Annotated in this window: 106 protein-coding genes, 6 tRNA genes, 1 pseudogene and 1 other annotated feature (2 of these 114 cut by a window edge); of the genes and pseudogenes, 42 read left to right on the top strand and 71 right to left on the bottom strand. The window is 64.7% G+C overall.

All coding sequences use genetic code 11. The features are described 5' to 3' along the window. Positions 1 to 22 carry the 3' end of a glycosyltransferase family 2 protein gene (locus ACOCMM_RS08465; RefSeq protein WP_419552728.1) on the top strand. The gene continues 3,425 nt to the left of window position 1, outside the view, so 22 of the gene's 3,447 nt are visible here — the last part of the coding sequence; the start codon falls outside the window, past its left edge; the stop codon is at positions 20 to 22. Positions 23 to 33: 11 nt separating this feature from the next. Here ACOCMM_RS08465 and galE read toward each other — a convergent pair whose 3' ends face one another. After that, the gene (gene galE / locus ACOCMM_RS08460; protein ID WP_419552727.1) at positions 34 to 1,041 is read right to left on the bottom strand and encodes a UDP-glucose 4-epimerase GalE; all 1,008 of its coding nucleotides are present in this window, start codon (positions 1,039 to 1,041) and stop codon (positions 34 to 36) included. A gap of 559 nt (positions 1,042 to 1,600) precedes the next feature. Between galE and ACOCMM_RS08455 the strand changes: the two genes are divergently transcribed. Further along, positions 1,601 to 2,527 carry a DUF3048 domain-containing protein gene (locus tag ACOCMM_RS08455; RefSeq protein WP_419552726.1) on the top strand — a complete coding sequence of 309 codons (927 nt, stop codon included), beginning with the start codon at positions 1,601 to 1,603 and terminating at the stop codon, positions 2,525 to 2,527. 51 nt (positions 2,528 to 2,578) lie between these two features. Here ACOCMM_RS08455 and rsfS read toward each other — a convergent pair whose 3' ends face one another. Next, complete coding sequence (rsfS, locus tag ACOCMM_RS08450) at positions 2,579 to 2,893, bottom strand: ribosome silencing factor (protein ID WP_419554845.1); 315 nt, start codon at positions 2,891 to 2,893, stop codon at positions 2,579 to 2,581. A gap of 107 nt (positions 2,894 to 3,000) precedes the next feature. Then, the gene (locus ACOCMM_RS08445; RefSeq protein ID WP_419552725.1) at positions 3,001 to 3,594 is read right to left on the bottom strand and encodes a nicotinate-nicotinamide nucleotide adenylyltransferase; all 594 of its coding nucleotides are present in this window, start codon (positions 3,592 to 3,594) and stop codon (positions 3,001 to 3,003) included. Between the two features lie 356 nt (positions 3,595 to 3,950). Between ACOCMM_RS08445 and ACOCMM_RS08440 the strand changes: the two genes are divergently transcribed. Then, positions 3,951 to 4,817 carry a sigma-70 family RNA polymerase sigma factor gene (locus ACOCMM_RS08440; protein ID WP_419552724.1) on the top strand — a complete coding sequence of 289 codons (867 nt, stop codon included), beginning with the start codon at positions 3,951 to 3,953 and terminating at the stop codon, positions 4,815 to 4,817. Beyond that, positions 4,795 to 6,213, top strand: coding sequence for a class II 3-deoxy-7-phosphoheptulonate synthase (locus ACOCMM_RS08435; RefSeq protein WP_419552723.1), 1,419 nt, complete (start codon positions 4,795 to 4,797; stop codon positions 6,211 to 6,213). Before ACOCMM_RS08440 ends, ACOCMM_RS08435 begins: the two co-directional genes overlap by 23 nt. Before the next feature lie 75 nt (positions 6,214 to 6,288). Here ACOCMM_RS08435 and ACOCMM_RS08430 read toward each other — a convergent pair whose 3' ends face one another. The 18 genes from ACOCMM_RS08430 to clpX form a co-directional block, all read right to left on the bottom strand. Then, entirely contained in the window at positions 6,289 to 7,725 is a 1,437-nt protein-coding gene (locus tag ACOCMM_RS08430) for a vWA domain-containing protein (RefSeq protein ID WP_419552722.1), read from the bottom strand. A 33-nt stretch (positions 7,726 to 7,758) separates the two neighbouring features. Beyond that, positions 7,759 to 8,640, bottom strand: coding sequence for an AAA family ATPase (locus tag ACOCMM_RS08425; RefSeq protein WP_419552721.1), 882 nt, complete (start codon positions 8,638 to 8,640; stop codon positions 7,759 to 7,761). Positions 8,641 to 8,716: 76 nt separating this feature from the next. Beyond that, positions 8,717 to 9,970, bottom strand: coding sequence for a glutamate-5-semialdehyde dehydrogenase (locus tag ACOCMM_RS08420; protein WP_419554844.1), 1,254 nt, complete (start codon positions 9,968 to 9,970; stop codon positions 8,717 to 8,719). Positions 9,971 to 10,115: 145 nt separating this feature from the next. Continuing rightward, positions 10,116 to 11,210: a glutamate 5-kinase gene (proB, locus tag ACOCMM_RS08415; protein ID WP_419552720.1), complete on the bottom strand. Its 1,095-nt coding sequence runs from the start codon at positions 11,208 to 11,210 to the stop codon at positions 10,116 to 10,118. Positions 11,211 to 11,271: 61 nt separating this feature from the next. Beyond that, complete coding sequence (obgE, locus tag ACOCMM_RS08410) at positions 11,272 to 12,528, bottom strand: GTPase ObgE (protein WP_419552719.1); 1,257 nt, start codon at positions 12,526 to 12,528, stop codon at positions 11,272 to 11,274. A 78-nt stretch (positions 12,529 to 12,606) separates the two neighbouring features. After that, positions 12,607 to 12,867 (bottom strand): 50S ribosomal protein L27, encoded by a 261-nt coding sequence (gene rpmA, locus ACOCMM_RS08405; protein ID WP_419552718.1) that lies wholly within the window; start codon positions 12,865 to 12,867, stop codon positions 12,607 to 12,609. Between the two features lie 3 nt (positions 12,868 to 12,870). Further along, complete coding sequence (gene rplU / locus ACOCMM_RS08400) at positions 12,871 to 13,182, bottom strand: 50S ribosomal protein L21 (protein WP_419552717.1); 312 nt, start codon at positions 13,180 to 13,182, stop codon at positions 12,871 to 12,873. A gap of 58 nt (positions 13,183 to 13,240) precedes the next feature. Continuing rightward, the gene (locus ACOCMM_RS08395) at positions 13,241 to 15,208 is read right to left on the bottom strand and encodes an Rne/Rng family ribonuclease (protein ID WP_419552716.1); all 1,968 of its coding nucleotides are present in this window, start codon (positions 15,206 to 15,208) and stop codon (positions 13,241 to 13,243) included. After that, positions 15,201 to 15,992, bottom strand: coding sequence for a TIGR03936 family radical SAM-associated protein (locus ACOCMM_RS08390; RefSeq protein ID WP_419552715.1), 792 nt, complete (start codon positions 15,990 to 15,992; stop codon positions 15,201 to 15,203). The genes ACOCMM_RS08395 and ACOCMM_RS08390 overlap by 8 nt, the downstream gene beginning before the upstream one ends. Positions 15,993 to 16,059: 67 nt before the next feature. After that, positions 16,060 to 18,081 (bottom strand): TIGR03960 family B12-binding radical SAM protein, encoded by a 2,022-nt coding sequence (locus ACOCMM_RS08385; RefSeq protein ID WP_419552714.1) that lies wholly within the window; start codon positions 18,079 to 18,081, stop codon positions 16,060 to 16,062. A 130-nt stretch (positions 18,082 to 18,211) separates the two neighbouring features. Then, positions 18,212 to 19,381: a rod shape-determining protein RodA gene (gene rodA, locus ACOCMM_RS08380; protein ID WP_419552713.1), complete on the bottom strand. Its 1,170-nt coding sequence runs from the start codon at positions 19,379 to 19,381 to the stop codon at positions 18,212 to 18,214. Continuing rightward, entirely contained in the window at positions 19,378 to 21,588 is a 2,211-nt protein-coding gene (mrdA, locus tag ACOCMM_RS08375; protein ID WP_419552712.1) for a penicillin-binding protein 2, read from the bottom strand. Before mrdA ends, rodA begins: the two co-directional genes overlap by 4 nt. After that, a complete protein-coding gene (locus tag ACOCMM_RS08370) occupies positions 21,581 to 22,114 on the bottom strand; it encodes a hypothetical protein (RefSeq protein WP_419552711.1) in 534 nt (177 codons plus the stop codon). Before ACOCMM_RS08370 ends, mrdA begins: the two co-directional genes overlap by 8 nt. A 16-nt stretch (positions 22,115 to 22,130) precedes the next feature. Beyond that, positions 22,131 to 22,991 carry a rod shape-determining protein MreC gene (gene mreC, locus ACOCMM_RS08365; protein WP_419552710.1) on the bottom strand — a complete coding sequence of 287 codons (861 nt, stop codon included), beginning with the start codon at positions 22,989 to 22,991 and terminating at the stop codon, positions 22,131 to 22,133. 53 nt (positions 22,992 to 23,044) lie between these two features. Then, entirely contained in the window at positions 23,045 to 24,061 is a 1,017-nt protein-coding gene (locus ACOCMM_RS08360) for a rod shape-determining protein (protein ID WP_419554843.1), read from the bottom strand. Between the two features lie 41 nt (positions 24,062 to 24,102). Further along, positions 24,103 to 24,549 carry a nucleoside-diphosphate kinase gene (ndk, locus tag ACOCMM_RS08355; protein WP_419552709.1) on the bottom strand — a complete coding sequence of 149 codons (447 nt, stop codon included), beginning with the start codon at positions 24,547 to 24,549 and terminating at the stop codon, positions 24,103 to 24,105. Between the two features lie 63 nt (positions 24,550 to 24,612). After that, the gene (locus ACOCMM_RS08350; protein WP_419552708.1) at positions 24,613 to 26,037 is read right to left on the bottom strand and encodes a bifunctional folylpolyglutamate synthase/dihydrofolate synthase; all 1,425 of its coding nucleotides are present in this window, start codon (positions 26,035 to 26,037) and stop codon (positions 24,613 to 24,615) included. Further along, entirely contained in the window at positions 26,034 to 27,299 is a 1,266-nt protein-coding gene (gene clpX, locus ACOCMM_RS08345) for an ATP-dependent Clp protease ATP-binding subunit ClpX (protein WP_419552707.1), read from the bottom strand. Before clpX ends, ACOCMM_RS08350 begins: the two co-directional genes overlap by 4 nt. 205 nt (positions 27,300 to 27,504) lie before the next feature. Here clpX and tig point away from each other — a divergent pair, with 205 nt between their 5' ends. Continuing rightward, entirely contained in the window at positions 27,505 to 29,010 is a 1,506-nt protein-coding gene (gene tig, locus ACOCMM_RS08340; RefSeq protein ID WP_419552706.1) for a trigger factor, read from the top strand. Between the two features lie 35 nt (positions 29,011 to 29,045). Continuing rightward, a complete protein-coding gene (locus tag ACOCMM_RS08335) occupies positions 29,046 to 29,687 on the top strand; it encodes an ATP-dependent Clp protease proteolytic subunit (RefSeq protein WP_419554842.1) in 642 nt (213 codons plus the stop codon). A gap of 45 nt (positions 29,688 to 29,732) precedes the next feature. On the opposite strand, the gene ACOCMM_RS08330 is transcribed toward ACOCMM_RS08335, so the two are convergent. The 6 genes from ACOCMM_RS08330 to ACOCMM_RS08305 all read right to left on the bottom strand — a co-directional run bounded on the left by ACOCMM_RS08330 (position 29,733) and on the right by ACOCMM_RS08305 (position 33,809). Further along, positions 29,733 to 29,804: transfer RNA gene (locus ACOCMM_RS08330), tRNA-Gly, on the bottom strand. 52 nt (positions 29,805 to 29,856) lie between these two features. After that, positions 29,857 to 29,955, bottom strand: a tRNA-Gly gene (locus tag ACOCMM_RS08325). Positions 29,956 to 29,999: 44 nt separating this feature from the next. Continuing rightward, positions 30,000 to 31,142, bottom strand: coding sequence for a glycine cleavage T C-terminal barrel domain-containing protein (locus ACOCMM_RS08320; RefSeq protein WP_419552705.1), 1,143 nt, complete (start codon positions 31,140 to 31,142; stop codon positions 30,000 to 30,002). A gap of 44 nt (positions 31,143 to 31,186) precedes the next feature. Then, positions 31,187 to 32,140: an SDR family NAD(P)-dependent oxidoreductase gene (locus tag ACOCMM_RS08315; protein WP_419552704.1), complete on the bottom strand. Its 954-nt coding sequence runs from the start codon at positions 32,138 to 32,140 to the stop codon at positions 31,187 to 31,189. Positions 32,141 to 32,339: 199 nt separating this feature from the next. Beyond that, positions 32,340 to 33,293, bottom strand: a complete 954-nt coding sequence (locus ACOCMM_RS08310) for an SDR family NAD(P)-dependent oxidoreductase (RefSeq protein ID WP_419552703.1) — start codon at positions 33,291 to 33,293, stop codon at positions 32,340 to 32,342. A gap of 3 nt (positions 33,294 to 33,296) precedes the next feature. After that, entirely contained in the window at positions 33,297 to 33,809 is a 513-nt protein-coding gene (locus ACOCMM_RS08305) for a VOC family protein (protein WP_419552702.1), read from the bottom strand. Positions 33,810 to 34,051: 242 nt separating this feature from the next. On the opposite strand from ACOCMM_RS08305, the gene ACOCMM_RS08300 reads away from it, so the two are divergent. The 4 genes from ACOCMM_RS08300 (at position 34,052) to ACOCMM_RS08285 (ending at position 39,008) form a co-directional block, all read left to right on the top strand. Further along, positions 34,052 to 35,548: a CoA-acylating methylmalonate-semialdehyde dehydrogenase gene (locus tag ACOCMM_RS08300; protein WP_419552701.1), complete on the top strand. Its 1,497-nt coding sequence runs from the start codon at positions 34,052 to 34,054 to the stop codon at positions 35,546 to 35,548. A 96-nt stretch (positions 35,549 to 35,644) separates the two neighbouring features. Beyond that, positions 35,645 to 36,736: an AAA family ATPase gene (locus ACOCMM_RS08295; RefSeq protein WP_419552700.1), complete on the top strand. Its 1,092-nt coding sequence runs from the start codon at positions 35,645 to 35,647 to the stop codon at positions 36,734 to 36,736. Between the two features lie 74 nt (positions 36,737 to 36,810). Then, on the top strand, positions 36,811 to 37,164 hold the full coding sequence (locus ACOCMM_RS08290) for an aldehyde dehydrogenase family protein (RefSeq protein ID WP_419552699.1): 354 nt from the start codon (positions 36,811 to 36,813) through the stop codon (positions 37,162 to 37,164). Between the two features lie 11 nt (positions 37,165 to 37,175). Continuing rightward, positions 37,176 to 39,008: an SWIM zinc finger family protein gene (locus ACOCMM_RS08285; RefSeq protein ID WP_419552698.1), complete on the top strand. Its 1,833-nt coding sequence runs from the start codon at positions 37,176 to 37,178 to the stop codon at positions 39,006 to 39,008. A gap of 42 nt (positions 39,009 to 39,050) precedes the next feature. Here ACOCMM_RS08285 and ACOCMM_RS08280 read toward each other — a convergent pair whose 3' ends face one another. The 8 genes from ACOCMM_RS08280 to ACOCMM_RS08245 all read right to left on the bottom strand — a co-directional run bounded on the left by ACOCMM_RS08280 (position 39,051) and on the right by ACOCMM_RS08245 (position 41,941). Continuing rightward, positions 39,051 to 39,464 (bottom strand): PIN domain-containing protein, encoded by a 414-nt coding sequence (locus tag ACOCMM_RS08280; protein WP_419552697.1) that lies wholly within the window; start codon positions 39,462 to 39,464, stop codon positions 39,051 to 39,053. Continuing rightward, positions 39,451 to 39,741, bottom strand: coding sequence for a hypothetical protein (locus ACOCMM_RS08275; protein WP_419552696.1), 291 nt, complete (start codon positions 39,739 to 39,741; stop codon positions 39,451 to 39,453). The genes ACOCMM_RS08280 and ACOCMM_RS08275 overlap by 14 nt, the downstream gene beginning before the upstream one ends. A gap of 61 nt (positions 39,742 to 39,802) precedes the next feature. Then, positions 39,803 to 40,192 (bottom strand): DUF5615 family PIN-like protein, encoded by a 390-nt coding sequence (locus tag ACOCMM_RS08270; RefSeq protein ID WP_419552695.1) that lies wholly within the window; start codon positions 40,190 to 40,192, stop codon positions 39,803 to 39,805. After that, positions 40,189 to 40,611, bottom strand: a complete 423-nt coding sequence (locus ACOCMM_RS08265) for a CopG family transcriptional regulator (RefSeq protein ID WP_419552694.1) — start codon at positions 40,609 to 40,611, stop codon at positions 40,189 to 40,191. Before ACOCMM_RS08265 ends, ACOCMM_RS08270 begins: the two co-directional genes overlap by 4 nt. 159 nt (positions 40,612 to 40,770) lie before the next feature. After that, on the bottom strand, positions 40,771 to 40,953 hold the full coding sequence (locus ACOCMM_RS08260) for a hypothetical protein (RefSeq protein WP_419552693.1): 183 nt from the start codon (positions 40,951 to 40,953) through the stop codon (positions 40,771 to 40,773). After that, entirely contained in the window at positions 40,950 to 41,525 is a 576-nt protein-coding gene (locus tag ACOCMM_RS08255; RefSeq protein WP_419552692.1) for a protein-tyrosine phosphatase family protein, read from the bottom strand. Before ACOCMM_RS08255 ends, ACOCMM_RS08260 begins: the two co-directional genes overlap by 4 nt. Positions 41,526 to 41,603: 78 nt before the next feature. Continuing rightward, positions 41,604 to 41,680 (bottom strand) — tRNA-Pro (locus ACOCMM_RS08250). 69 nt (positions 41,681 to 41,749) lie between these two features. Continuing rightward, positions 41,750 to 41,941, bottom strand: a complete 192-nt coding sequence (locus ACOCMM_RS08245; protein WP_419552691.1) for a ferredoxin — start codon at positions 41,939 to 41,941, stop codon at positions 41,750 to 41,752. 219 nt (positions 41,942 to 42,160) lie between these two features. On the opposite strand from ACOCMM_RS08245, the gene ACOCMM_RS08240 reads away from it, so the two are divergent. Both ACOCMM_RS08240 and ACOCMM_RS08235 read left to right on the top strand, forming a co-directional pair. After that, complete coding sequence (locus ACOCMM_RS08240; protein WP_419552690.1) at positions 42,161 to 43,003, top strand: LLM class F420-dependent oxidoreductase; 843 nt, start codon at positions 42,161 to 42,163, stop codon at positions 43,001 to 43,003. A gap of 47 nt (positions 43,004 to 43,050) precedes the next feature. Then, entirely contained in the window at positions 43,051 to 43,707 is a 657-nt protein-coding gene (locus ACOCMM_RS08235) for an NUDIX hydrolase (protein WP_419552689.1), read from the top strand. A 48-nt stretch (positions 43,708 to 43,755) separates the two neighbouring features. Here the strand turns inward: ACOCMM_RS08235 and ACOCMM_RS08230 are convergent, their stop codons facing one another. From ACOCMM_RS08230 to ACOCMM_RS08195, 8 genes are all read right to left on the bottom strand, one after another. Next, positions 43,756 to 44,184, bottom strand: a complete 429-nt coding sequence (locus ACOCMM_RS08230; protein WP_419552688.1) for a TA system VapC family ribonuclease toxin — start codon at positions 44,182 to 44,184, stop codon at positions 43,756 to 43,758. A gap of 2 nt (positions 44,185 to 44,186) precedes the next feature. Then, complete coding sequence (locus ACOCMM_RS08225; RefSeq protein WP_419552687.1) at positions 44,187 to 44,447, bottom strand: ribbon-helix-helix domain-containing protein; 261 nt, start codon at positions 44,445 to 44,447, stop codon at positions 44,187 to 44,189. Positions 44,448 to 44,579: 132 nt separating this feature from the next. Next, positions 44,580 to 47,561, bottom strand: a complete 2,982-nt coding sequence (locus ACOCMM_RS08220; protein WP_419554841.1) for an ATP-dependent DNA helicase UvrD2 — start codon at positions 47,559 to 47,561, stop codon at positions 44,580 to 44,582. Between the two features lie 102 nt (positions 47,562 to 47,663). Further along, a complete protein-coding gene (gene folE, locus ACOCMM_RS08215; protein ID WP_419552686.1) occupies positions 47,664 to 48,332 on the bottom strand; it encodes a GTP cyclohydrolase I FolE in 669 nt (222 codons plus the stop codon). A 71-nt stretch (positions 48,333 to 48,403) separates the two neighbouring features. Continuing rightward, positions 48,404 to 48,477: transfer RNA gene (locus tag ACOCMM_RS08210), tRNA-Arg, on the bottom strand. An 85-nt stretch (positions 48,478 to 48,562) separates the two neighbouring features. Then, a complete protein-coding gene (locus ACOCMM_RS08205; protein WP_419552685.1) occupies positions 48,563 to 49,501 on the bottom strand; it encodes an NUDIX hydrolase in 939 nt (312 codons plus the stop codon). 7 nt (positions 49,502 to 49,508) lie between these two features. Beyond that, on the bottom strand, positions 49,509 to 49,976 hold the full coding sequence (locus ACOCMM_RS08200; protein WP_419552684.1) for a hypothetical protein: 468 nt from the start codon (positions 49,974 to 49,976) through the stop codon (positions 49,509 to 49,511). 18 nt (positions 49,977 to 49,994) lie between these two features. Then, positions 49,995 to 50,504: a glycine/sarcosine/betaine reductase selenoprotein B family protein gene (locus tag ACOCMM_RS08195; RefSeq protein ID WP_419552683.1), complete on the bottom strand. Its 510-nt coding sequence runs from the start codon at positions 50,502 to 50,504 to the stop codon at positions 49,995 to 49,997. Positions 50,505 to 50,611: 107 nt separating this feature from the next. Between ACOCMM_RS08195 and ACOCMM_RS08190 the strand changes: the two genes are divergently transcribed. The 3 genes from ACOCMM_RS08190 (at position 50,612) to ACOCMM_RS08180 (ending at position 51,446) form a co-directional block, all read left to right on the top strand. Continuing rightward, positions 50,612 to 50,687 (top strand) — tRNA-His (locus tag ACOCMM_RS08190). Positions 50,688 to 50,730: 43 nt separating this feature from the next. Next, positions 50,731 to 50,804, top strand: a tRNA-Lys gene (locus ACOCMM_RS08185). A 96-nt stretch (positions 50,805 to 50,900) separates the two neighbouring features. After that, positions 50,901 to 51,446: a beta-class carbonic anhydrase gene (locus tag ACOCMM_RS08180; protein ID WP_419552682.1), complete on the top strand. Its 546-nt coding sequence runs from the start codon at positions 50,901 to 50,903 to the stop codon at positions 51,444 to 51,446. A 29-nt stretch (positions 51,447 to 51,475) separates the two neighbouring features. Here ACOCMM_RS08180 and ACOCMM_RS08175 read toward each other — a convergent pair whose 3' ends face one another. Next, a complete protein-coding gene (locus ACOCMM_RS08175; protein WP_419552681.1) occupies positions 51,476 to 51,808 on the bottom strand; it encodes a hypothetical protein in 333 nt (110 codons plus the stop codon). 332 nt (positions 51,809 to 52,140) lie between these two features. Between ACOCMM_RS08175 and ACOCMM_RS08170 the strand changes: the two genes are divergently transcribed. Then, positions 52,141 to 53,420, top strand: a protein-coding gene (locus ACOCMM_RS08170; protein WP_419551710.1) for an IS3 family transposase whose coding sequence is annotated in 2 segments (ribosomal slippage) — positions 52,141 to 52,420 and positions 52,420 to 53,420 — 1,281 coding nt in all. Because the reading frame shifts where the segments join, the coding sequence is not laid out codon by codon here. Further along, positions 52,419 to 52,547: a sequence feature (AL1L pseudoknot), on the top strand. (Overlaps the previous gene by 129 nt.) Position 53,421: 1 nt before the next feature. On the opposite strand, the gene ACOCMM_RS08165 is transcribed toward ACOCMM_RS08170, so the two are convergent. The 5 genes from ACOCMM_RS08165 to ACOCMM_RS08145 form a co-directional block, all read right to left on the bottom strand. Continuing rightward, positions 53,422 to 54,471, bottom strand: a complete 1,050-nt coding sequence (locus ACOCMM_RS08165) for a hypothetical protein (RefSeq protein WP_419552680.1) — start codon at positions 54,469 to 54,471, stop codon at positions 53,422 to 53,424. Positions 54,472 to 55,048: 577 nt separating this feature from the next. Beyond that, complete coding sequence (locus ACOCMM_RS08160; RefSeq protein WP_419552679.1) at positions 55,049 to 56,056, bottom strand: cell wall-binding repeat-containing protein; 1,008 nt, start codon at positions 56,054 to 56,056, stop codon at positions 55,049 to 55,051. After that, positions 56,053 to 56,658, bottom strand: a complete 606-nt coding sequence (locus ACOCMM_RS08155; protein ID WP_419552678.1) for a carboxymuconolactone decarboxylase family protein — start codon at positions 56,656 to 56,658, stop codon at positions 56,053 to 56,055. The genes ACOCMM_RS08160 and ACOCMM_RS08155 overlap by 4 nt, the downstream gene beginning before the upstream one ends. Positions 56,659 to 56,766: 108 nt before the next feature. Further along, positions 56,767 to 57,093 (bottom strand): type II toxin-antitoxin system RelE/ParE family toxin, encoded by a 327-nt coding sequence (locus ACOCMM_RS08150; protein ID WP_419552677.1) that lies wholly within the window; start codon positions 57,091 to 57,093, stop codon positions 56,767 to 56,769. Next, entirely contained in the window at positions 57,090 to 57,326 is a 237-nt protein-coding gene (locus ACOCMM_RS08145) for a type II toxin-antitoxin system ParD family antitoxin (RefSeq protein ID WP_419552676.1), read from the bottom strand. The genes ACOCMM_RS08150 and ACOCMM_RS08145 overlap by 4 nt, the downstream gene beginning before the upstream one ends. A 150-nt stretch (positions 57,327 to 57,476) precedes the next feature. Here ACOCMM_RS08145 and ACOCMM_RS08140 point away from each other — a divergent pair, with 150 nt between their 5' ends. Continuing rightward, positions 57,477 to 58,046 carry a peroxidase-related enzyme gene (locus ACOCMM_RS08140; protein ID WP_419552675.1) on the top strand — a complete coding sequence of 190 codons (570 nt, stop codon included), beginning with the start codon at positions 57,477 to 57,479 and terminating at the stop codon, positions 58,044 to 58,046. Positions 58,047 to 58,072: 26 nt separating this feature from the next. Here the strand turns inward: ACOCMM_RS08140 and ACOCMM_RS08135 are convergent, their stop codons facing one another. Further along, a complete protein-coding gene (locus tag ACOCMM_RS08135; protein WP_419552674.1) occupies positions 58,073 to 59,308 on the bottom strand; it encodes an amino acid ABC transporter substrate-binding protein in 1,236 nt (411 codons plus the stop codon). A gap of 264 nt (positions 59,309 to 59,572) precedes the next feature. Here ACOCMM_RS08135 and ACOCMM_RS08130 point away from each other — a divergent pair, with 264 nt between their 5' ends. The 5 genes from ACOCMM_RS08130 to ACOCMM_RS08110 all read left to right on the top strand — a co-directional run bounded on the left by ACOCMM_RS08130 (position 59,573) and on the right by ACOCMM_RS08110 (position 65,220). Continuing rightward, positions 59,573 to 60,694, top strand: coding sequence for an imelysin family protein (locus ACOCMM_RS08130; RefSeq protein WP_419552673.1), 1,122 nt, complete (start codon positions 59,573 to 59,575; stop codon positions 60,692 to 60,694). 100 nt (positions 60,695 to 60,794) lie between these two features. Continuing rightward, positions 60,795 to 62,117, top strand: a complete 1,323-nt coding sequence (locus ACOCMM_RS08125; RefSeq protein ID WP_419552672.1) for a di-heme oxidoredictase family protein — start codon at positions 60,795 to 60,797, stop codon at positions 62,115 to 62,117. After that, positions 62,117 to 63,382 carry an imelysin family protein gene (locus ACOCMM_RS08120; protein WP_419552671.1) on the top strand — a complete coding sequence of 422 codons (1,266 nt, stop codon included), beginning with the start codon at positions 62,117 to 62,119 and terminating at the stop codon, positions 63,380 to 63,382. The genes ACOCMM_RS08125 and ACOCMM_RS08120 overlap by 1 nt, the downstream gene beginning before the upstream one ends. After that, complete coding sequence (locus tag ACOCMM_RS08115) at positions 63,357 to 64,781, top strand: HTTM domain-containing protein (protein WP_419552670.1); 1,425 nt, start codon at positions 63,357 to 63,359, stop codon at positions 64,779 to 64,781. Before ACOCMM_RS08120 ends, ACOCMM_RS08115 begins: the two co-directional genes overlap by 26 nt. A gap of 10 nt (positions 64,782 to 64,791) precedes the next feature. Then, the gene (locus ACOCMM_RS08110) at positions 64,792 to 65,220 is read left to right on the top strand and encodes a very short patch repair endonuclease (protein ID WP_419552669.1); all 429 of its coding nucleotides are present in this window, start codon (positions 64,792 to 64,794) and stop codon (positions 65,218 to 65,220) included. Between the two features lie 700 nt (positions 65,221 to 65,920). Here the strand turns inward: ACOCMM_RS08110 and ACOCMM_RS08105 are convergent. Next, positions 65,921 to 66,097, bottom strand: a complete 177-nt coding sequence (locus tag ACOCMM_RS08105) for a hypothetical protein (protein ID WP_419552668.1) — start codon at positions 66,095 to 66,097, stop codon at positions 65,921 to 65,923. A gap of 54 nt (positions 66,098 to 66,151) precedes the next feature. Between ACOCMM_RS08105 and ACOCMM_RS08100 the strand changes: the two genes are divergently transcribed. Further along, the gene (locus ACOCMM_RS08100) at positions 66,152 to 66,403 is read left to right on the top strand and encodes a hypothetical protein (RefSeq protein WP_419552667.1); all 252 of its coding nucleotides are present in this window, start codon (positions 66,152 to 66,154) and stop codon (positions 66,401 to 66,403) included. Between the two features lie 117 nt (positions 66,404 to 66,520). On the opposite strand, the gene ACOCMM_RS08095 is transcribed toward ACOCMM_RS08100, so the two are convergent. Next, positions 66,521 to 67,426: a NaeI family type II restriction endonuclease gene (locus ACOCMM_RS08095; RefSeq protein ID WP_419552666.1), complete on the bottom strand. Its 906-nt coding sequence runs from the start codon at positions 67,424 to 67,426 to the stop codon at positions 66,521 to 66,523. Positions 67,427 to 67,458: 32 nt separating this feature from the next. Then, entirely contained in the window at positions 67,459 to 68,550 is a 1,092-nt protein-coding gene (locus tag ACOCMM_RS08090) for a DNA cytosine methyltransferase (RefSeq protein WP_419552665.1), read from the bottom strand. 170 nt (positions 68,551 to 68,720) lie between these two features. Between ACOCMM_RS08090 and ACOCMM_RS08085 the strand changes: the two genes are divergently transcribed. Next, positions 68,721 to 69,437, top strand: coding sequence for a hypothetical protein (locus ACOCMM_RS08085; protein ID WP_419552664.1), 717 nt, complete (start codon positions 68,721 to 68,723; stop codon positions 69,435 to 69,437). Positions 69,438 to 69,520: 83 nt separating this feature from the next. Here ACOCMM_RS08085 and ald read toward each other — a convergent pair whose 3' ends face one another. Further along, complete coding sequence (gene ald, locus ACOCMM_RS08080; protein ID WP_419552663.1) at positions 69,521 to 70,633, bottom strand: alanine dehydrogenase; 1,113 nt, start codon at positions 70,631 to 70,633, stop codon at positions 69,521 to 69,523. A 101-nt stretch (positions 70,634 to 70,734) separates the two neighbouring features. Here ald and ACOCMM_RS08075 point away from each other — a divergent pair, with 101 nt between their 5' ends. After that, a complete protein-coding gene (locus ACOCMM_RS08075; protein WP_419552662.1) occupies positions 70,735 to 72,477 on the top strand; it encodes an AMP-binding protein in 1,743 nt (580 codons plus the stop codon). Positions 72,478 to 72,480: 3 nt separating this feature from the next. Here ACOCMM_RS08075 and ACOCMM_RS08070 read toward each other — a convergent pair whose 3' ends face one another. After that, the gene (locus ACOCMM_RS08070; RefSeq protein ID WP_419552661.1) at positions 72,481 to 73,467 is read right to left on the bottom strand and encodes an NADPH:quinone oxidoreductase family protein; all 987 of its coding nucleotides are present in this window, start codon (positions 73,465 to 73,467) and stop codon (positions 72,481 to 72,483) included. Between the two features lie 102 nt (positions 73,468 to 73,569). Between ACOCMM_RS08070 and ACOCMM_RS08065 the strand changes: the two genes are divergently transcribed. After that, positions 73,570 to 74,583 (top strand): isopenicillin N synthase family dioxygenase, encoded by a 1,014-nt coding sequence (locus ACOCMM_RS08065; protein ID WP_419552660.1) that lies wholly within the window; start codon positions 73,570 to 73,572, stop codon positions 74,581 to 74,583. A gap of 13 nt (positions 74,584 to 74,596) precedes the next feature. On the opposite strand, the gene ACOCMM_RS08060 is transcribed toward ACOCMM_RS08065, so the two are convergent. Both ACOCMM_RS08060 and ACOCMM_RS08055 read right to left on the bottom strand, forming a co-directional pair. Continuing rightward, positions 74,597 to 77,047 carry a CaiB/BaiF CoA transferase family protein gene (locus ACOCMM_RS08060; RefSeq protein ID WP_419552659.1) on the bottom strand — a complete coding sequence of 817 codons (2,451 nt, stop codon included), beginning with the start codon at positions 77,045 to 77,047 and terminating at the stop codon, positions 74,597 to 74,599. 62 nt (positions 77,048 to 77,109) lie between these two features. Next, complete coding sequence (locus ACOCMM_RS08055) at positions 77,110 to 77,778, bottom strand: hypothetical protein (RefSeq protein ID WP_419552658.1); 669 nt, start codon at positions 77,776 to 77,778, stop codon at positions 77,110 to 77,112. Between the two features lie 163 nt (positions 77,779 to 77,941). Here ACOCMM_RS08055 and ACOCMM_RS08050 point away from each other — a divergent pair, with 163 nt between their 5' ends. The 4 genes from ACOCMM_RS08050 to ACOCMM_RS08035 all read left to right on the top strand — a co-directional run bounded on the left by ACOCMM_RS08050 (position 77,942) and on the right by ACOCMM_RS08035 (position 82,147). Further along, a complete protein-coding gene (locus ACOCMM_RS08050; protein WP_419552657.1) occupies positions 77,942 to 79,384 on the top strand; it encodes an amidase in 1,443 nt (480 codons plus the stop codon). Positions 79,385 to 79,505: 121 nt separating this feature from the next. Further along, positions 79,506 to 79,859 carry a hypothetical protein gene (locus tag ACOCMM_RS08045; protein WP_419552656.1) on the top strand — a complete coding sequence of 118 codons (354 nt, stop codon included), beginning with the start codon at positions 79,506 to 79,508 and terminating at the stop codon, positions 79,857 to 79,859. A 72-nt stretch (positions 79,860 to 79,931) separates the two neighbouring features. Next, positions 79,932 to 80,972, top strand: a complete 1,041-nt coding sequence (locus tag ACOCMM_RS08040) for a hypothetical protein (RefSeq protein ID WP_419552655.1) — start codon at positions 79,932 to 79,934, stop codon at positions 80,970 to 80,972. Positions 80,973 to 80,983: 11 nt separating this feature from the next. After that, positions 80,984 to 82,147, top strand: coding sequence for a CaiB/BaiF CoA transferase family protein (locus tag ACOCMM_RS08035; RefSeq protein WP_419552654.1), 1,164 nt, complete (start codon positions 80,984 to 80,986; stop codon positions 82,145 to 82,147). A 51-nt stretch (positions 82,148 to 82,198) separates the two neighbouring features. On the opposite strand, the gene ACOCMM_RS08030 is transcribed toward ACOCMM_RS08035, so the two are convergent. Beyond that, positions 82,199 to 83,077, bottom strand: a complete 879-nt coding sequence (locus tag ACOCMM_RS08030) for an acyl-CoA thioesterase (RefSeq protein WP_419552653.1) — start codon at positions 83,075 to 83,077, stop codon at positions 82,199 to 82,201. Between the two features lie 233 nt (positions 83,078 to 83,310). Between ACOCMM_RS08030 and ACOCMM_RS08025 the strand changes: the two genes are divergently transcribed. Beyond that, complete coding sequence (locus ACOCMM_RS08025; protein WP_419552652.1) at positions 83,311 to 83,568, top strand: hypothetical protein; 258 nt, start codon at positions 83,311 to 83,313, stop codon at positions 83,566 to 83,568. A 129-nt stretch (positions 83,569 to 83,697) separates the two neighbouring features. Beyond that, complete coding sequence (locus ACOCMM_RS08020; RefSeq protein ID WP_419552651.1) at positions 83,698 to 86,307, top strand: hypothetical protein; 2,610 nt, start codon at positions 83,698 to 83,700, stop codon at positions 86,305 to 86,307. On the opposite strand, the gene ACOCMM_RS08015 is transcribed toward ACOCMM_RS08020, so the two are convergent. Next, entirely contained in the window at positions 86,304 to 87,287 is a 984-nt protein-coding gene (locus tag ACOCMM_RS08015) for an IS481 family transposase (protein WP_419554840.1), read from the bottom strand. The genes ACOCMM_RS08020 and ACOCMM_RS08015 overlap by 4 nt on opposite strands. 356 nt (positions 87,288 to 87,643) lie before the next feature. On the opposite strand from ACOCMM_RS08015, the pseudogene ACOCMM_RS08010 reads away from it, so the two are divergent. Together ACOCMM_RS08010 and ACOCMM_RS08005 are read left to right on the top strand one after the other, a co-directional pair. Beyond that, positions 87,644 to 87,886 (top strand): annotated as a pseudogene (locus ACOCMM_RS08010) (transposase family protein); the annotation flags it as partial. Positions 87,887 to 88,043: 157 nt separating this feature from the next. Beyond that, the gene (locus tag ACOCMM_RS08005) at positions 88,044 to 88,793 is read left to right on the top strand and encodes a transposase (protein ID WP_419552650.1); all 750 of its coding nucleotides are present in this window, start codon (positions 88,044 to 88,046) and stop codon (positions 88,791 to 88,793) included. Between the two features lie 14 nt (positions 88,794 to 88,807). Here the strand turns inward: ACOCMM_RS08005 and ACOCMM_RS08000 are convergent, their stop codons facing one another. The 7 genes from ACOCMM_RS08000 to ACOCMM_RS07970 form a co-directional block, all read right to left on the bottom strand. After that, positions 88,808 to 90,280, bottom strand: a complete 1,473-nt coding sequence (locus tag ACOCMM_RS08000; protein WP_419552649.1) for an amidase — start codon at positions 90,278 to 90,280, stop codon at positions 88,808 to 88,810. A 156-nt stretch (positions 90,281 to 90,436) separates the two neighbouring features. Next, positions 90,437 to 91,159 carry a hypothetical protein gene (locus ACOCMM_RS07995; protein ID WP_419552648.1) on the bottom strand — a complete coding sequence of 241 codons (723 nt, stop codon included), beginning with the start codon at positions 91,157 to 91,159 and terminating at the stop codon, positions 90,437 to 90,439. Between the two features lie 119 nt (positions 91,160 to 91,278). After that, positions 91,279 to 91,635: a type II toxin-antitoxin system PemK/MazF family toxin gene (locus tag ACOCMM_RS07990; RefSeq protein ID WP_419552647.1), complete on the bottom strand. Its 357-nt coding sequence runs from the start codon at positions 91,633 to 91,635 to the stop codon at positions 91,279 to 91,281. Further along, a complete protein-coding gene (locus tag ACOCMM_RS07985) occupies positions 91,625 to 91,876 on the bottom strand; it encodes a hypothetical protein (RefSeq protein ID WP_419552646.1) in 252 nt (83 codons plus the stop codon). The genes ACOCMM_RS07990 and ACOCMM_RS07985 overlap by 11 nt, the downstream gene beginning before the upstream one ends. A 232-nt stretch (positions 91,877 to 92,108) precedes the next feature. Continuing rightward, on the bottom strand, positions 92,109 to 92,270 hold the full coding sequence (locus ACOCMM_RS07980; protein ID WP_419552645.1) for a hypothetical protein: 162 nt from the start codon (positions 92,268 to 92,270) through the stop codon (positions 92,109 to 92,111). 201 nt (positions 92,271 to 92,471) lie between these two features. Continuing rightward, a complete protein-coding gene (locus ACOCMM_RS07975; protein WP_419552644.1) occupies positions 92,472 to 93,617 on the bottom strand; it encodes an aromatic ring-hydroxylating oxygenase subunit alpha in 1,146 nt (381 codons plus the stop codon). 10 nt (positions 93,618 to 93,627) lie between these two features. Then, positions 93,628 to 94,959 (bottom strand): aspartate aminotransferase family protein, encoded by a 1,332-nt coding sequence (locus ACOCMM_RS07970; protein WP_419552643.1) that lies wholly within the window; start codon positions 94,957 to 94,959, stop codon positions 93,628 to 93,630. Between the two features lie 228 nt (positions 94,960 to 95,187). On the opposite strand from ACOCMM_RS07970, the gene ACOCMM_RS07965 reads away from it, so the two are divergent. From ACOCMM_RS07965 to ACOCMM_RS07940, 6 genes are all read left to right on the top strand, one after another. After that, positions 95,188 to 95,391, top strand: coding sequence for a hypothetical protein (locus ACOCMM_RS07965; RefSeq protein ID WP_419552642.1), 204 nt, complete (start codon positions 95,188 to 95,190; stop codon positions 95,389 to 95,391). Between the two features lie 27 nt (positions 95,392 to 95,418). Then, positions 95,419 to 96,510, top strand: a complete 1,092-nt coding sequence (locus ACOCMM_RS07960; protein ID WP_419552641.1) for a deoxyguanosinetriphosphate triphosphohydrolase family protein — start codon at positions 95,419 to 95,421, stop codon at positions 96,508 to 96,510. Positions 96,511 to 96,660: 150 nt separating this feature from the next. Next, positions 96,661 to 100,884 carry a hydantoinase B/oxoprolinase family protein gene (locus ACOCMM_RS07955; protein ID WP_419552640.1) on the top strand — a complete coding sequence of 1,408 codons (4,224 nt, stop codon included), beginning with the start codon at positions 96,661 to 96,663 and terminating at the stop codon, positions 100,882 to 100,884. A 173-nt stretch (positions 100,885 to 101,057) separates the two neighbouring features. Further along, a complete protein-coding gene (locus ACOCMM_RS07950; RefSeq protein WP_419552639.1) occupies positions 101,058 to 101,849 on the top strand; it encodes an alpha/beta fold hydrolase in 792 nt (263 codons plus the stop codon). Positions 101,850 to 102,005: 156 nt separating this feature from the next. Next, positions 102,006 to 104,306 carry a xanthine dehydrogenase family protein molybdopterin-binding subunit gene (locus tag ACOCMM_RS07945; protein ID WP_419552638.1) on the top strand — a complete coding sequence of 767 codons (2,301 nt, stop codon included), beginning with the start codon at positions 102,006 to 102,008 and terminating at the stop codon, positions 104,304 to 104,306. A gap of 89 nt (positions 104,307 to 104,395) precedes the next feature. Further along, positions 104,396 to 107,191: a class I SAM-dependent DNA methyltransferase gene (locus tag ACOCMM_RS07940; protein WP_419552637.1), complete on the top strand. Its 2,796-nt coding sequence runs from the start codon at positions 104,396 to 104,398 to the stop codon at positions 107,189 to 107,191. A 63-nt stretch (positions 107,192 to 107,254) separates the two neighbouring features. Here ACOCMM_RS07940 and ACOCMM_RS07935 read toward each other — a convergent pair whose 3' ends face one another. The 4 genes from ACOCMM_RS07935 to ACOCMM_RS07920 are packed head-to-tail and all read right to left on the bottom strand — an operon-like array spanning position 107,255 to position 112,263. After that, positions 107,255 to 108,238, bottom strand: coding sequence for a ComEC/Rec2 family competence protein (locus tag ACOCMM_RS07935; protein ID WP_419552636.1), 984 nt, complete (start codon positions 108,236 to 108,238; stop codon positions 107,255 to 107,257). Further along, on the bottom strand, positions 108,238 to 108,897 hold the full coding sequence (locus tag ACOCMM_RS07930) for a hypothetical protein (protein WP_419552635.1): 660 nt from the start codon (positions 108,895 to 108,897) through the stop codon (positions 108,238 to 108,240). Before ACOCMM_RS07930 ends, ACOCMM_RS07935 begins: the two co-directional genes overlap by 1 nt. Position 108,898: 1 nt before the next feature. Then, positions 108,899 to 110,965, bottom strand: a complete 2,067-nt coding sequence (locus ACOCMM_RS07925; RefSeq protein WP_419552634.1) for a sensor histidine kinase — start codon at positions 110,963 to 110,965, stop codon at positions 108,899 to 108,901. Continuing rightward, the gene (locus tag ACOCMM_RS07920) at positions 110,962 to 112,263 is read right to left on the bottom strand and encodes an N-6 DNA methylase (protein WP_419552633.1); all 1,302 of its coding nucleotides are present in this window, start codon (positions 112,261 to 112,263) and stop codon (positions 110,962 to 110,964) included. Before ACOCMM_RS07920 ends, ACOCMM_RS07925 begins: the two co-directional genes overlap by 4 nt. 57 nt (positions 112,264 to 112,320) lie before the next feature. Here ACOCMM_RS07920 and ACOCMM_RS07915 point away from each other — a divergent pair, with 57 nt between their 5' ends. Continuing rightward, positions 112,321 to 112,497, top strand: a complete 177-nt coding sequence (locus ACOCMM_RS07915) for a hypothetical protein (RefSeq protein WP_419554925.1) — start codon at positions 112,321 to 112,323, stop codon at positions 112,495 to 112,497. Positions 112,498 to 112,691: 194 nt separating this feature from the next. Here ACOCMM_RS07915 and ACOCMM_RS07910 read toward each other — a convergent pair whose 3' ends face one another. Next, positions 112,692 to 113,975 (bottom strand): ATP-binding protein, encoded by a 1,284-nt coding sequence (locus ACOCMM_RS07910; protein WP_419552632.1) that lies wholly within the window; start codon positions 113,973 to 113,975, stop codon positions 112,692 to 112,694. Between the two features lie 361 nt (positions 113,976 to 114,336). Here ACOCMM_RS07910 and ACOCMM_RS07905 point away from each other — a divergent pair, with 361 nt between their 5' ends. Continuing rightward, positions 114,337 to 115,343: the 5' portion of an acetyl-CoA C-acetyltransferase gene (locus tag ACOCMM_RS07905; RefSeq protein ID WP_419552631.1), read on the top strand. The gene runs 226 nt beyond the window's last position; 1,007 of the gene's 1,233 nt are visible here — the first part of the coding sequence; its start codon is at positions 114,337 to 114,339; its stop codon lies beyond the right edge, outside the window.

The raw sequence follows: 115,343 nt of genomic DNA, 5'->3' as shown, positions 1-115,343 counted from the left end.
AGACGAATCGCCGCGAGACTGACCTCGCGCCCCTTACGGCAGTCCTTGCGGGTGTCTGCAGAGGAATCGCCAATGGTCCACCAGCATGAGCCTGAGGTCCCGCCGGGCACTCCACCCGAGCTCTACGGCAGCTCGACTGCAGTCCGCCCACGACTCTCCCAGATCGCCGGGCCGGCGCGCCACAACGTCGAACGGAATCTCCCGCTGAGTGATCTCCGACGCCGCCCGAACGACCTCGTTTACCGACGTACCGACGCCAGTTCCGAGGTTGAACACCCGGCTGCTGTGGTTACCGAGGTCGGCATTGAGGGCGGCGACATGGCCCTCGGCGAGGTCCATGACGTGCACATAGTCGCGGATGGGAGTGCCATCGGGAGTGTCGTAGTCGTCGCCGTAGATCTCCAGTCTGGAACGTGTGCCCAGAGCTACTTGCATGACGACTGGCACCAGGTTTTGTGCTTCGCCGAGCGGATTCTCACCAATAAGCCCGGAGGGATGTGCCCCGACAGGATTGAAATACCGCAGGAGCACTGACTGCACTTGCGAGACGGCTGCGGCGTCAGCGAGGATGCGCTCGCACATGAGTTTCGTGGCGCCGTAAGGACTCTCGGGAACCACTGGCATTTCTTCGGTGATGGGCAATTCCTCAGCTGAGCCGTACACAACTGCGGAGGAGCTGAATACGAAGCGTGAAACTCCACCCTCTGTCGCCAGCTCAATGAGCGTCAGTGTCGAGTCGAGGTTCTTCCGGTAATACCGCAGCGGTTCCGAAACCGACTCGGGAACGCTCTTCAGTGCCGCGAAGTGAATGATGGAATCGATGTCATGGGCATCAAAGATCCGCCGAACCGTCAAGCGATCAGCGGCATCTCCATCGACGAATTCGAGCCGCCTCCCGGTCAACCTGCGGAGCGCCGCTACGACACCGCGTTGGGCATTCGAGAAGTCGTCGAGAATCACCGCGTCCCTGCCAGCGGCATGCAGCGCTGCGACGGTATGGCTGCCTACGTAGCCGGCGCCGCCGGTCACCAGTGTCGTCATCGGGCGACGATGTCGATCGCATGGCGTGACGCCCGAACAGTTTGTACGGACAACGACGGTTTCCTCGGGCTGGATCGCATCATGGAGGCGTTCGTACGCGTCGTCGACATCGTCGTCACGCCCGCGCTTCGAGCTCGCATTCTACTGGGGCGGCCGGAGCTAGCCCAGCGAGGCTATACCTCTCGCCCTCGGTAGCGGGGCCCGCGGTAGCGGTTTCTGGATGGTTCACATGACACCGAGCGCGCAATGTCACCCGGTATTGTGTGCGACTGGCTAGGTGACCGCGGTGGCTCGGCTGCACATGTCAAGGAGCAGGACTTTGGAGCGTCTCCGCGAACTATTCGCCGAACGCCCTATGGGCGCGGCTCGGCGGTGCCACCCGGCAGGGGTTTGGCTGCCTTGGATGCTGCCGCTGCTCATCCTCACTGCATGCCAGAGCGTGACTGTTCCCGCGACAATTGCCACCGAACCTGCGACATCGCAACCACCAGCCACAGTCCAGACCCAGTCCACCGTTGTCGTTGCGTCCAGCCCGGTTCCGACAACTACGACGACGTCCGTGGTTCCCACTCAATCTGAGGCCACCACGACCACAAGTCCCCTCTACACCGCCCCGTTCACCGGATTGCCGACGGCGAACAAGATCGTGCGGCCGGCCGCCGTCGTGAAGATCGACAACCACCCCCGTGCCCTGCCTCAGTGGGGCATCAACCAAGCCGATGTCGTCTATGAGGAAATCGTCGAAGCTCGCCTCACGCGGTTCGCGGCGATCTTTCATTCCAACGATGCTGATCTGGTTGGCCCCGTTCGGTCGGCTCGCACGGGTGATTTCGCTCTGCTGTCGAATCTCAACCGACCCATCTTCGTGAACTCGGGCGCCAATGCGTACACCTCGCGAGCACTTCGGAGCGTCGACGCTGTCAATGTCACTGACGGCGGATCGCTTGCCAGGGGAGTCTTCGAGCGCTCTCCTGCCAAGAGGGCACCGCACAATCTGATTACCGACACGGCCCGGATTTACGCTGCGGGCACCGCCGAGGGCAGGACGCCACCGACGTACCTCCGCTTCCGCGCCGAAGGTGACGCGCTGCAGCGAGCCACCGCGGTCAGCGGCGTCGATGTCGACTTCGGGCAGATCGAAGCGTCGTACCGATGGGACACAGCGCTGGGAGGATGGGCTCGCACCCAGAATGGCAAGGAGCACACGGACTTCGACGGCGTGTGGGTCGCGCCTGAGAACGTCATCGTGCAATTCGTGCGGTATCGCCAGAGCCCGGCGAATCCGGCGACACCTGAGCCCGTGCTGACCGGCACCGGCGAGGCGTGGATATTCAGCGACGGCCAGGTGGTGCAGGGCACTTGGGAGCGGCTGTCCGAGCTGGACGTCACAGTGTTTCGTTCCGACAACGCCCTCATCGTGGCCCTCACACCCGGGCGCACCTGGATCGCGCTTGCCCGAGCGGGCTCCGCCGAACTGGTTCCCTGATCTGCGTTCCCTGATCGGCCTGACACGCAGCTCAGACGCAGCGCCAGCGGCTCAGGCGAATTCGTGGCGAGGCACGTGCGACCAGAGGCGCTCAAGGTCGTAGTACTCCCGGGTCGGTTCGTGAAAGACGTGTGCCACGAACTCACCAAAATCGAGCAGGACCCACTGAGCCTCGTCCAGCCCCTCAGTACGGATCGGACCTTCGCCACCAGCGGCCTTGACGTGTTGTTCCATCAGTTCGGCTATGCGCCGCACCCGGCGCACATTGGGCGCGCTCGCAATGACGAACCAATCGGTGATGGCCAGCACGTCACCCACATCGAGCACCACGATGCGCCCGGCCGACATCTCGGAAGCTCCATCCACGGCAGCCCGCACAAGCGGCGGGACAGTCGCGGCGGCGCTGCTTGGGACCGGCCCGACGGCGTGGACCCCGGTAGAAGCCGGGGACGCCTGCGGAACCGATGCCACGTTCACGGAGAATAGAGGCTGTGCCGGGTGATGTAGCTCATTACGGCGGGCGGCACGAGCCGGGTGACCTCGGGCATCGCCTCCGATCGAGTGCGATGGACGAGCAGATCGCGCACCAGTGTGGCCGACGCCTCGACGGGATCCATGAACACCGTCTCGGTGCGCCAGCCCTCGACATGAGTGGGTGGCTCGCTCCGCGGCTGCACCACCGCGAGCCTCACGCGCTCAGATAGCTCCGAGACTCGGTGCCAGGTCGGCAAGCCGCTCGCAGCGGCGGGGCCCACGATGAGCACGGTCTCAATACCGGGACGCTCGAGCGCGATCACGGTGTCGATCGTGTAGGTCGGTCCGCCGCGCTCAATCTCGAGCGCACTCACCTCGATGCCGGCGAGGCCGCCAAAGACCAGCTGCGTCATGGCCAACCGGTGGTTCGCCGACGTCACCGAGCGCTCAGCGGACTTCTGCCACGGATCGTTCGCTACCACCACATGCACGATGTCGGTGCCCAACTGGTCCCGCGCACAGATCGCAGCGGCGACGTGTCCGACATGGGGTGGATCGAAGGTGCCCCCGAAGATCCCTTGTCGCGGCGGCACCGCCGCAGTGTAGAGTCACGCTCCACATCACATAGGTTGCGCGCACCGAGGCACCATTGCGTCATTGAGCAGGCCTCGCGTGTCGCTTGTTGCGCGCGCTGTGCGCCATGTGTTACGTTTGAACGTCCGCCCATAGCAGAGCTCTGCACGGCCCGGGTTCTCGGGCCTCGCATCGCATGCGGGCGTACAACCAAGAACGGCTCCGCCACCGCGGCGGTGTCATGCCTGAGTCCGGGCTGAGTTGGCCTGCCGAGGGCAAAACATACCCGGTGCCCCCCACCGGGTCGCATGCACTAGGCGGCATGCAAATCGAAGACGAAGAAACCGGCTGCCCCCTGCCGGTTGGAGCGTGTGTCATGGATTCAGTTGGCCAGTACCTGAACGAGATCGGTGCGGTTGCACTTCTCACTGCAGAGGACGAGCGCATGCTCTCCCAGCAGATCGAAGCGGGACGAGATGCGCGGACGCGCCTTGACAGCGACGAGGACCTGTCCGTGGCCGAGCGGCGCGACCTGCGCAAGGCCGTGCAGACCGCCGCTGCTGCGCGTGACCGATTCATCCGGGCGAACCTTCGCTTGGTCGTGTCCATCGCGCGTCGCTATCCGCTGCCTCCGACGCTGGAACTGCTCGACCTGATCCAGGAAGGCAACCTCGGCCTTGAGCACGCAGTCGAGAAGTTCGACTGGCGGCGTGGCTTCAAGTTCTCCACCTACGCAACGTTCTGGATCCGCCAGTCGATTGGACGGGCGCTCGACCAGAAGGGCAGCCTCATCCGGCTGCCGTCCGATCGTTCCGCCACACTGCGAGCTGCGCTGCGCCACAACGGAGGCGACAGCGACTCACTCGACGACGAGAACGCGTGGCTGCAGCGGATCAGCACCCCGACGTCGCTCGACAAGACGGTGGGCGACGACGGCGACAGCGCGCTCATCGACCTCATCGGCGACGATGCGCCAGGACCCGAGCACTTCGCCATCGAATCGGATCGCCGCGGCATGGTGATGTCCATGCTCGGCCGGCTGGACAAGCGCGCCCGCTATGCGGTGGCCCGCCGCAACGGGATCATCGACGGTGAGCAGCGCAGCTACCGCGAGATCGGCGAGGAGCTCGGCGTAACTGCCGAAGCGGCACGCCGTCTCGTGAAGCGCGCCGTCGATGAGCTGCAGAGCCTCGCCGCCGACGGCGAGTTTGTAGACATCGATGCCGACGCAGACGCTGTCTGACGACGCAGTCTCACCTTCCGGCGCGCCTAGCCCCGGCGGATCGCCTCAGCACGCACCGGGGTGGCATTCCGGCTCGTGGGCCGGGCGGCCGGCAGGCCAGCAGCCCGAGTGGCCTGATCCTGCAGCACTCTCCGAATCACTGGCCGAGCTGAGGCGCCGGCCTCCGCTGGTATTCGCCGGCGAGGCAAGGCGACTCACCGAGCATCTTGCACGGGTGAGCACGGGCAACGCCTTTGTGCTGCAGGCCGGCGATTGTGCGGAGTCCTTCGAGCTCTCGACCGCTGACCAGATTCGCGACCGTCTCAAGGTCATCTTGCAGATGGCCGTCGTGATGCAGTACTCCGCTGGCTTGCCGATCGTGAAGGTGGGTCGGATCGCTGGTCAGTTCGCCAAGCCGCGCAGCAAGCCCACCGAGACCCGCGACGGCGTCACACTGCCGATTTTCCGGGGCCACATCGTCAACGACATCGCGTTCGACTCCCAGTCCCGGACGCCGGATCCTTCGCGCTTGCTGCAGGCGTACAACACCTCTGCGGCAACCCTCAACTTGCTGCGTGCATTCACCCGGGGCGGCTACGCCGACCTGCGACAGGTGCACACGTGGAACCAGGAATTCGTGGCATCGAGTCCAGCGGGCCAACGCTACGAAACACTGGCCAACGGCATCGATGCCGCCTTGCGATTCATGAACGCGTGCGGTCTGGATACCGATGACAGCGCCATGCGGCAAGTGGAGTTGTACACCAGCCACGAGGCGCTGCTGCTCGGGTACGAAGAGGCACTGACCCGCACTGACAGCATCACCGGCGACTGGTATGACTGCTCGGCGCACATGCTGTGGATCGGCGAGCGCACCCGGGAGCCCGACGGCGCCCATGTCGAGTTCCTGCGGGGCGTGCACAATCCGATCGGGACGAAGCTGGGACCGACTGCGACACCCGACGAAGCGCTCGCACTGTGCGAGGTGCTGAACCCGAAGCAGATACCAGGACGGCTCACACTGATCAGCCGCATGGGCGCCGGCAACGTTTCGACGGCGTTCGGGCCGATCCTACGGGCGGTCACACAGGCTGGGCACCCGGTGGTGTGGCAGTGCGATCCGATGCACGGCAACACCTACACAACCGATGAAGGGGTCAAGACCCGCCACTTCGACGCAATCTTGGCCGAGATTCAGGAGTACTTCGCAGTCCACGCCGCGGTGGGGACGTGGCCGGGCGGTGTGCACCTGGAGATCACCGGCGACGCAGTCACCGAGTGCATCGGCGGCGGCGACGACCTCGCCAAACACCAGCTGGGCGACCGCTATGAGACGATGTGCGACCCCCGACTGAACGCTCGCCAATCACTCGACCTGGCCTTCATCACAGCCGAGTTGCTCGCCGAATTGATCTAGCACGCCGCTCTCGTGCACAGCGGAGGCTGGCTAGGCCAAGTGGTATTAGGCCAAGTGGTCTTAGGCCAGGTTGTCTTAGGCCAGGTTGTCGACGAAACCTTCAAGCTGGCGCAGGTTGCGGCACTCGAAGACGCCGTCGGTGTAGGTCGAGTACTCGGTGATGATCGAGTCCCCCGTGTCCCAATACGAGCGCGGTTCGGGATTCAGCCAGAACACCGAACGTGCCCGTTTCTGGCACTCCTTCAGCACCCACGCGTTCGTCGAGTGGTAGTTGTTGCGGGCGTCGCCCAGGAACACCATCGTGGACTTCGCGTTGACGTCCTTGCCGAAGTTCTCCCAGAACACGCCGAAGGCATGGCCGTAGTCGGAATGGCCGTCGACCCATACGACATCGGCCTCGGTGTTCACTCGGTGCACCGCGTTGGTGATGTCTTCCTCGTTCCGGAACATGTGGGTGACCTCGTCGATGCCGTCGATGAACACGAACGAGCGCACCTTGGAGAACTGGTTCTGCAACGCATACACGAGATGAAGCGTGAAGCGGGCGAACGCCGCGACGGAGCCCGAAATGTCGGCAACCACGATGAGTTCAGGCTTGTTCGGACGTGGATGACGGAAGCGGGGCTCCGCAGGCACGCCGCCGTAGCTGAGTGAACGTCGCACAGTGGCCCGAAAGTCGAGCGGACCACGGCGCTTGTGCTTGCGCTTGCGCGCCAGGCGAGCTGCCAGCTTGCGAGTGAGCGGCTGGATGGCTTTGCGGATGCTCGCCATCTCCTCACGGCTTGCGTGCATGAAGTCGACATCTTCAGGCAGCGGCTTGCGCAGGGTCTTGGCCATCGCTTCGACGCCCCTGTCGGCAACGAGGCGGCGCCGGATCTCGGCTTCGATCTCCCGCTTCAGCTGCTCAATGCGGTTCTCGAATTCCTCGCGTTCGAGCCGTTCCGCCAGCGGGGTCATCTCGCCTTCATATCGCTGGGAGGATTCCTCGATCAGCCGGTCGAGCATCCCGTCGAGGTCGAGGTTGCGCAGCGTGCGGTACAAGTAGTAGGTGCCGCCGACGGGCCGGCCCGGCTCCATACCCGCGAACTGCGTCACTGCCGCTCGGGCCATGGCCGCCATCATCGCCTCGTCGGCGTTCAGCAGCGCCCGGAAGAGCATCTCGGCGATCTCCTCGGGGGACATGTCCTGCCCACCCCCGCGGCCACCCATGCCTTGCATCTGCTGGGACATCCACTCTTCGAGATTGTCCGGATCGAATTCGCCGTTGCTGTCTTCATCGCCGACGTTGTATTCGGGGCCCCGCAACGAGAAATAGACCTCGAACACTGTCTCGAATGCCCGCCAGTGCTGCTCGTTCTTCACCAACGTGGCTGCGAGCGCGTACTTGAATGCGTCGCGATCCTCGATGGGAATGTGCTTGACGGCCTCCATGGCATCGAGGTTCTCGGTCAGCGACACCGGCAGCCCAGCGCTGCGCAACTCCCCGACGAAGCCACTGAGCAGGTCCAGCATTTCCGACTCCCGTCCCCGGCAAGCCCTGGTGGGCTAGGCCTCGACCGTCAGCTCTTTGGCTGCCTTCTCGATGTCGGACTGATACTTGAGCAGGATGTGAAGCGTCTGCTTGGCCTGCTCGACATCAATGTTCTCGATGCCCAACAGCACGAGCGTGCGAGCCCAGTCCAGCGTCTCGGACACCGACGGCGCTTTCTTGAGCTCGAGCTGGCGGATCGACCGGACCACTCGCGCGATCTGTTCGGCCAAGTTCTCGGTGATGTCAGCGACCTTGGTGACGACAATCTGTTTCTCGCGCTCAAGGTCGGGGTAGTCGATGTGCAGGAACAGGCAGCGGCGCTTCAGGGCCTCGGAGAGTTCACGGGTGTTGTTGGAAGTCAGGAAGACGAGCGGTATCTGGGTGGCCACGATGGTGCCCAGCTCTGGGATTGAGACTTGGTAGTCCGAGAGGATCTCCAGCAGCAGCGCTTCGGTTTCGATCTCGACCCGGTCGACCTCGTCGATCAGCAGGACGACCTTGTCCTTGGCGCTGATGGCTTCGAGCAAGGGACGCGTGAGCAAGAACTCGTCCTGGAAGATGTCGTCCTGCAGCTCCACCCATTCCTCGTGCTCGGCGTCGGTGCCGCGGTCTGCCTGGATGCGCAGGAGCTGCTTCTTGTAATTCCACTCGTACAGCGCCTTGGCTTCATCGAGTCCCTCATAGCACTGCAGGCGGATCAGCCGAGCACCGGTCATGGCAGCGACCGACTTTGCAAGCTCGGTCTTGCCCGTGCCGGCCGGTCCCTCCACCAGGACCGGCTTGCCGAGCCGCTCGGCCAGGTACACGACGCTGGCGATGCCGTCGTCGGCGAGGTATTCGACTTTCGCCAATCCTTCGCGGACACCCGACAGGTCTCCGAACATCGTTTCGCTCATGTTGGGTGTCTCCGGAGTCAATTTGGGCAGCGGGCAGGTCTGACAGTGTGGCAGCCACGGCGGCCTGTCGGCACGGTCAGCCCCGAGTGTGGCCCCGACCGGTCACTACGAATTTCGTGGTTGTGAGCTGTTCAAGGCCCATTGGGCCGCGCGCGTGCAACTTCTGGGTGCTGATGCCGATCTCAGCCCCGAAGCCGAATTCCTCTCCGTCCACGAAGCGTGTCGAGGCGTTCACGAGCACCGCAGCGGCGTCGACGCGGCGTGTGAATTGCTGCGCAGCCGAAAGGTCACCGGTCACGATGGCTTCGCTGTGCCCCGAGCCGTAACGGTTGATGTGGTCGATCGCAGCTTCGAGGTCGTCGACGACCGCGACGCTCATCTTGAGCGCCAGGAACTCCGTCGCGAAGTCTTCGGGGCTGGCTGGCCCGATCTGCGATGAGATGACCCGCGAGGCAGGATCTCCCACCAGTTCGACGCCGTCCAGGTCGTCGACGATGCGGGGCAAGAAGGTCTCGGCCACGTCTCGATGGACGAGGAGCGACTCCGCGGCGTTGCACACCGAGGGCCGGCTGAGCTTGGCGTTGGAGACGATGTCTGCTGCCATCTCGAGGTCGGCCCGGGCATCGACATACACGTGGCAGTTGCCGTCGCCATCGATGACGTAGGGCACGGTGGCGTTGGCGAGCACCGACGAGATGAGCGCTGGACCACCCCGCGGGATCAAGCAGTCGATGCAGGAGCGCAGCTGCATGAACTCGGTGGCTGCGCTATGTCTCGTGTCGGTTACGAGCACCAGCGCATCGGCGGGCAGGCCAGCGGGGACGATGCCCTCGCGCAGCGCCTCGGCGATCGCAATGTTGGAGTTCAACGCTGCCGACGAGCCGCGCAGGAACGCCGTATTGGCGGACTTCAGGCACAGTCCGAACGCGTCGGAGGTGACATTGGGCCGGCTCTCGTAGACGATGGCCACGACGCCAAGCGGCACCCGTACCCGTTCGATCGCGAGCCCGTTGGGCCGTACCCATCCGTCGACCACCTGACCGACTGGGTCGGCGAGGGCCGCCACGTTGCGAAGGCCCGCAGCCATGGCCCCGATACGGCCCGGATTGAGTCGCAGCCGGTCGACGAGCGTCGCCGAGGTGCCAGCAGCCTCGGCGTTGGCCACGTCCTTACCGTTGGCGGCCAGAACGTTGTCGGTTGCCTCTTCGAGAAAGTCAGCTGCCGACAGCAAGGCCTCGTCTCGCACGGCACCGGGCGCCTGCGCCAACACGGTCGCAGCGGCCTTGGCTCGCAGGCCCAAAGCGGCCATGCTGCTGGTGTCTCCGGTCATCTCCGGTGCAGCTCGCGCGGTGGCGTCAGGCACCTGAGCAGACTAGTGGGCGGCCCCCAAATTGATGCGGTGAACTCCTGTGCAGCGTGCTGCTCGCCCGTTCCGTTCGCCTCGCCCACTCGCCAGCAGATCGCCCGCTGCGACATCAGCCGAGAACGACGAGGTCGTCTCGGTGAACGACGAGCGGATGCAGGCCCTCGGGCAACTGATCGCTGCGGAGTCCGGCTGTGGCACGCAACCCGTCGGCATCCACAGCCGCAAGGCCCTTGGCGAAGATCTGGCCATCGGAGTCGACGATTTCGACGGCTTCGCCAGCGGCGAATGCACCGTCGACGCCGACCACGCCAGCCGCAAGCAGCGACTTGCCGCCGGCCGTCACGGCTCGGCGGGCGCCGTCGTCGACTGTCACTGAGCCCCGGGCCGCTACCGCGAATCCGATCCACAACTTGCGTGCGGAGACGCGAGCATCGCGGGCGGGCACCGTGGTGCCGACGCCTGGGCGGCCGGCGGCAGCGTCGGCGACAACATCGGGCCGGCGGGCCGCAGCGATGACGGTCCGCACACCACTCCAGGAGGCCATGCGGGCTGCTGCAAGCTTCGAGGCCATGCCGCCGCTGCCGACAGCGTTGGCCGATCCGGCTGCCGCAGCCAGCGAGGGGCTCACCTCGAGGACTTCAGCAATGAGCGAGGCGTCTGGATCGACGCTTGGGTCCGCAGTCAGCACACCGGGCGTATCGGTCAGCAGGATCAATGCGTCGGCGCGCACCAGGTTCGCTACGAGCGCTGCAATCCTGTCGTTGTCGCCGTAGCGGATGGCGTCATCGGCGATCGCATCGTTCTCGTTGACGACCGGCACGACTCCGAGGTCCAGCAGATGGCCCAAGGTGGCTCGTGCGTGCAAGTACTGGTCGCGATCGCGGAAGTCGTGCGGCGCGATCAGTACCTGGCCCACGACCATGCCACGCTCGGCGAAGAGCTCCCGGTACGAGGCCATCAGGTCGATCTGCCCGACGGCGGACAGCGCTTGCAATCGCTCGGGTTCCGACGGGCGTTCGACGCCGAGCCTCTGCACACCTGCCGTTATGGCCCCAGAGGTCACCACGATGACCTCATGGCCAGCCTCACGCACCGAGGCAACTTCATCAGCCAGCTTCGACACCGCATCGAGATCGACACGGCCGTCCGATGTCGTGATCGACGAGGTCCCGATCTTGGTGACGAGTCGCAATGTGGGTGACATCGACATCAATCCTGCCTCGCCGCAGCCTCGATCACCCAGAACTCATTCACGGCCAGCGGGCTCACGTGTCGGGCTCATAGGTGAACTCGAAGTCGCCGATGCGTACGAGGTCGCCGGACCGTGCGCCGCTGCGGCCCAAGGCCCGGGACACACCCAGCTTCTCCAGTCGCCGCTGAGCCCATGCGAGCGCCGCCGGATCCGTCAGGTCCGACAGGGCCACTGCCCGGCGAGCCTGTCGGCCTTCGATCTCGAAGATCCCGTCTGCGAGGTGCAGCACAGTGATGCCGGCGGATTCGGGGCGGTGCACCACGTACTGCGTGGGGGCCGCGTCGGCCTCCCTGGCTTGAGAGACCAGATCACGCAACTGGCCGAGCACGGAGGCCACGCCTTCACCTGTCACCGCGCTGACGCGCGGACCGTCCCAAGCGAGGTGGGCGGCATCTGCTTTCGTTCCCACGATCAACCGTCGGCGGGCTGCGAGAGCGGCGTCATAGCGCTGAAGTTCCGCGATGAGTACTTCGATCTGCTCGCGGGGATCGCGGTCGCTCACCTCGGCTAGGTCAGCCATCATCAGCAGCACTCGGGCTCGCTCGACGTGCCGCAGGAATTGGTGACCGAGGCCCTTGCCCTCGGCAGCGCCCTCGATCAGCCCAGGCACATCTGCGATCACCATCTCGAAGCTGTCGGGATCCACACCCCTGCCGTCGCCGAGTCGAACGACACCGAGGCTGGGCGTCAGCGTCGTGAAGGGGTAGGAGGCGACCTTCGGCCGCGCTGCAGACACCGCACTGATGAAGGTGCTCTTGCCTGCATTCGGGAATCCCACAAGCGCCACGTCGGCCATCAGCCTCAGCTCCAGGCCGAGCCAACGCTCCTCGCCTGATTCTGCCTGTTCCGCAAATTGAGGCGCCCGCAGCCGGTTCGAGGCGAAGCGGGTGTTGCCCCGGCCACCGCGGCCACCCTGAGCAGCCAGCCAGCGGTCGCCGGCATTCACGAGGTCGGCCAGCACCGTTCCGTCACGATCCCGCACGATCGTGCCCTCTGGCACGCGCACGATCTCGTCGACTCCGTTGCGACCGTGCCGCTTGCGGCCCTGACCGTGGGCACCATTGGTCGCCCGCCGGAACGGGAAATCCCGGAACGCCAGCAGCGACGCCACGTTGCGGTCTGCTACCACCCACACATCGCCGCCATGGCCGCCGTCGCCGCCATCGGGACCGCCATGCGGCACGTGCGACTCGCGCCGGAACGAAACGCAACCCGCCCCGCCGTCGCCGCCTTTCGCGTGCAGCTGACACTCATCGACAAAGTCGCTCATCAGCTTTCGCCTGTCTCAGGCAATTCCGGCTGGATCCTCTCAGCGCCCACGCAGACGCCTCGAAGTTCGGGTGATGACCTACGAGGGCTGCGACGCGATGACGTCGACCAGCCGGCGGCCCCGGCGATAGCCGAAGCGTACGACGCCGGTAGCCGTCGCGAACAGCGTGTCGTCCTTGCCGCGACCCACATTCTGCCCCGGATGGAACTTGGTGCCCCGCTGGCGCACGATGATGCCGCCAGCGTCGATGGTCTGTCCCGAGTACACCTTCACCCCGAGACGCTTCGCGACCGAGTCGCGCCCGTTGCGAGTGGAGCCTCCGCCCTTGGTCTTCGACATGGTTCAGTCCCTCGCGATCGCGGTGATCTCGACTGTGCTGTAGCGCTGCCGGTGGCCCCACCTGCGCCGGTTGGTGGTGGCGTTCTTGTAGGTGAAGCCGTCGATCTTCGGGCCCTTGGTCTCGCCTACCACGCGGCCCCTCACAGAGGCACCGACGAGCTCGGCGGGCGTCGCCAACACCATGCCGTCATCCACCAGGAGGACTGGCGTAAACGTGACCTCTTCGCCGGCCGGCACCTCGAGCAGCTCGACATCAAGCCGTTGGCCGGCCTCGACGCGGCGCTGCTTGCCGCCGGTGGCGATGACTGCATACATCGACTGGGAAGGATACCGATGGGGCTACCCGATCAGCGCATGAATTTCGCTCTTCGAATCAGGAGAAGAGCGATTCGCGCAACTGGATGCCCCTCCCCTCGCACACGTCGCAGGGATCTGACATCGACTCGAGCAATCCCTCCCCAGTGCGCATCCGAGTCATCTGCACGATGCCCATGTCTGAGATTGGCTCAGTCGCGGTTCGGGTCTTGTCGCGAGCCAGTGCCTCATTCAGCGTGGACATCAGCTGTTCGCGCTGGCGCTTGTCGTCCATGTCAACGAAATCCACGATGATGATCCCGCCGATGTCGCGCAGCCGCAGTTGCTTGGCGATCTCGGTAGCGGCTTCGAGATTGTTCTGGAACAACGTCTCGTTGAGGCTTGACCTGCCTACGTTGCGCCCCGTATTGACATCGATCACGGTCAGCGCCTCGGTGTGCTCAATGATCAGCGACCCTCCCGACGGCAGCCATACCTTGCGGTCGGTGGCCTTGCGCACCTGTTCTGCTACGTGAACTCGCTCGAAGAGCGGCAACCGTTCAGCAACGGGGTCGTAATAGCGGATGCGATCCACCAAGGGCGCGGCGACCGCCTCCATGTAGCCCTTGACCTGCTCGAACAGCACCGGATCGTCGATCACTACTTCGCGGAAATCGGCAGTGAACTGCTCCCGGATGATGCGAACCGCCAATTCCGGCTCGCGGAACAGCAGCGCCGGCGCCTCGGACCGCTCCGCCAACTCGGAGATCTGGGTCCATTGGCGTGTGAGACGCTCAATGTCCCGCCGGATCTCGGCCGCAGTGACATTCTCAGCCGCAGTGCGCAGGATCACGCCGAATCCCTCGGGGATTTCCTTGGCCAGCAGACCACGCAGCCTCCGTCGCTCGCGGGTTGGCAGGCGGCGAGAGATGCCTGTGACGCTGCTGCCAGGAATGAGCACCACGAAGCGACCGGGCAGCGACACCTCGGTGGTGAGACGGGCGCCCTTGTGGCCGATCGGGTTCTTGATGACTTGGCACATGATCGTCTGCCCGTTGCGGATCAACTCGCTGATCGCAGGACCGTCGACCGTGCGGCCTCGGCGCCCGCCGGTGCGCTTGCGCTCGGGGCTGGCATCTTCATCGCTGTCGTCGTAGGCGACGGTGAGGTCGCCACGGTAGAGAACGGCTTGCTTGGGCGTTCCGATGTCGACGAATGCAGCTTCCATGCCCGGAAGTACCCGGCGCACCCGGCCCAGGTAGAGGTTGCCGTAGATCTCGGATATGTCGTCGGAAGGCCGGCTCACGTAGTACTCGATGAGCGACCGGCCCTCGAGCACCGAAATGTGAGTGGCGCCTTCGGCCACATGTACACACATCCGGTAGCGGCCGAGCGGCTTGCCGTTGCGGTACTGGCCCCGACGCTCTGAGAGCTGCTCGTCGTCGAGCTCGACGGGGCTCTGATCGGCCAGGATCGCCTCCACGGGAGCGTGGGAGCCGTTGCGGTTGTCGGTGGTTGGCGTACCCGCCCCTTCGGATCGACCACGCCCGCCGCGTCCACGGCCACCCCGCCGGCGTCGGCGTCGTCCTGTGGTGCCTTCGCTCTCGCCAGCCTGAGGTGAGGGTCGGGTGTCGCCGATCTGGGGTTTGCGAGCAGGCGGCGGAACCCCTGGCGGGGATGGCTTCGCGAGCTCGGATTCCGCTTTCTTCGATACTGCCTTGGCCTTGGGCTGAGCCTTCGCCTTGGGCTTGGGTTCAGCCTTGGCCTTGGGCTCAGCCTTCGCCTTGGGCTTGGGTTCAGCCTTGGCCTTGGCCTTGTCGGGAGCCGGACTCGCCCGCCTGCGTCTGGTCTGCGGCCTCGATGCTGCTTCAGGCGGTGCTGGAGCAGCAGCCTCCGGTTCGGGTGCGCCAGGCTTGTCGCCGCTGGAGGACGCGACGAGCCGACGCTTGCGAACAGCGGGTGCGGTATCTGCCGATTCGCTCGACGTCTCGCTCTCCGGGTTGTTCGTTGTGTTGTTGGTGGTGTCGTTCAGTGTTGATTCATCCACTGAGGGGTTCCTTCTGTCTCTGGGCGCACTGGGCAGGCACGGCCGGTTCGGCTCGTCCTGCGGCGCCACACGTCCATTGATGTGTTCTACGGGCAATGCCCATCTCGTGTGCCGGCGCGAGCGCTGGCACCAATTCGCTGGGGCGCACGACCCTGGGTGTCGCCGACAGCTCGGCAGACAGCACCGCTCCCCGCCCCGAGGACTCCTCGACGCGAAGTGCGGCAACGCCTGGTCGTATGTCTGAGCTCAGGGTCTTGCCCTTGTGTACTCGTTCGGTCACCACGGTCTCGGAAGCCAGGAACTCCTCGACCGCTTTGGTTGCCGTAACGGCTTCGAGCCCGGCGATCTCGAATTGCCAGCCGCACGAACGGACCACCGCCTGCAGCGAGGGCCCGCTGCCGTCGGTCAGCACGACAGCCGACACGCTCATGCCGACCGGGAGCGCTTCGGTCAGCGCTCTCGCCAAGGTGCAGTAGCTCGCCGTCGCGACCTCAGACTCGTCCTCGCACGGGTCATGGGGACCTGAGCGGCAAACGATCACGGGGCCGTTGGGCCCGTCGCGCACCGCGTCAGCGGCAAGCGGCAGTTCCAAGAACTCGGCGTCGGACTCGTAGCCGGTCGGCAACGCCAAGCCGAAACTCAACTTCATGCGAGGCGAGAAGCCCTGGCTATAGGTGACCGGAATGCCGACCTTGCGCACGGCGCGCTCGGTCACGCGAGCCACATCCCGGTGTCCAATGAACCGGATCTTGCCGACTTTGCGGAAGCGAACGCGCAGCTTCAATGTCGTCTCCCACCCATGCGGGTGGGAGCGGCACTGCGGCTCGGCATCGGAGCAATGAGGCCCCGCATCACGCGCCGCCTCCCGCCGATGCAGCTGCGCCCGCCAGCAAGCGGGGGCGCAGCTCGACCGGCACCATATGGCCGGTCGCGAGATCCTGTCCCGTCCCCTGACTGCCGCCATTGGGGGCGACAGGGGACGCAACCATGTGCTCGATCCCATATTCAGTACAGGCCCCGCAGTCGTAACACGGGGTCCAGCGGCAGTCAGGCAGGCCATGGCCCTCGAGGGCGTCCTGCCAGTCTTGCCAGAGAAAGTCGCGGTGCAAGCCGGCACCGATGTGGTCCCAGGGCAGCACTTCGTCTTCGCCTCGATGGCGGTACACGTACCAGTCGAGACTGAGGCCGCACGCTGCCATCGCCTCTTCCCAAAGATCAAGGTCGAAACGCTCGCTCCACTCCTGAAATGTGCCGCCCTTGCGCCACACGTATTCGATTGCCGCGCCCACACGCCGGTCGCCTCGACTGGCGATCCCCTCGGCTGCCGAGGCCGCCGGGTCGTGCCACTTGAGCTGGACACGCCGGTTGCGACCCAGCGCCGCTCGCACCAGCCGTACCTTGCGGGCCAGCTCGTCGGGCGGGTTCTGCCCGAACCACTGGAACGGTGTGTGGGGCTTCGGCACGAAGCCCCCCAATGACACCGTCACCGAGGCACGTTTGTTGTACTCCTGCCCGATGCGCGCGCACGCATCGGCGAGGTGAGCGATCGCCTCGGTGTCAGGGTCCATCTCCGAAGGCAGACCCGTGAGGAAGTACAGCTTCATGCGGTGCCAGCCCTGGCTGTAGGCAGAGCGCACGGCGCCGTACAGGTCTTCTTCAGTGATGAGCTTGTTGATGATCTGGCGCAACCGCCACGAACCCGCTTCGGGGGCAAAGGTGAGCCCCGTGCGGCGTGCTCGCGACACCTGAGCCGCCACGTCGACGGTGAAGGCATCGACCCGCAAGCTCGGCAACGAGACGCTGATGCGGCTTGGGTCTAAACCGTTACCGTCGGCTGCGCCATCTGTGCCCATCGCGCCGGCTGTGCCGGCCGAGACCGTGTCCCGGACCAGCTCGGCGATGCCGCTGTAGTCCGCCGTGGACAGCGACATCAGGCTGACCTCGTCGTATCCACTGCGTTCGAGGCCTGCTGTCACCATCTCTCGGACCTGCGCGGCGGGGCGTTCGCGCACCGGACGGGTGATCATGCCCGCCTGGCAGAAACGGCACCCCCGGGTGCAGCCCCTGAACACCTCCACCGACAGCCGATCATGGACGACTTCGGTGACCGGCACCAGCTGACGGCGGGGATACGGCCACTCGCCGAGGTCCGCAACGGTGCGCTTGGCAACGAGCGACGGCACGTCGGGGTACTTGGGCGTGACCTCCACGAGCGCTGGGCCGTCATAAGCGACGTCGTACATCGCCGGCACGTACACACCCTCGATGCCTGCGAGGTCTCGCAGGATCGTGGTGCGAGTGCCGGGACGCTTGCCGGTTCGCTTCCAGGCACCGACCGCCTCGGTGATCTCGCCGACGACTTCCTCACCTTCGCCAATGACGAAGAAGTCCACAAAATCCGACAGCGGCTCGGGGTTGAATGCGCAATGACCACCAGCGCCGATCAGCGGGTCGGCGTCGCTGCGCCGAGCCGACCTCACCTCCAGCCCCGCCAGATCTATGCAGTTGAGCATGTTGGTGTACACGAGCTCGGCAGAGAGGTTGAAGGCGATGATGTCGAAGGAGGCAGCGGCTCGATGCGTATCGACCGAGAACAGCGGAAGCCCAGCGGTTCGCATCTCGGCCTCAAGGTCGATCCACGGTGCATACGTGCGCTCGGCGCTGGAGTCCGGACGCTCGTTCAGCAGCTCGTAGAGGATCTGAAGGCCTTGGTTCGGCAGGCCGATCTCGTAGGTATCGGGATAGGCCAGGAGCCAAGAGGTGAGATGGGGGCCGACCGTCGGTCGCTGCATCCCGTCCTCGCAGCCGATGTACCGAGCCGGCTTGGAGACACGTGGCAGCAGGGGCTCGAGCCGGGGCCACAGTGTTGTCATTGCAACTCCAACGCTACCGGCCCCTGTGGATAATGAAGCGTTTCAGGGCGCCGTGCTTGCTGGTACGCCCCTAGAGGGCGCCGTGCTTGCCGGTACGCCCCTAGAGGGCGCCGTGCTTGCCGGTACGCCCTCAGAGGGCGTATCTGCGCGATCCGACGCTGATGACGATGCCCACGGCGGCGAAGGCCGTGATGGTGCCCGAACCGCCGTGGCTCATGAGCGGCAAGGGGATGCCCGTAATCGGCATGATGCCGATCGTCATGCCAATGTTCTGGAACACCTGGAACAGCAGCATGGAGAGGACGCCGACAACAAGTAATCGTCCGAAGGGGTCGCTGGCGACGCGGGCTATCTGCCAGATGCGCACCGACATGTACGCATAGAGCGCGAGCAGAAGCGAGCCGCCGACGAGACCGAACTCCTCCCCCAGCGCCGTGAAGATGAAGTCGTTGTGCTGCTCGGGTACCAGGGAGAGGTTCGTCTGCGTGCCCTGCTTCCAGCCTTGACCCCAGATACCGCCCGCACCAATGGCGATCTGGCTCTGCCGCAGGTTGTAGGAGGCCTCCAAGGGCTCGAAGTCTTGATCCAGGAAGGCCGTCAGGCGGTTTCGCTGCGTCTCATTCAGCAGCCGAGGCCCCTGGAGCGCGTCGATGCTGAACACCAGCACGAGAGCTAGGACACCGGCCAGCGAGATGACCACGATGTGCCGCAGCTGCGCGCCCGCAACGAGCAGCATGCCCATCGCGATAGCCACGAAGACCAGCATCGTGCCGAGGTCGGGCTGCAGGTAGATCAGGCCCATCGGCACCACCAGCAGCAGCCCGGCGTTGAACAGCGTGTCGAAACGCAGGTATCCCTCGTGGCTCGCAACGAATGCGGCCAGCGACACGATCACGATGAGCTTGGCGAACTCCGAGGGTTGCACCTGGAATCCGAACACCGGCAATTCGAACCAGGATCGCGCGTTGCGAATCTCCGGGCCCCAGCGCAGGAGTGCCCCCAGCGCGACCAAGATCGCGAGGTACGCAGGCGTCGCGTAGAAACGCAGCGCCCGGTAGTCGACGGCGGCGGCGGCGACCATGACCACGATGCCGATCCCCACGAAGATCGCCTGACGGCGCGCCACGGTCCATGGATCGCCACCCTCGAAGGAAAGGCTTCGCCACGTCGAGGCGTAGTTCATGGCGATTCCCAAGCACGCGATCGCAACCGCAGCCAGCGCCAACGTGTAGTCGGCGAACCACGCCGGAGATCGCAATTCACGCCGGGTCTGGGTGCGATTCAGCAGACGCCCGATCATGACGCCACCTCGATCCTGCGGCGGGTCTCATTGCGCCGCAGTGCCACCCTGCGGCGCGGCAGATCGCCTAGGAGCGCTCCGTCGATCTGGTCCACATCGGGGATGCCGTCCCCGTCCGCGTCAGAAGGCGTATTGGCCCGTGGCAGCTGGACGCCCCACGGGCAGCCTTCAGGCACATAGCCCAAGAACGCCGGATCGCCTCGCAGCGCCTCTGGCACTTCAGGGCACTCGGGCTGGGGCGGCACGAACGCAATCTGCGGCTCGGGCCAGCGCTGCTCGTAGGCCCGCACCGCCTCAATGATGCGCCGAGCCACTGGCGCTGCCGCCTCGCCGCCGTATCCAGCCTCCTCCATGACGACAACGACGGCATAGCGAGGGTCATGCGTGGGTGCCCACGCGACGAACACCGCAGTGTCCTCCTTCTTGCGTCGCAGCACTGCGTTCAGACCCTGCGCCTGCGCCGTGCCGGTCTTGCCCGACACCCGGTAACCCTCGTGGTCGTAGCCCTCGAACGCTCTGGCGGCAGTACCTCGCAACCGGGAGTTGGTGACGTTGCTCAACCCTTCCCGCACCACCGAGCTGCCGTCGGGGAAGTCCACGACGTCGAGCACCCTCGGCTCGAACGTGAGCACAGCCTCGCCGAATGTCTCAGCCTCCCGCGACACGACCGCCTCGACGATGTTCGGCGAGAAGCGGGTTCCGCCATTGGCGAGAGTGGCGTAGGCATTGACGAGCTGCATCGGCGTCACCGCCACCAGCCCCTGGCCGATCCCGGTGTTGATGTTGTCACCCGGGAACCAGCGCGGCGGCTCGTTGTAAGGGTTATAGGCCTCGGGGCTCAGCTCGAACAGGGTTTTCTTTACGTCGCCGTCCGGCACTCGGCCCGTCTTCTCGAATGGCAGCTGCACGCCAGTCGGCGCGCCCAACCCGAGCGATCGGGCCATGTTCTGGATAGCCCACTGCTCGGGACCGTCGATCCAGTACAGGTCATCGGAGACCTTGTAGAAGTAGGCGTCGCTCGACCGAGTCAGCGCTCCGGACAGGTCCAGGGTCCCCAGCGCGGCCCGGTCCGAGTTGAAGAATGTGCAGCGGCCGGTGCAGCCGCGCTCGTCGGGAATCTTGTAGTACCCGATGTCGTGGTACGAGGCTCGCGGCGAGATGAGACCCGCTTCGAGCCCGGCAAGCGCCGTCACGGGCTTGAACACCGAACCGGGCGAGTAGGTGCCCTGAACTGCAAGGTTGTTGAGCGCTCCCGGCGAATAAGGGTTCTCGAAGACCGAGCGGTACTCGGCCACGGTCAACCCCTCCACCATCCAGTTGGGGTCGTAGGTCGGGTGCGACACCATCGCGAGCACGTCGCCGTTGCGCACGTCCATGACCACGGCTGCTCCCGTGAGTGCCGGGTAGAAGAAGCCCGAGTCCTCGCTCACCGTCTTGCGGGCTCCGATCAGTCCCTGTCGCAAGTACGACTCCGCCGCAGCCTGCAACTCGACGTCGATGGACAGCACGATGTCATGACCCGGCTCCGGCGGGACATCGGCCAAGATCCGCTGCACGCGGTCGCGCCGGTCCACCTCGAGCTTGGTGCGGCCCGGCTCGCCATGGAGCTCTGCCTCGAAGAGACCCTCAATGCCTGCCCGGCCGACTCGCTCGTAGGGCAGGTAGCCGTCGTCGATCAGCTCGGAGTGCTGGCGTTCCGACATCGCTCCGACGTAGCCCACGATGTGCGCGGCGACCTCGTTCTGCGGGTACACGCGCACCCAATCCCATTTGGCCTCGACGCCGGGAATGGACCGCTCGGCCACCCGCAGCAGGCCGTCCTCGTCGAGGCCCGTCGCCACCACTTTGGGGGCGAGCGGGTGCGTGCGCTGGTCGGCAAGGCCCTGGCTGAGCTGGGCGACCGGCACCTCGAGCAGGTCGGCCAGCTCGGTCAGCACCGCCTCGGTCTGAGGCTCCGTGTAGCTCGACTGGTCGATCGTGACGACGCCGGTGCGGATGTTGTCGGCCAGGACCACACCGTGACGGTCGAGGATGCGTCCGCGGGTCGGCGGGGTGATGATGATGCGGACTTGGTTCGACTCCGCAGCTACGGCGAATTGTTCCGACTCGAGCACCTGCAGGTACCACAAGCGAGTGAACAGCGCTCCGAACAGGCCCACCATCACGATGCCCAGGAAGGCCATTCGCCGACGGACGCGCTCATCCACTGCGAGACCTCGGTTCCCGTTCGGCGGTAATGCGCGGGCGGATGATGAGCGCCCAGCGAACCACGCGTTCGAGCAGCGGATTGGTCAGCAGGGACGCGACACCAGTGACGATGGCGATGCGAACAAGCGGAGCCTCCGTTACATAGACGAGATCCATCAGCCAACCTGCGCTGGCGAACAGGCCTATCCCGCCCGCCGTCAGCAACGACGCCAGCGCTGCGCGTGCAAACCAGCGCGCCGAGGGGATCTGTTCCGTCACGGTGCCTGACAAGTAACCAACCAGGGTCAAGACCAGCAGGGACATGCCAAAGGGCGTGTGAACGATGAGATCGGAGGCCAGTCCACAACCTGCGCCGAAGGACGCCCCGGTGCTACGACCGCCGACCATCCCCCCTGCGACGGCGAGCAGCACCAACGGATCGACAATGACGCCGGCCGGGGTGATGTGCGCGAGCAAGCCGACGTGCGCCATGACGGCAGTAACCAGCACCAGTGCCGATCGGGCCAGCGGCCCGGCACCTGCCATCACCGCCGGTCCCCTCTCACGATGCCCCGTCCGTATTGACGGGGGTGTCCGACGGCTCGCGATCGACAATCACCGGCGCGGGGACATCGGGCTCATAGAGCAGCACCTGCACCCATCGCAGCCGCGTCAGGTCTGCCGCAGGGTGCACAGCGACCCGCTGCGCTCCCCGGACTGCGTCGGGCTCGACATCGGTGACCGTGCCCACAAGCAGCCCGGCGGGAAACGTGCTTCCCTCGAAGCCGCTGGTCACCACGGTCTCTCCCGGGATGACGACCGTCTCAAGCTCGATGTAGCTCACGTCCAGGTCGCGACCCGGGCCTCGTCCCGAGGCCAATCCGTCGTCTCCGGATCGGACGATGCGCACGCCGGCGTCGAAGTTGGGATCAGTCAGCAGCTCTACCCGCGAACGAGTGGTGCTGGCCTGCACGACGCGCCCGACCAATCCGTCGCCGCTCTCCACCGGCATTCCCTCGCGTATGCCGTCCCGGCGTCCTCTTGCCAGCTCGATCGTGCGTTCGAAGTTCGACACCGGTGCATCAATGACCCTCGCCGTGACCCGAGGGATTGCCCGGGCGGTGTCACGGGCGCCCACCAGAGCGAGCAGTTCCTGCCGGTCCCGTTCCAACTCGCCGACGCGCAGCACCGATGCTTGCGCTTGTGCCAGCTCGCCGCGCAGCTGCGCGTTCTCGGCCTCTAAGTCGTCGAAGCTGACCACCCCGCGCCAAGCGTTGCGAAACGGCCCGACCACCCAGTCTCCGAAGGTTCGCACCGGTCCCAACAGGTCCAGCGCTGCGCCGCGCGCGGTGTCCAGCACGCCGCCAGAGCCACGTGCGTCCAGCGTCAACAGTGCAATGGCCGTCACAACGAGCAGGGCCAAGCGGAGCCAGGTGCGTCTCCGAATGCCGGCGCGGCGGGCCACGGCCGGGGGCGTCAGCGCCCCTCGGTGGACGAGTACAGCACTCCGTGGAGGACGTCGAATTCTTCGAGCGTCTGGCCGGAGCCACGCACGACGGCGAACAGCGGGTCCTCCGCGATGTGAACTGCAACGCCTGTTTCCGAGCGCAGTCGATCCGGCAGACCGCGCAGCATCGCTCCGCCGCCGGCAAGTGTGATGCCGTAGTCCATGACGTCGGCTGCCAATTCCGGCGCGGTGTCATCGAGCGTCGCCTTCACCGAGTCGACGATTGCGCTGACGGGTCCCGCAATTGCTTCGCGGATCTCGACGCTGTCGACGCTGACCGATTCGGGAAGCCCACTCACCATGTCGCGGCCACGGACCTCGGCGTAGATCTCCTGCTGCAGCGGCCACGCAGAGCCCAGCGCTAGCTTGACTTCCTCTGCGGTGCGCTCGCCAACGATGAGGCCATGCTCCTTCTTGACGTGAGCAACGATGGACGCGTCGATCATGTTGCCGCCGACGCGGGCAGAACGAGCCGTCACGATGCCGCCGAGCGAGATCACGGCGACCTCAGTGGTGCCGCCGCCGATGTCGACGATCATGCTCCCCTGCGCCGTCTGAACCGGCAGCCCAGCGCCGATCGCCGCTGCCATCGGCTCCTCGATGATGTACGCCCGGCGTGCACCTGCATACTCGGCGGCTTCCAGTACTGCGCGCTGCTCCACTCCGGTGATTCCCGACGGCACGCAGATCACCATGCGCGGCTTGGGCCAGCGCGTCTGGGTGACCTCGTTGATGAAATGCCGGAGCATCTTCTCGCAAATGTCGAAGTCGGCAATCACGCCGTCTTTGAGCGGACTGATCGCTGTGATGTTCCCTGGCGTTCGGCCGATCATCCGCTTGGCCTCTTGGCCGACGGCTAGCGAATTGCCCGTCATCGAATCGACGGCCACCACCGAAGGCTCGTTGAGCACGATTCCCCGGCCGCGAACGAACACGGTCGTGTTCGCAGTACCGAGATCGACCGCGATGTCCTTGCCGCCGAACATGGGTCCGCGCCGGCGGGATCGGGACGGCCCGTTCGCCGCCATCAGCTGCCGACCTTGTTGTTCGACGGGACGACGGACGGAAAGAACAGGGCGATCTCTCGCTGGGAGGAGGCTTCGCTGTCGGAACCATGCACGAGGTTCTCGGTGGGAGACAGGCCGTAGTCGCCCCGGATGGTGCCGGGTGCGGCAGCGGCGGGATTGGTGGCACCCATCAGGGTGCGCACGACGGCGAAGACGTCGCCGCCTGCGTCGGCAGGGCCTTCCAGCACCATGACGATCGATGGCGAGCGCGTGATGAAGTCCAGCAGTGGCTCGTAGAACGGCTTGCCAGCGTGTTCGGAGTAGTGCCGCTCGGCGGTATCGCGGTCAATGGTCCGGTGTTCCAAGGCCGCGACGGTGAGCCCTTTGCATTCGAACCTGCCCAGGATCTCGCCGACGAGGCCGCGTTCGACAGCGTCAGGCTTGCAGATCACCAGCGTTTGCCGCATCGCTGTCTCCCTCAGCCTGCTGCCTCGCACTGACGCGTTGCGTCATGGGCTGCGCGCCAGAGACTAATGCGGGTGACTCCCCAGCAGTCGCCGGGCCTCGGCAGCGATGTACAGCGAGCCGCTCACCACCACAATCCCATCGGGGCCGGCCCGGTCGCGGGCGTGCTGCAGCGCATCGGTGACGCTCGCAGCCGCGATGATGTCGAGCGGCCGGTGACGGCTGGCCGCTGCGTTCTCTACCGCAGCGGAAACCTCGCTCGGCGGGATCGCACGCGGCCATGACGCCGCAGTTGCAACAACCGCATCGAAGGGCTCGAGATCGAGCGCTTTGCAGAACTCGCCGGGATCGTGTGGTCTGTTTGCACCGATCACGAGCACATTGGAGCCATCCGTGCCTGCCGCCGAAGCGACTTGCGGCTCTCCCTCCGGAGTCGAGACCATGGACAACGCTTCCGCCAGCGTGTCTCGCAGCGCAGCGGCACCAGCGGGATTGTGGGCCCCGTCGATGACCACCGTCGGCTGACGATTCACGATCTCAAAGCGCGCCGGCAGCGTGATGTCCGCGAGCGCCGCAGTGATCACATCGTCATCGAGGCTCCGGCCGAAGAATGCCTCGACCGAGCTGATGGCCGTGGCGACGTTGATCGCCTGGTGAGCACCGTGGAGCGGCACGAAGTGATCGGCATGCTTCCCAAACGGGGTGCGGACGGTCACGAGCTGACCGCCGACGGCGGGCTGGCGGTCGGCTACATCCCATTCGACGCCGCGGCGCCACAGCTCAGCACCGACCTCTGCCGCCGTGACGGCCACAATTTCGACGAGCTCAGGGGCCGTCTCGCCGCAGACGGCGATCGCCCCTGCGGAGATGATCCCGGCCTTCTCCGAGGCAACGTCCGCCAATGTGGGCCCGATGATCTCAAGGTGGTCGGCGCCAACGTTGGTGATGACTGCCACTGCAGCGTCCACCACGTTGGTGGCATCCCAGCGGCCGCCCATGCCGACTTCGATCACGTTGACGTGCGCGGTGGAGGCGAACCAGTTGTACGCGGCGCCGGCCATCACCTCGAAGTAGTTCGGCCGCTCGCCGCAGCGCTCGGTCACCATCGACTCGAGAACGGCGACCTCACTGATCGCCGTTGCGAACGACTCGTCGTCGAGTGGCTCGTTGGCCACCGTGATCCTGTCATTGACGCGCTCGATGTGGGGCGACGTGTAGCTGCCAGCGGCAAGCCCGCACGCCCCGAGCAGCGCAACTGACAGCCGCGCCGTGCTGCCTTTGCCGTTCGTGCCGGTGATGTGGATGGCCGGCACGCTGTCCTGCGGGTCGCCCAAGACGCCCATGAGTGTCCACATGCGATCCAGCGTGGGTGCCGTCGCCTCGGGGCTGCCGAGCAGCCGTTCGAGGTCGATATGGGAATCCAGCCAGTCGAGTGCGGCCTCGTAGTCGCGCAGCGGCCCGGCTGCCGCTCCGGTCGGCGCAGGGCTCAAGATGCGCGGCGTGTGACGGTCGAACGAGGCACCAGCGTGGGATTCACCTTGTCGAGCACCACGCTCCGGTCGACGATGCAGCGGGCCACGTCATCGCGGCTCGGCAAGTCGTACATCAGCCCCAGCAGAACTTCCTCGAGAATCGCCCGGAGCCCGCGCGCGCCCGTGTTGCGGAGCATCGCCTGATCCACGATGGCTTCGAGAGCATCCTCAGTGAACTCGAGTTCGACGTCGTCAAGTTCGAACATCCGGCGGTACTGGCGCACCAGCGAATTCTTCGGCTCGGTGAGGATCCGGCGCAATGCGCCAGGATCCAGCGCGTCGACGACGCCGACGACGGGGAGCCGGCCGATGAATTCGGGGATCAGGCCGAAGTGGCGCAGATCCTCGGGCAGCACATCTGGCAGCACGTCGAGCGCTGAGCTGCCGGTAGCGTTGCGCAGCGTCGCTCCGAATCCGATGCCCCGCTCCCCCACACGGTCGGCAATGATGCGCTCAAGGCCGTCGAACGCGCCCCCGCAGATGAACAGCACGTTGCTGGTGTCGATCTGCAAGAACTCCTGGTGGGGGTGCTTGCGACCACCCTGTGGGGGCACCGAGGCCACGGTGCCCTCGAGAATCTTCAGCAAGGCCTGCTGGACGCCCTCGCCGGACACGTCGCGGGTGATCGAGGCGTTCTCGGCTTTGCGGGCGATCTTGTCGATCTCGTCGATGTAGACGATGCCGGTCTCGGCGCGCTTCACGTCGAAGTCGGCCGATTGGAGCAGCTTGAGCAGGATGTTCTCGACGTCTTCTCCCACGTAGCCGGCCTCGGTCAGCGCCGTGGCATCAGCAATAGCGAACGGCACATTGAGCATGCGCGCCAAGGTCTGCGCCATCATCGTCTTGCCGCAGCCCGTAGGGCCAATCAGCAGGATGTTCGACTTGGCAATCTCGACATCCTCGCCAGCACCAGGTCCGGAGGGCTCAAGACGCATCCGCTTGTAGTGGTTGTAGACGGCCACCGACAGGATCGTCTTGGTCTTGTCCTGGTCGATGATGTAGTCGTCGAGGAAGGCAAAGATCTCGCGTGGCTTGGGGACTGACTCGAATGGTGTCTCGGTCGATGTCTCGACCTCGTCGTCGATGATCTCATTGCACAGGTCGATGCACTCGTCGCAGATGTACACGCCTGGGCCCGCGATGAGTTTGCGCACCTGTTTCTGGGATTTGCCGCAGAACGAGCACTTGAGCAGCTCGCTGCCCTCACCGAACTTCGCCACGCTGCACCTCCCTCCTGCTGAGACTTGGTCGTCGGTTGCCGTACAAGGCTCGCACACGGCCCGTCCGCACGCGACCCCAATGTTGACGGCTCAGGGTTGCTCGCCAAGGATGGCACAGCGCGCGCCGGACAGTGCGATCTGTTTCATCCTGGCCACTCGGTATCCACGGGGAGCGGTCGAGACGCACCGGTAGGCTCTGCGCTTCGTGAAGACGACGCTGACGCCGCTGGATTCAGCGGATTTCATCGGGCCCGCGCCGGTTTCTGAACCCGATCCTCCAGTCGAGGACGAGACACCGGCTGACCCCGACACCGACGACTCCAGCGACGGTGAGACTGCGACAGAACGGATTGTCGGTCCCCGCGTCAAGCTGACCGTTGAAGTCGACGCCGAGACGTTCGACGCCGACATCGAGGCTGCGTTCCGCAAGCTGGCCCGTGAGGTGCGCATTCCCGGATTCCGACCCGGCCGCGCACCGCGACGGGTGCTGGAATCGCACTTCGGATCCGAGGTCGGGCGCGCACAGGCGCTCGAAGAAGCGGTGCCCCGCTACTACGCCCAGGCGGTGCGTGACAACCACGTCGACGTGGTGAACCAGCCCGAACTGGAGCTCACTCTCGACGGAAGCGAAGGGCCGGTGGCGTTCGACGCGACGGTCGAGATCCGACCGGTGGTGTCGATCTCGGGCTACAAGAAACTGCAGGTCGCGATCCCCAGTCCCGAGCCGCCCGAGTCCGAGATTGACGCCCGCATCGACGAGACGCGCCGCCAGTTTGCCGATATCGCGGAGGTGGAGCGCTCCGCGGAAGTTGGCGACCGTGTCACGATCGACATCGAGGGTTCCGTGGACGGCGAGGCGCTGCCCGGACTCTCAGCCCAGGACTACCTCTATGAGGTAGGCAGCGGTGGCATCGTGCCCGAGGTTGACGAGCAGCTCATCGGCTGCGAGGCCGGGATCGAGTTGTCGTTCAGCGCGCCACATCCGGTGCAACCCGACATGGAGATCGACTTCGAGATCAACGTCAACACGGTGTCGGAGTTGGTCCTGCCTGAGCTCACCGACGACTGGGTCGACGAGAACACCGAGCACGACTGCATCGCGGACCTTCGCGAGGCCACGGCACAGCAACTGAGCTTCGGCCGCATCATGCAAGCCAATATGACTCTGCGCGACGAGGTGCAGAAGCAACTCGCCGGCCTTGTCGATGGACCGGTTCCCGATGCCATGGTGAGCGGGGCAATTGCAGACCGCATGTCAGAGCTGGGCAGCGGGCTGCAGCAGCGAAACATGACGATTGAGGACTGGTTGGAGGCAACGGGCCAAGAGCCTGCGTCGTTCATCGGGGAATTGCGAGACGATGCTGAGCGTGGCGTGCGTTTGGATCTGGCTCTACGCGCCCTGGCCACGGCTGAAGGCCTGCAAGCCGACGACGATGACATCGACGCAGAGTTGGAAGGGATGGCAGCCAACGATGGCCGCAGCCCGGCCCAATTGCGCGACGTCATGGCAGATGCCGATGGACTCGCTCACCTCACATCAGCGATTTGCAAGGGCAAGGCGCTTCAATGGGTCATCGAAGCCGCCACACTCATTGGACCGGACGGCGACACCATCGACCGCTCAGCGCTCGAATTCCCGTCGCCCGATGACTCGCAGAGCGTTGACGACACCGAAGCCCGAAGCGACGAAGACGACAAGGACACACCGTGACGACCGAGTTCTCCGCACACGCGGATCAATCTGACATCAGCGCCGGACGGCACAGTGCCCGCAATTACCTCGTGCCCACCGTCGTGGAACAGACCAATCGGGGTGAGCGGGCGTACGACCTGTACTCACGGCTGTTGAAGGAGAACATCATCTTCTTGGGCACGCCGATCGACGATGTCATCGCCAACCTGGTGTGCGCGCAGCTGATCCACCTGGAGTCGGAAAATCCCGACAAGGACATCAACATCTACATCAACTCGCCCGGTGGGGACATCAGCTCGCTGTTCGCCATTTACGACACGAGCCAGTACATCCGCAACGACATCACCACAATCTGCCTCGGCCAAGCGGCGTCTGCCGCTGCGGTGCTGCTGGCTGCGGGCACGCCGGGCAAGCGCATGGCGCTGCCCAATGCGCGAGTGCTCCTGCACCAGCCCTACGGGCAGGCGATGGGTCAAGCCACCGACATCGAGTTGGCGGCGCGCGAGATCGACCGGATGCGCGAACGGCTTGAGCGGATCATTGCGCACCACACCGGCCAGGAGATCGAGCGCATTCACACCGATACCGACCGCGACTTCATCATGGATGCCGAAGCCGCCAAGGAGTACGGGATCATCGACGAGGTGATCGCGAACCGCCAGGTGCTCGAAGACGGCCCGATTCGCGCTGCGTAAGGGGCCGCGCCGGAGAGGTGTGCCCGCTTCGGATTACGCCGAGTGAGCGGACGACGGGAATCGAACCCGCATCATCAGCTTGGAAGGCTGAGGTTCTGGCCGTTGAACTACGTCCGCGAAGAGCGCCGAGGGTAGCGGCGCGCACATAGCGCACTGTCGAACCCCAGCGAGCGGACGACGGGAATCGCCGTCTCGATGGCGGCGCCAGAGGCGCCGCGTGCATCATCAGCTTGGAAGGCTGAGGTTCTGGCCGTTGAACTACGTCCGCGAAGAGCGACGAGGGTAGCGGCGCTGACCGGACAGACTCGCTGACTATTCGGACTGCGGGCGAGGCAGGTCGAACGGCAGCGGCGTTGTCGTGGCCCTGCGGTCGATGCCGTCGAGATTGACCCGCAGCGCCGTGTCCGGCTCGAACCAGGGCGGATCGAGCAGTGCGAGGCCGGTGTTGGTGTCGAACCTCGGCGAGCGAGCAAGCGCTCGCAGCGTGCCGACTGGATGACCGTCGGGGCACTGCACGGTGCGTGGCGATCGCATTGGCGACGGCGGGTCGCCATCGACGACGAGACCGACGAGGCGTCGCTGAGTGCCCGATGCCCGCCGAGCCACCAGCGCGGCTTTGCCGATGAAGTCGTGACCCGCTTGATGGTCACCATCGTCTTCCAGGCCGACGAACCGGCGGATGCCGGCTTCGTCTGGATCTGTCTCGGGATCGGTGTCGCCGCCGAAGGACAGCAGGAAGCTCTCGATGCGCTCGGCGTTGTTCGGCGCGCCCACTGCAAGCCCGAAAGGCCGACCCGCTTCCCACAGCAAGTCCCAGAGCTGCTCTCCTTTGGCGCCGTCCATCAAGAAGAGCTCGAAACCGCCCTGGCCGGACCACCCAGATCGACACACGATCATGGGGATGCCGTTGTGAACGTGGTGCGCGAAACCAAAGAAGCGCAACTCGCGTACCCAGTCTCCGAGAGCTGCTGCGACGACGTCGGCGGAACGGGGGCCTTGGATCGCAAGCGGCCAGACGTCCGGCTCGGTCACGTCGACGTCGAATCCGCCTTCGCCCGCCACCGCCCGTGCCCACAGCAGCACGTCGCTATCGGCAATCGAGAGCCAGAATGTCGTCTCATCGATGCGCAGCGCCATCGGGTCGTTGACGAGGCGACCTTCGTAGTCGCACATCGGCGCATAACGGGCTGCACCGACCTCGAGGCCCCGCAGATCTCGGGCGCAGAGATACGTGACCAACCGGTGCGCATCTGGTCCAGCGATCTGCACTTGGCGTTCGCAGCCGACGTCCCAGATCGCCGCAGATTCCGTCAGTGCCCGGTAGTCCGCAGCAGGATCATCGGTGCTGATAGGCAGCACGGTGTGGTTGTAGACCATCGCCTTGGTCATGCCTGCTGCTACCGCGCGGTCAGTGAACGGCGTGATCTTGGTCCGGGGACCGATGATCAGCTCCACCCCGAGCTCCAGCCCTGCGAGGCGAACTAGCGACCGGTGCGCAGCTAGCTGCCAATCGCCTGCAAGTGGCCTGCGTCGCGCAGCCGCTCGAAGAACTGCGGTTCGTAGGCGGACTCAGGGTCTGCACGCACTGCGGTGTCGATGGCGTGCGCATCTTCGCCGACCAGGATCCGCCAATCGCCCGCGAGGACTCCCGCCAGGATGATCTGGGCAGCTTGAGCGGCTGTCGTCGGGGCATCGACACGGAAACGCGTATTGCGATCGACGACCAGCGCCTCGATCTCGGCATCGCTGAACTGATCGATTGGGATCCCCCGGGCCGCCATTGTCTTGCGCCGCAGTGGGATATCGAGACCATGCGCCTCGATGCTGTTGAACGCGATCGAGGTGCCGATATGACCGGGCATGACGACGTGGGCGCTGACGTGCGGCGCGTGGAGCGCGAGGTCCACCATGAGTGCTTCGGTGAGGCCCTTCACGGCGAACTTCGCAGCGGAGTAGGACGTGTGGGGCGCGCCTGGCCCGACGGTCGCCCAAAACCCGTTGATGCTGCTGGTATTGACCATCGCCGCCGCATCTGAGCGGACGAGCAGGTCCATGAAGGCACGTGCGCAATTCAGTACCCCGTTCCAGCACACCTCGAAGGTCTTGTCCCACGCTGCGCGTTGATCATCGATGACGAAACTGCCGCCGCCGCTGATACCGGCGTTGTTGAACAGCAGGTTGATGTGGTCGGTCTCGTGGGCAGCGGCGACGTCGGCCGCAAACGCTGCGACGGCGTCAGTATCGGTGACATTGCACAGGTGTGTCGTGATGCGCACCCCTTCGGAGGCGTCCTGACTGGCAAGTTTCGCTGTCTCGGAAAGCGTCTCGCGGTTGAGGTCGCAGGCAGCGACATGCGCTCCCGCTGCCGCGAGTTGGCGAACCAACTCACGGCCCATGCCGGTGCCGCCGCCGGTCACCACTGCGATGCGCCCAGCAAAGTTTGATACAGCCATGCGTCTGTCTCCCCCACTTGTGCACGCAGACGCGGCTCCGTGCTGCGAGTTGGTCGGTCGTGTCAACTAGTGCTGAAGTCTCGCAGTGTCACGATGCTTCCGCGTCAAAGCCGGACGCGACCTCGCCAGGTCAGCTTTCCGGTGGGCCGCCCGCGAACATCTCGGCAGGTGGTATGAGCACCTCGGCACCGGTGCGCGGCTAGCGGCCGAACGCCTGCAGGTAGCCCGCGTCGCGCAGCCGCTCGAAGAACTCCGGTTCGTAAGCCGACTCAGGATCGGCGCGCACTGCATTGTCGATGGCGTGCGCGTCATCGCCGACCAGGATGCGCCAATCGCTCGCAAGGACACCCGCCAAGATGATCTGGGCGGCCTCGGTTGCTGTTGTCGGGGCATCGTCTCGAAAGCGCGTGTAGAGGTCGAGGACCAATGCCTCAACCTCGGTGTCGCTGGACTGATCGAGCGCCACCCCCCGGGCCGCCACGGTCTTGCGCAACACCGGCGCATCGAGACCGTGAGCAGAGACGCTGTTCAGATCGATCAATGTGCCGATGTGGCCGGGTATCACTACGTGGGCGCTGACGTGGGGCGCGTGCTGCGCGAGATCCACCATGAGCGCCTCGGTGAAGCCCTTGACGGCGAACTTTGCCGCGCAGTACGCCGTGTCCGTCACGCCTGGACCGAGCGACGCCCAGACGGCCATGGCGCTGCTGGTGTTCACGATCGCTGCCGCATCTGAGCGGAGGAGCAGGTTCATGAAGGCGCGAGCGCAGTTCAGTACCCCGTTCCAGCACACCTCGAAGGTCTTGTCCCACGCAGCTCGCTGATCATCGATCACGAAGCTGCCGCCGTGGCCGATGCCAGCGTTGTTGAACAGCAGGTTGATGTAGTCGGTGTCGTGTTGTTCGGCGACTTCCGCGGCGAACGCTGCCACGGCATCTGCGTCGGTGACATCGCACGAGTGCGTGGTGATGCGCACGCCGGTGGCGGCCCGCGACGTGGCCAGCTCGGCGGTCTGCTCCAGCGTCTCATCATTGAGATCGCACGCCGCTACGTGTGCGCCTGCCACTGCGAGCTGGCACACCAGCTCGCGGCCCATGCCGTTGCCGCCGCCAGTGACCACGGCAATACGTCCCGCGAGTTCGGTGACGGCCATGGATCAGCCTTCCGGCGGACCGCCAGCGAACATCTCGGCGGCTGCGGCTTCCATCTCTTCGGGGGTCACGTCTCGCATGTGGGTGGCGATTGACCAGTTGTGACCGAAGGGATCGCGGATGCCGCCGAAGCGATCTCCCCAGAACATGTCCGTCGGCGGCATGGTCAACTCAGCACCTTGCGCCACGGCCGCCTCGATGGTGGCGTCACAGTCGACGACGTAACGGTGCATGGTGACCGAGGAGCCGCCGAGCGCAGCGGGGGCTGATTCCGAGCCGGAGAACTCTGGAAAGTCGTCGGCCAGGAAGATCAGACCGTCGCCCAATACAAGCTCGGCGTGAATCAGCTTGCTGCCGTCGGGCGTGGACTGCCGGTGCGCCTCGCGGGCGCCGAACGCGGCCGTGTACCACTCGATGGCATCGGCAGCACCGCCGGGCGAACCATCGGTGCGGGCACCGATCGTCATGTAGGGCACGACAAAGGGCCGGTCGGCGGGAATCGGTTGCACATCGCTCATGGCGCGGACTCTAGCCACAGCTCGCCAAGCGGAACGCTGCTCCCAGCCCCGCTCCCAAGTGGGTTTCCGATCAACCTCCAACGCTGCTTCCAGAGCCGCTCTCAAGAGCATTTTCGATCACCTCGCAACGCTGCTCCCGGTGCCGCCCCCCAGGTACGTTCCCGTTCACCCCGCAAGGCTGCGACAATGCGTCATTCGGCGCGCTCGCCAGGCACTCGGCGCTGCCGGTAAGGAGGACTCTCATGAGGCAAGTCGACCACTGGATCGGCGGTCAGCGAACGCAAGGGTCGCCCAAGACCATGTTCGAAGTGACCGACCCGGTCACCGGCAGTGTCATCGCCACGGTTCCCATGGCGTCCGCGGGCGACGTGGACTTGGCCGTGGGCACAGCACGCACGGCGTGGGAGGGTTGGCGGGAGGCCTCCATCTCGTCTCGTGCCGCGGTTATGTTCGCCTTCCGGGAGCTGCTCGAGGAGCACCGCTTGGAGCTGGCCGAGATGGTCTCGGCCGAGCACGGCAAGGTGCGTGCCGACGCCATGGGCGAGTTGCGGCGAGGGATCGAGGTGGTGGAGTTCGCCTGCGGCATCGGCCAGCTGCTGAAGGGCGAACGCACCGACGACATCAGCACCGAGCACGACGCCTACACAGTCCGCCAGCCGGTCGGCGTGGTGGCGGGTATCACGCCGTTCAACTTCCCGGCGATGGTGCCGATGTGGATGTACCCGGTAGCCATCGCCTCCGGCAACTGCTTCGTGCTCAAGCCGTCCGAGAAGGACCCGTCGGTGGCGGTGCGCATCGGCGAGCTGTTCGCCGAGGCCGGGCTGCCCGACGGCGTATTCAGCGTGCTCCACGGCGATGCGGACGCGGTGAATGGCCTGTGCGAGCACCCTGGAATCGACGCGGTGAGCTTCGTGGGCTCGACACCGATTGCTCGTCATGTGCACCGAACGGCATCGATGGCCGGCAAGCGGGTACAGGCGCTCGGCGGCGCCAAGAACCACATGATCGTGCTGCCCGACGCCGACATCGGCCAGGCGGCCGATGCTGCGGTGTCAGCCGGTTACGGGTCAGCAGGCGAGCGCTGCATGGCCATCTCGGTGGTCGTGGCGGTGGGGTCCATCGCTAATGACCTGTCTGGGGAGATCTGCGAGCGGATCGACGCGCTGCGCATCGGCCCCGGGCTCGGCGCTGAGGCCGTGGACATGGGACCGCTGGTCACTGCTGAGCACCGCGACCGCGTGCTCAGCTACATCGACTTGGGCGAGTCCGAAGGAGCGGTGCTGGTACGGGACGGTCGAGACCTGGTGGTGGACGGCCACCCCGATGGCTACTGGGTCGGTCCCACGTTGCTCGATGAGGTCACACCCGAGATGAAGGTCTACGAGGACGAGATATTCGGACCGGTGCTGTGTCTGGTGCGCGTGGATTCGTTCGAAGAGGCGATGGAGCTGATCGAGAACAACCAATACGGCAACGGCGTGGCGCTGTTCACCCGTGATGGCGGGGCCGCACGGCGGTTCCGGCGGGAAGCCCCGGTCGGGATGATTGGTGTCAACGTGGCCATTCCGGTGCCGATGGCGTATCACTCGTTCGGTGGCTGGAAGGACTCGCTATTCGGCGACCACCACATGCACGGACCCGAAGGCATCCGCTTCTACACCAGGCTCAAGGCGGTCACCGAGCACTGGCCGGACCCCGCCGACCGCGGCGTCGACCTGGGCTTCCCGACCGCCCGCTGAGGGAGCAGCGCCCGCTATCGCCCATAGCCAGATCGCGGCCGTATTACTCCATTTTTGCGAGTATTTTTACTCAAAATCTCCGAGTATGCTCGTGGCATGGACCGGAGTCCGTTTCCGCATCACGGACCGTTACGACCCGAGCAGGTGACAGGCCGCGAGAGCCTCGCTGTCGATCTCGCCCAGCGAATCGCGGATCGGCGGTTGACCGCGTTGGTGGGGCCGCGACGTTTCGGCAAGACAAGCCTGCTCAAGCGCGTGGCGGCCGACTTGGCTGCCGTCGGCCCACAACCTGTGTGGATCGACCTCTACCAGCTCACGTCGATGGCCGACTTCGCCGCGGCGGTCGACCGCGGTCTCGCGTCCGTCGTCGGTCCCGTACGCCGAGCGCTCGACTCCATCGCTGCCACGGTGGCGCTGCGCATCGGGGTGCTGGGCGTCGAGCTCACTCGCAGCCCCAAGTATCGTCCCGACCCGGTGTTGTCGTTGCGCAACCTGCTCGGAGTGCTCACCTCAGCAGCGCAGCGTCACGACCTGTTCGTCGTATTCGACGAGTTCTCAGGCGTCGCCAACATCCAAGGAGGTGCGGGGGTGCTGCGGACCGAGTTGCAGCATCACTTCCAGTCGCTCGGCATCGTCTTCGCTGGCTCGGAACCCTCAACGATGCGAGCGCTGTTCAGCGAGCAGACCCAGCCCTTCTTCGCTCAAGCCGACCTGGTGGAAATCGGACCGCTCAGCGACGCCGCCGTCGGCCACATCGTCGAAGACGGCTTCGAGACCACGCAGCGGCACACCGGAGGAATCACCAGCCGGATCGTTGCGTTCGCCGCCGGGCACCCCCAACGTGCCATGCAACTCGCAGATGCCCTCTGGAGACGTGTCGAGCCGGGCGAGACGGCCGATATGCCGGCATGGGAGGCGGCACTCGCCGAGGTGCGCACCAACGTCAACGCAGCCTCCGAACGTATCTTCAGCCTGCTGCCAACCGGCCAGCAAAAAACGCTGCGAGCCATCGCTGCGGGCGGCAGTATCTACGGCGCCGCTGCGTCGGCACTTGAGCTTCCCCCCGGCAGCGCCCAAGACGCCGCCGAGAAACTGATCGGCAACGGCATCGTGCGCCGCGCCCAAGAGCGACTCGAAGTCATCGACCCGCTCCTCGCCGACTGGCTCTGCCGCCGCTTCCCTATCTGACGCCCGACGCCGTTTCGCGGGGCTGCGCATCCAAGCAGGGACGGTCCGTGCAGTGGTGTCTCGTCTCAAGTCTGTTGCCCGGTTTCGAGCTGGGCGGCACTGAGGTTGGCTATTTCGGGGTGGGATTCGAGGGGGCGGTGCCGTGCTGCGGCGGGACGGCCGCGAACTCGTGGTGGACGGCCACCCTGAGGGCTACTGGGTCAGCCCCACGCAAGCGCGACGAGGTCACCGCCGAGATGAAGGTCTACGAGTACGAGAGCTTCGGCCCCGTGCTGTGCTTGGTGCGGGTGGACTCGCTCGAAGGGGCAATGGAGCTCACCGAGAACAATCAGTTCGGCAACGGTGTGGCGCTGTTCACCCGAGATGGCGGGATGGCCCGTCACTCGGCCGGATTGCACGAACATCGTGACATCGATGCCATCGACTAGGAAATCAGGTCGTGACCGATATCGGGGAATTGAGCGGATCGAGTCGTTCAGGCGAACTGGACGAAGTGCTCGACGAACACATGATCGGGGAACTCGCCGGTCTGCGCTCTCTTGAGCGAGGGGTCGGATACCTGAATGACCGTCGGGTGGAATCGGCGGCAGCGGGCGACAAAGGGGTGCGCGCGACGGTGCGCGGAACAATGCCGTACGACGTCGAGTTGTGGCTCGACGCCGACACGCTGAACTGGTCGTGCTCGTGCCCTGCGGCCGAAGACGGCTCGTTCTGCAAGCATTGCGTCGCCGTGGCGTTGTCGCTGCTGCGCACCGGCGAGCGCCCCGACGGCGCGAGCGAGCCAACGCGGCCGTCGCAGCGCAGCCGAAGCGCCGACCCTGATGTCCTCCTGCTCGAGGGGTTCGTGCACCGGCTCGACGTCGAAAGGCTGGCGGAGATCGTTCTGAAGCAGGCTGCCGACGATTGGCGCTTACGCGAACGCCTGCTGCTCGAAGCGAGGTCCGAGCAAGGCATAGGACCGGACCTCGATGAATGGCGTCAGCGGATCAAGGGCGTTCTTGGCGCCCGGCGTCATGTGAGCTATCACGAAGCTCCTGAATGGGCAGCGATTGTCGACGACATGATCGACGCGATGGTGGATCTCTGCGATGCAGGTCATGGCCCCGCAGCAGCGCAGCTCGCTGAATATGCGCACAGGCGGGCGGACATGGCCATGGGCCGTGTGGACGACTCTGACGGGTGGCTGACGGTCATATCCGACCGCCTGGCGGATCTGCATCTTCAGGCGTGCGAGCAGAGCACATCAGACCCGGTCAAGCTGGCGAAGCGCCTCGCGAAGCTCGAAATGACGTCGGAACTGGACGGATTCCACCGGTCGGCAGCGAGATATGCGGAAGTACTCGGCCCCTCAGGGCTGACCGCGTTCCGCCGTGCGATCGAGCCCCAATGGCGGCAGATCGACCCCAAAGACGACGGCTGGTCGTCGGACGTGTCCCGCCTGCGTGAAGCGATGATCGGTTGGGCGCTTGCCATGGACGACCCCGACGCGCTCATCGAGGCGCACCGGCGCGAGCGAATTCACCCCACCGACATGGTCGAGATCGCCGCTGCGTTCGAACGGGCCGGTCGTGACGACGAAGCTGTCGAGTGGGCCCGTCGGGGTCTGTCAGGCATGAGGCACGGCTCATGGCATGCCGGTAATACCCGCGATTTTCTGGCTCGCAAGCTGCGCGAGCGGGGCGAGACCGGAGCCGCCGTCGATCTGTACTGGAAGACGTTCGAGGCGAGTCCGTCGCTGAGCAATTTTCGCCGCCTGAAGCAGGAGGACACCGGTGTCGACTGGCTGAGCCGAGGCCGCAAGCATCTGCTCACACTGCTCGATCCCAGCGGTGACAACACGTTGCTGGCTAGCGGGGCGCCGGCTGATGGTTCGGTGCCCGAAGACGTCATGTCTGACGACGCTTCCGCCGCGCCCGCAGCAGCAGCAGTCATCTTGACGGAGATCCTGCTCTTCGAGGGTCACGCTCAGCAAGCATGGGACACGGCTGTGCAGCTGGGCACGAGCAGCCAGATGTGGATGACGCTCGCGAGGGAGCGAGAGCAACGCTCACCTCGTGACTCGATCACGGTCTATGCCTCGGCGGCGCTGGCGATCATCGATCGCAAGAAGGCCAACCAATACAAGTCCGCCGTCGATCTGATGTCTCGAATTCAGCGTCTGGCAGCCGATGCGGGCGAGCCGGAATTGTTCGATTCGCTGCTGCAACGCGTCCGGACTGAGCACCGGGCGAAGCGCCGGCTCAAGGAGCTGCTTGACCGCGCGGGTTGGTGATCCCGTCGGGCGATCTGCGGCACCCGGACGCTTCGATGGCCGTCACTGCTCGACGAATGGGTTGATGACCCGCAAGCCGTCGTAGTCCTGCTGTGCGCTCATGCCCTCGGAGTACACGGCATCGCAGCCCAATGCCTGCGCAGCAGCAAGGATCGCGCCATCCCAGTAGGACAATCCGATGCGCTGGCTGAGCGACACGCCGGCACGAAAGACCTCGGCCGTGATCGGCTGGACCGGGAAGTCGTCGAAGACGCTGAGAAAGCGCAGCGCCAGTTCGGCACTGAGGGCATGGGGGCGGCTGCGTCGAGTGGCCTGAACGAAGAACTCGGCCAGCACCTGCACCGAGAACGCCAGGTCGGGCTGCTTGAGCAGCGCCACGGCGAGTCCGTGCTTGGCGGCATCGTCGGGCGCGGGACTTGCCGCGTAGAGCAGGACGTTCGTGTCAACGAGACGCACTGCGCTCGTGCAGTTCTTCGCGCGACAGGTTGTCGGCCGTCCGGAAGCCGCCAGCTGACGTAGCTATGACGCTCAGCACGTCGTCAAGGTGCCTGCTCCGCCGCTGCTGTGCCGTCTCAGGCGAGTCCTCGTCGTCATCGAGCACGCCACCATCGCCACTTGCGAGACGCCTGAGGTAGCCGCGAACTAGCGCAGACACCGAGGTGTCCAGCTCAGCAGCGCGAATGCGCGCCAACCGGTGCGTGTCGTCGTCAATTGCCACCGTGATGTTTCGCATGCCCGTCACCCTCCTGTGGATCACAGTAACTGTGAACCACAATGCCCGCAAGCCGTGGCTATCAGCCTGTGTCGCCGCCCCTGCTCCTCCGTTCAAGCGAGTCCGAAGGCGCTGCGCAGAGGGGCGACGGCGACGGATTGGCGTTCGCCCATGCATCGAGGCGACGCGCGAGCGCTGGCCCCAACGCGCTGCCCGAGGGCAAGTCACTCTTTCGAACGAAGGTGACAAGTCCATGGGGAGCGCCGCGCTCCAAGTTCTGTGCCACCAAGGACGCGTAGTCGGCGAAGTTCTCCGTCACGACGACGCGACCCTCACCTGCGGCCAGCTCGTAGAGATGCTCGTCGTCGGTTCCCGCCAACACTGAGCCGGCGACACTGCGGGCGTCGTGGCCCAGTCGCCGCAATTCGGCAGCAGCCGCGGGCGGGAACATCTCGTCGAGCAACCACTTCACGTCGAGAGCATGCGCTCGCGGCGATCAGCGAGCTCCCGCAGTTCCTCCGCGATTCTGGCGTCGGTCGCGATGCGGTCGTCGATCTCATCGGGGAATACGGCGTAGTAGTCGGCGGCGAGCCCGATCAGTTCTGGTGCAAGGCCCGTTTCCTCGGCGACAAGGTCGACGGGCTGTCTGCCAGTGCCGTGAGCGCGCTTGAGGTCACGAACGACCTCCCACACATCGGGTCCCTTCGCCAGCCCAGCGCGACGACCGGTCGGCCCGTCGCGGAACACAATGCCGGGAAAGCGCCGCATCTTGAGTCCTTCGTCAATCAGCACAACGGCAAGCGTCGACGGCGGTGCGGAGACCCGCTGGCTCTCATCGTCCAATCGCGCACGCACATCCTCTGGCAAACGCAACGATGTCGGACGGCTCATTGTGCCTCCTTCAAACGTCTTGCGCTACAGCGTAGTGCGCTGGCATACGACAGGTCTACGCGTTGACGGGACTTTCCGCACTTTCCGCAACGGCTCGAGTTGTGCTCAAAGTTTCCGCAATTGAAGGTCACGTGAACTCGGCTGGTGTTCGCCGAGCGCTCAGGCCAGAGCAGCTTGGTCGTAGAGGCGATCTGCGAGCGGGGCCTGCTCCCAGAGTCGTTCGACGGGGCAATAGCCCGGGGACAGCAGCGTTTGCTTGTTGACGCCCTGCAAAGCTCCGACCAGCAGGCCAGCGAAGTAGCGGCAGGCAACCCCAGAAGCGATCCCGGGCTGTGGGATCACTCACTCGGCCCGCCGGCGACTGGTTCGCTCCAGTTGCGCACGTACTCGCGTTGCCGTGGCATTTCCGGCGAGCGAGGCGTGCGGTACGCCTTTTCCATGCCCGTCCACCACGTCGCGATTTGGTCGAGAGCCTGCTCGCCCGTCCGGCCATGGCGCACCAGCCAGCAGCCGACCACTGTGCCGGTTCTGCCAACGCCACCCCAACAATGCACGTAGACCGTCTTGCCCGCACTTATGGCCTCGTCAATCACGTCGAGAATTTCGGCAGTGTTTTCGGGGCTGCGCGGCACATCTAGATCGACGATGGAATGCCGGGAATGCTGGAACGGCGTGCCGAGTCGGCTGGCTTCTTCCGCAGCAATCGGGGCGTAGGGCGCCAATCCTTCATACGGCTCGGTCAGGTCGATGAAGCGGCTGATTCCGGCCTTCAACAGAATCCTCAACTTGTAGGCGGCTTCGTTCCGGTTCGGTGCCCCCGGATACTCGCCTGCGAGGAAGCGGCCATGATCAACCCAGTAGGTGTTCATCGGAAGTTGATGGCAGCTACAAGCACCGCCCATGTCCACCGTCATTGGTCACCTCACACCCGGCAAGCTCCGCCGCCGGCCAGTCGGAATCGCTTGTCAATCTCTGAATGACCGTGTCGCCACTGGTCGGGAAGGCGGGATTTGAACCCACGACCCCCTGCTCCCAAAGCAGGTGCGCTACCAAGCTGCGCCACTTCCCGAGTCTGAGCAGTCAGCTCCAGAGTCGATCGTACCGGCGTGGCTGCAGCTGGCCCGGGTCGGCTTCGAGCTCAGTCGTCTACCGAGATGACCTGTGTGGGGCAGCTGGCCGCTGCAGTGCGCACTGCGCTGTGCTGCTCGGCGCTGGGGCTGTCGTTCAGCAGTTGCACGAGACCGTCGTTGCCCACCTCGAAGATGCCTGGGGCGATCATCTCGCACGAACCGCTGCCGATGCACTTGTCGACGTCGATGGTGATCTTCACTGTGCCTCCAGGTCGTCCAGCCCCCAGGTCGTCGAGCCCGCACGTTGCTAGGTGCCCACGCAAAGTGCCCCTGGAGATCCGGCAACACGCTACGCCACGCCACTGCAACGCCCTACGCATCGCGGCCCGGTTGCAACCGGGCACGCGTGACGCGGGGCCGTTACTCTCAGCGACGGCCACAACGGCAATGCCACAACGGCAAGCACCAGGAGGACCACCGTGAAAATCGGCGTGATGATGTTTCCCACCGACAAGGCCATCGGGCCCGTCGAGTTGGCCAAGGCCACTGAGGAACGAGGCTTCGAGTCGCTGTGGTTCCCCGAGCACAGCCACATCCCCACCAGCCGTGAGACACCGTGGGGCGGCCGCGAGGGAGCGCCACCGCTGCCCGAGGAGTACTGGCGCACGCACGACCAATTCGTATCGCTGGGTGCAGCCGCCGCAGTAACCGAGAACATCATGCTCGGCACCGGCATCACGTTGGTCGCACAGCGGGATCCGATCTGGCTGGCCAAGGAGGCCGCCACCGTCGACCGGATCGCGAATGGCCGATTCATCCTGGGCATCGGTTACGGCTGGAACAAGGAAGAACTCGCCCACCACGGCGTGAAGTACACCGACCGGCGTGCAGTCACCCGCGAGATGGTGCTCGCAGTGCGCGAACTGTGGACCAAAGAAGAGGCCGAGTTCCACGGCGACTGGGTGAACTTCGACTCGTCATGGCAGTGGCCCAAGCCAGTGCAGGAAGGCGGCCCGAAGGTGATCCTGGGCGGGGCCGCAGGTCCGCGCACCATCGCCGACATCGTGGAGTTCTGTGACGGCTGGATGCCGATCTCAGGCCGTTACGACCTGGACGTGCCGGTCAAGCAGATCCGGGAGTCCGCGATCGAAGCGGGCCGCGATCCCGACGAGATCGAGTTCGGGCAGTTCGGCACGCCCCCCAAGCCCGAGGTCCTCGACAGCTTGGCCGAAGTGGGCGTCACCCGGGTCGTGCTCGCGCTCCCGCCGGCACCTGCAGACACCGTGCTGCCGATCTTGGACAAGTACACCGAGCTGCTGTAGCCGCTGGCATGGTCGCCGCGGGAAGCGCCAGCGGGGACAATGGCTCGATGACCGACAGCGCGCCAGGGGTGGAACTCCTGGACTTCACCGACGAGCTCGGGCGGCGCCTTGGCACCGCACCGCGGGCCGAGGTTCACGAGCGCGGTGACTGGCACCGCGTCTTCCACTGCCTCATCGTCACGCTGCGCGACGGCGTACCGACTGCGGTCCTGCAGGGACGATCACGCTCCAAGGCGGCCTATCCGGGGCTGTTCGACATCAGCGCGGCAGGGCACCTTGCCGCCGGGGAGACCCCGCTCGATGGAGTGAGAGAACTGACCGAGGAACTCGGTGTTGCTCCCGACACCAGCGATCTCGTGCCTCTCGGGACTCGCAGAGTGGCGGACAACAGCGGTGAGGGCACGCTGAACTGCGAGCTGATCAGCGCGTACCTGCTGCGTGACGACCGCTCGCTCGCGGACTATGCGGTCGCTCGTGACGAAGTCGATGCTGTATTCGACGTGCCGATTGCGCCGTTCCTCACGCTGCTCGAAGGCGGGCCGCCGATCACGGTCGAGGGTGTCGCAGCGGCTGGCCATGCCGACGCTCACGATGTCACCGCCGAGGTGACGCTCGACGATCTTGTGCCTGGCACTGAGTACTGGGTGGTGCTGATGGTGATGGCCCAGCGATTCTTGGCTGGCAAGGGCCCGCTCGCGGTCTAATTCTCCAGCGACGACACGACCAGCGAATCCGGCTGAGAGCCCCTGCCACTAGGTGACGAGGGGGTTCTCCCAACGGACCTGGGGAAAGCGAGCGAAGTCGGTATCGGCACTCATCACCGTCAGGCCATGCTCAACAGCCAGCGCTGCCAACACGGCGTCGGGCACCAGGTTGGCTGTCACGTGGTGCTCGACGACGAGTGCGCCCAAGATCGCCGCGGTTCGCTCGCCTGATGGCGGGATCCAGGTGGGCCCGGCGTCAAGCCATGCGCGTACCCGTTCCCACGCTTGGGTCGCAGTCAATGGTCGGTTCCACACACGCGGATTGGTGCTGATCCGCATGAAGGCCGTGACGGTCTGAAGCGGTAATGCCACACGGCGATTGCCCAGCAGAGTCTCATCGAGCCATTGCTTGGCTCGTTCATGGCGAACCGACGAGGCGTCCGTGGCGTACAGCAGCAAGTTGGCGTCGACGAGCACACTCAGCCTTGGGGAGAGTGCTCGCCGACCCGGTCGCGCATTTCGAGCTCATCAAGCATCCCGAGGACCTCGCCGATGTTGGTGACATCGATCTTCTGGCCCATGTCGTAGCTCTTGTGTACGTATGGCTTCGAGGCCGCAGGCCTGGCGAGACCTTCCCGGGCGAGCCGGTTGAGCGCCTCGCTCATGCCGATGCCCTCAGATCTGCGGAGTTCTTCGACCGCTGCGACCACATCATCGGCCAACGTCACCGTCGTCCGCATGCCATCACCTTAGCATCATGATGCTCCAATAGATTAATCATGATACGGGCCTGTTGAACATCAGCGCCATGGTGGGATCCGTCAAGTCACCGTTTCAGCTCCCACCGTGTCCGTCGACTGGACAGATGGTTCTCACCCTGTCTGGGGTGGCGTCGCAGAATCAGGGGCCCGGTGCTGAGCGATGATCGCCAAGACGTCCGCGCCAAAAGCCTCCAACTTGGCCGGACCGATACCCGGAACGACCAGAAGCTCAGTGTCGTTACGGGGACGCTGGGTCGCCAAGGCAATCAAGACCGCATCTGCGAAGACGACGAACGCCGGAACGGCATCGGCTCGGCTTCGCTGAAGGCGCCAGGCGCGCAGTGCCTCGAACAGTTCGGCGTCACGAGGATCTGTCGGCGGCTGGGGTTTGGACTTGCGAAGAGCAGTTGAGGACCCGATGCCCGTCAAGATCGCGGCAGTCCCGGCTGCACCATCAGCGTCGACGCTCGAACTGCCCCCCATACCATGAGACGCTCCGGCCGCCGGCTCGGAGGGCGTCGGCTCGGAGGGCGCCAGTTCGGAGGGCGCCGGCGGCGCGAGTTCGTCGAGCTCCGCGACGAAGGCACTCGGCTCGTCAGCACATACCAGGGTCACCGATTCCGAACCGCGGGTCAGTGCGACGTGGAAGACGCGACGTTCTTCTTCGACATCGGGCGCGAGTCGGTGCGGCATCAGACCGTCAGAGGCCTCATAGATGATGACGTGCGGCCATTCGAGACCTTTCACCTTGTGCACGGTTGCGAGCCGCACTCCGTGGCGTCGTGCCGTCGTCGCCTGCGCAGCACTTGCCTGAGGGCGGGATTCGTCGCTGCCGAAGCCGGCTGTGTCAGCCGCTCCTGCCCCTGCACCGGCCAGCCGGTTCTCCAACCACGTGGCGAAGCCCGCCGGATCGGGGTGCAGGTGGGCAACCGAGATCAGCGCCCGCAAGTCATCGCCGTGGGCTGACCGGTCCACGGATCGGCGCGACGCGTCCAGGCGAGTGTCGAGACTGAGCCCCAAACCGAGCTCGTCTCGGACTGTTTCAAGGATGGCTTGGGTCGAGAGCTGCTCGTTTGCGGTGCGCTGGCGCAGCATGTCAATGTCGTCGGCGAACTCGTCGAGCTTTGTTGATGTGCGTTCGTCACTGAGACGGCCCGCCAGCGCACGCAGCGCTGCGAGGCTGCGTTGCTCGCCAATCCATTCGATCACGCGTGGCGAAATCGCCCGCGGCGGCCGGCGCGCCGCGTCCGACAGCGCCCCTGCGGGCAGTGCCTGACGGGGCGCAACGGCCAGCCTGAGCCACGCCAGTGCACCCGCGACACCGGTGCGCTCGAGGAATCTGCGACCCAGCGGTGCGTCAGCCGCCACGCCCATGTCGTCGAGCACGACCTGCGGTACGAGCAGCGTGCTGTTGACCCGCGTCAGCACGGCAATATCGGCGGGCCGGGCTCCGTCGTCGATCAGCGCCGTCACCGTCTCCCGCAGGTTTCCCGCCGCATTAGCTCCGGCCTTGACGACGAGTGAGCGATATTTCTGGAGCCCGCCAGCACCACTGAGGAGGGGTTCTCCGGCACCGGAGTCCGCTGCGTCGGACGCCTTGCCGACCGCATGAGTCGCCTCGTCGGGGGCACCCCGATGTGGTGCTGTGATCTGCTTGTCGATCCTGCGGCGATTGTGCGACAGCAGGTTGATAGCGGCATCGATCACGGGCGACGGGCAGCGGTAGTTGACGTTCAGGTGATGCCGTGTCGCTCCGGGGAAGTACTTGTCGAAGTCGATGAGCCACTGCGGCGACGCGCCCGCGTAGCCGTAGATCGTCTGGTCGTCGTCGCCGACCGCGAACACGTCGGCTCGGGGACCGGCGAGCAACCGGATCATCAGCAGGTGAGCTGGCGTCAGGTCTTGGAATTCGTCCACTAGCAGCACACCGCAGACGCGCCGTGCGGCGGCACGGGCAGCAGGGTCGGTCAGCAGGATCTCGATTGCCCGGATGATCTGCTGGTCGAAGTCGACCACGCCGTCCGCCGACAACTCCTCGACGAAACGCGGCGCCACCGCGGCGAATTCGGGAACATCGGGCTGGAAATCGCGCTCCACCTCAGCGGGATCGCGCAATCCCAGCCGCGAGGCACTGAGCGCCTCAAGCCACGGTGCGAGCTGATCGGTCATCGCCCGCCGCCGACGCTTGATCAGCCCGTCGAGGCGGCCACGCACGCCCATCTCGTCGATCACATCGACGCGGCCGTGCCGGGACGGACGGGCGAACGGACCCGATCCGTTGCAGATAGCAAGTGCCAGGCTGTTCAGCGTGCGCACTTGCAGCCCGGAGATGTCCGTCGTTCGTTCCTGCATCTCGCGCCGGGCCCGCACATTGAACGCCACCAGACAGACCGCGCCGGCGGCAAGTCCGACATCGTTCACCAAGTAGCGAGCACGTTCGGTGAGCACGCGCGTCTTGCCCGAGCCCGCTGGCGCAACGATGCACGCCGATCCCCCGAGGTGACCGACCGCCGCCTGCTGATCAAGTGCGAGATCGGCGTGCGGGATCGCTCGCCGGACAACACTCAGGCTGCCGGCGGCCAGGTTCGCGGCAGGAACGACCGGTGGGGCCCCCTCGATTGCGTCGAGGTCGAATGCATCGAGCGGTCCGCCGTCGCACCACACGGGACCGGGCACGGGACCGGCGCCGGTGATCACATCGCCCCTCTCAGGCTCGGGGCAGCGCTGCGCGCCGAGCTTCAGCGCCGCCGAGGCCGGAGCAAAATGTGCTCGCTGCGGATTCCGAGCATCGACGGCATTTGCCGAGAGCAGATGCGCAAGCACCTCGGACCGCATCGTGAGGCCGGGCGCGAGCTCCCACCAGGGCGACTGCAGGACGGGTGCAGGATCGGGCACCTCGCCGTCGAGTTCAATGACCTGACGGGTACGCGTGCGCCAGGCTTCGCGCAGCCGGTGGCCGATCTCGGCACCGAAGTCGCTCGGGCACACCCTGATGCGTTCGCATTCCGCCCAGGGCTCGGGCGGGCGGGCACCGGGATGCACCAGCACGCTGCGGCCAAGCTGAGGCGGTCCTGCGAGTGCAGCCGCGGTCATGTTCACGTCATCTCCCGTTCACGGCATCTCTCGTTCGCGTCATCGCCGAGGCGCAGTGCCTCCAGATCGCGCTACAGAGCCCGGTGTGCACCGACCGATGCGCTAGCGGCCGATGCCGATGAGGTGCATCGCCTCCGCACGGGTTGCGGTGTTGCGGAATTGGCCCCGCACGGCTGAGGTGATGGTGAGCGATCCGGGCTTCTGCACTCCCCGCATCGACATGCACTGGTGCTCGGCCTCGACCACCACGAGAGTGCCTCGTGGCTCAAGCACCTCCATCAGCTTGTCGGCGACCTGGGTCGTGAGTCGTTCTTGCACCTGTGGCCGGCGGGCGTAGGCCTCCACGAGGCGTGCCAGCTTCGACAGCCCCGTGATTATGCCCCGCTCGCCTGGGATGTACGCCACATGCGCCCGGCCGACGAACGGCATGAGGTGGTGCTCGCACATCGAATAGAAGGGGATGTCACGCACCATGACCATCTCGTCATGGCCGGTCTCGAACTGCACCTTGAGGTGATGCTCGGGGTCTTCCCGCAGGCCAGCGAACACTTCCGCGTACATGCGGGCGACGCGCTTGGGCGTTTTGCGTAGCCCCTCGCGGTCGGGATCTTCGCCGATGGCAATCAGGATCTCCCTGACCGCTCGCTCGATGCGGTCGGTGTCGGTCGGCTGATTGGTGACGGCACCGTTGGCGGCGGCGATCGACGGAGTCTCACCAGCGATGCTGGGTGTCGAAGCAGCAGCTGTGCCAGGAACTGAGCCGTGCGGCATCCGGTGAACCTACCTGTGTTCGACGGTGACACCATCGCCCATTTGGATATTGCACAGTGGGTCAGGTGACGCGCCCCCGGCAGGACTCGAACCTGCAACCGGCGGGATAGAAGCCCGCTGCGCTGTCCAGTTGCGCCACGGGGGCCCAGCGCCATCCTGCCACCGAACTCGCACGGCTCCACGGCTCGCTCGGCTGCACCGGCAACCGCGTCGGCGGTGCTGGATGCGGGCTACCGCAGCGGCCAGCGCAGGATGCCGGTCTCGGTGCGGCCGTCGGCAACCTTGTAGTCCGGGTCGTCGGGGAAGGCGATCCGGTGCGGGCCTTCGTTGTCGTAGCGAATCCGCACGTGCTCATCGTCGGCAGGGGTGCCTCTTCCGGCTGCAGCCACCGCGTCAGCGACGGTGCCGAAGCGGGCGAAGCGGTGCAGCATGCCGATGGTGGGCGTCATCATCACCATGTCGCCGATCTCGTTGCGCCTGATGGCGTCGGCGGGGCGCACCCACTGGTGCTCAACGGCTTCGTCGTTGTCGGCCAGCGGCACCTGCCCATCTGGCATCGCGGTCAAGAAGAACCGTGTGTCGTAGCGGCGCGGCGAGCCCAGAGGCGTCACCCAGCGCCCGATGAAATAGACGTTGTTGCCATCGAGCAGCAGGTCTTCGCTGCGCACGGTCTCGATGAAGTCGCGCTCGCCGGCATTGACCTCGTCGCGGTACTGCGAGAACCGCTCAGCGACATCAGCAGGTGAGAGGTCGATGATGCCCGAGGGCAGATCCCTGGGGTCTTCGACGCCCACCGGGTGGTCGTGGTGCGCCAGCAAGAGACCGGCCTCCTCGAAGGTCTCCCGCAGTGCCGCCACCCAGAAGGCAATGCCGCCGCGTTCGATGCCAATGCTGTACGAGGCATCGGCGTCAGTGAGGCCCGCCACCGTCTCATCGGCGCGCTGAGTGGCGTCGTCGGGATCGACCGCGCCCCCGGGATACACCCACATATCGCCCACGAAGATCGACCGGGAGTTGCGCTTCAGCATGAGCACGTGGGGATCGTCGCCGCCGGACAGGATCATCACGGTGGCCGCATCGCGCACGGGAATGGCTTCAGGGTCATAGTCGCCGCCGGATCCAGGCGACTTGGCGCCCACGGAGACGCGGCGCTCGGGCTGTTCGCTCACAGGCGGGTCAGTAGTCGATGCCCGCGCAGACGAGGCACTCTTCGCCGTCATGGCTGGCGCGGGCGGCTTCTGCGTCCTCTTCGGTTTGGTACTGGGGCGTCGGGTGACGCTGGATCCGATCGTCGTCGTAGGTCGCAGATGCGGGCTCACCGCCCGTCGGCACAGCGGACTCAGGCCGATCAGCAGCCTTTCCGGAGGGCGCGAACACCTTGTCCTTCCAACGGTCGGACTCCGACCAGCGGTAGCGCAGGTGCGCCATCGACCCCGGCACGCGCAGGTTCTCGAAGGCAGCGAACGCGTCCCGAAGGATCTGCAGGTTGAGCTGCGGCTCGTGGGGCCGGCCAGACGTGTGGCCGAGCGGGTAGTCCAGGTAGGCGGCGCGAGGCGGCCAGACCGCCCTGGTGATGTCACGTGCGCTCGTCACCGACAGCGTCGGGATCCCCTCGGCTTCGATGGCCCGTGCGATCAGACCCACGGTCTGATGGCAGACCGGTCAGACCGGAACGAGCAGCACAGCGTCCAGCTCGTCGGCCACGCAGCGCTTCGCCAGTTCAGGGATCAGCTCGGTGCGGACCCGGCGGGTGCTGTAGATGCCGCCCATGAGGGTGTAGGCGTTCGGACCCAGCTCGCCGATCTCGCCGCTGTCTCGCAAGGCACGCAGGCCCTCGATCGGGAACACGCAATTGATGTCCGAGCGGGCATCGGTCAAGTCGTAGGCGAAATGCGTGGCGCGCAGCTGAGCGGGGTCGATGTCGGTCGGAATTGCCCGGTACGTCGTATCGTCGCGAAAGTGGAACGCCGTCTGGCCGACTGCATAGACGCCACCCGTCGCAATAAGGCCCAGGCGGCATTCCGAGATCGGCTTGGTCAGCGGTGTCCATGGCGGCGGTGTCTCGCTGTGAAGCCAGCGGTACTCGCCGTATCCCAGCCCGATGTACTGGGCCGTGATCCGAGGGATGTACTCGACTGGCGGCTTCCGAGCCGCGACGGTCTGTGCGCTCACGCTCCTACGGTACGCCGTCGGGCTCGCGCCTGTCAGAACTCACCGACGAGTCGCCGTGAAATCCGGTAGCGAGGCAGTGCCGCCCGTGGCATCCTTGACCACCCCGTGCGGGTCGTAGCTCAGTCGGTTAGAGCGCCAGTTTGTGGCACTGGAGGCCGGGGGTTCGATTCCCCTCGATCCGCCGCACCGTCGCTCAGAGGGTGTCGTTAGCCTTGCGGGGCATCTCGCGCCTCTAGCTCAATTTGGCAGAGCAACGGACTCTTAATCCGCAGGTTCTGGGTTCAAGTCCCAGGGGGCGTACTACTGGTCTGCCGGATCACAACGGCTGCTGAGTTGGTCAGCACAGCGCTGCAGGTTTGATATTCCACGCGTCGATAGCCATGACGAGGACATCGGATGAATCAGCGGGAAGCACACGACGAGCCGAGGGTGTCGGACTTCCACTCGACGGCCGACGACTTGGTCGAACGCAATCGGCGTGTGGCCGACATCGTCAAGACGCCTGGGATGGCACGCGCACCCAGCCGGCACGTGGCGATCGTCACCTGCATGGATGCTCGCATCGATCCCTTGGCGGCGCTGGGGCTGAGCGTCGGCGAAGCGCACATCGTGCGAAACGCGGGAGGCGTCGTCACCGACGACGTGATCCGCTCGCTGTGCATCTCCCAGCAGTTGCTCGGAACCCGGGAAATCCTGGTGGTGCATCACTCGGGCTGCGGCATGTGCGGCCTCGATGAGGCAGCATTCAGCAAGGAGATGGAAGAACGCTTCGGCGAGCGGCTCGAGTGGCCGATCGGCTCATTCGCTGACCCCGACAACGACGTTGGAGCGTCTATCGCAACGCTGCGAGCCTCGCCATTCATAGAGCACGACACGGCCGTACGCGGCTTCATCTACGACGTCGAGACCGGCTTGCTCAACGAGGTTCCGACGACGGCCTGAGACGCGGCTCTCACCCCGTGCTGCGCCGTTCAGTTGGTCTTGGTGATCGTGACGGTGTGGGTCCGCCCCGAGTCCGCAGTGACCGAGACGGTGTACCCGCGAACCGTCACCGAATCTCCAGCTTCCAACAGCGGGAAGTCCTCGACCGTGCCGTCCCCGCTGTCGCCCGCAATCTTGAGCGGCAGATCGCCGGCCCCCAACGAGGCGTCAACGGTGTACACGAGCACACCCTCCACAGGCAGGCCCGGTGGCGTGACACGGGTACCGACTGAATCGGTGTACGGGCGGGCATTGTCAAACCCGAGCCGTCGTCGACTCTCCATCACGAGTACCTGATTCGGGGCCAAGGGAACGACAGCCATGACGGTCCCACCTCGGGGGGCTGCAACTGGCTCCAGCTCAACTGTCGCAACGGATTCAGTGACGCAGCGCACTTGGTCGTCATCCAGCCATCCCAGCTGCCACCGACTCCAGGCCAACATCTCGTCGAACGTCACGTGCCGCGCAGTGTCCGTTTGCGTGTGGCCATCGACGTGTCGTCGAACTTCCTCAAGGCGAGAATCGCCGGGCGACGCCGGGAAGTACGACTCAAGTCTCATACGGCCAAAAACCGTGCGCACCCAGAACTTGCCATCCGTGCGTGGTGAATCACACCGGGTTTGGTGGAGGCTCTGTTCCTTGAGAGGATGGAGCGATGCCAGGAAATGGGAGATATCCAGCCGAGCTGCGTGAGCGTGCGGTGAGAATGGTGCTCGACAACGAGCGCTGCTATGGGTCGCAGTGGGAGGCGATCTGCTCGGTCGCCGACAAGCTGGGCCCGACCCCGGAGACGGTGCGGCTGTGGGTGCGCCGCGCTGAGATCGACGGCGGGACCCGGGCCGGGGTGACCTCAGCGGAGCGGGCTCGGATCAAAGAGCTCGAAGGCGAGAACCGTGAGCTGCGCCGAGCGAACGAGATATTGAAGGCGGCGTCGGCTTTCTTCGGGGCGGAGCTCGACCGCCAGTCGAAGCGATAGTGGCGTTCGTCGACGCCCATCGAGGCCGGTTCGGGGTCGAGCCGATCTGCGCTGTGCTGTGCGAGCACGGCGTCGGGATCGCCCCGTCCACCTATTACGCAGCCAGGTGCCGGCCGCCGTCGGCTCGGGCGCAGCGCGACGCCTGGTTGTGCGAGCAGATCGCTCGTGTGCACCGGGACAATTACGACGCGTACGGGGCGGCCAAGGTGTGGGATCACCTCAACCGCGTCGAGGGCATCACGGTGGCTCGCTGCACTGTGGAGCGGCTGATGCGCCAGCTGAGCCTCGAAGGGACCCGCCGGGGGCGTACGGTGCGCACCACCACCAGCGACCCCGACGCCTGCGGGCCCGCGGACCTGGTGAACCGGGATTTCACAGTGCCGGCCCCGAACCGGCTGTGGCTCGCCGATCTCACCTATGTGCGCACCCGCAGCGGCTGGGTGTACGTGTCGTTCGTGATCGACGCCTATTCGCGCCGGGTCCTGGGCTGGCAGGCCTCGCGGTCGATGCGCACCGAGCTGGCGCTCGACGCCCTGGAGATGGCCATCTCGGGGCGACGCCGCGACGGCCACGGCATCGACACGGTCACTCATCACAGCGACCGCGGATCGCAATATCTTTCCATTCGCTACAGCCAGCGCCTCGCGGACAACGACATCGTCGCGTCGGTCGGCACCAAAGGGGACAGCTACGACAACGCCATGATCGAGTCGTTCAACGGCCTGTTCAAATGGGAGCTGATCTACTCACGAGGACCGTGGCAAGGACTGCGCGATGTCGAGTTCGCCACCCTCGAATACGTCGACTGGTACAACCACCGACGAAGCCACAGCGCCCTGCTCACCGGCAGCGGCAACTACACCACACCCGCCGACCACGAAACCGCCTACTACCGTCAAACCGTCACAGCCACCCCGGCCGTGACTCAACAACCCGAGCCTCTACAAGACTCGGTGTGATTCATGGGGTGCGCACATGGTCATCGCTGTATGGGTACAAATCCGTCAGACCGAGGGCGTGAGCGACCTCGTGTGCGGCGATCAAGCCCCAGTTGCGGGCACTCGTCTGTTGAGGCAGCGTCATGGTGTTCGCGAACGTGATCTGCATGAGGCTGCCATCAGCACTGACGTCGCCTCCTGCCTGACCGCCGCCGAAATGGCTACTCGGGAGCACGAAGAGGACGATGTCTGAGCCAGCAAAATCGAACGAGGGGTCCGCAGCAGCCAGGATCTCGAGGGGCAAACTCCGAGCCTCTGCGTCGGGTGGAGCAACCTGCTCGTTCGTCGTCCGTTCGCTGAAGTAGTCGCTGTAGTCACCAGTCATTCGCAGCCAACCGTGTCGCACTGTTGTGGTGACGTCGAGGCGGCCGTAACTGACCTCTTCGAGAAAGCGCGTCATGAGCGGCAAACCAGCATCAGCTTCCTCTTGCGTGCTGTAGGTGGCTTGGGCATCGGGAAAATCGGCGAAGACAACCGCTACTTGCAGCGATCCGATCGCATCTGGAGCCCAGGTCGGCAGGGGGAACCCAGCGGTCACCTCATCGATGAGGCCGAGCGGCATGCACTCGCTCTCCGCGGTATCGCCGACACTCGTGCCGCTGGCATCAGCGATCCAGATCTCGAAATCCAAAACGCGATTGCCCTCACGTCGGTTCTTGACGTATGCGATGCGCTCGCCGTCAGGCGACCACGCAGGTCGAGATTCCGGCCCCGCCGCATTCGTCACTTGGAACGAGCGGGCTTCATCGACCTCCAAAATGTAGATGTCCGACTCGTGATGATCACCACTCGCGTACGCAATCCGGCTGCCGTCAGGCGACCATGACAGGCCGTCACGTCGCACCCCGCCCCTCAAAAAGCGGACATTGGAGCCGTCGGCGTCCATCACGCCCAGTCGGCCAAAGTTCACGAAAGCGAAACGACGGCCATCGGGAGACCAGCGCGGCGCGTCGAACCAGTTATTCAGCCGGCCCGCCACGACCTGGAGATCCCCACCGGTTTCTGCGTCCACCGTGACGATTGAGCGAGAACCGCGAACGACAGAATCCTCCGGGCTACTGACCAAGACCTCGCGGCTGAAAACTATGCGGCTTCCATCGGGTGACCACGACGGGGAATCGTCGGTCCCCTCGCCTCGCGACAATTGCCTGTTGCCGGTGCCATCGGCGTTCACTACGAAAATGCGCGAGGTCCGCGGCGACACCGCGCTGTCCCGTCGTACATACGCGATCTTCGTACCGTCGGGAGACCACGCCGGTTCACCGGCATCAACACCAACGCCCGACAATTTCAGAACTTGACGCTTGTGGCTGCCATCGGGTCGTGATATCTGCAGCGCACCCCTTTCTGCGAACGCGATGTACTCACAGTCCGGTGACCACGCCGGCGCGAAGAGGCCCGGGCTGGGACCAGCGAATCGGATGTCCTCACCACTGCCCGAGCCGCCGCAGGTACCTGCTGGAAGGACGGTCGGCCGGAAGGCCTCCTCGTCAGTCGCTTCTGTGTCCTCGGTGGTCCCGCCCGTGAGGTATGTGTCGACGGCCGCCTGGGAGACGGCGGCGTCGCCACCGAAGATGGTCAGCTGCAGTTCATCGACGTTTGTTTGCTTGTCGCGCCGCGTCGAGGAACGCTGCCGTCTCTGACGGGATATCACCGGGGTCAGCCAGCACAAGGGGTGCACACTGCCGAGCCAGCAACGGCGCCGCGCTGAATGAGTCGAAGGGCACTCGGGCACGAGCCAGGCCGACAGCGGAGCCCCCAAAGCAAGAGCCACCCGAGTGCTCGGCTATGAGACTTGCCATCTTGATAGCCGTGTCGTACCGGGTGGCTCCTGCAATCCGACTCACAGTGATTCCCAGATCACGGATGGAGTCCTCGACCGGTGGCGACAGCGCGCCAGTCCCGCCCATCAGCACAATGTGGCGAATGCCTGCGTCGCTCAGGTACGACTCGACGCCCGAGTCGAGATGTGTCTTCGGGCTCAACAGCACCGGGTGGCGGCCCCGGGCCGACAGCGGACCAGCGACGAGCGCATCTGCGAACACTTCACCGCTCGCGACGATGGCCGTCGATCCGAAATCGCCGAGCGTGCCGACGGTGCCGGCGCGGCGCGCCACCGCGACTCCGGTCTCGTACTGATCGGCGCCGCCGACCCACTCGACATCGAGCCCGGCCGATTCGAGCGCAGATGCGACGGTCGATGAGATAGATCGCGTCTCGGCGTCGGCTCCCGCGCTCACCAGCAGTGCATCGGAGGCCTCGACGCGCTGCAGGAATTCCAGCGCGTCAGCTCGAAGCTCAGTGGGCGGTGTCATCAGCACCGGTGCGTCAAGCCGGCCAGCGACCGACGCCGCCACGACTGCCTCGTGCCAGCTGACGCCCGAGACCATGACCACGGTCTCCAGAGAGCCGCCGGCATCGGCGGCGACGGCCTCGACGACGAGCAGCGATGTGGCGTACCGGTCGGCGCCCCCGTAGCGGGTCAGCGTGACGTCCGCGAGTTCGGCGTCGGAAGCAGCAGCTGCGACTGGCGCAATCGCCGCAGCGCCGACGCTCAACGCAAGCAGCGCGGCGGTAATAGCCGCGAGACGTCTCATGGTTCGCACGCGGGTTTGCTTATCGCACTCCCGCCTAATGTGGGCGTCGAGGCGGTGGGCCAGTCGGGGACGCCTTCGTCGCGCTGCACGCCAGTGCTGTTGAGCAGGCCGCTCACCATGCGGTAGCAGCCCGCCGCAGCGATGAGATGCACCATCTCGGCTTCGCTGAAGTGCGCCTTGGCCTCGGCCCAGGTGGCGTCGGAGACGCAGTCGTCGGAGTACAGGTCGTCCACCACTTGCAAGACAGCGGCTTCAGCTGGCGTCCAGTTGCCCTCGGCGATCGGCCGGGTGACGAGGTAGATCTCCTCTTCGGTCATGACCTCAGCCCGGGCGATCAACGTGTGCTGGCCAAACTCGTACACGGACTGGCAGTTCCAGCCCATGCGCAGCACGGCTATCTCGACGTCGCGCCGGGACAGGTCGCCCTTGAACAGGATGGTCTGCGCGAATTCGCCGAACGCCTTGGAGATGGGCCGGCTGTGAGCAATGGTCGCGATGACATTGACGGCGTTGGCGAACGAAGACTCCATGACCTCGCGAGCTCGCTCGGCGACTTTGGGGATCGGCTCGAGGCGCGGGGAGGTGGGTCGTGGCAGGTGCATCGGAAGGCAGTCCTCTCATCGGCTCCCTGAATGTAGGAGGCCCGCCCGCCCGCCGCCGCTCTGAGCGGCTGCGCCGATAGGAGATGTCGTGCAGCGAGGACTCTTGCCTCACCAGTCTTGGCGCAGGTCACCCAAGATCGTCGCGAGATCCTGGGCGTAGGCAAGCAGGCGGACCACATCGGCATGGTCATCCCGCTCCAAGTAGAACCAGCCGCACGGAAACCCGGTCAGCCGGCGGGACCGCAGGCCATCTACGCCGCACATCTCCCCGATCCGCAGCGAGCCAGCTCCAGGCATGCGCTCGATATCTCGCAACGACTCGATCGCCGCGTCAAAGAACCGACGGCCGAGTTCATCACCGCCCTCGGACCGGTAGTACTCGCTCCGCTCAACCAAGTCAGCCTCGGCCAGCGGGCGCAGTCGGACTTCGCTCACTCTGCTCGGCCGAGTGCCCGGGCGCGAAGATCATCGACGACCTCGGACGTCAACGGACGGCCCTCACCCGACTCGAGCCCGTCAGCAATCAACAGGCGGAAGCGACGCGCCGCCTCGTCTTGCTGATCACGCCGGATGAGTTCGCGCAGATACTCACTGGTATTGCCGTAGTCTCCGCCTCGAACGCGCTCGTCGATGTAGCTCCGCATCGACTCGGGAAGTGCAAAACTCATCGTGTTCCGGCTCACATCGCCAGTCTCCACTAGTTGACAACTGTTGTCAACAATGAGCGGCTACACCGGCTCCGACCGGCTCTGTTCGACGACCGCAACCGCTGGAGCCCTCAACGGAACCGTTGCTGGATCGCTCCCTAGGCTGCGGGCATGACCGAGCCAGCCATCTCGACGTTCCCCGTGCCCGACATTGCGGACATGCCCGACGACCTGCGCGAGCGCATCGAGCTGATCCAGTCCAAGACCGGATTTGTGCCCAACGTGTTCCTCGCCCTGGCGCACCGGCCAGACGAGATGCGGGCGTTCATGGCGTACCACGACGCGTTGATGGAGGGCCCCAGCGGGCTCAGCAAGGCGGAGCGGGAGATGATCGTGGTGGCCACCAGCGGCGCCAACGACTGCGTGTACTGCGTCGTGGCGCACGGCGCGATCCTGCGAATCCGTGCGAAGGATCCGTTCCTGGCCGATCAGCTCGCGGTGGACCCCGCCAAGGCCGACGTCACCGACCGGCAACGGGCAATGATCGACTTCGCCTTGAAGATGTGCCGTGAACCGGCGTCGGCGTCGACCGCCGATCACGAAGAGCTGCGGGCACATGGCTTCAGCGACGACGACATCTGGGACATCGGCGCGATCACTGGGCTGTTCGCACTGTCGAACCGCATGGCGCACCTGACGTCCATGCGACCCAACGACGAGTTCTTCACGATGGGTCGCTAGCTGGCGGCGAGCACCGTGTCGCTCCGCTAACGCGCCGGGTAGACCAGCTTCCCCATGGCCGCAGCGTCGGGTGCAACGACGACGATCTGACCGTCCTGCACCTGGACGGTGCCCATTGGCTTCGCGACGTTGACGCCTCGCTCGTCGAAGCGAATCGGCCCGTAGAACGTCTCGACGTCGAGTTCTCGAAGGGCCTCGCGTACTTCATCGGCGTCGAGGCTGTCCGCCGCCTCAATTGCGAGGTGGAGCGCAAGGGCGGCCGCAGTCGAGCTGGCGGCCTGGTAGACGGGCCGCTCGCCCCAGAGACTCTCGTAGTAGTCCGCATAGTCCGCAGCGCTTCCGAAGTACGAACCTTCGTAGGCCATTGCGGGCTCCCACTGCGTCGGTCCGAGCACGCCGTGGACGCTGGCGCCGAGGTCGTCGACCAGTTGTGGGTTAGAGGGCCCGACGGTGATGAGCATCGCATCTAAGCGGATGCCGAGTTCCTGCGCTGATTGCAGGAACAGCACTGCGTCGCTGTAGTGGCCGCCCCCGATGAACACGTCAGGGTCGAGCCCATCGAGCTTCGCCATGAGATCCGAGACGTCCTCAACGCCTTCGGGATATGCCTCCACCGCTAGCACCTGAATGCCGTTTGCTTCGAGGTGGCGGCGTGCGCCGCCGGCGACCGAGGTAGCGAACGGCGTGTCCACGTGGGCGATGACTGCGGTTTGTGCGCCTTGGGCGGCGAGCGCCTCGATGCCCGACCGCGTGTAATCGGTGGCAATGGTGGCAACGAGGAACAGGTTGCGGAAGCCCCGGTCGAAGAGCGTGTCCGAGGCGCCGTTGCCCTCCACCATGATGACGTCGTTGGCCTCGGCCACAGCGCTCGCTGGGCCGGTCAGGCCGCTGGAGTACGGGCCGAGCAGAAAATCGATCTCGTCGTCTATGAGCTGCTGCACGAGTTCGGCGGCCGTGTCGGCGTCGGACTCGTCGTCTTCGTAGACGATCTCCGCCCGGTAACGACCGTCGCCGATGCGGATGCCCCCGTATTCCTCGTTGACCCAGCGAACCCAGGTGTCATAGCCCTGGCGCGAGTCCTCGCCTTCCATGGCGAACCTGCCCGTCTCACTGAGCGCAGCGCCCAGGCGGACGGTTCCGTCGAAGCCGTCGACGTCGGAATCGTTGCCAGCGCACGCAGCTGCCAGCAGGAGAACTGCAAGGAGCAGCGCCAGCGCCCGCGACGGCCGGTGCATCGGCATGAACTGTCGAGGCTTCCCCATGGCGACGCTCCGTCCTCGCTCGGGCTTGCTGTCCAGACTCCGGCCGAAACGCTAGATGCTCCGCTCACAGGTGCCTTGAAGTCTCACGGCAACCCCTGCAGGCGGCACAAGTAAACCTTGCTTGCAGATTTATATACTAATGGGTTGACAATTTGTGTTAAGAATGCTTAACTGCCTGCCATGCTCAATCCTCGGACCAAATCTCGAACCAAGCATCGCGACAGTCGCTCCCGCAGGGGTGCATGGCTCGCAGCCGTCGTCGCTGTGGCGGCACTGCTGGCGGCGTCGTGCGGCAGCAGCGGCCCCTCGGACGCGACGATGGAAGATGCCGTCGAGACCTACGCGGCTGGCGTCCACGCGGCGTACTCGGCGAGCCTGACGTCTGCTCGGGCCATGGATGCTGCCATCGACACGTTCCTGGCCAACCCGACCCCGTCGACGCTCGAGGCGGCGAAACGTGCTTGGCTCATCGCTCGGGACGACTACGGCCCCACCGAGGCCTTCCGCTTCTATGGCGGCCCCATCGATGACGCCGAGACCGGCACCGAGGGTCTCATCAATGCGTGGCCTCTCGACGAGGCCTACATCGACTACGTCGAGGGCACTCCCACTGCGGGCATCGTGAACGATCCAGCCACCTATCCGACCATCGACGCCGATCTACTGGTGGAACTCAACGAGATGGGCGGCGAGGCCAATGTCTCGACGGGCTGGCACGCAGTCGAGTTCCTCCTGTGGGGCCAGGACCTCTCCGGCGACGGCCCAGGCGCACGCCCGCTCAGCGACTACACGACTGCTGACAACGCCGACCGCAGGGCCGCCTATCTCGCCGTGTCCAGCGACCTGCTGGTGCAACATCTTGAGGAGTTGGTCGCAGCTTGGTCGCCAGATAGCAGCAACTACCGCTCGGAGTTCGAGGCACTCGATGCCCCGGAGGCACTACGGCTGGCCATCACCGGCGTCGGCGAGCTGTCGCGGGGCGAGCTGGCAGGCGAGCGGATGAACGTCGCCTACGAGGCACGCTCGCAGGAAGACGAGCACTCGTGCTTCTCCGACAACACGACCGCCGACATCGTCGGCAACGCCAAGGGCATTGCAATGGTGCTGACCGCCGACTACCCGCTGGGTCTGAGCGGCACCAGCATTCTCGACGTGATCGCCGAGGCTGACGCCGACCTGGCGGACCAGCTCCGCGCCAAGATCGCGGCGAGCTTGGTGGCCACCGCTGCGATTCCCGCACCGTTCGACCGGCACCTCACCGAGGACGTCTCCGACGATGACCCAGGCAGGCGCTCGGTGCTCGCTGCCATCGAATTGCTCGAAGACCAGACCGACACGATCGTGGTCGGAGCCGAAGCCATTGGTGTCGCGATCAACGTCAGCTAGAGCCGTTCGTCTCAGCAGGAAGCTGCGGACTCTCCCGGTCCACCGGCAAGCAGCTGCGGCGGCTGCACTGCTGGTGGCGGCGTGCGGCAGTGGCCCCTCCTTGGATTCGCACCTTGGAGGGGCCACGACGCGCCTTGATGCGTCCCAGAACTCCTTCGGCCTGCCAGCTCCACAGCTGACCAACGCCGAACGTCGGGCATTCGAAGTCGGCGACAGCTTCTTCACCCAGAACTGGGTGATTGCCCCGGCGTCCACCGATGCTCGCGACGGGCTCGGGCCGACGTTCAATGCTCAGGCCTGCTCGTCGTGCCATATCCGTGACGGGCGGGGCAAGCCGGCGTTGCCGACTGTGGACGGTGTCCTGCCCGAGGTATCCCGACTCGGGCTGCTGGTCAGGCTGTCGTTGCCCGAACGCGATCCCGTGACCGGTGCACAGCTTGCGGACCCGACCTACGGCAGCCAACTGCAGGACCGGGCAATTCTCGGCGTGGAACCCGAAGGTGCGCTCAGCGTCACGTACCGCCTCATCGAAGGCACTTACGGCGACGGCACACCGTACGAATTGCGTGCGCCGGAGTACTCGATCGAGAACTTGGCGTTCGGCGCGCTGCACCAGCGCGTCACGATCGGGCCCCGGCTCGCGCCCCAGATCATCGGCATGGGTCTGCTCGAAGCGATCCCTGAGGCATCGCTGCTCGCTAACGCTGATCCCGACGACGCCGACGGCGACGGCATTTCAGGACGACCGAATTGGGTATGGGACGCAGCCTCCGAACAGCGCGTGATCGGGCGATTCGGCTGGAAGGCCAACGTCGCGAGCATCGGTGCGCAGGTCACTGGAGCATTCATCGGCGACATCGGCATCACGTCCGATGCGCAACCGAACGAGAACTGTCCGGGCGCGCAGACTGCCTGCGCGGCGGCGCAGAACGGCGGCTCGCCCGAGATTCCCGCTAACCGGCTGTTGCCCGTGGTGCTGTACGCCCGGACACTGTCGGTGCCAGCCATGCGAGACATCGAGGATCCCGACGTACGAGCCGGCAGCGAGGCCTTCGATGATCTCGGTTGTGCCTCGTGCCACACGCGGCGACACCGCACCGGCCCTTCGAACATCGCCACGCTGGCCGATCAGGTCATCCACCCCTACACCGACCTGCTGCTGCACGAGATGGGCGAAGGGCTTGCCGACGGCCAAGGCAATTTCGAGGCGAGCGGGTCCGAGTGGCGGACCCCGCCGCTGTGGGGCATCGGGCTCATCGAGGCCGTGAACGGCGAGCGCTTCCTATTGCACGATGGACGGGCTCGCACGCTGGAGGAAGCCATTCTCTGGCACGGCGGCGAGGCCGAAGCGGCGCGCGAGGCGTTCCGTCTCTCACCGGCAGAAGTGCGCCAGAGACTTGTCGCGTTCTTGGAGGCGCAGTGATGATGAAGCACACCAATCCGAGGCGCGAGTTCGCAAGCCCTTTCGTCGCGCCTCCTGTTGCTTCCCGCTCTTATGCCCAGTCCTCATTCGACACGGGCTCACTGGCCGTTCGGGACACGGCTTCGCCTGCCGGCTCAACCTCTCAGCGGCGACGACCGGCGTTTCGCATCTTGGCGGCGTGCGCGCTGGTCGTTGCCGGCTGCTCCAGCGGCGCAACCCCGCGAGAGGCAGCCGTCAACGCGGCCGCCGCCGAGGCCTTTGCCAACCAACTCCGGCTCAACGCCCAGGCCCAGATTCTGGTGGACAGCATCGATGAACTCTGCGCAACACCCAAGCACCTGGACGGGAATATCGCCGGCGCCGCGACAGACGCAATCGTGGCGATGCGGCATACGTGGTCGTACACGGCGGCGATGCAGATCGACTCGGTGACCGAGCGCCGTTCCTGGGCGGTCATCGACTGGCCGATCTCGACCGACGACATCACGTCGCTGCTGCTGGACGAGTCGAAGGACCTGACCCCTGAGCGCATTGGAAAGCGCTCTGGTGCTGACCAGCGCGGCCTTGGCGCGGCGGAGCACCTGCTCGCGCTGCATCTTGCCGATGAGCAGCCCCCACCCCCGTCCGCTGGAACTGCACAGCGTCGATGCGAGTACCTCAGCAGCGTCGGGGAGGTGATGCTGGAGGAATCTGAGCTGATCTTGGGCGACGCGTGGCTCATCGTCGACGGCGACGAACCGCTGTTCAAGCTCATCGCTCCCGACGCAGAGATGGGTGTTGACCGACTCGTCAATGAAGCCATTTTCCTGCTGGAGGCCATGACCGACATGGAACTTGGGCGTGCGCTCGGGGAGACCTCGGCTGAGACCAGGCTCGATGCTGTCGTCGAGGGGCCATTGGGTCTCGGCGCGGCCGACATGGGCGCCCACCTCGACGGCTTGCGTGCGGTCCTGCTGGGCACCGATCACGCGATCTCGATCGCTACCGAGGCCGGGATGATCTTCGATTTCGACGAATCCAGCGGCTTTCGCTTGCTTCTCGACGACGATCTCGTCTCGCGTCTGACCGACCAATTCCACGACGCGCAGACGACGCTTGAGCAAGTCGAGGGGCCCTTGCGGGATGCCGTCGTGAACGATTCGGCCACGGTGTCAAGGGCGCGTGCGGCGCTCAAGGCGCTGCAGATCACCATCTCGACCGAGGTTGTCGCGCAGCTCGGCGTGACGATCGGCTTCAGCGATGCCGACGGCGACAGCTCTGCCTGACGACACGCATCTCGCACGCAGGTCGCCGGGGTCTCGCCGCGTCCAGGCCATCACGGCGGCAGCACGCCGCGCAGTCTGCGCCGACTCCGTAGCCGTCTTCCGGATCGCCTTCGGTGCCATCGCTGCACTCGCAGCATTGCGCTTCCTGGCGAATGGCTGGGTCGAACAGCTCTACCTGACACCCCGCGCCCACCTGACCTACCCGGGCTTCGGCTGGGTACAGCCGCTGTCAGCGCCGTGGCTTCACGTGGTCGCGGGACTCGTGGGCGCAGCCGGGGTGGCGATGGCGCTGGGATGGCGCTACCGCATCGCGTGTTGGGTGTTCCTGGCGAGTTTCACCTATCTCGAGCTGATCGAAGCGACGCTCTACTTGAATCACTACTGGTTCGTCACGCTGTGCGCGCTCGTGCTGGCAATGCTGCCGGCCCATCACCACTGGTCGCTCGATGCCCGCACTGGTCGAGTCCAGTCCTGTGCGCTGCTGCCCGCCGTCGTGGTGTGGGCGCTGCGAGCACAAGTAGGCGTCGTGTATGTGTTCGCGGGCCTCGCCAAGCTCAATGCGGACTGGCTCGGCCATGGCCTGCCGCTGCGGCTGTGGCTAGCCGACCGCGCCGATACCTGGCTCGTCGGACCGCTGCTGGGCCAGGAATGGGTCGCGGTCGTCGCGAGCTGGGGAGCTGCGGCATTCGACTGCACCATCGTGGGCTGGTTGCTGTGGCGGCGCAGCCGCCCGTGGGCATACACGGTCGCCGTGGTCTTCCATTTCGCGACCGGGGCGCTGTTCGCCATCGGCGTGTTCCCCCTGGTCATGGCCGCGGCAGCTCTGATCTTCTTCGAGCCCGACTGGCCTCGACAGATTGGGCGACGCCGCCAGCGCCTGTTCTTGGGTGGGTGGCAGCAGGCACCGGGTGGCGACGTTCCGGGCCAGCGGTTGGCGCCGACGCTCTCCCGCTGGACCGTCGGCGCACTCATGGCGTTGGCTGTCATTCAGCTGGTGCTTCCGCTGCGCCACTTGGCCTACCCCGGCGACGTGCGCTGGACCGAGGAGGGCTACTGGGGGGCTTGGCGCGTGATGCTCACCGACAAGGCCGCCCATCTGGAGTTCGAGGTGACGGACCCAGAGACGGGCCATCGCTGGATGGTCGGCCCAGACCTTGTGCTCGAGGATTGGCAAACCGAGCGCGCCGGTGGTCACCCTGACCTGATCGTTGCCACTGCCCACCTCATCGAGGACCACTACCGGCACGTCGGTGTCGAGAATGTCGAAGTCCGGGCCAATGCCTGGGTGTCCATGAACGGTCGGCCTGCCCAGCGCATCATTGACCCCACCGTCGACTTGGCTGCCCAGCCGCGCACGCTCGCCCCCGCACCGTGGATTCTCGGCCCAGACGACTGGTAGAACCGACCGAGTGGAACCCAAGGCGCTGCCGGGTCCTGCCTCGGAGCGCATGTCCAAACAGCGATCCCGCGACACGGGGCCGGAGCGGCTGATCAGATCGGCCTTGCACCGGCGAGGCCTGCGTTACTTCGTGCATCGCCGGCCGCTGCCTGACGTGCGTCGGGAGGCCGACATCGTGTTCTCCCGTCTGCGGGTGGCCGTCTTCGTGGACGGCTGCTTCTGGCACGGCTGTCCCGAACACGGCACCAAGCCCCGCCGCAACGCCGAGTACTGGGAAACCAAGATCGCCCGCAACCGGGCCCGCGACGCCGACACCGACGCCCGCCTGGAAGCAGCCGGCTGGACAACAGTGCGCGTCTGGGAGCACGAAGAACCCGACGAGGCCGCCGATCACATCGAACAACTCATCCGCGACCGAGCCCGCCGCCTTACGGAGTGAGTCAATTCTCCGAGCGTCTGCACCTCACGGTTGCGCAAGAGCGGCAGACGACCATGTGCAAAATAGGCAGTCATAGGTGTGTGAAAGTTGCAGTCGCGATCAGGCCTGAGCGCCAACCCACGGGCTACGGCCTACGAGCCGAGGACGGTAAGGGGTTGGTGTAGGGGATATCGAGATCAAGGCCACGAACGCTCCCAACGCCAGCGATGCTCGGCACCTTCTCTGGCTGCGCGATGAACTCGACCCCCAGTTCGTAGCTGGTGCCGTCCTCCACATCGGCAGTCGCAAGTACCGCCTAGCGGACAGAATCGAAGCGATCCCGATCTGCGCCCTGTGGACCTGACGCCTGCGGCGATCCGCTTACGGCCGCTGATCCAACACTGCGAGAGCGCGCGAGCAGCGGTCATGCCAACGCAACGTCACGGGACACACCCAACCCAGGACGTCCCTGATCGATTGGAGATCACTCCGCAGATCACGCCGATACGTCGGCTGATGATGAGCAATCCGGTTGCGCAGGAAGTGCAGCACCTCCATGCGCTGAGCTACCTCTTGCCGCACGCGCGCTGGATCCTGCCGACGAGGACATCGAGTTCGTGAGCCGACACATTCACCGCCGGGATGTTAGAGTCGGCAACGAAAACCCCGGAACCGTCAATGCTTCGGCAAACGGCCGGGGTTACGCCGTTTATGGCCGCATTCAGCACGCTCCTGCAGCTGAGCCTGCGATGCCGACACCGATGCCCGCCTGGAGGCAGCCGGCTGGACAACCGTGCGCATGTGGGAGCACGAAGAGCCCGACGAGGCCGCCGACCACATCGAACAACTCATCCGCACCCGAGCCCGCCGCCTCGCTGAATGAGCCCTTGCTGCTCACAGCCCTCCAATGAAATCGCTTGGCCTGTCCACCAGCGGTGAGTACGTTGAGCTCATGCCCCAGATTCGGGTTGATCTCTCTGATGACCTCTACGTCTCAGTCAAGGAGCACGGCCTGTCGCCCGCCGACCTGCTGCAGGCGGCCATCCAGGACGAGCTTCGTCGGCAGGAGTTGAGCGCAGAGACCGAGAAATATCTCGCTGAACTCATCGACGAGGTCGGAGAACCTTCTGAGGCTGCCATGGCGAAAGCCGAGGCACTCGTGGGTCGTATTCGTACAGGCGGCACTGGCGAGGCGGCAGGTTGACCGTTCTTGTCCTGGACTCGGGCGGATTGAGCCGCCTGAGCGAACAGAAACAGGAGAATGTGGCACTCATCGCAGTGCTGTCGCGCGACGGGTACTGGCCACCAAAGATGTCACGGGCTAGCGCTTCGGCAACTTCGGGGCAGGCACGACCGGGTCATCCTCTCCAGCGACTCGCCACATCGAACCTTCGATTTCCGCGGCGCCTGCATCACCGGGTTGCGCTGGACAAACGCGGACACTGACGAACTCGCTCGTGCCCGGCACGGGAACATTCAACGCCTCTGCAATGTCCTGATGAGTGCTGTAGTGCCCCGGGATGATGATGCCTTCCGGCTTGAGCGTTCCCCGAGCACCGCCGTTGTCCCGTACGCGTTTCATGTAGTCAACCTGCTGTGCCACAGTCGCAACGACCTCTCGGCGAATCGGCCGCCGTTGCACCAATTGGAAGAGCCGTCGGACTCGTTCGGCACCAGAGTCACTGCTCATGATCTGACTCACAATGTCCTCTGCGAGATGGAGAAGCGTGTTCTCAGCCAACTGCCCGTGCCGGAAGATCCAGCAAATCGCCTCGCGCCCAGCCGCATTCAGCGTCGTCTTCGAATCCCGGTTCCTTCCGTCGCTGAGCAGACCCGGGAGTGCCCGGACGACTCCCATCTTCCAAGCCGACTCGTCGTCACTTGCCCAAAGCACCATGCAAATCTCGTCATGGGCCTCTAGCGGAATCATCCACCCACCGATCCGTTGCGAGTATTTGCAGTCCACTTCCAAACCAGCGATGCTGAAATCCAACTCCTCGCCATCTGCGTATCCAAACTCGCGCTGCATATTGATCTCGACTAGCGTGCCGCAGTGGGTTTTTTCGGTCTTGTACAGCTGGTCCCAGCGGTACCGGCCGGTCCGGGCGCCGTCGTACAGCTGATCAAGCGTCTCACGCAGCACACGCGCAGTTCGGCTGCCGTCGCAATCCTTGCTGCGCAGAGCGGCCGCCACCGCAGTCAGATCGGAGTCTGGATCGTGTTCCACGCCGCGGGTCTAGTGACAGGGACCGTACGCCGTCAACCGGGGTGCAGTGCCTCGGCGATGTGCTGTGCGATCGCGCGCGCCATGAGCGGTGGTACTGCATTTCCGATCTGGCGTGCGATCTCGATCTTCGTGCCCTCGAAGATGAAGGTGTCGGGAAAACTCTGCAGCCGTGCGGCCTCACGATGTGTGATCGGGCGGTCAGCCTTGGGGTGGAGATACCGGCCCTTTTCGGGCTTGTAGAACTCAGTCCGGATCGTCTGGGCTGGCCGATCCCACCACAAGCGACCCATAACGTCTGTGGTGCCTGTTGGCTTGTTGGCCCAGCAGGGAGGCGTCAGGTCCGGGCGCCTGCGCTGGAGGTCGAATCGGTTGCCACCTTCAGGAATCGCCTGGTAGCGCTCCAACGAAGTTGGGCGCGGGTTGCGCCTGATGTGGAGATCTTGCAGGTCGCCGCGCATCATCGGTTGGTCCGTCGTCGGCGTCTCGGGCAGATCGCCGATGGCATCGCACACGGTCTGGACTGGTGGTTGGCCATGCATGACTGCACCGTGGGTAGCCGGTGGCGGCCATTCGACGCTCGGACCAAGTAGGCCCACGAGGATGCCTCGACGGCGCGTTTGGGGAACTCCATAGTCAGCTGCGTTGAGCACCCCGTATCCGAGTCCGTAGAGCCGCAAGAAGGAGTCCGACTCGAGGCGGCGAAGCAGCTCCTCGAACTCCGCCGACTTTTGGAACTGGGGCACGTTCTCGATCACGAACGCCAGGGGACGCACGACTGCGATCGCTTCCAAGCAGTGCTCCCAGAGCCCGTTGAGCTCGGCCCGAGAGGCAACGTCGCGATCACGACCGAGCGGTGAGAACCCTTGACAAGGCGGGCCAGCCAAGATGACATCGGCCCTCGGGTATGCCGCCGGGTCGAAGGCCTCGATGTCACCGTCGAACACCGTCACGCCGAAGTTCGTCTTGTATGTGCGCGCCGCCGCTGCGTCGTGCTCCACAGCGAGCACAGGCTCGTACGCGGCGGGGCCACCATCCCGCCCAGCCATCCCGAAACCGAGCGTGAGTCCCCCCGCGCCCGCAAATAGGTCGATCGATCGCAGCAGGCTGCGTTGCTTTCCGGCCACCGGTCCTCCTGCCTCCCGACGCTACTGAGCGCCGCACGTTCGCAAGGGGATCATGCCGAACAGGTGTTACACGCACACTTGGAGCAGGACGTCAACCGACTCACAAACGACTGAGAGCGAAGTTCCAAGGGAAGCGCGAATCTCCACGGCTTTCGGGAGATACTTGCCAAGTGACGTCCGATGCACAGATCCTCAAGTGGGCCGAAGGCCACATCGCACAACTGAAAAAGGACATGGTCTGGATGCCCCGCGGGCATGGCTACGGCGACTATTGGCAAGCTGCGGACCCAACGGCACAAGGCTCAATTCGCGCCCGTGCCGCGGCCGCACTCGATTTCTTGGAGCGCTTTGCGGGCTCAACATCGCGGTGGGCCCAAGCTGCCCATCAGGTCTACGAAAAAAATGGCGAGAACCAATCAATGGAAAGCGGCGCGCGTGCGATTGGCGACGTGATCCAAGAATGGTCCGATCTCGTCCGATCCGGCCAAATCAAGCCTGCGTTCGTCGATGCGCTAGGTCTTCGAGGCGTCGCATCTACAGATCTCATGGAACAAGTCCGTGCGCTCAATACTGACGCCACGGTGAACCCGGCAGCTTCGATCGTGCTCGCCGGAGCAGCGCTTGAGATAGTGCTGAGGTCAGCCGTCGAGCAACTAGGCCTTACGACGTCTAGGACTCCCGGCATCAGTGCATACGCCGAGGCCCTACGTGCTTCCGGCGTGCTCGGGCGCCAGGACCTCAAGGACATCGAGCAAATGGCAGGGCTACGCAACCTAGCCGCACACGGCAGGGTCGAAGATCTCAGCCGAGAACGGGCGGGAGTGCTTGAACAGCAAGTCAACATCTTCCTTAGGCGTCTCGAAGAGGCACTCGAAAGACACGGCTAGGTGCTCCAGAACGCACATACTGTGACTCCGGTGTGCAGTTGCGCTTCAGTAGCGACCCTCGTAGGCGCCTTTCGAAGAATCGCTCAGAGGCCGAGGGCGGTGAGAGGGTCGGTGTAGGGGATGTTGAGGGCGGCGGCCACGTTGGGCTCGGTGACGTGGCCTTTGTAGACGTTGAGGCCAGCACGGAGGTGGGGGTCGGTGCGCAGGGCGTCGAGGCCGTTCTCGGCAATGGCGAGCACCCTGGGCAGGGTGGCGTCGCTGAGCGCTCGGGTTGAGGTCACCGGCACGGCGCCGGGCATGTTCGCGACGCAGTAGTGCACGACACCGTCGCAGACGTAGGTCGGCTCGGCATGCGTCGTGGGTTTCGACGTCTCGAAGCAGCCACCCTGATCGATGGCGACATCCACGACCACTGAACCCGCTCGCATCTGGCGGATCATGTCGGCAGTGACGAGCTTGGGCGCCCGAGCGCCGGTCACCAGCACAGCGCCGATCACCAGGTCAGCGTTCAGCACCTCGGTCTCGACCGTTGCGCGGGTCGACGTGACCGTCACGACCGCAGCACCGAAACGCTGCTCGAGGTGGTCCAGCGCGGCGGGATCGATGTCGAGCACCTTCACGTCGGCACCCATGCCGATGGCGATCTCGGCTGCGTTCTCGCCGACGACTCCCCCGCCGATGATCACCACACGAGCCGGCGGCACGCCCGGCACGCCGCCGATCAGCAGGCCGATGCCGCCGTGCGCTGTTTCCAGCGCCCACGCGCCCGCCTGCACGGCGAGCCGGCCGGCGACCCGAGACATCGGTGCCAGCAACGGCAAGCCCCCACGCGAGTCGGTGACCGTCTCGTACGCGACGCAGGCCGCACCCGAGGCCACGAGATCGGCCGTCTGCTCTGGATCGGGCGCCAGGTGCAGGTAGGCGAACAGGATCTGACCGTCGCCGAGCCGCTTGCGTTCCGACGCCTGCGGTTCCTTCACCTTGACGACGAGTTCCGACTTCTCCCACACCTCGTCACAGGTGCCGATGCGTGCGCCCGCGGTTTCGTATTCGGCATCGGGGACTCGTATGCCCGCGCCAGCGCCGGACTCCACCTGCACCTGATGCTCGTGCAACACCAGCTCGCGCACAGCGTGGGGCGTCAGCCCAACCCGCTGTTCACCCGCCTTGAGTTCGCCGGGCAATCCGATCAGCATGCGGTCACCTCCCAAACAGGTGCCCAACCTCTGTACGCGCCCGGCAAGCAGGCGCCCCTCATTCGGGCTGAATTGCCCGGGCGAAGTCTACGATTCCGCTGATGGGCACCCGTGACCAGGGCACGAGTCGTGACGGCTGGACGTTGCCAGGGCTCGTTCGGGAAGCGGCGAGGGCACATGGCGCTCGCGAGTTTCTCTCATTCGAGGACGATCGCACGGTCAGCTTCGCCGAGCTTGACGAGCTGACTGACCGGTTGGCAACTGCGCTGGCCGACCTCGGCCTTGAGCCGGGCGATCGGCTGCTGGGCTTGCTCACCAACAGTGCCGAGTTCATGCTGCTGATGATCGCCACCCAGAAGCGGCGGGCGATCTTCGTCCCGGTCAACACCGACCTGCGCGGCGCATTCCTGGAGCACCAGGTGCGCAATTCCGAACCTCGGATCGTGGCGGTTGATCGCGGCCTGCTGGACCGATTCGCGTCGGTGGACACGTCGACGGTCGACATCGAAGCCGTTTTGCTTGTGGAGGACGAGGCCGCGGGCGCGCGCGATGCGGCCGTGAGCAAAGAGCACCCTCCTGCGCCGGCTGCGATTTCTGCTGAGTCCGTCGACGCCGACAGTCCAGCCAACAACCATGCCGCCGCTATCGACGTCCCGGACTCGCTCGCGTTCGCTGCCGTGCGGGGCGTGAGCGAACTGCTCGCCACTGCGGCCCGCGCTGACGCAGTGCTGGAAGCCAAGCCCAGCGACGTCTGCACGATCATGTACACATCGGGCACAACGGGTCCGGCCAAGGGTGTGCTCATGCCTCAGGCGCACTGCTACCTGTTCGGCCTCACCACGGCACAATCGCTGGAGATCACGCCCGAGGACCGTTTCTTCTGCTGCATGCCGATGTTCCACGCGAATGGGCTGTTCATGCAGATCTACGCATCGCTGCACGCCGGCGCCTCGGTGTACGTCACCAAGCGGTTCAGCGTGGCCCAGTGGCTCGACACCGTCATCGACAAGGGCATCACGCTGACGAACGCCCTCGGGGTCATGCCGGAGTTCATCTGGCGCAGTCCCCGAACCAAGCGCGACCGGGATCACCAACTGCGCGCAGTCATCGCCCTCCCGGTCGCCGACGAATGGGCTGCCGGGTTCGAGGAGCGCTTCGGTGTGCGCATCGCGCAGGGCTACGGGATGACCGAGGTTAACATGGTCGCCTTCACCAACCCCGCCGATCCGGTGATGTCCGGCTGCGCCGGTCCGCCTCTGGATGACTACTTCGAGGTGATCGTCGCCGACCCCGCGACCGATCTTCCGTTACCCGGCAACGAGATCGGCGAGATCCTCGTACGGCCCCGCGTGCCCTTCTGCTTCAACGTGGGCTACCACCAGATGCCCGACAAGACCGTCGCAGCGTGGCGCAACCTGTGGTTCCACACCGGCGACGCCGGCAAGCTCGACGACGCAGGCCGGCTGCACTTCGTGGACCGGCTCAACGACCGCATCCGCCGCCGCGGCGAGAACATCTCCAGCTACGAAGTGGAAACAGTCATCAACGAATACGAAGGCGTCGTCGAGAGTGCCGTGGTCGGGCTGCGTGTCGAAGGGGCCGGCGGCGAAGACGAGGTGCTCGCCGTGGTGGCGGTGGACGGACCACCCCCCGATCCAGTCGAATTCTTGGACTGGTGCGTGCCCCGGATGCCCCGCCACAGCGTCCCGCGCTACCTGCAGTTCGTCGCCGAGCTGGACAAGACCGCTTCAGGCAAGATCCGCAAGCAGGCAATCCGGGACACCGGCGTCACCGACGACCTCTGGGACCGCGAATCGGTCGGCTACACCGTGACCCGCGGCTGAGGCCTACAGGTCCGGGCGCAGCAGGACCCTGCCGGTGGTCTTGCGCCCGTGCAGCGCTTGCAGCCCGTCGAGCAGCCCTTCGAGCGGCAATACCTGGCTGACCAGCGGGTCCAGCCTGCCGTCTGCAACCTGGGGCCACAGCTCGTCGTAGCACTCCTCGAGCACCTCGTCCATGCGGCCCCGGTAGCCGCCCATGTGCACGCCGACCACCGAGTAGTTCTTCACCAGCAGGTGGTTGGCAGGCGCTTGGGGGATCGTGCCGCTGGCGAAGCCCACCACCAGCAGCCGGCCTTCCCATGCCACGAGGCGCCGCGCCACGTCGAAGTACTTGCCGCCGACCGGGTCATAGATGATGTCGCAGCCCCGGCCGCCAGTCGCATCCATCACCGACTGGTAGAGGTCGTCGTTGTCGTAGTCGATGACGGTGTCGGCGCCGAGCTCGCGGCAGGTCTGCACCTTCGCAGCGCCGCCCGCGGCGGCGATCACCGTGCATCCCGCAGCCTTGGCCATCTGCACAGCGGCCGAGCCGACGCCGCCAGCGGCCGCCAGCACCAGCACCGTCTCACCGGCTTGCATCTGCCCCCGCCGGTACAGCGAGAACCATGCCGTCCCATAGATGACATTGGCAGCACATGCCGCCGGAATCGAGACGTCGTCGGGCACGTGCCGTGCCGTTGCGCCCTTGATCAGCGCCTCGCTGGCATAACCGCCCCAGCCGGCGGTGCCAGAGCCAATCACCCGGTCGCCGACCTTCAGATCGCAATCGGGACCGACCTCGACCACCGTGCCCGAAGCTCCCATGCCGGGAGTGAACGGCGGATTCGAACGCACCTGGTAGGTGCCTTGGCAATGCAGGATGTCAGCGAAGTTCAGGTCGGTGGCCTCCACGGTGATGCGCGCCTGGCCGGGCCCTGGCTCGGGCGAGGGGTACTCGCCCAGCTCCAGCACGTCCCACGGGTAGCCCAACTCGTTCAGTCGCCATGCTCTCATGGGGCCGAACCGTACCAACGCCCAGTGACAACATTCCGAGACGTCGTTGCGGGACGCCGTTCCGACTGCCCGCGTACGCTCGTAGCACGACAAGGGGGCACCGTGGCGCTCACATCGCAGGATCGCGGAAGCACAACGCAATCGACCGGGTCCGCCGGGACGACTGGCGTCATTCCCGTCTTGAATCTCGCGCCGCTCAACGAGCCGGTGCCGGATCCAGCGGCCCAAGCTGCCCTCGCCGCCGAGCTGCGTGACGCGCTCACCGAGATGGGCTTCTTCTTCATCGTCAACCACGGCATACCCGCCACCACGATCGAGCTGATGTTCGACGAGGCCCGGCGGCTTCACGCGCTACCCCAGCCGGTGAAGGACTCGATCCCGATGGGCAAAGTGGTCGGCGGCTACCTCGGGATGGGCGGCGGCACATCGTATGCATCCGACATCGCGGGGCCCGTACGCAAGCCCAACCAGAACGAAGCGTTCTTCTGCCACCGCCACGGCTACCACACCCACAACCAGTACCCGCCGCTCGAGCACTTCGCCGAGCGCTGCGAGTCCTACATTGACCAGCTCATTGCCCTGGGCTCGCGGATGCTGCCGATCCTGGCGCTGTCGCTTGATCTGCCGCCGGACTACTTCGATCCCCACTTCGACGAGCCCAGCGTGTCGCTGCGCATGTCGCACTACCCGCCGATGGACTACGACGACAACGAGTGGGGCCTGGCACCCCACAGCGACAGCTCGGTGTTCACCTTCCTTCCTGCCAACGACGTGCCGGGGCTGGAAATCCGTCCCGCCGGCTACGACTGGATCTCGCCGCCCCAGATGCGCGGTTCCTACCTTGTCAACAGCGGCGACATGCTGAAGCGCTGGACGAACAACGCGTACCTGTCGACGGCACACCGCGCACGCAACCTGTCGGTCGGCGACCGCTACGCGGTGCCGTTCTTCTATGGCGCCCGGGACGATGCGGTTGTGGATCCTGTTCCCACGGCCGTCAGCTCGGAGCGTCCGGCGCGCCACGAGCCGATCACCTACGGCGACTACCAGCGTTGGTTCCTGAACCGGAACTACGCGAACGTCACCGGCGAGAAGGTCGGCAAGGCGCCGAGCTAGCCAGCTCGGCGGTCTACTCGAGCACGCCAGCGACGGCCAACTCGGTAATCCGGTCGGCGTCGTAGCCGAGCAGCTGTTCGAGCACCTCGAAGGTGTGCTCGCCGTAGGTCGGGCCGCCATGGCTGATGCCGTCGGAGCTGCGTGACATCGCGAAGCGGGTGCCTTCCACCCACATCGTGCCGTTCGTACCGTGGGCGACGTTGCGGAAGTGGTTTCGGTGCGCAAGCTGCGGATCGCCAGTCATGATCTCGGAGTTCGCAATCGCATGCGCCGGAACGCCAGCCGCCTGCAGCTCGTCGTGTGCCTCGACGCCGTCTCGCTGCGACGTCCACGCCGTGATCAGCCCAGCGATCTCATCAGCCCGCTCGCGCCGCTCGTCAACGCCGAGTCCGGCAAGTCCGTCAGCACCGATGACTCCGCACAGCGCTCGCCACTGGTCGTCGTTCTCGCAGGCCACCGCAATCCAGCAGTCCTCGCCGGCCGAGGCAAACACGGCGTGCGGCGACATGGCGGGATGGTCGTTGCCGAGCTTGTCGGGCAGGTGCGCATTCACGTTGTAGTCGAGCACCGCCGGGGCGAGGAACGTCATCGACGCTTCCGCCTGGGACAGATCGATGTACTGGCCTTCGCCCGTGCGGTCGCGGTGGTCCAGCGCGGCCAGCAAGGCAGCGCTCAGGAACTTCGGCGACACGTAGTCGGTGTAGGCGCCGAACACGCCCGCCGGGTCTCGGTCGGGCCAGCCGGTCATCTCGTAGAAGCCAGACATCGACGCCCCCATCGTGCCGAAACCGGCCAACGACGACAGCGGGCCGCTCTGGCCGAACAGGCAGCTCGACGCCATGATGATGTCGGGCTTGACGGCACGCAGGTCGTCATAGGACAGGCCAAGATCCTGCAGGGCATGGGGTGAGAACGACTCGCACACCACGTCGGCCCAACGCACGAGATCCAGGATCAGGTCGCGGCTCTCGGGCTTGGAGATGTCGATGGTGATACCGAGCTTGCCGGCGTTCATGTTCTGGTAGAGGCCGCCGTTGTCAACGCCGGCCTCGTCGTTCAGGAACGGCTGGATGGTCCGGGCCGCTTCGACCTTGTGGGACGACTCGACACGCACCACGGTTGCGCCCCAGTCGGCCAGAACCCGTGTCGATCCCGGACCGGCCATGACCCACATGAAGTCCAGGATCTTGACGTCAGCGAGCGGGAGCGACGGGTCTCGGTGACTCGCATTGGCCGCAGCCACCAGCGCATCGGACACCGGGACCGCTGCTGCAGCGCTCGCCTCTGCGAGAACCTCGTCGGTGTGCTCGCCCACCGATGGCGGGGGCGTCGAGATGTCCAGCGGGGTGGCGCTGAACTGTGCCAACGGACCTGGATAGCGCACCGATTCGATGCTTCCGGTGGGAATGTCCCGCCAGAAGTCCCGCTCGGTGAACTGGGGCGACTCGACCACATCTGCGACCGTGGTGACGGGCACGATGAGCAGCCGCTTCTCCAGCGCCACCTCCAACAGATCGGCCTTGGTGCGAGTGGCGGTGAAGTCCGCCGCGACCTGCTGGATGCGCTCGTACTCCGTGGGCGGAATGCGGCCGGTGATCACGCCCTCCACGAAGTGGATCCAGTCGATCTCGAGGTCGCTGTCGGCGCAGCCGCCCAGGGTGTGCATCCATTCGAACAGGCGGGCTCCAAAGGGGCCGATGGACTCGCCGAACAGGATGGTCGCCGAGACATAGCCGTCAGCGGCGGGCGAGCGCAGCCGCACCCGGAACGGCCCGAGCCGTGCCCCGCCGCTCATGCGCAACAATTCCGGCGAGTTGTAGAGGTGACACAACGTGGCGGACTGGGTGGCCTGGGTCACTGCCTGCTGGGCGCTCACATCGATGTGCTGGCCCTGACCAGTGCGTTTGCGATCCCGGAGCGCGATCAGCGCGGCGACAGCAGCCTCCGCAGATGCGTGCAGGAAGCACTGATCGAGCGGGATGCGCAACGGCGGCCGATCCTCGTCGCCCATGACGTTGGACAACATGCCGGCAGCCGAGATGATCAAGTCCGTGGCTGCCCAGCCCGCCTTGGGTCCGGTTTGGCCGAACGGCGTGATGGACGTGTACACCAGTCCCGGATTGACCGCTGCGAGATCGTCCGGTCCGAGGCCCCTCTCCGACATGGCGCCGGGATCATCGGACTCGATCAGCACGTCAGCGCTCGCGGCCATGTCGCGCAGCCGCTGCTGATCCTGCGAGTCATCGAGATCCAGCACCACGCTGCGCTTGCCGCGGTTGTAGGACCAGAACCACAGCGAGGCTTCGGGGTCGCCTTCTCGCCCGGCGACGAACGGCCCGACGGTGCGCGAGGCGGATCCGCCCGGTGGCTCCACCAGGATCACATCCGCGCCGAGATCGGCCAGCAGCGCTCCGGTCATCTGACCTCGATGATCCGACAGGTCCAGTACTCGACAGCCCAGCACGGTGATTCCTTTCGCCGAGGTGGTTGCGCGCAGAACCTAGTGCGCCTGTGTGAGGGCTCCGATCAGCGTTCCAGGACCGGCTGGGCCTCGACGACTCGCAGCATGACCGGGGTGGGGATCACGATGGGCCCGACGGTGCCAGCGAGCCCGGTATTGGATGTCCATCGGACCGTCCAGACCGACTGCACCGCTCCTGCGAAGCGACCGGATCGCCGCGCTGTAGACGCCCGCTGGAAGATGTGGCTGCAGGGCGAGCGAGTGCCCGGCACGAGCCACCGCAGCCCCGGCCCTGGGCAGGAAACGAGCGGCGAGCCATCCCCGGGAACCAATTGCAAGGCCACTGGCGTTGCGACAAGGGTGACCACCACGCTCCCGGCCGCGACGATGCGCACGATGGGTCGCCAGCTTGCCGCCGGTACCCAGAACCAGGTGTCGACTCCGGCGAGCGTGCGAACGCGCCGCGCCGGCGGCGCGAACCGCGGCACGGGTCGTGGGAACGACAGTGACGACAGTGCTCGGTTGGCAGCGACGCCCACCCTCCGAGCGCGATGGTCCGGATCCCGGCTGGACACCTCGATGTGCACGCCCTCCAATGCCGGGTCCCGTGCTGGCGGCCGGTCGGGCAGTCCAGAACTGCCGCCAGCGAGCGTGAGCGCCGGACCGGCCGCCTCCGCCGGCAGCGCAGCGAGGCTGACGGAACACAGACATGCCAGCAACATGATGAATTTCATGGGGTTTCGCACCAACACACTGTCGCGATGACCGCCCCGTCAAGCAAGCGATTTTCGCACTGTCGGCGCAGGCGGGCGGCGGGAAGAGGCGGCGAACTAGGTTGCCAGCACTGTTCGTTACGAACTTCTCACTACGAACTCGTCGGACCAGGAGGACCTGCAGATGGCCGCAGACGATTTCGCGTACACCACCACGACCGAGACTGCGGCCGCCATCGCTGCTGGCGACGTCTCCTCCCGAGAACTGCTCGAAGCCGCGCTCGCACGGGTCGACCGTCTCGACGGTCCCATCAATGCGGTCGTCGCCCTCGATGCCGAGCGCGCTCTAGCTGCCGCCGACGCCGCAGACGCGGCAGTGGCGCGGGGCGACGAACTGGGTCCGCTGCATGGTGTGTCCATCACCATCAAGGACTCGTTCCAGACCGAGGGGCTCGTCACCACGTCGGGTGCCCCGGCGCTGGCCGAATTCGTGCCCGAACGCGACGCCGACCCCGTCGCCCGCTACAAGGCGGCTGGGGCGATCGTGTTCGCCAAGACCAACCTGCCGCTGTTCGCCGGCGACGCCCAGTCCTACAACGAGGTCTACGGCACCACCGCCAACCCGTACAACATCGAGCACACCCCCGGCGGATCCTCGGGCGGGTCAGGCGCCGCGCTGGCCGCTGGCTATACGCCGCTGGAGCTTGGCTCCGACATTGGCGGCTCTATCCGTATTCCGTCGCACTGGTCTGGTGTCAGCGGTCACAAGCCGAGCTACGGCGTCGTCTCGGCGCTCGGTCAGATTCCTGGCATGCCGGGGACGCTCAGCCAGGCCGACATTGCCGTGGCTGGCCCGATGGCTCGCGACGTCGACGACCTCGAGATGGCGCTCGACGTGCTCGCCGGACCCGATGCCTGGAACTCCAAGGCCTACTCGCTGGATCTGCCACCTGCCCGCCACAGCGACATCTCCGACTTCCGGGTGGCGGTATGGCTAGATGAGGAGTCATGCCCGATCGACACCCAGTACCGCGAGCTGCTGTTGGGAGCCGCCGGTGCCTTGGAGCAGGCGGGCGCCCGGGTTGACACCCATGCTCGCCCGGCATTCACTTACGACAAGGCAGTCGACACCTTCCTGCACCTGCTCTCGGCCGCCGAAGCCGGTACGTGGACGCTTGCGCAGTTGGAAGAGATCGCCTCGTCGAATGACGAGCCTCAGGGCGATCTGGGCATCTGGTACGCCGCGATGCGGCATCGGGAGTGGCTGAGCTGGCACGAGCGCCGGCTGCAGCAGCGTCGGCGCTGGGAGGACTTCTTCACCAATTGGGACGTGGTTCTGCTGCCAGTGACCCCGACCGCTGCGGTCCGCCACGATCACAGCCGTCCGGCCACCAATCGCCGGATCACCGTGAATGGCGAGACCCGGCCTTACTTCGACATCATCAAGTGGATGGGCCTGACCGGTGTGTCCTGGCTGCCTGCAACCGTGGTGCCCGTCGGCATGGTTGGGGACCTGCCGGTCGGCGTCCAGATCGCCGGACCATTCCTGGAGGACCGCACGACACTGGCGATCGGCCGTTTCTTGCAGGAGGCACTCGACGGCTTCCAACGGCCTGCCGGCTTCTGAGCAACGCTGGGGCGCTCCCGTGCCGAGATCGCCGAGCTCCGCGACAAGGTCATCGTCGCCTGAACGCTGCAGAGCGGAAAATACGCTTGGTGCCGGTGGCGCACCGCAGTACGGTGATGTCGTGGCCGATGACGAATTCCCCGATGCGCTCCCGCCGGTGGGCGAGGCGCTCGACGCAGCGTTCGGAGTCCAGCGCGCGGCCCTGCGACGCGTCGAGACATCGCAGCGCGAGCTCCAAGCATCGGTAGGCGAACTCGAGACATCGCAGCGCGAACTCCAAGCATCGGTAGGCGAACTCGAGACATCGCAGCGCGAACTCCAAGCATCGGTAGGCGAAGTCGAGACATCGCAGCGCGAGCTCCAAGCATCGGTAGGCGAAGTCCAGGCATCACAGCGCGAGACGGCCGAGACGCTGGCCGGCCACTCCGAGCTGTTGCTGGGCATCGCCGAGAAGGTGGGCAAGCTCAGCGCGTGACGATGTCGCTGACCCGTCGCGGTCACGCATCGCCGAGATTCTCAAAGGCGGGCGAGGGCTTCTTGGACGGCGGTGGCCAAGCTGTTCGACTTCCTCAGCCCCAGCGAGTTCGCGGCCGGCCACAGCTTCTTCGAGGCGCCGCCGGACACGCATCTGGCGCCTGACACCTCCTACGTGCTGGTGTGGCGCCACCTCGGCGGCACCGCGCACCGGCTGGCGAAGACCTCCAGCAACAGCGAGGACTCGGGCGCGGTGTCGGGCGCCAGCTTGGCGGACGCGCCCTACCGGGGCGCCGACGTTGACAACCTGGCCGCGGACCCCGACGGCGATGCGTTGGAGTTGGCGGTGTACACCGTGGTCAACGACAATGCCCCCTTCGTGGCCCGCGGTGTCCCGGTGACCACGAGCTGGCTGCACGTCCCCGACGGTGCCGAGGTGGGAGACCAGTTCAGGCTGGTATTCGTCACACAACGCTCAACGCTGCCCACATCGGGGGACATAGAGGACTACAACGCGTTTGTGCAAAAGGAAGCTGCGGGGACCCTTGTGCGGGGCGAAACAGTCGCCGTGCCGTACACCGATCCGGTCATCCGCAGGGTCGCTTCGCAGTTCACAGCGGTGATGTGCACTGCTGAGGTCGACGCGGTGACCAACACCAAGATCGTCGAAGCGGGCGCCCCAGGCGTGCCGGTCCACTGGCTCGACGGCGGCTGGGACGACCATCCCACCCTCATCGTGAAGCAGTACGCCGACTTCTACGGCGACGCGTGGGAGAACACCACCTACGGCGCGTATGCCACCGGGAACTCCGCCCATTTCGAGAAGAATGCGATGGTGTGGACCGGATGCGATTCTGAAGGGGACGCGGACCCGCTGTTCCCCATGGGCAGCAGCATGGGGATGGTGGCCGCGGGCTCGCCGAGGAACTATGACAGCCTGCTGAATAGGCATCCGCTCATCGTGAACGGGAATGAGCAAGAGCGAGAGCGAGAGTCGAATTCCAACTTTGGTCCTGTCGGCGCCGTCGATCTCGATGAGGGGCGTTTGACCGGCAACGACACTGAGTTCAGGCCGATCTACGCCATCTCGCCGATCTTCACCGTCGTCCGCTAGAGGAGACACCGATGGGTACAGGACCGCTCGACGGCATCACTGTTGTGGACGTGTCGAGCGCCGTCGCGGGCGCGTGGGTGTCGACGCAGCTCGCCGAGATGGGTGCCGAGGTGGTGTTGATCGAGAAGGTGGGCGCTTCCGACGTGATGCGCCTGACCGGTGCAATCGTCGGCGACCAATCGGGCTGCTGGGTCCAGATGCACCGCAACAAGCGCGGCATGGATCTCGACATCCGCGACGAGCGTGGCCGCGAGATACTGCTGCAGCTCGTCGAGGGTGCCGACGTGTTTATCCAGAACTTTCGACCCGGAGTGGCCGAACGCCTGCGCATCGGGTACGACGATCTCAGCGCAATCAACCCCGATCTCGTGTACTTGTCGGTGTCGGGTTTCGGTCCCGACGGGCCCTATGCGCACCAACCGGTGTATGACCCGATCATCCAATCGTTGTCGGGCATGACCGAGGCGCAGGGCGGCGATTTCGTCAAATCTGCTACTGCAGACAAGACCACGGCAATGACGGGGGCCAACGCTGTCCTCGGGGCCTTGCTGGCCCGGTCGAACGGCGCTGGCGGCCAGCACGTCGAAGTCAACCTGCTGGATTCGACGCTGTCGTGGATGTGGCTCGACTATTTCTGGAATGAGTCGGTGCCCGAGGCCCCGCCAACGCCCACCTACAGCGAGTGGTACAGCCCATGGCAGACGATCGACGGCTGGGTGGGCGCCATCTGGCCCTCCGACGAGCAGTACGCGCGCGTGTGCGGGAAGCTGGGGGTGCCGCATCTGGCCGACGATCCTCGCTTCGCCACTCGCGAGGCCCGGATACGACACTCAAATGAACACCAACAGGAATTCGCCAAGCTGCTCGGCGAGTTCACCACAGCCGACGCACTCAAGGCGTTATCCGAAGCCGACGTTCCCTGCGCGCCCGTGCTGAGTATCACCGAAGTGTTCAATGACCCTCAGGTGAAGCACAACGAAACGGTGCTCACTCACCGTCATCCCGTCGTGGGCCAGGTCCACACGGCTCGCTTTCCGGCTCGGTTCAGCAAGACGCCGACACAACTGGAGCGCATGGCACCGGACAAAGGCGAGCACACCGATGAGGTGCTGACCGAACTGGGCCGCTCCCCCGCCGACATCGCCGAACTCCGCAACGAGGGCATCGTCGCCTGAGCCTGCCCGCCGCTGACCGCGCTGCATTCGAGCTGTCAGGCCAGCTGGCCTTCACAGACGGGCGAGGGCCTCCTGAACGGCGGTGGCTACGAGGCGGCCGTCCTGCCAGAAGCGGGCCTCGGCGGTGCCGCGGTTGCCGCCCGCCATCAGCGGTCGCTGCTCGCAGTAGATCCACTCGTCGGCACGAGCCGGGGCGTGGAACCACATGGCGTGATCCAGGCTGACCACCTGCACGCCGTCGTCCAGCCAAGTGACGCCGTAGGGCACGATCACGTTGTCGGCGAGGCAGTCGTCGCTCATGTAGGCGATCACCGCTTCGTGAATGGCGGGGTCGTCGGGCAGTCGGCGGGGAGCTCGGAACCAGTAGTCGATTCCGCCGCGTGGCGACGGTCCCGTCGGCGCCCATGGGGCGTATGCGAGCCGGTATTCCACGGGCCGGGTCATGTACGACCACTGCTCGCCAAATATCGGTCCCACCTCGGCGATGCACTCCTGGTAGGTCGGCAGGGATTCCGGTGGCGCCACGTCGGATGGCATCGGGCACTCGATGTCGACGGGGCCCTCCTCGGGCACATGGAAGGTCGCCATGAGTTCGAAGATCAGCCGGTCGAACTGGTGCGCCTTCGCCCGTCGCGTGCAGAACGCCCGCCCGTCGCGCACCCGGTCGACGGTGTAGTCCACGTCCGCCATGCCGTCGCCGCCCCGCAGGAACACGGCATGTACCGAGTTCATCAACCGTCCTTCGTCGACGGTGCGCTGTGCCGCCACGACCGCCTGCGCGAGCACATGGCCGCCGTACAGGCCGAAATCGTCGAAGCCCGAGCCCTTGCCACGAAAGGCATCCGATTCGGAATCGACACGCTGCAGGTCCAGCACGTCGAGCAGCTCGTCCAAGGCCACTGTGATATCTGAGACGGGGTTGTCTTTCACGGCCTAGTTGGTTAGCAGATTCCTTGGGCGCAAAACTGACCCGAGAAGGCGAGGGCGAGCCGACGAAGGCGATTGCCACACCGCCCAGTCCGAAGATGGCTGTGGCTGCGTCGATGTCAACAGACCACCCGTTGCGCATGAGCGAATCTGCCTCTGCCGTCAGCTTGCAGATTTTCAACTATTTTCAATAAATGTCACAGGCCTTGCCGGAACGAGTTTGATACGGTGACCACATGACGGCTGCGGCGCTCGCACAGATCGCCACCATGGTGCTCGCCGCACTAGCAATCGTGTGGCACCAACAGCGCAGCACCGACAAGGTTCGTGCTGAGGTCGGCGCCGTGCGCATAGAGGTCGCTCTCAATGGGCAGCGACTCGCGCGCATCGAGGGCTATCTGGGGATCGGCATGCCCGCAGATGCTGCGGCCGGGGCCGCCGGTTCGGCAGGTTTGCCGCCGTCTCACGCCGCGGAGTCTTCAACTGATCCATAGTGATCTGGAGTGCCTCGCCATCGGAGAGGAGGCACTCCACGCACATACCCCATCTGTGCGAGCGATCCCAACGAACTTCATCGAAACCGCTACTAATCTCTCCGGACCCCGGCATCCGTGAGGAACCTGATGGTGAAGCCATTCCGCCTGTTGCTTGCCGGCCTGGCCGTCGCAACGATTGCCGTGACGCTCGCTATTCCCGCCGGGGCGCAGGAGCCTGGTGTGTATCTCGACGGCGCTGAGCCGTGGATTGCGTCTGACTGCGCTGATGATGTGCCGATTGTGGTCAGTTCGGATGTGCGGGCGCAGTCGGACATCTATTCCGCTGTAACGCTTGCCGGAGTTGTCGGCACGGATTGCATCGTGCTCGCCGGTCCCCGCGACGGCGATATGCCTGCCACTCAGCGAGCACGCCTCGACGCTGCGGCGGCGGGTGGTTACGTCCTGGGTGGACTCACTGCGGTGCCGGCGGAGAAGGTCGCCAATCGTGGCATGACACGCATAGCAGAGGCAGACCGGTGGGCGACTGCCCGACTGGTTGGCGACGAAGCCCGTGTCCTCGCCGGGGGGGCACCCGGTAATGCCACACTTCGAGACTCGACGTCGACACTTCCTGATGATGTGCGTGAGCCCGGCGTGTATCTCGACGGAGCCGAGCCGTGGATCGCCTCAGATTGCGCTGGCGCTTTCCCGATTGTGGTCGGCTCCGACGCGCGGGCGCAGTCAGACATCTACTCCGCAGTCACACTCGCCGGCATCGTCGACACCGATTGCATCGTGCTTGCCGGGTCCCGTGACGGACCGATGCCCGCCACACAGCGGGCTCGGCTCGAGGCCGCAGGTGCGCGCGGGTGCGTGCTGGGAGGTCTCGCAGCGGTGCCAGCGGCGAAGGTCGCCGGTCGTGACATGACCCGGATCGAGGGAGCGGACCGCTGGGCAACTGCCCGCCTAGTCGGCAGTGAAGCCCGTGCCATGGCTACCTGCGACGGGCCGAACAACAACGCCCCTGACACCATCACACCGGACTCAGTCTCGTTCTGGTGGGGCCGACCGAGAGGTGATTTACGCGTCAAGATTCATGTCTGCACGGAACCTGATCTTGCGCAGTACTTCGACCTGAATTCAATAGTTGCTGTTGTCAGCGAGGCGAACAAGCAAGTGGCTCCCTTTTATGCATGGCAGTCATCGGGTCTCTTGAACGTCGAATTTGAGACCGGCGACGTGGTCATATCAGAGCTTCTGTCTCACGGCCACGACAGAAACACCTATGCCCCACACGATTGCTTACAACATGGGCCGACTGATAGGGCTCATATTGCCCACCACTACATGTTGGTGTACAGAAACGACCTCGCTTCTAGCGGTATCGGAGGCAGGGCACGCCTACATCGAGGCGAAAGCGTGACGTATATTCCACTCGGTCCGCATCGTGAACCGCAGCTCGAAATTTTGTACTCTCATTTGATCACTGTCGCACACGAACTCGATCACAACATTGGCGCGCGTCACATAAACGGGGTATTACATGGCGAAACTCGTCTTGGTCCTGGAGCATTCCTTGGGTCAGGATGGAAGGGATCACTCGTCAATTTTCCGGAATCCGTGCAGACGGATGAGGTACATTTTTACTTCCCGTGCTACTACTTGAATCGACAGGGTTGGCCCGTCGGCGAGAGTCATCCCGCATGCGCCCTCGTTCCTCCTCCTGGACCAGTTGATGTCAACATGTTGGCCACGCTAGATGGGGGAACACGTCTAACGTGGAAGCCCAATACAGTTTCTGTCAATCCAGAACCCGTTACTGGCTATGTGATCAAGCTACGCGAAGCGTCCCAAGAAGAACCAATTAGGATCTACAGTGTTTCGGCAGACACAACTACCTTCGTACTGCCACCAGAGTCAGTGGCATCGTTAGAGCCCGGGGTTGTTCATGCCCTATGGGTCGCCGCTGATTCTGCGGTAGGTGTCGGAGAAGAGGCATATGGCGGCAGGTTTTCTTATCAAGACAACGACGCCCAGATCAGAGTGATTCGACGGCCAAACTCTGGTCCGATGGTATTTGATGTAGATTGGGACCCTCACCCGAGCGCCGACTATTATCGGATCGTCGGGCTTGAACGATGTACGCTCGACGACGTTCGCATCGAGAGAAATGGTAGTTTTTGGTGCGGCCAACGGACCGAGAACCCTAGCTATGTAGTGCATGAACAGCAGGGTGGTCATGTTGTCGAAGGCAAGTCATATGAGATCATCGTTTTTGCGTGCGGGAACGACCTGGTGCCGTTTACCGTCATCCAGTTGCCACCGGCTCCGTCAGGATGTGTACGACAGGGCACCGCGACCTTTGTCGCCGAACCCTGGAAGCCCGAAAGCATCGAGAGCGTGGAACTCACGCTTATAGAGGGCCGCGAATGGCAGAGTCCGGACGGCACACTTGCTGGCCGGGACTATCGCGCAGTTTGGCCCACATTCCCGGAAAGTTCATCTTATCACTTGGTTGCCTGGTATTGCATGGACGAAGATGCGCAATCCCCGTGTGAATCGGAAGCGTACATATCCGCCCAGAGCTATGAAGTCTCGGGCAACAAAGTTTCTGCCGAACTATCTGTTGAGTACGGGAAGCACTATTTCCGAATTGAAGCGTATTTCGACTGCTCACCGTCCGCTATACCCCATCTTGAGTGCCGGCGCAATCTGTATGCGCGTTCCAACGTGACGATTCTCGAACGAAGTGACTAAGTGTAATGCCCACAGAGGTTGTTGACGCGGCTGGCGGGTGTGTCTCCGATGGCGGTGTGGTGTCGGTGGAGATTGTAGGTGTGCACCCAGGCTTGGAGCCGTCGGCGCCGGTCGGGTTCTGAGCGGAACTTGTAGCTGTAGAGGAACTCTTCGGCGAGGGTGCGGTTGAACCGCTCGACCTTTCCATTGGTCTGGGGCCGGTAGGGGCGGGTGAGCCGGTGGGTTGTGCGGTTCTCGGCGAGCGCCTCGGCGAACGCGGTCGAGGTGAAGTTCTTGGCGTTGTCGGTCATCACGGCGTCGATGCCGACATTGAGCTTGTCGAACCAGTCACGGGCGTTGCGCCAGAACCCCGCAGCGGTGACAGCCCGCTCGTTGTCGTGCGCCTCTACATAGGCGACCCGGCTGTGGTCGTCCACGGCGACGTGCAGATACGTGTACCCCCGTCTGGTGCGGCGCTTGGGCTTGGCCTTGGGCGACCCGCGGCCATGGATCCGCCAGCCGCCGCCCGGAGGCACCTTGGCGACCTTCTTCACGTCGACGTGGACCAGTTCGCCCGGGTGAGCCTTCTCATAGCGGCGCACCCGCTGCCCGGTCGGCCGGTCGATCCAGCTCAGCCGGTTCAGGCCGTGACGGCACAGAACCCGGTGCACCGTCGAGCCGTCGACCCCCAGCGCCGCCCCGATCCGCGCCGGGCCCCACCGGCGGCGGCGGCGCAGAGCGCAGATCCGCTTCTCGACCCCCGCAGGCGTGCGTGCCGGCGAGCTGCGGGGCCGGCACGAGCGGTCCTCCAGGCCCGCTGCTCCCTCAGCAGCGAAACGCTTGACCCACTTGTGCACCGTCTGACGCGAGCAGCCCATCTGCGCCGCCACCGCCGTCGGGGACTGACCCCCCAGCACCCGCTCGACCATCACCAGCCGCGAATGCGGCGACAACCTCGGCCGCGGCGCAACCCGCCGAACCGTCCCTGAACTACCGTTGATCACTGAGCCTCCGTTCGCAGTCTGGGATTCCAACAAACCCCACACTGCCACGGAGGCTCAACTCATCCCACGACCAGACCCGTCAACAACGTCCATGGGCATTACAACTAAGACCCCTCGTTCGCTCAACACGCGGATTCAGAAATACCGCGAAACTGCACCACTGTCGGCAATTCACCAGCCTCATACAGGGACACATTTCGGCGAGATCTACCAAGCGGCTGCGGGGAGGTAATCGAGAGCTCGCCGATGACTCGGCCCTTCGCGAAATTGTGGGATGACAGGGGGGTTCGTTTGTAGGGGGCGAGGCCCTGCTGGGATCAGTGTTTGCAGACGCCGAACCCGGGAGGGCATCGATGGCGCGGGACGTCATGTCGGTGCGGCTGTGGCTGTGGCTGCCGCGGATCCGGGTGCTGGAGGCGGTGGTCGACATGCCTGAGCAGCTGGCGGTGAGGGTGACCTCGACGGTGTCGCGTTCGCGCTGCGGTAGTTGCGGGACGCCCAGCGGGCGCTGCCATGACCGCCGGGAACAGAAGATCCGGGACCTGGAGATCTCGGGACGGCCGGTGCTGTTGTTGTGGGTGCGGCACCGCACGGTCTGCCACGTCTGCGACCGGCGCTTTGTCGAGGACCCTCAGGCGTTCGACGGCAGGGTCACGGCTCGTTTGGCGCGTCGGCTGTTGGCCGATGCCCGCTTGATAGCGGTCAGCGCCGGCTGGTCGCCACGAGGTGGGCTGACACACAGTGATGGCCTTGGTGGCCGCATACGTCGGCCTGGTCGCCCAGCACCGCCGCCACCGGCGATGCCGAGTGCTTTTGGTGGACGAAACCTCGATCCGCGAACGGCATCGCTACGTGACCGTGCTCGTCAACGGCGACACCGGCGAGGTGGCTCGCCATGGTGCCCCACCGCAGCGCAGCAGCTCTGAGGTGCATTCTCGCTGCCCAGGGGCACAAATGGTGCCGGGGCGTGAGGGCCGCGGTGTCCGAGGGGTCCAAGGCATGCAAGGCAGCCTCGACGAGCAGCTCGGCCACGCCCGCCATGTTCTGGACCGGTTCCACGTCATCAGATGGTTCGCCGCCGTGCGCCGCGACGTTCAAAGGCGCAAGCCCGAAGGCGTCAAGCCCGTCTTCGAGCCCAAAGGGTTCCGGGCCAGGTGCCTGCTCATGGCAAGACCCGACATGCTCGACGCCGCCGAGCATGCCCACCTCGAGGAGCTGTTCGACAAGCACCCGCGGCTGAGGGCAGCCTGGGAAACGCTCGGTGAGCCGCACGGCCTCTATCTCGCCCAGGACCGCAAGAGCGCGCTAGATGCGCTCGACCGGTTCGCGAACATCTACGGCCTCGGGCAGATCCCAGAGTTCAGCGACACCGTCGACACATTCCTTCCGACCGGCTGGTGCGCGCCCCCGACAGGACCCAACCCGACAGATCGTTTTCAAGGCACCAAGCCAGCGAAGACTCAAGTCAGACCTGCACCCGTCGGGAACGCACTTTCATTATGAGTGCGAAGGCTCGACTACTCGTAGCCGGGTGGGGAGACGAAACCTCCGAGGGTTTGTTCGATGAGGGAGGCGTAACGGATCGAGCGACGGTCGCCGAGATGCGGGGCCACGATCTGGATGCCGACCGGCAGATTCAGCCCGTCGGCAGTCAGTCCGGCGGGTGCAACAGTGCCGGGCAGATACACGCTGCAGCTCCAGCCTGCCCAGAACAGCTGATCCACGCCAAGCTCCTGGCGGCCGTCGATGTCGATGGTGCGAGACGGCCGGGTGCCCGTGTGGTCATGGACGAACGCCGCCGACGCTGCGATCGGGCACAGCAGCAGGTCATAGTCGTCGAAGAATCGCGCCCAGGCTTGGCGGTAGCCCTCGCGCTTGTTGTGGTGCGCGAACCACTCACGGTGGGTCATCGTCATCGCGTAATCGACCAGCGACTGGTAGTCCCCCTCGCCGTCGTTGTACCGGTGGGCGCGGGACCGCGCGTCGTTCCACATCGCGTCGTCGGCCAGCGCGCCCGTGGCGGCTCGTAGCAGCATGAGGTAGTTCTCGTTGAATTCATGCTGGTCGATGTCGGGCGTGGCTTCGCTGACGTCAGCTCCTGCAGCGGCCAGCGCATCCACCGCCCGCTGCAAGGTGTCGATCATGGTTGTCGAGTTGCGAATTACCGGCGTGTCCAGCATGACGCCCACCCGGAACGCCCCCAACGTGTCGCGATGTTCGGGTTGCAGCGCCACGCGGTAACCGTTCGCGTCGAAGCCGGACGGCCCGGCAAGCACATCAAGCGCCGCATCCAGATCGGCGGCGCTGCGCGCCAGCGGGCCGCACACCGCGATATCGCTGCCGACCAGCGCACCAGGCACGGCGTGACCCCCGTCGGGCACCAACCCGTAGGTCGGCTTGTGGCCGAATACGCCGCAGTAGTGCGCGGGGTTGCGGATGGAGGCCCCAATGTCCGAGCCCAGTTCCAACGAGGCCATGCCGGTCGCCAGTGCGACCGCCGATCCGCCCGATGAGCCGCCCGGTGTGCGGGTCAGATCCCACGGATTGTTGGTGCACCCGTAGATGTCGTTGAAGCTCTGCCAGTCGCCCAGCATGAGCGGCACGTTGGTCTTGCCCCAGATGACCGCACCCGCCTGCTGCAGCCGCGCCACCGTGACGGCGTCGGTGTCGGCCACGTTGGCGGCCCAGGCTGGATTGCCCCACGTCGATGGCGTGTCGGCCCAGTCGAAGGCTTCCTTGATGGTCATCGGCACGCCATGCAGCGGCCCCCAGCACTCCCCCGCCGCCAGCGCAGCATCGGCTGCAGCAGCGCGCTCGCGCGCCTCGGACATCCGGGTGAGAATCACAGCATTCACCGCGGGGTTGAAGCGCTCGTAGCGCTCGATTGCACCCTCGAGCGCATCGGTCGCCGACACCTTCCCGTGGCGAATGAGCGACGCCAGCTCGACCGCTGGCAGAAGGTTCGGATCTGTGCTGTTCGCGTCTGTCATCGCGCCGACACTAGGAGCAACCGGCGGCTGCTTCAGGGGCTGACTGCGGGGCTCCCCAATGCAACTTCCTGCGATGACAGGCCGAACTCCGGCCGTTCGCCGAAGCAGGGACGGTTCCGGGGACTCCATTGCCGCCGAAAGCACCCGAATTCGCCATCATGGCTGAGGCCGGTGCTGCAGCAGATCGAAGATAGCGCTCTGCCCTCGGTGGAGTTCCGCTAGATCCGGGCTCATCCAGTGCAGGAGTTCGAGCGATTGCTCCCACACGTCGTCGAGCGCGACAACCGTGTTCGAACCGGGGATCTGGATGCCGTTGAGAATCGGTTCGTGATGCACAGCCCGGTTGCGAAGGCGCTGGAACAGTGCGGCGCGATTATGCACCTCGGCTCGGGCGGGCCTCCCTTCTCGACCTGAAGCAGTGGTGGTGCCCTTCGAGAAGCCAAAGCGAAGTGCCGGGCGCCAGAGATTCGTTTCGTAGTCGATCGCGCGCCCGAGAGCACTTTGCCCACCCCGTCCCAACAAGTGCACCCATACACCGAGCGTGGAGTCGGCGATGACTTTTCCCGGTCCGAAGGTGCCCTTGGTGATCTTCTTCTGATGCTTGCGGACGACCTCAGTCAGCATCGCAGCCGTGATGTCGTCGAGCAGCAGCGAGCTCGAGGCCCACCAGTCGGCACGACCAAAATGATCGGCGAGTCGATTATGGATCGTGTTGCGAAGCGTCACCTCGAGATCCGCAGCAAGTGGCGCGACCGCCGCTGCCAGATCGATGTTCCATCGGTACAACGCCCAAGCGTGATCGTCGGACGACGCTTGATGACGAAAGGTGCCGAGCCGTGGTGTCGAGATCGCTTGCTCGACTCGATGGTTGAATTCCACGGCGAGTGAGCGTACGCTTGACCGCAATTCCCCGGTGTCGCAAATGCCTTCGTGGCATGCGCCCGGGGTATTGCCGTTCTCGGCACAGGTGGGTCGCCTCGTCGGCGGAGCGGGACCGGCTACAGGCGGAGTGCGTTTCGCATTATCTCGTCGATCGCCTCGAGCCCAAGCGCATCGAGTCGTCCAAGCCTCTCGACAAGGCGAGCGGTCGATACGGCTCGTACCTGCTCGACTTGGAACGCCGTCTCGGCGGTCAGGCCATTGTTGCTGTCCGGGGAGAACGCCGGATGCAATGGGATCCCACGAATCGCAGACGTTCCCGGGATCACGATGACCATCTGCAGATTTGGATGGTGCAACCGGTCGTCGGACACGATGAGCGCCGGGCGCCTGAAGGCCTGTTCGGGATCCTGTGGGTCCGTGCCGAAGTCGACCAGCCAGATATCGCCACGGATCAGGTGTCCCTCACGGACCATCGAGACCATCCGCCACCGCCGCGTCCAAGCCCGCACTCTCCGCCAGATACGAGGCCGTTTGCGCGGCGTCCAATCCACCAAGCGCGTCGCGAACCGACAACCACCATTCCTCACGGCCGAGCCGACTCACCGCATCGGTGACGACACGGAGCATCGTTGTGCCTCGCAGCTCAGCCAGTCGAGAGATCTCGTCCCGCAACTCCCTGGGAACACGAAGGGTCGTAGTCTCCGAAAGCGCCATGAATGTAGCCTACCTAGGCCACTGCAAAGAGGCCCGCCGGCGTAGACGCCACGACGCTCCGATGAGCTGCCAACCCAAGCGTGCACGTTCGAACATCGACCGCGGCCGGGACTCAGCTCGGCAGCGCGGCCGTGGCGGCTGCCAGAAGATGGTCGATGTCGGCGTGCCCCATGATGAGCGAGGTGAAGTTGTTGTTGCAGTCCAGGTAGCGGTTGCCGTCGACATCGGTCACCTATGCGCCCTCGCCGTGATCGACGTAGATCGGGTTCGGTGTCCGCAGCAGCGTCGCTCGGGACACACCGTCAGGAATCCACTGCCGTGCGCGGGCATACAGCGCAGCGGACTGTGCCTCTGAGCGCTGGCCGCCGACCTGGGACCCGATTCGTTCCGCCATCGGCTCAGTGTCGCAGACCCATCCAACGCACGACGGGGTCGCGTGATCGCCTGCGAGAGCTGCGGAGGCTGCGCGGAACGGTCACGGCTCAGGGAACGACTGTCGCGCACTCTTTGCGCAGATTTGCCGCCTGTGGCGGCATTTCTGCACAAAGTCGGGGCGGTCGAGGCAGGCAGGCATCGCCGCCGCTCCGTTAGCGCTCTAGGCGGTGCCAGCGCGGCGGTAGGCATCCAGCACTAGCCCATGGAAATGGTGCAGTCCGTGCTCGGACAGGCCCGAGCCGCCTGGGTCGCACACGAGGCGGCCCTGGGTGAATGCCGGCGTGCGCATGCCTCGCTGCACGCTCTCGACCAACGCGACATCCTCAGGCTGCAACACCTCGTCGATGTAGCGCATCGACTCGATGTCAGCGGGGGTCAGCTCTGCTGTTTCGAAGTAGAAGTCGATGGTTTCGAGGGTGCGCTCAGGCCCCGCCGGGACGATGTGCATGACGCTGAAGTTGCCACGGCCCGGGTAGCGCATCAGGCAGGTGTTGGGCCACAGCCACCACACCGCGAGATCCTTCACGCTGGAGCCATCGACGTCGTAGGCGGCATTGGCCGAATGGCCGGCTCGGGCCATGTGGCTGGAGTAGATGCCGTGGGTGTCGACGCGGTAGGTGTCCATCTCCACCAGCGTCACGAAGTCGGGGTGGGCGATGTGGCAGTGGTAGCACTCGAGGAAATTGTCGACCACGTTCTTCCAGTTGGAGGCGATGTCGTAACCGAAGCGGCGGACGTGGGTGAGGTCGTCCACATCGGGCGCCCACTGAGCGATTTCGTCGCCGAGCCCTCCGGCCTGAGTGGACAGCGGTGCGGCTGACGGGTCGAGATTGACATACACGAAGCCGCCGAACTCTTCTGCTTGCACTTCTTTGAGGCAGATAACGGATGGGTCGAAGCCGGCGACGTCGTCGGTGTGGCGGGCCCGGTGCAGACTGCCCGACAGGTCGTAGGCCCAGCCGTGGTACGGGCACACGATGCTGCCGGTATGGCCCGTGCCCGTCAACAGCGCATGGGCCCGGTGCTGGCAGACGTTGTAGAAGGCCCGCAGCACACCGTCGTCGCCTCGCACCACGGCGATTGGCATGCCCGCGACGTCCAGCGCCGTGTAGTCGCCGGGTTCGCGCAGTGGCTCGACGTGGCCAACCCATTGCCAGCTACGGGCGAACACCTCGCGCTGCTCGAGTTCGTGCCAGCGGTCCTCGGTGTAGGCATCGGCGTGCAGCGACATCGACTGGGTCGGATCGAGGTTGTAGCCGACGAAGATCCCGGCTTCGGCTTCCCCGGTGCTGCGATCGTTCGGCATATGAGGAGAATTATGGGCTCGGCAGCGACGCTTCTGCGGCCGCGAGGAAGTGATCGACGTCGTCATCGCTGGTGGCCAGGTTCAAACAGCCCAGGCTCTCGGCAATGAAATAGACGCCGTGGGCTTGCATGCGCAGGCCGAACTCGGTGATCTCAGTCGCCTCATCGCTCGACAGGTGCGAGTCGCGGTAGTTGCGGATGGTGCGGTTGTGCGGATGCACCCGGAACAGACTGCCGGCACCGGTGACCTGCCAGTCGAGGCCTGCGCCGTCGAAGATCGGCCGCAGCCCGGTCCGTACCTCTTCACCGATCTTGTCCAGCCGAGCGAACGCCTCCCGGTCGAGCTGGGCCATCGCGGCGTGTCCGGCAGTCATCGAGATGGGATTGGCGGCGAAGGTGCCGCTTGATGGAACCTTGGCCCGGTCGCCCGACACGCGAGTGAACATCGACATGGGCCCCTCGCGGCCAGCAATGGCACCCACCGGAAAGCCCCCGCCGATGATCTTGGCCAGTGACGTGAGGTCGGGGTCGATGCCCAGCTTCGTCTGTGCCCCGCCGTAACCGAGTCGGAACGAGATCACCTCATCGAGCACGAACAGCGCTCCCACCTCCCGGGTGGTCTCGCGAATCGCTGCGATGAACTCCGGATCGATGGCGGGCATCCCCACACGGTTCGGCATGACGTCGAGCAGCACGGCCGCCAGCCGATCACCGCCGCGTCGGATTGCTGTGCGGGCACCCTCGGCATCATTGAATGAGATGATGCCGACTTCGTCTTCGACCGACACGGGCGTGCCGACGGCGTAACGCACGGTGGCGGGCGCCGCAGCATCGCCCCAGTTGGTGGGATCGGGTGACTGGCTGGCTTCAGCGTGGTCGTACGTGCCGTGATATGCGCCCTCCACCTTGATGACATTCGGCCGTCCGGTGTAGGCGCGGGCGGCCTTGAGCACACCCATCACGGCCTCGGTCCCCGAATTGCAGAAGCGGATGAGGTCGAAGCTCTCCACCCGGCCGCACAGCAGCTCCGCCAGTTCGATCTCGGCGTCGTTGGGCAGCGAGAATGCAGTCCCCCGAGCCATGCGTGCCTGCACGGCAGCGCCAATCGCCGGGTCGGCGTGCCCGACGATGATCGATGCGAAGTTGTTGTTGCAGTCCAAGTAGCGGTTGCCGTCGACATCGGTCACCCATGCGCCCTCGCCGTGGTCGACGTAGATGGGATGGCCTTTGCGAAGCAGCGTTGCCCGCGACGTTCCATCGGTGATCGACTGCTGCGCCCGCCGGTACAGCGCCGCGGAGTGATCCGTGGACCATGGCCCCGCCAGGGTTGCCCGGACGGTCATCGGCGCTGAGCTTGCTCAAACATCGGCCAAGTCTGGCACCGGTCCCCCGCAGGGGGCGCGTCTTGCGGCCACGCAAGGTCAGAAAAGCGCCTGACGTACGGTTCCTCACACGACCGCACGGCAGTCCAAGATTTCCGCTCTGGCCGCTCGCGTCGCCGGTACAGTTCGGCGCAGCGGCTCCGGACGACGCGGGTCGCCCGGGGAACGGACGAGGAGGCGGAGGTCACCGTGACTGATGAGCGAGCGCAAGTCATCGATGAGGCCATCCGCAATGCAATTGAGAATCATCTCGATTGCGACGGAGGATGGCTTCGAGAGGCGGGCAAGCAAGCAGATGCTGACCTTCCGGCGCTGCAACGTCGCTTCTACAAGATGCTCTCCGAGCACACCGTCACCTTGGGTCCAGGCCTCGTCCCCCAACTCGTCAAGTAGCTCACGGCGAGCAGCCGGGACATTCGAGTGCGCGAACACCGACGGCACGACAGCGCTTCACCCGACGACCCTCGCCCAAATGGGGCCCGTGATCGTGATCGAGTGTTGTATTGCGATCCCTTCCGACGGCTCCTAGGCGTAACACAAGTTGTCGGAGCACATGAGGGCCTCACCTTTCATAACCGCCTAACACATTCCATGAAGGTCGGACAGATCGCCCGTCGGCTGGCTGAATACACTCACCGCAAGTTTCAACCCCAGCAAATCGACCATTTGGGCGGCCTAGATCCGGAAGTGGCCGAAGCGGCTGCCCTGGCGCACGATATTGGCCACCCGCCATTCGGCCATGCAACCGAACGCACACTTGACGAACTGGTACGCAATGAAGGGTGCCATGATGGATTTGAGGGCAATGCACAGAGTTTTCGAGTCATAACAAAGCTTGCGTTCACGAAAGCTGATCCCGATACACCTCCAGGCCTAGATCTGACGCGGGCAACCTTGCGCGCTGTGTTGAAGTACCCATGGCTAAGGGATCTGGATTCGAACAACCACCCTAGGATCGACAGCGATCGCAGCAAGAAGTGGAGCGCATACGAAACCGAGCTTGAAGACTTCAAATTCGCGATGGAACTTCAGCCCGCAGACGAGAATCAACGGAGTCTGGAGGCCGAAATCATGGACTGGGCTGATGATGTTACATATGCGGTCCATGATCTTGAGGACTTCTACCGTGCCAACCTCATCCCGCTTCTAACGCTCATCATGGACGAGGACGGCGAAGTCATGGTTCAGCCTGAAGGCCGGACACTCGCCGAGATTCTAAAATACCTAACGCGAAAATACGTCATCGACGCTCCAAGCCTGAACGCTCAGCGGTATGGCCATAGGCGGATCATCACGGAATTGTTTGATGCCTATTGCGATATCGGCTCCAAGAGCGGACCGAATTCTACGCCGCTCAATACGCCCTTTTTTGACCGCAAGTTCTATCTGGAATGCCATTCAGCGCGTCGCGCCGCCGATTTCATCGCAAGCCTCACGGACGATCAGGCAATCAGGCTGTATAGGCGCATCACGGGTCAATCCCTCGACTCAATTCACTTGCCCATTGCGTGACATCCACCTGTCACCTTGTCACCGAATACGACGACTGACTCATCACATTTGATGCGTGTGCAGACGCCCGACCGGCAGCGCGTGGTGTGCCGCGAGTGCGGCTGCGGGTTTCGTGAGCCGAGTCGAGGCCAAGGGTGCGAGACTGGGCGTGTGAGCAAGTCCACCACGCCTCCTGCAAGCGACAGCTCTACTGGCGGTACTGCCCGCCCACCGCGGCGGCCTGCTGCGCCATGGCGGATCGGCGTGGACGTCGGAGGCACTTTCACCGACCTGGTCCTGGCTGACGCGCAGGGCGCAACGTGGGTGGCGAAGGTGCCCTCAGTGCCTGCAGATCCCAGCCGGGGAGTACACGCCGCGCTTGCACGCGTGGCCGTGGATCTCGGCATGCCGCTGGGCGATGTGCTCACCGGCTGCTCGCTGTTCGTCCACGGCTCCACTGTCGCCACCAACACCATGCTCGAGGGCACGGGCGCCGTCGTGGGGCTGATCGGAACCGAGGGATTCCGCGACACGCTGGAGATTCGCCGCGGGATGCGCGAGGACCAGTGGAACCACCGTGCCCCGTACGCGCCCGTGCTGGTGCCCCGGTACCTGCGCGCCACGGTTCCCGGGCGCATCAATTCCGACGGCGCCGAGCACCAACCGGTGGACCTGAGCGGGCTCGGCCCGGTGCTTGAGCACTTCGCCAGCCACGACGTCGAGGCGGTCGCCATCGCGTTCATGAACTCGTTCGTGAACGACTCACACGAGCGCGCCGCTGCCGAAGCCGTGCGGGAGCAGTGGGACGGCACATGGGTGACGACCTCGGCTGCGGTCTCACCGCTCATGGGCGAGTACGAGCGCACCTCCACCGCCGTCGTGAACGCCACGCTGTCACCGAAGATCGTGTCCTACCTGCGTTCGCTGAACGATGAGCTGGCGGCAGCCGGATTGCGTCACGCGATCCTGCTGGTGCAGTCGAACGGCGGTGCTGCGTCTGTCGATCAGGTGTCGGGACGGCCCGTGAACCTGCTGCTCAGCGGCCCCGCAGCCGCCGTGGGCGCGCTGAACCTGTACCGCGACGCCGTGGACGCAGCGTTGGTCAGCAATGCAGACGCGTCCACTGTTTCTCACGGCAATAATGCCGCCTCAGGCGGCAAGAATGCACAGAGTGTGGTCTCCAATGGCAGAACTGCAAGCAGTCTCGCCCTGCCCGGGAACCTCATCTCGATGGAGATCGGGGGAACCTCATGCGATGTGATGCTCATGTCCGGCGGCGAGGTGGACACCCGCGACGACATCATGATCGCGGGCTACCACGTCTCCACTCCTGCCATCGACATCCACACGATCGGCGCGGGAGGCGGGACCATCGCGGGAGTCGACGAGGCCGGCCTGCTGTACGTGGGGCCGCAGGGCGCTGGCGCCGATCCCGGTCCCGCTTGCTATGGCCATGGCGGCACGCTGCCGACCGTCACCGATGCACAGCTGGTCCTGGGTCGGCTTCGCCCCGGTAAATCCGCGGGCGGCACCCTGGATCTCGACATCGACGCGGCCCGAGAAGCAATCCGCACCCACGTGGCCGAACCGCTCGGAATGACGATCGAAGAGGCAGCGGCCGGCATCGTCGAGGTCGTTGAGCAGCACCTGCTCAGCGCTACCGAGCACATCTCGATCGAGCGGGGACACTCGCCACGGCGCTTCACGATGGTGGCTGCGGGAGGCGCCGGACCGATGCACGGCGCTTCGGTGGCCGCGGGCCTTGGATGCGATCGCGTCTATGTGCCCCGCGATGCGGGTGCGCTGTGTGCCATTGGGATGCTGCACTCCGACGTACGCCAGGACTTCACGCGATTCCTGATGGGCTCGCTGGATGAGCTCGACCTCGCCGAGATCGATGCTGGATTCGAGGCCCTGCGCGCTCAAGCGCTCGCGGTGATGAGCGGTGAGGGCTTCGCTTCCGGCCAGGTGACCCTCGACTGCGAGCTGGAACTGCACCACCCAGGCCAGCTCTGGTCCATTCGCGTTCCGGCTCACGTACAGCCCGGGCCGAGGGGAAGCGGGTCCACAGTCGACGCCGCCGCAGTCCGGGCCGCCTTCGAAGCCGAGTACCAACGGCTGTACGGCCACGTCCAGCCCGACGGCACAATCATGGTCGCCTCGCTTCGCCTTGTGGCGAGGGCCTCCACCGGTGACGTCGCGACCACCGAAACACCCGTGGCAAGTGGTGCTCCCCAACCCATCGAGACGCGTTCGGTGTGGCACGGTCCGTTCGGTTGGTGTGACACGCCAGTCTTCGACGGCGAGCTGCTGCAGCGGGGCCACACCATCGTCGGGCCAGCCCTGGTCGAGGAACTCACTACGACCGTCGTGGCGCGTCCCGGCGATCAGCTCTGGGTGGACGCCAACGGGGACCTGTTCATCGATCTGACACCGGTTGACGAGACCGCAGACGGTTCGGTGTCGGGTGATGCCGCCGTGTCCCGCAGCGTGCAATCAGGCCGATCCCGTAACGAATCAAACGGCGAGGCAGCGCCTGTACTGGACGCATTCGGACTGGACCCGATCGTGCTCGCGGTCATGCAGAACCGGCTTGATCAGATCAGCAAGCACATGGGCTGGGTCATGACGCGCACGGCGCGCAGCACCATCTTCAGCCAGAGCCACGACTTCTCGTGTTACGTGACGACACCCGACGGAACGCTTGTCGCCAATGCTGACGGCATCCCAATTCACACCGGAGGCGGCGGTTTCGCCGTGCGTGCCCTGCTGAAGCGTTACGAGGGCCGCATCAACCCCGAGGATGTCTTCCTGCTGTCGGATCCCTACGTCGCCGGCGGCAACCACCTGCCCGACTGGGTCATCGCGAGGCCGGTGTTCGTCGCCCGTCAGGGCGAGCAACAGCACAGCGTCGCCCGTAAGGGCGAGCAACAACACAGCACGAATGACGAGGCTGGCGCCGACACTGGCGAACCCACGCTCGTCGGATTCTGCTGCAATCGCGCCCACCAGTCCGACATCGGCGGCGGGCTTGCGGGCACCTACAACCCGGAGGCGACGGAGATCTGGCAGGAGGGCATCCGGCTGCCGGTTATGAAGCTGATCGAAGCCGGCAACGTCCGCGACGACCTCTGGGAGCTGCTGCTCATCAACTGCCGGACGCCCGAGCTGCTCGACGGCGACTTGCTGGCAATGCTGGGATCCACCCGCATCGGGGCGGAGCGGGTGCTCGGCCTCGTTGCAGAACTGGACGTCGAGCCCTACCTGGCCTACCTCGACGGTGTCCTGACCCACGGCGAGCGACGCATGCGCACAGCCATCGCGGCGCTCCCCGACGGCACCTACTACGGCGAGGACCGCACCGACAACGACTGCTTCGGCCCCGCCGACATCGCCGTCCGGGTGCAACTCACAGTCGAAGGCGACCAGATGACGCTGGACTTCACCGGCACCGATCCCCAGATCGAGGGTTTCAAGAACAGCTCGGTGGCGAACACCTACTCGTCGGTGTACTTGGCCGTGTCGTCGTTCTTCGACACGTCGATCCCGCGCAACGAGGGCACGTACCGATCAGTGCGGATCATCGCTCCCGAAGGCAGCATCGTGAACGCACTGCCACCTGCTCCGATGACGATGAACACCGTGTTCGTCGCCCACGAGATCGTGATCGCGGTATGGCAGGCACTCGCGCAAGCCGATCCAGATCGGGCCTGTGCGGCGTGGTCCAAGACGATGCACGGCCACGTCACCGGGCGCCGCGATGACGGCACCACGTGGGTGATGTACCAGTGGCATGCCATGGCAACGCCGGGAGCGACCGCCGAACGCGACGGCTTCCCGCAGATGGGCCACCTCATCACGCTCGGCGGCCTCGACCTGCCGAACCTGGAATTCCACGAGCAGATGTATCCAGTGCGTTACATCTGCCACGAACAGCGCTGTGACAACGCCGGCCCAGGCCAGAAGCGCGGCGGAACGGGTGTGCGTTACGAGGCCGACATTCTCAGACCGGCCATCTGGTCGTACAGGGCCGAAGGCCTCGACACGCCGTCTGGTCACGGCGTTCGCGGCGGCGGCACCGGTGGCGTCGGTCTGGAGTGGATCGTCCCCGTCGACACTGACGCCGACGGACCGACGTTTGTGCCGCCCAAGTACGGGGTTCAGCGTCTTGGTCCGGCACGCATGATCGCCGACACACCGGGCGGGGGCGGCTGGGGTAACGCACTCGAACGGGAGCCCGCCGCTGTGCTGCGAGACGTGATGGACGACGTCGTCAGCATTGAGGGTGCGCGTCGCGACTATGGCGTCGTGATTGGCGACGACGGCCAATCCATCGACGTCGACGCCACCGTGCAACTGCGTGCAGCCGGCCGAGCTTCCGCGCCGACCACTTGAATCCCGGCCCGATGTCATTCTGTGTGCAGAAATGCCGTTCCCAGCGGCTTTATTGCGCAGAGAAACGAAGCTGCGGGTTTTCTGCGCAGAAATGCCGCTCCAGGCGGCATTCTTGCGTACAGAAGCGTGACAGCGAATCGACGTAGACACCCCGCTAGCGAGGAAGCGACCTCATGACACTCGTGCTCGTCCACGGCAATCCGGAGACGACCGCCATCTGGGACCCGATGCGAGCCGCACTCGAGCGCCATGGCATCGGCCCTGACGACGTCGTAGCGCTGTCGCCCCCCGGGTTCGGCGTGCCCGCACCCAACGACTTCGGCGCCACCATGAACGAATACCGGGATTGGCTCACCGCCGAGTTGGAAGAGCTCCAGGCGGGCGGCGCAGGGCCAATCGACCTGCTGGGCCACGACTGGGGCGGCGGGCACGTCATGCGCATTGCCATGGAGCGACCGGACCTCATCCGCTCATGGTGCACGGATGTCGTTGGGCTGTTCGATCCCGACTACGAGTGGCACGACGCTGCGCAGGTGTGGCAGTCGCCTCGCGGTGAGGCCTCGATCGAGCGCATGATCAGCCGCCCTGACGACGAGCGCGTCGCCTTCTACGCCGGTCTCGGCATGGGCCCCGATGTGGCGGCAGCAGTCGTGCCGCACATCAACGCCGACATGGGGCGATGCATCTTGGCGCTCTACCGCGATGCCTCGCAGCCGGCTATGTCCGACCTCGGCTTCAACATTGCCGCCGCTGGTCAGCGACCCGGGCTCTGCATCTTGGCGGCTGGCGATCACTTCACCGGCGGGGGTGTCATGCATCGCCGAGTCGCAAAGCGAGCGGGCGCTCGGGTCACCGAGCTGCTCGACGTAGGCCATTGGTGGATCTGCGAGAACCCCGGTCTCGCGGCGCACACCGTGGCGAGCTGGTTGTCAACGCTCGAAGGCGCCAGGGCCGCATCGAACTGAGCCCGAGCGTGCCCGTGGCGACGGCCCGTCCGGCGCACAGCGTCAGTTGATCGTTGGGCTACTGTCGCGGCTGACGCCGGGCCGCGTGCGGTCGGGCACGCAATCTGACCGCAATCTGGCGCCGCTCGCGGGGCGTCGGCCACAAGGGGGCAAGCGATGGCCGCATCGGGCTCGATCCTGGGGAATCCTGTACAGCGCCGGGAGGATCCCGGGCTGCTGACCGGGGCGAATCATTACGTCGACGATCTCGACATTGATTCGGCGAAGGTTGCGTTCATTCGCTCGCCCGAGGCACATGCCGTAGTCACCTCGGTCGACACCTCTGACGCGGAGTCGATGCCGGGTGTGCTGGCGGTGTACACCGCCGACAACATGCCCATGGACGCCTTCCAGGGCTTCCCGATGATCGACCCGGCGTACAACCGGCCGCCGCTGGCAGCGGACAGGGTGCGTTACGTCGGCGACCTTGTGGCTGCCGTGGTAGCGGAGTCCCAGAGCGAAGCCAACGATGCGGCCGAGATGGTGAGCGTCGAGTACAGCTCGCTGCCGATCGTGTCCGACATCGAGGCTGCGTTGTCGCCGGACTCGCCGGTTGTGTGGGAGGGCCAGGACTCCAACGTCTGCTTCGCCCACATCGCCCCCGATGCCGAAGTGCAGGACGCGGGTGATCCGTTCGAAGGCGCCGATGCGATGGTGTCCGAGCGCATCGTGACCCAACGTCTGGCCGGCGTGCCAATGGAACCCAACGGCTGCGTGGCCGTGCCCGGCGACGGCGGCTCGATGACCTTGTACCTGTCGACGCAGGCGGCCCACTCGATGCGCGACGCGCTCGCACCGGCGCTGGGCCTTGAAGCCGATCAACTGCGGGTCATTGCGCCCTGGGTGGGTGGCGGCTTCGGCCCCAAGGCGGCCTGCTACGTCGAGTACATCGTGGCTGGCAAGGCAGCCCAGGCCCTCGGCCGGCCGGTCCGCTGGACCGAGACCCGCACCGAGAACATGCTCTCGATGGTGCAGGGCCGAGCCATGGTCATGAACGCCGAGATGGGCGTGCGCAACGACGGCAGCATCGTGGGCTTGCGGGCAAACGTCGTCGCCGACGCCGGGGCGTACCCGGTCATCGGGGCGATCCTGCCGCTGCTCACCGGCATGCTCTCCCAGGCCGTGTACGACATTCCAACGATCCACTTCAAGGCGTACACCGTCATCACCAACACCACCCCGATCGGTGCGTACCGGGGTGCGGGACGGCCAGAGGCCACCCAGATGGTCGAGCGCATCTTGGACCAGGCGGCCGCTGCGATCGGCATGGATCCAGCGGAGATGCGCCGCAAGAACTTCCTCCAGCCCGACGCCTTCCCTGCGGAGCTGCAAACTGGGGTCGTCTACGACTCGGGCGAATACGAGCGGTCACTGGATGCGGCGCTCGAAGCATCGGGCTATGGCGACCTTCGTGCCACCCAGCAGGCCCGCCGCGACGCGGGCGACTCGAAGCTGATGGGAATCGGCGTTTCGTCCTATGTGGAGATCACCGCTCCGGTGGGCCTGCACGTGGAGTACGGCAGCACCGAGGTTCACCCCGACGGGACAGCCACGATCCGTGTCGGCACTTCCAGCCACGGCCAGGGCCACGCCACGACTTTCGCCCAGATTGTCGAGGGCGTACTGGGCATCTCGATGGACGATGTCACACACGTCGACGCCGACACGGCTGAGGTCCCATCCGGAGCGGGCACGCTGGGTTCGAGGTCGCTGCAGACCGCTGGCTCGGCGGTGTACCTGTCCAGCCAGGCCGTGCTCGAAAAGGGCAAGCAGCTTGCCGCGCATCTGCTCGAGGCTTCTGCCGACGACATCGTGGTTGCCGAAGGCGCCTTGGCAGTTGCCGGTGTGCCGACCAGCTCGGTGAGCTGGGCCGACATCGCCAAGCTGGCCAACGACGACAGCGCCCGTCCTTCGGGCATCGATGCGGGTCTGATGGCCGAGGAGAACTTCGACGGATCCGATGCGACGTTCCCGTTCGGCTCTCACGTTGCCGTCGTCGAGATTGACAGCGACACCGGCGAGGTGGAGCTGATTCGCCATATCGCCGTCGACGACTGCGGCACGATCATGAATCCGCTCATCGTCAACGGCCAGCAGCACGGCGGCATCGCGCAGGGCGTCGCGCAAGCGCTGTTCGAGCACGTGGAATACGACGAGGATGCGAACCCGCTGAACGCCAGCATGATGGACTACCTGATCCCGTCGGCGGCCGAGCTGCCCAGCTTCGAGGTGTCCAACACCGAGACGGCGAGCCCCCGCAACCCGCTGGGCGCCAAGGGCATCGGCGAGTCGGGCACGATCGGCTCGACGCCTGCGGTGCACAACGCCGTGTGCGATGCGGTCGCCCACCTGGGCATTGACCACATCGACATGCCCTGCAGCCCGCAGAACGTCTGGCGAGCCCTGCAAGACGCCTGATTCCAAGACTTCGTCAGACGAGCGACCACAATTGCGCCGCACTCCCGCATGAGCGGGATTCATTCCAGACTCCCCGCTAGGTTGCCGTGATGCTCTCGTGGAACGAGATCAGGGTGCGCGCTGCCCAGTTCGCTGCGGAGTGGGCGGACGCTTCCTACGAGAAGGGCGAGACGCACAGCTTCTACGACGCATTCTTCGATGTGTTCGGCAAGCGGCGACGCGACGTGGCGCGCTACGAGGAGCACGTCAAGAAGCTGGACAACACACATGGCTTCATCGACCTGTTCTGGCCGAGTGTGCTGCTGGTTGAGCAGAAGAGCGCTGGGCGCAGCCTGATAGCTGCCGCAGAGCAGGCGGGTACATACTTCGACGCGATTCCGGAACGCGAGCGGCCGCGCTATCAGCTGTTGTGCGACTTCAAGACGTTCGAGCTGCTGGACCGTGACACGCGTGAGGAGATCCGGTTCTCGCTGGCCGACCTACCGGATCAGGTCGAGAACTTCGCGTTCATCGTCGGTCAGCGGCGTCGGGCGCTTCGAGAAGAAGACCCGGTCAACATCGAGGCATCGGAACTCATGGGCCGCCTGCACGACGCGCTCGACGAGTCGGGTTACCGGGGCGACGATCTCGAGCGGTTCTTGGTGCGCATGGTGTTTTGCATGTTCGCCGACGACTCGGGGATCTTCCCCCGCCAGGACATGTTCCTGCATCTCGTGGAGGAACGGACCTCGGTCGACGGCGCTGATCTGGGCATGTGGCTCACGCGGCTGTTCGAGGAACTGGACAGGCCGATTGAGCGGCGGCAGCGCAAGCTGGATGAGGACTTGGCCAAGTTCCCCTACGTGAACGGCGAGCTGTTCGCTGAGCGGTTGTCGATCCCTGACTTCGACAGCGAGATGCGTTCAGCGCTGCTCGACGCGTGCCGATTCAACTGGTCCAAGACATCGCCCGCGATCTTCGGTGCGCTGTTCCAGTCGGTGATGGAGCCGATCGAGCGCCGATCCCAAGGCGCCCACTACACCACCGAGCAGAACATCCTGCGAGTGATCGAGCCGCTGTTCCTCGACGATCTGCGGGCAGAGTTCGACGCCCTCGCAGCCAAGCACAGCGGCGACGTCGTGGCCGAGCTTTACCGGCTCAGGGACCGACTGGGAGAGCTGCGCTTTTTCGACCCCGCGTGCGGTTGCGGCAACTTCTTGATCATCGCCTACCGCGAGCTGCGACTGCTCGAGATTGATGTCCTCGACGAGATCGCGGCTCGCACCCGGCTGTCGGCTCAGCAGGTGATGCCCTTCGAAGTGAAGTCGGTGATCGACGTCGACCAGTTCTACGGCATCGAGATCAGCGAGTTCCCCGCGCGCATTGCCGCCACCTCGCTGTGGATGATGGACCACCTCATGAACCGTGAGCTCGCCGACACCTTCGGCGAGCCGTACGTGCGCATCCCGCTCGAGAAATCGCCCCACATCGAAGTCGGCGACGCACTGGAGCTCGACTGGACAACGTTCCTGCCGCCCGCCGAATGCTCCTATGTGTTCGGCAACCCGCCATTCATCGGCGCCAAGTTCCAAAGCACCGAGCAACGGGCGCAGGTGCGCCGCATCGCCGACCTCGGCGGAAGCGGAGGAACGCTCGACTACGTCACCGCATGGTTTATCCGCGCCGCCGAGTACGTCCGCCAAACCGACACCGCAGCCGGTCTCGGCCCGCGATCTCCGCGGATCGGGTTCGTCGCGACCAACTCGATCACCCAAGGCGAGCAAGTCGCACAATTTTGGCCAATCATCTTCGACCGGCACGACCTGGAGATCTCATACGCGCACCGAACATTTGCGTGGGGCTCCGACGCACGCGGCAAAGCACACGTCCACGTCATCATCTTGGGCCTCGACCCAGCGGAGCACGCCCCAGCAGACCGGCCGCTCTACACCTACACCGACATCAACAGCGAACCCCTCGTCGGCACCTGCAAAGCCATCACGCCCTACCTGCTCGACGGCACGAGGCTCAAGGACCCATATCGCGTAGTCAAGTCAGCGAGTGGACCAATCAACGGGATGCCACGTCTCAGGATCGGATCAAAGCCGATCGACAACGGCCACTACATCTTTGACAGCGAAGAAATGGCCTTGTTCCTGGGTCAGGAACCGGCTGCAGAGAAGTACTTGAGGCCCTACGTCGGTGCACGCGAGTACCTCCAAGGCGGTGACCGCTGGATCCTCGCCTTGCACGAGGCTTCACCGACGGAACTGTCGAGGATGCCGCTGGTGAGAAAGCGCATCGCAGCCGTGCGCGACTACCGACGCAGCAGCGCGAGCAAGCCGACCCAGCGGTTGGCCGAGACACCGAAGCTCTGGCATGTGAATGTCATCCCTCGCGAGCCGTACCTCGTGCTACCAGAGGTCAGTTCCGAGCGACGCGAGTACCTACCTATTGGCTGGCTCGAACCGCCGATAATCCCCAGCAACCTCGTCAAGGTACTGATTGACGCATCCCTCGCCGAGTTCGGCCTGCTGAGCTCGGCGATGCACATGGCGTGGATGCGCGCAGTTGCTGGGCGAATGAAGAGCGACTACCGCTACTCCGTCGGCGTCGTCTACAACACCTTTCCCCTGCCCCGAGGCTTCAGCGACGACGGCCCATCAGCGAAACTCGATGCCCCGGCTCAGGCAGTGCTCGACGCCCGTGCAGCGCACCCTGGCGCCACACTCGCCGAACTCTACGACCCTGACCTCATGCCGACTGACCTGCGCAAGGCACATCGCGAACTCGACCGAGCCGTTGACCGCCTCTACCGCTCACGGCCCGTCTTCAAGTCAGAATCCGAGCGGCTCCAGCACCTCTTCGGCCTCTACGAACGAGTGTCTGGCACATTGCCAACTTGATGGCGCTTCCACGCCGCAGCTTGAGGCTTCTAGTCAAATAAGCGCCTACGTCCCCAACCCCAACTAAGTATTCGTGTGCTCTCCAATACAAAGCGGACTGGATGTCGATCGCTCGACGAAAGCAGAGTGTTCTGTGGCAAGAGGTCGCATTACGCCAGCCGACACCACAATCGTGCCAGCACAGCAGTGTTTACGAGATCGACCTGAAGCAAAGGCCGAGCTTAAGTGAGCTTCGTCGAATGATTGCTCTGCACTGCACCGTGCTGACATCTGCGTACACATTATCTTGCAAGGTCCGGTTGATCGGATGGCCTCCACTATCTCGGGACGCGGGTTGCGTCTTTGGGAGCGTCCGAACGAGAATATGACTTGCGTTGGGCTGACGGCTTCGACGAGTCGCTCGGCGAAACGTCGGTTATGCGACGCGGTTGCATTTGCTCTGACATTGCCACCATGATGGGGAAAAACCAACACGTCAGATCTAAGGTCTTGATCCGATTCAAGTAGATGCTCCAAACCAACTTCGTCAAGATCACCTGCAAGCATCACACGCACATCATGAATCTCAACAGCAACCACTGCGCTAATAGTGTTACTCGTTATGCGTCGACCGTGGTTGTCGGTGCTACCAGGCCCCGTCATTGCTAACGCAGATCTGGGTGCCAGTATCCGCACACTGCACTCGTTACCAAATGTAAATGATTCGCCCTCAACTAGCGCCGCGCTTAGCTGACATCCACCAACTCGCGCGCGATCATCTAGCGAAAACGCGAGCGATTTCCACAATTCACTTTGCTGCGCGGCGTCGCTATTCAGTCGAATATGATCGAGCGCAAAGCGATTTTCATCAAGCAGCCGCTGAAGGCCACGCAGGTGATCAGCATCGGTATGGGAAATGAGGATCTCGTTAATCCGAGAAATACCTTGCGACCTCAGATACTCAAGCAAACCGATGCCTGGACCCGTGTCGATAACCAGCGCCCGTTCGCCATCCCGTGCTACCGCACAATTGCCGTGTCCAACATCGAGGATTGCCAAGTCTGCCATCAGACTTGCCAGCGTGTTACAAACAAGCGTTCAGGACGCTCCTCGCCGAGATTGGCTTCTACATAGGTACGAAAGCCGATACGAATTGAGTCACGCATTGATTCCGGGACGTCGACATGTCGAAAGCGAATACACTGACCAGTATCCCAGCCTGGAAAAGCGGCTATGAATGTTCCATCATCAGCAACATCTTCAATTACAACCTGCGCGCGCCAGACACGTCTTTCGGGTAAGATATCACCTTCCATTTCGCCGATGCAGGTTTCCAGTGCGATTTGAAGGTCATCAGGACTGCGAAGCTCCTGTGGTGACAGTAGCGACGGTATCATTGGAAGATAGCGCCGAATGTCTAGAACTTCCGCAACCATATAGCGGGTGCAGAGTACAGCAGGTAGACCTTTGGAAACCGAGTAGGCCACTAGTTCTGCGCCCAAAAAATGTGCATAATTCGCGTTGGTATTTAGGTGGTGGTCACAGATAAGAGCCTCGCAAGAGGGTGAGAGAAGCTTACGAGTGGATTTAACGGATCGGAGTGGCCCGACGACGTCAAGCATTTCGAGACCAGCATCCGTTAGAAGCAATCCACGCGATTGCCTAGCTTGCTGGCTATCGTCTACAACACCTATTGTAGCAATAGGATGATGGCGAATCATCAACATCTTACTCAACCCTTAGAATTGGTAACCGAATCAGGAAAGTCGCGCCACCCAAATCACCGTTCGCGACGGCTTCAGCCGTTCCGCCAAGATCTGTCACAGTATCTCTGACAATCGTCAACCCGAGACCGGAGCCTTGGGGCCGAGAAGTGACGCCGGGCAGCCATATCTCTTCAACGCCGTGTTCGTCAATCCCTGCCCCGGTATCCGCCACACTAAGAGTAAGTTGATCTCGCTCCACTACAGTCATCAAGCGAACTAATCGCGGCGAGCGCGTCGATTTTGGAATGGCAACCAATGAATTAGTCAGGAGGTTTACGATTATTGACTCGATCGCTGCAATCGAGCCTTGCAGATGTGGATCTGAACTGCTGTCTAGATGCAACTCGAAACTCGCGTCATGCGCTTCGACGAATGGACGGTAGGCCGTAGCCACACTCTTCGCCACCTCATGTATTTCCACGCGTCCACGTCTGCGCTTGTCTCGCTCTACAAGACTGAGCGTGCTGGCGCCGAGCGCACCGAGCGATTCGGCGCCAGAATGTATGAGATGGAGAGGTTCAGCGAGGTTTGCCGGCAACGACTCCCAGTAGGCCTTCAATCGACGCTCCAGCGATGGCAGCGCATCGGATAGGATTTTCAATGGCCCTCCGACTGATTCGTGTGCAAATGTGGCAGCAGAGATACCCGCCGTGCTCAATGTCCTATATAGTTGCACCTCCTCCCGCATGCGCTCGACTTCGCGATCACGAGCAGCTACGTAGCCTTGGAACGCCTGCTCCAGGCCCGCCGGCTCACCGATCTCGTTTCTGACACGGCTGATAGCATCTTCAACATCTTCCTGAGATCTTGATGATGACCGCTGCCTCGACTCCCGGGTGGCTCGGCGTCGGCGCTCCGCCACCTCAAGCCGTCTGCGGGCCATCCAATCTAGCGCATCCATCGCCGCATACCGCAACTCGACGAACTCGCGCGAATCGATGATACCCGATCGATCAGTCTTGGCTACAAGACATCTGTCTTCATCCCATACCCGGAATCGCCCGATCGCTGTATTGGTACTGGGGCGTTCTTCTGGACTCTGCGTGCGCCGGAGATTCATATCCAGCCAGTCGTTTCCTGAATCTCCATACGGAGGGACACGAATATCGTTTACATACAGTGCGACACCACCGAACTCTCCGAGCCAGGTTTGAACATCCCTGAGAGAAGATCGACGTGTTTGAAATCGTTTTGAATCAAGGATGAACACCCACAAATCGAATTGGGCCTTAGGGCAGGAGTATGGTTGGTCAGTTTGCCGCAAGTCTTCGTGCGTCGCCTCGAATAGAGCATCTCCCTTCCAGTCAAGAACGAAAGCAGATGCGACTCCAGTTTCCGAGGTACTGAGCTCTAGGACATACTCCGCATCATCAAAATACTTCTTCCTAACTAAGTCTGTGAGGTCACGAAATTCCTCGGCGTTTAAGCTTGTCCGAAAATCGCTCGGGTGTTCCGCGAATGGATCCGACAAGAGTAGCAACGCACGTGCCAGTTTCTTAACGTCACGTTTGTTGATACTCGAGAAGAGCTGCTGAACAACGATTTCGGTACCTGAGCCTGTGCCTTCAGCTCGCTTTCGATGTTCGACCTGAAGTTCGACATCGTCGACAGACTCTACGTCTTCAAAGGCGGCCCAGTCGAGCGAGAGCCTGTATTCGGTGTCGGGTTCAGCGCGCGGCCGTGTCGTCAGTACCGCGCGCTTTCCGGCGCGCATCGCTGCAAGCCGTCCGAGGCCTTTGCTCCCCGCCAAGTTCCGACCTCGTCGAGATCTATATGTACTGGACTTGGCTGATTTTCCAAGTAACAGAAAATGATCGATTATCTCGTCCGCTGTCATTCCGTCACCGTCGTCAGTGACCCTAATTGCTCCACCTGGAATGGTGACGTCTTCGAGACTCACCGAACAGTGATTGGCATCGGCATCATGGGCATTCTTGACCAGTTCGACGACGCCGTGTTCGAGCGATGGATTCAATTCTTCACCGAGACGGCGTAGAATATCAGGCGCGAAGCGAAAGCTAGCTCTCATGCGGATCTGGAGGTGTTGATACCATCAAATACCTGCAGCGATTCGGTGTTGACCCACGGCAAAGAAGCAACTGCACCGACTGTAAGGTGTCTGCACCGCATAGTCTGGTCGAGCCAAGCATCTGAACTGGAGTGTCGAAGAACCTGAAGTAGCGATTTGCAAGTCTTGGCACTGTGATCCCGCGGTTTCAATACTAAGAGATGATTGTCGACTGCGATAAGCCTCGTGTCCGCAACTATCGCTCCCGGTGCTCTACCCCTCTCGTCCGGCCGTGATGTGCGAGGAACTACGACGAATGGGCCACAGTGCGTTTTTCCTCTGAATTGACGTGCACCCTCCACCCTTTCGATCGTCTCCCAAACTGAGAGACCTCGAGCGGTCAGGAATGGGCGCATTGGGCCATCTTCAGGATGCCGATTGTGTACAACTGGCCCCACTGTAACTTCGAATTGGTCCCCGACGGTGGGTCCATCGTAGGCCGGAACCCAAAGATGTGGCCGTACCTTGCGTCGCCCATCGACTCGATATCCTCGAAAGAGGAATACATCGACATCGGTCCAGCGGTCGAATCGACCGAGTGATTCAGTTGCTTCTATTTCGATGTGTTTTCCGATCCAGTCTCGCCACCGACCGTACCGACTTCCTCCTCTGAGCACTTCAGGCAGGATCGCCGCCAATTGACAACCATGCGGAATCTGGGACACCACGGCTGCCAAGAAGTCGGCAGCTCCGCTGACATTGCCCTGTGCCCATGGCCAATTCTGATCAGCGGCTATTGCTGCGAATGGTGGATTCAACAACACATGCGTAGCCACTCCGAGCTTGGCAACCCGTCGACCATCCGCCACAATCAACTTCGCGGGGAGGTTATGGCCCGATATACGGCTCTGTATCCCGAGGCGAAATCTCGCTGCTTCAGCGAATTCCTTAATGACGTCGATGCCGATCAGCTGCGCATTCACCTGACCGGTGGCTTGAGACGGTCCTAGCGTGTGTGCAGCAGCGACTAGCAGATCGCCAGCTCCGCAGCTCGGGTCAACGACGACGACATCACCACGCGCTTCGATCAGCGGCGCGGCTAGCTGGTGGGCAAGTTCGTGGGAGGTGAAGAAGGCTCCGAGCCGACGTCGGTGTTCCGGCGGGAGCAACCGACGAAGTTCCGCACCGGCTTGACCGTCGAGTGCGAACTGCGAAACCGGGTCCAAGCTGTTTTCAGGATTGAGTGCCTCGCTGGCGCTCCGAAAGACTGAACTGAACTCGGCCAGCGCCGAGTCCAACGACCATGTCGGTTGGACCACAGCTCCAGCCTAGGAGACGGCTCAATTGGGCAGGTCGGATTTACGAACTGGCTGCGTGTGACCGCCGGCTGGCGCAACCCGCTGGGTGCGAAGGGCATCGGCGAGTCGGGCACGATCGGCTCCACACCGGCGGTGCACAACGCGGTATGCGTCGCGGTCGCCCACCTCGGCATCGACCACATCGTCATGCCCTGCAGCCCCCAGAACGTCTGGCGGGCACTGCAGAACGCCTGAAGCTCTCGCCACGGCCCCGGGCTACAAAGACCAGCTAGTCGTTTCCACGCGTCGCAGACTGAGGAACGAGGACTCTCGAGGCCTTAGGTGTGCCTTGTCTGAGGCCAGAATCCGCTATGTCGGCACACCCTGCAACCCCCGGAACGTCTGGCACGTCCTGCAAGACACCCGAGCCAAGGAGCTTCAGCCCGGGATCAGGGACCGAGAGTGGTAATCGGCACCACGGCGACACCGTCGTCTCGCTCGAAGGCGTAGCCCGTCGCCGTAATCACGACGAGCTTGGCTGGCTCCCCTGCAACTGAAGTGTCGACGCGGTCCCGCAGCTTGAGCAGGCTCCCGGCAGCAGCATCGACAGCATCAGCGCCTCCGAGCTTCGCCTCGACACCGACCCAGGTGCCGGCGCCCGTCTCGATGATGGCGTCTGCTTCCAAACCGGTGTTGTCGCGATAGTGGAACACTTCACCGTCGTGAGCAGATGCATACACCCGAAGGTCGCGCACAACGAGTGATTCGAACAGCAAACCGAAGAAACCCAAGCCAGCGAGCAAGCGCGTTGGGCCAGTTCGGAGCGCTGCGACGGCGAGAGAGGGATCGACGAAGTGTCTCTTGGGAGCGCTATGGAGCCGGGATCGAGAACGCAGATGGACTGACCAGGCCGGCTGGTCTTCGACGATGAACACTCGCTCAAGGTCGTCGAGATAACCACGTACGGTGGCGGGGTCCAGCGGCTGGCCACCGCCAGCGTCGGAGGCGAGAGTAGCGAGAGCTGCGTCCGTAGCTGTATTCCGTGCGAGTGATTGCATCAGCTGCCGCAGTCGGACAGGATCACGGCGCCTTCCAGGACCCAACCTGACATCGGCGCGTCGGGTCTCGTCAAGGTGGTCCCGAACGAATTGCTGTGCACGCCGAAGATCGATGTCCAGAGTGCTGGGCCAGCCCCCGCGGCAGGTCGCCTCGACAAGATCCGTCAGTGAGGCTGGTGCGGGCGGCGCACCGACCGGTTCCGAGTCCAAGAGGCCACCAAGCGAGACAGCCCCGCTCGACAGCCCACTCTCGAAGAGTGACATCGGCCGCATGAGAATCCGAGAGATGCGCCCAGCGCCAGTGTGGCGCGAGATGTCGTCAGAGGGCAGCGCCGATCCGGTCAGGATGAATCGACCGGGCCGTCGCCCGGCATCGCTGGCCCGTCGGACGTGATTCCAGACTTCGGGAGCGAGGTGCCACTCGTCAAGCAATCGTGGCTCGGCACCGTCAAGTAGCAATTCGGGGTTCACGCGAGCAATGTCGACAGCGTTGGGATCGATATCGAAGAGCACATCGCTGGCCGACTGCTCCAGGGCAGTTGCGGTCTTGCCACAGGCTCTGACGCCTTCGATGACAACCGTCGGCACCGATTGCAGCCGATCGCTCAGCGCTGCGTCAGCGATCCGCGGGCGGTACTGCGCACTATGCGTTTTTGACTCGCTGACTTCGCTCATGACGGTTCCTCGTTCACGTCCTTCGGTAGGTCGTCGTGTTCTATGGATTTCGATCTCAGAGTCACGAGATCACTATGGGCAAGTAGTTTGATCGCTAAATTACAACACATTTAACCCTTGAAATACAACAACATAAATCACGCGATTGAAAACAAGATGCTCATCGAAATGCAACTTAGGAAAATTGGAAGCACAAGAACAAGAAACGAACATCGCTAGATGAACCCCTGCGTCCAGCTAGCGACCGGCTGCGCAACAGCGTTCCCGGACGAAGTGCCTAGCAATGACGTAGTCTCTGTGCTCGCACACACAGCGTGACCGGCTCTGCCGTGGGCAGGACGCGCCAAAGAAGGGACTTCCCATGAGCACTGACGCCGCGACCGATCCGGTCATCGTCGCTACCGCCCGCAGTCCGATCGGCCGAGCGTTCAAGGGATCGCTGACCGAGATGCGGCCCGATGACATGACCGCGCAGATCGTGACCAAGCTGCTCGACAAGGTGCCTGAGCTGCCCCACTCCGAGATCGAGGATCTCATGCTGGGCTGCGGGCAGCCCGGCGGCGAGGCCGGCTTCAACATCGCCCGTGCCTCCGCCATCCTGGCGGGCCTCACCGACGTGCCCGGCACGACGGTCAACCGCTACTGCTCATCGTCGCTGCAGACCATCCGCATGGCGGCGCACGCCATCCGTGCCGGCGAGGGCGATGCCTTCATCGCGGCGGGCGTCGAGTGCGTCAGCCGCTACGACAAGGGCAACTCCGACAGCTTGCCCGGCACCACCAACCCGCAGTTCCGTGCACCCGGTGAGCGGACCAAGGTGCGGGCCGAAGGCGGCCACGGCGACTGGACTCCCGCGGAAGGCGTGCTGCCCGACCTGTACATCGCGATGGGCCAGACCGCCGAAAACGTTGCCGAGCACAAGAACGTGAGCCGCCAGGCCATGGATGAGTACGGCGTGATGAGCCAGAACAAGGCCGAGGCCGCTATTGGTCGAGGCTTCTTCGAGATGGACATCACCCCGCTCGAGCTGCCCGACGGCACCATGGTCACCACCGATGACGGGCCGCGCGCTGGCGTCACCTACGAAGCCGTTTCGCAGCTGAAGCCTGTGTTCCGACCCGACGGTCGCGTCACGGCCGGCAATGCCTGCCCGCTGAACGACGGCGCAGCCGCGGTGATGGTGGTGAGCCGCCAGCGTGCCGAAGAGCTGGGCATCACGCCGCTTGCACGCATCATCTCGTCGGCGGTCTCGGCGCTGAACCCCGAGATCATGGGCCTTGGTCCCATCGAGGCCTGCAAGAAGGCGCTGGAGCGTGCGGGCATGACGATGAGCGACATCGACATGGTCGAGATCAACGAGGCGTTCGC

This window comes from Candidatus Poriferisodalis sp., assembly GCF_965198245.1.
Lineage (GTDB): Bacteria > Actinomycetota > Acidimicrobiia > Acidimicrobiales > Poriferisodalaceae > Poriferisodalis.
Note: the sequence above shows the minus strand (reverse complement) of the source record. Positions and strands in the feature narration are given on the sequence as shown.

Coding starts and splice junctions, on each gene's coding strand:
- ACOCMM_RS08370 (WP_419552711.1), bottom strand. CDS start 22,114: ATGGCAGGTGCCGGGCCGCTGGCCCGATCGGCACTGGTGCTGGTTACT.
- ACOCMM_RS07950 (WP_419552639.1), top strand. CDS start 101,058: ATGACACTCGTGCTCGTCCACGGCAATCCGGAGACGACCGCCATCTGG.
- rodA (WP_419552713.1), bottom strand. CDS start 19,381: ATGATCGGGCGTCTGCTGAATCGCACCCAGACCCGGCGTGAATTGCGA.
- ACOCMM_RS08115 (WP_419552670.1), top strand. CDS start 63,357: ATGCCGACGGCGACAGCTCTGCCTGACGACACGCATCTCGCACGCAGG.
- ACOCMM_RS07980 (WP_419552645.1), bottom strand. CDS start 92,270: ATGGCGGAACGAATCGGGTCCCAGGTCGGCGGCCAGCGCTCAGAGGCA.
- ACOCMM_RS08305 (WP_419552702.1), bottom strand. CDS start 33,809: ATGAGCGATGTGCAACCGATTCCCGCCGACCGGCCCTTTGTCGTGCCC.
- ACOCMM_RS08295 (WP_419552700.1), top strand. CDS start 35,645: ATGGACCGGAGTCCGTTTCCGCATCACGGACCGTTACGACCCGAGCAG.
- ACOCMM_RS08435 (WP_419552723.1), top strand. CDS start 4,795: ATGCCGACGCAGACGCTGTCTGACGACGCAGTCTCACCTTCCGGCGCG.
- ACOCMM_RS08310 (WP_419552703.1), bottom strand. CDS start 33,293: ATGGCCGTCACCGAACTCGCGGGACGTATTGCCGTGGTCACTGGCGGC.
- ACOCMM_RS08075 (WP_419552662.1), top strand. CDS start 70,735: ATGGGCACCCGTGACCAGGGCACGAGTCGTGACGGCTGGACGTTGCCA.
- proB (WP_419552720.1), bottom strand. CDS start 11,210: ATGTCACCCACATTGCGACTCGTCACCAAGATCGGGACCTCGTCGATC.
- ACOCMM_RS08055 (WP_419552658.1), bottom strand. CDS start 77,778: ATGAAATTCATCATGTTGCTGGCATGTCTGTGTTCCGTCAGCCTCGCT.
- ald (WP_419552663.1), bottom strand. CDS start 70,633: ATGCTGATCGGATTGCCCGGCGAACTCAAGGCGGGTGAACAGCGGGTT.
- ACOCMM_RS08020 (WP_419552651.1), top strand. CDS start 83,698: ATGGTGAAGCCATTCCGCCTGTTGCTTGCCGGCCTGGCCGTCGCAACG.
- ACOCMM_RS07970 (WP_419552643.1), bottom strand. CDS start 94,959: ATGACCGTCCGGGCAACCCTGGCGGGGCCATGGTCCACGGATCACTCC.
- ACOCMM_RS08440 (WP_419552724.1), top strand. CDS start 3,951: ATGGATTCAGTTGGCCAGTACCTGAACGAGATCGGTGCGGTTGCACTT.
- ACOCMM_RS07990 (WP_419552647.1), bottom strand. CDS start 91,635: ATGGTCCGTGAGGGACACCTGATCCGTGGCGATATCTGGCTGGTCGAC.
- ACOCMM_RS08025 (WP_419552652.1), top strand. CDS start 83,311: ATGACGGCTGCGGCGCTCGCACAGATCGCCACCATGGTGCTCGCCGCA.
- ACOCMM_RS08160 (WP_419552679.1), bottom strand. CDS start 56,056: ATGAGACGTCTCGCGGCTATTACCGCCGCGCTGCTTGCGTTGAGCGTC.
- ACOCMM_RS08360 (WP_419554843.1), bottom strand. CDS start 24,061: ATGTTCGGCGGCAAGGACATCGCGGTCGATCTCGGTACTGCGAACACG.
- ndk (WP_419552709.1), bottom strand. CDS start 24,549: ATGCGGCAAACGCTGGTGATCTGCAAGCCTGACGCTGTCGAACGCGGC.
- ACOCMM_RS08420 (WP_419554844.1), bottom strand. CDS start 9,970: ATGACCGGAGACACCAGCAGCATGGCCGCTTTGGGCCTGCGAGCCAAG.
- galE (WP_419552727.1), bottom strand. CDS start 1,041: ATGACGACACTGGTGACCGGCGGCGCCGGCTACGTAGGCAGCCATACC.
- ACOCMM_RS08220 (WP_419554841.1), bottom strand. CDS start 47,561: ATGACCGCGGCTGCACTCGCAGGACCGCCTCAGCTTGGCCGCAGCGTG.
- ACOCMM_RS08225 (WP_419552687.1), bottom strand. CDS start 44,447: ATGCGGACGACGGTGACGTTGGCCGATGATGTGGTCGCAGCGGTCGAA.
- ACOCMM_RS08175 (WP_419552681.1), bottom strand. CDS start 51,808: ATGGCTGTCGTTCCCTTGGCCCCGAATCAGGTACTCGTGATGGAGAGT.
- ACOCMM_RS08155 (WP_419552678.1), bottom strand. CDS start 56,658: ATGCACCTGCCACGACCCACCTCCCCGCGCCTCGAGCCGATCCCCAAA.
- ACOCMM_RS08070 (WP_419552661.1), bottom strand. CDS start 73,467: ATGAGAGCATGGCGACTGAACGAGTTGGGCTACCCGTGGGACGTGCTG.
- ACOCMM_RS08430 (WP_419552722.1), bottom strand. CDS start 7,725: ATGCTGGACCTGCTCAGTGGCTTCGTCGGGGAGTTGCGCAGCGCTGGG.
- ACOCMM_RS08265 (WP_419552694.1), bottom strand. CDS start 40,611: ATGAGCCGTCCGACATCGTTGCGTTTGCCAGAGGATGTGCGTGCGCGA.
- ACOCMM_RS08180 (WP_419552682.1), top strand. CDS start 50,901: ATGAATCAGCGGGAAGCACACGACGAGCCGAGGGTGTCGGACTTCCAC.
- ACOCMM_RS07935 (WP_419552636.1), bottom strand. CDS start 108,238: ATGGCAGACTTGGCAATCCTCGATGTTGGACACGGCAATTGTGCGGTA.
- ACOCMM_RS07985 (WP_419552646.1), bottom strand. CDS start 91,876: ATGGCGCTTTCGGAGACTACGACCCTTCGTGTTCCCAGGGAGTTGCGG.
- obgE (WP_419552719.1), bottom strand. CDS start 12,528: ATGAGCGACTTTGTCGATGAGTGTCAGCTGCACGCGAAAGGCGGCGAC.
- rpmA (WP_419552718.1), bottom strand. CDS start 12,867: ATGTCGAAGACCAAGGGCGGAGGCTCCACTCGCAACGGGCGCGACTCG.
- ACOCMM_RS07975 (WP_419552644.1), bottom strand. CDS start 93,617: ATGCCGAACGATCGCAGCACCGGGGAAGCCGAAGCCGGGATCTTCGTC.
- ACOCMM_RS08315 (WP_419552704.1), bottom strand. CDS start 32,140: ATGGCTGTATCAAACTTTGCTGGGCGCATCGCAGTGGTGACCGGCGGC.
- ACOCMM_RS08000 (WP_419552649.1), bottom strand. CDS start 90,280: ATGACAGACGCGAACAGCACAGATCCGAACCTTCTGCCAGCGGTCGAG.
- ACOCMM_RS08035 (WP_419552654.1), top strand. CDS start 80,984: ATGGGTACAGGACCGCTCGACGGCATCACTGTTGTGGACGTGTCGAGC.
- ACOCMM_RS07910 (WP_419552632.1), bottom strand. CDS start 113,975: ATGAGCGAAGTCAGCGAGTCAAAAACGCATAGTGCGCAGTACCGCCCG.
- ACOCMM_RS08275 (WP_419552696.1), bottom strand. CDS start 39,741: ATGCGAAACATCACGGTGGCAATTGACGACGACACGCACCGGTTGGCG.
- ACOCMM_RS07945 (WP_419552638.1), top strand. CDS start 102,006: ATGGCCGCATCGGGCTCGATCCTGGGGAATCCTGTACAGCGCCGGGAG.
- folE (WP_419552686.1), bottom strand. CDS start 48,332: ATGCCGCACGGCTCAGTTCCTGGCACAGCTGCTGCTTCGACACCCAGC.
- ACOCMM_RS08050 (WP_419552657.1), top strand. CDS start 77,942: ATGGCCGCAGACGATTTCGCGTACACCACCACGACCGAGACTGCGGCC.
- ACOCMM_RS08140 (WP_419552675.1), top strand. CDS start 57,477: ATGACCGAGCCAGCCATCTCGACGTTCCCCGTGCCCGACATTGCGGAC.
- ACOCMM_RS08145 (WP_419552676.1), bottom strand. CDS start 57,326: ATGAGTTTTGCACTTCCCGAGTCGATGCGGAGCTACATCGACGAGCGC.
- ACOCMM_RS07930 (WP_419552635.1), bottom strand. CDS start 108,897: ATGTTGATGATTCGCCATCATCCTATTGCTACAATAGGTGTTGTAGAC.
- ACOCMM_RS07940 (WP_419552637.1), top strand. CDS start 104,396: ATGCTCTCGTGGAACGAGATCAGGGTGCGCGCTGCCCAGTTCGCTGCG.
- ACOCMM_RS08300 (WP_419552701.1), top strand. CDS start 34,052: ATGAGGCAAGTCGACCACTGGATCGGCGGTCAGCGAACGCAAGGGTCG.
- ACOCMM_RS07925 (WP_419552634.1), bottom strand. CDS start 110,965: ATGAGAGCTAGCTTTCGCTTCGCGCCTGATATTCTACGCCGTCTCGGT.
- ACOCMM_RS08135 (WP_419552674.1), bottom strand. CDS start 59,308: ATGGGGAAGCCTCGACAGTTCATGCCGATGCACCGGCCGTCGCGGGCG.
- ACOCMM_RS08385 (WP_419552714.1), bottom strand. CDS start 18,081: ATGACAACACTGTGGCCCCGGCTCGAGCCCCTGCTGCCACGTGTCTCC.
- ACOCMM_RS08120 (WP_419552671.1), top strand. CDS start 62,117: ATGATGAAGCACACCAATCCGAGGCGCGAGTTCGCAAGCCCTTTCGTC.
- ACOCMM_RS08425 (WP_419552721.1), bottom strand. CDS start 8,640: ATGAGCGAAACGATGTTCGGAGACCTGTCGGGTGTCCGCGAAGGATTG.
- ACOCMM_RS08255 (WP_419552692.1), bottom strand. CDS start 41,525: ATGACGGTGGACATGGGCGGTGCTTGTAGCTGCCATCAACTTCCGATG.
- ACOCMM_RS08235 (WP_419552689.1), top strand. CDS start 43,051: ATGACCGACAGCGCGCCAGGGGTGGAACTCCTGGACTTCACCGACGAG.
- ACOCMM_RS08100 (WP_419552667.1), top strand. CDS start 66,152: ATGCCCCAGATTCGGGTTGATCTCTCTGATGACCTCTACGTCTCAGTC.
- rplU (WP_419552717.1), bottom strand. CDS start 13,182: ATGTATGCAGTCATCGCCACCGGCGGCAAGCAGCGCCGCGTCGAGGCC.